The 115,343-nt window shown below is 36.2% G+C and carries 115 protein-coding genes and 3 riboswitches (1 of these 118 only partly in view); of the genes, 36 read left to right on the top strand and 79 right to left on the bottom strand.

Going from position 1 to position 115,343, the window contains the following annotated elements; genetic code table 11:
- From J2Z26_RS03575 to J2Z26_RS03565, 3 genes are all read right to left on the bottom strand, one after another.
- A protein-coding gene (locus J2Z26_RS03575) for a hemolysin family protein (protein ID WP_193538390.1) crosses the window boundary here: on the bottom strand, nucleotides 1-1,102 show its 5' portion. Its footprint begins 218 nt before the window's first position; only the first 1,102 of its 1,320 coding nucleotides appear in the window; the start codon lies at nucleotides 1,100-1,102; its stop codon lies off the left edge, out of view.
- A 277-nt stretch (nucleotides 1,103-1,379) separates the two neighbouring features.
- The gene (locus J2Z26_RS03570; RefSeq protein ID WP_193538388.1) at nucleotides 1,380-1,772 is read right to left on the bottom strand and encodes a hypothetical protein; all 393 of its coding nucleotides are present in this window, start codon (nucleotides 1,770-1,772) and stop codon (nucleotides 1,380-1,382) included.
- Nucleotides 1,773-1,906: 134 nt separating this feature from the next.
- Nucleotides 1,907-2,566: a potassium channel family protein gene (locus J2Z26_RS03565; protein ID WP_193538386.1), complete on the bottom strand. Its 660-nt coding sequence runs from the start codon at nucleotides 2,564-2,566 to the stop codon at nucleotides 1,907-1,909.
- 167 nt (nucleotides 2,567-2,733) lie between these two features.
- On the opposite strand from J2Z26_RS03565, the gene J2Z26_RS03560 reads away from it, so the two are divergent.
- From J2Z26_RS03560 to J2Z26_RS03550, 3 genes are all read left to right on the top strand, one after another.
- Nucleotides 2,734-3,264, top strand: coding sequence for a GNAT family N-acetyltransferase (locus J2Z26_RS03560; RefSeq protein ID WP_193538384.1), 531 nt, complete (start codon nucleotides 2,734-2,736; stop codon nucleotides 3,262-3,264).
- Between the two features lie 226 nt (nucleotides 3,265-3,490).
- Entirely contained in the window at nucleotides 3,491-4,429 is a 939-nt protein-coding gene (locus tag J2Z26_RS03555) for a CobW family GTP-binding protein (protein WP_193538382.1), read from the top strand.
- Nucleotides 4,430-4,540: 111 nt separating this feature from the next.
- Complete coding sequence (locus J2Z26_RS03550; RefSeq protein WP_193538380.1) at nucleotides 4,541-4,735, top strand: alpha/beta-type small acid-soluble spore protein; 195 nt, start codon at nucleotides 4,541-4,543, stop codon at nucleotides 4,733-4,735.
- 49 nt (nucleotides 4,736-4,784) lie between these two features.
- Here the strand turns inward: J2Z26_RS03550 and J2Z26_RS03545 are convergent, their stop codons facing one another.
- From J2Z26_RS03545 to J2Z26_RS03515, 7 genes are all read right to left on the bottom strand, one after another.
- Nucleotides 4,785-4,922: a hypothetical protein gene (locus J2Z26_RS03545; protein WP_193538378.1), complete on the bottom strand. Its 138-nt coding sequence runs from the start codon at nucleotides 4,920-4,922 to the stop codon at nucleotides 4,785-4,787.
- A 158-nt stretch (nucleotides 4,923-5,080) separates the two neighbouring features.
- Entirely contained in the window at nucleotides 5,081-6,700 is a 1,620-nt protein-coding gene (locus J2Z26_RS03540; protein WP_193538376.1) for an ABC-F family ATP-binding cassette domain-containing protein, read from the bottom strand.
- A 168-nt stretch (nucleotides 6,701-6,868) separates the two neighbouring features.
- Nucleotides 6,869-7,813, bottom strand: coding sequence for a nucleoside hydrolase (locus tag J2Z26_RS03535; RefSeq protein WP_193538364.1), 945 nt, complete (start codon nucleotides 7,811-7,813; stop codon nucleotides 6,869-6,871).
- A 73-nt stretch (nucleotides 7,814-7,886) separates the two neighbouring features.
- The gene (locus tag J2Z26_RS03530) at nucleotides 7,887-8,636 is read right to left on the bottom strand and encodes a glucose 1-dehydrogenase (RefSeq protein ID WP_193538362.1); all 750 of its coding nucleotides are present in this window, start codon (nucleotides 8,634-8,636) and stop codon (nucleotides 7,887-7,889) included.
- Nucleotides 8,637-8,678: 42 nt separating this feature from the next.
- Nucleotides 8,679-8,864: a DUF6954 family protein gene (locus J2Z26_RS03525; protein ID WP_193538359.1), complete on the bottom strand. Its 186-nt coding sequence runs from the start codon at nucleotides 8,862-8,864 to the stop codon at nucleotides 8,679-8,681.
- Nucleotides 8,865-8,999: 135 nt separating this feature from the next.
- Nucleotides 9,000-9,611, bottom strand: coding sequence for a cell wall hydrolase (locus tag J2Z26_RS03520; protein ID WP_193538355.1), 612 nt, complete (start codon nucleotides 9,609-9,611; stop codon nucleotides 9,000-9,002).
- A gap of 507 nt (nucleotides 9,612-10,118) precedes the next feature.
- On the bottom strand, nucleotides 10,119-10,313 hold the full coding sequence (locus J2Z26_RS03515) for a hypothetical protein (protein ID WP_193538344.1): 195 nt from the start codon (nucleotides 10,311-10,313) through the stop codon (nucleotides 10,119-10,121).
- Nucleotides 10,314-10,503: 190 nt separating this feature from the next.
- Between J2Z26_RS03515 and J2Z26_RS03510 the strand changes: the two genes are divergently transcribed.
- Nucleotides 10,504-11,097, top strand: a complete 594-nt coding sequence (locus tag J2Z26_RS03510; RefSeq protein ID WP_209794294.1) for a hypothetical protein — start codon at nucleotides 10,504-10,506, stop codon at nucleotides 11,095-11,097.
- 61 nt (nucleotides 11,098-11,158) lie between these two features.
- Here the strand turns inward: J2Z26_RS03510 and J2Z26_RS03505 are convergent, their stop codons facing one another.
- The gene (locus tag J2Z26_RS03505) at nucleotides 11,159-12,028 is read right to left on the bottom strand and encodes a patatin-like phospholipase family protein (RefSeq protein WP_193538547.1); all 870 of its coding nucleotides are present in this window, start codon (nucleotides 12,026-12,028) and stop codon (nucleotides 11,159-11,161) included.
- 140 nt (nucleotides 12,029-12,168) lie between these two features.
- Here J2Z26_RS03505 and J2Z26_RS03500 point away from each other — a divergent pair, with 140 nt between their 5' ends.
- Nucleotides 12,169-12,348, top strand: coding sequence for a YkvS family protein (locus J2Z26_RS03500; RefSeq protein WP_193538337.1), 180 nt, complete (start codon nucleotides 12,169-12,171; stop codon nucleotides 12,346-12,348).
- Nucleotides 12,349-12,435: 87 nt separating this feature from the next.
- On the opposite strand, the gene queF is transcribed toward J2Z26_RS03500, so the two are convergent.
- Entirely contained in the window at nucleotides 12,436-12,933 is a 498-nt protein-coding gene (gene queF / locus J2Z26_RS03495) for a preQ(1) synthase (protein WP_193471976.1), read from the bottom strand.
- Between the two features lie 82 nt (nucleotides 12,934-13,015).
- Nucleotides 13,016-13,061: riboswitch (PreQ1 riboswitch) on the bottom strand.
- Between the two features lie 109 nt (nucleotides 13,062-13,170).
- A complete protein-coding gene (rarD, locus tag J2Z26_RS03490) occupies nucleotides 13,171-14,112 on the bottom strand; it encodes an EamA family transporter RarD (protein ID WP_193538334.1) in 942 nt (313 codons plus the stop codon).
- Nucleotides 14,113-14,262: 150 nt separating this feature from the next.
- On the opposite strand from rarD, the gene J2Z26_RS03485 reads away from it, so the two are divergent.
- Nucleotides 14,263-14,784 carry a DUF2062 domain-containing protein gene (locus J2Z26_RS03485; protein ID WP_319638081.1) on the top strand — a complete coding sequence of 174 codons (522 nt, stop codon included), beginning with the start codon at nucleotides 14,263-14,265 and terminating at the stop codon, nucleotides 14,782-14,784.
- Nucleotides 14,785-14,803: 19 nt separating this feature from the next.
- Here J2Z26_RS03485 and J2Z26_RS03480 read toward each other — a convergent pair whose 3' ends face one another.
- From J2Z26_RS03480 to J2Z26_RS03465, 4 genes are all read right to left on the bottom strand, one after another.
- Nucleotides 14,804-15,352, bottom strand: a complete 549-nt coding sequence (locus tag J2Z26_RS03480; protein ID WP_193538330.1) for a DUF3231 family protein — start codon at nucleotides 15,350-15,352, stop codon at nucleotides 14,804-14,806.
- Between the two features lie 179 nt (nucleotides 15,353-15,531).
- Nucleotides 15,532-17,889, bottom strand: a complete 2,358-nt coding sequence (locus J2Z26_RS03475; RefSeq protein WP_193538328.1) for an FdhF/YdeP family oxidoreductase — start codon at nucleotides 17,887-17,889, stop codon at nucleotides 15,532-15,534.
- A 350-nt stretch (nucleotides 17,890-18,239) separates the two neighbouring features.
- Complete coding sequence (locus J2Z26_RS03470) at nucleotides 18,240-18,599, bottom strand: Na-translocating system protein MpsC family protein (protein WP_193538327.1); 360 nt, start codon at nucleotides 18,597-18,599, stop codon at nucleotides 18,240-18,242.
- A 72-nt stretch (nucleotides 18,600-18,671) separates the two neighbouring features.
- A complete protein-coding gene (locus J2Z26_RS03465) occupies nucleotides 18,672-19,943 on the bottom strand; it encodes an L-lactate MFS transporter (protein ID WP_193538325.1) in 1,272 nt (423 codons plus the stop codon).
- A gap of 368 nt (nucleotides 19,944-20,311) precedes the next feature.
- On the opposite strand from J2Z26_RS03465, the gene fdhD reads away from it, so the two are divergent.
- Together fdhD and moaA are read left to right on the top strand one after the other, a co-directional pair.
- Nucleotides 20,312-21,103 (top strand): formate dehydrogenase accessory sulfurtransferase FdhD, encoded by a 792-nt coding sequence (fdhD, locus tag J2Z26_RS03460; RefSeq protein ID WP_193538323.1) that lies wholly within the window; start codon nucleotides 20,312-20,314, stop codon nucleotides 21,101-21,103.
- Between the two features lie 17 nt (nucleotides 21,104-21,120).
- Complete coding sequence (gene moaA / locus J2Z26_RS03455; RefSeq protein WP_193538321.1) at nucleotides 21,121-22,140, top strand: GTP 3',8-cyclase MoaA; 1,020 nt, start codon at nucleotides 21,121-21,123, stop codon at nucleotides 22,138-22,140.
- Nucleotides 22,141-22,177: 37 nt separating this feature from the next.
- On the opposite strand, the gene J2Z26_RS22255 is transcribed toward moaA, so the two are convergent.
- Entirely contained in the window at nucleotides 22,178-22,312 is a 135-nt protein-coding gene (locus tag J2Z26_RS22255) for a hypothetical protein (protein WP_267912238.1), read from the bottom strand.
- 1 nt (nucleotide 22,313) lies between these two features.
- Nucleotides 22,314-22,454, bottom strand: coding sequence for a DUF6254 family protein (locus tag J2Z26_RS03450; protein WP_193538317.1), 141 nt, complete (start codon nucleotides 22,452-22,454; stop codon nucleotides 22,314-22,316).
- A gap of 120 nt (nucleotides 22,455-22,574) precedes the next feature.
- Between J2Z26_RS03450 and J2Z26_RS03445 the strand changes: the two genes are divergently transcribed.
- Nucleotides 22,575-23,171 (top strand): CPBP family intramembrane glutamic endopeptidase, encoded by a 597-nt coding sequence (locus tag J2Z26_RS03445; protein ID WP_193538315.1) that lies wholly within the window; start codon nucleotides 22,575-22,577, stop codon nucleotides 23,169-23,171.
- 327 nt (nucleotides 23,172-23,498) lie between these two features.
- Here the strand turns inward: J2Z26_RS03445 and J2Z26_RS03440 are convergent, their stop codons facing one another.
- Together J2Z26_RS03440 and J2Z26_RS22365 are read right to left on the bottom strand one after the other, a co-directional pair.
- Nucleotides 23,499-24,554, bottom strand: coding sequence for a YkvI family membrane protein (locus J2Z26_RS03440; RefSeq protein WP_193538313.1), 1,056 nt, complete (start codon nucleotides 24,552-24,554; stop codon nucleotides 23,499-23,501).
- Between the two features lie 72 nt (nucleotides 24,555-24,626).
- Entirely contained in the window at nucleotides 24,627-25,448 is an 822-nt protein-coding gene (locus tag J2Z26_RS22365) for a DUF2935 domain-containing protein (protein WP_193538311.1), read from the bottom strand.
- A 270-nt stretch (nucleotides 25,449-25,718) separates the two neighbouring features.
- Here J2Z26_RS22365 and J2Z26_RS03430 point away from each other — a divergent pair, with 270 nt between their 5' ends.
- From J2Z26_RS03430 to J2Z26_RS03420, 3 genes are all read left to right on the top strand, one after another.
- The gene (locus J2Z26_RS03430; RefSeq protein WP_193538309.1) at nucleotides 25,719-27,845 is read left to right on the top strand and encodes an ATP-dependent Clp protease ATP-binding subunit; all 2,127 of its coding nucleotides are present in this window, start codon (nucleotides 25,719-25,721) and stop codon (nucleotides 27,843-27,845) included.
- 123 nt (nucleotides 27,846-27,968) lie between these two features.
- Nucleotides 27,969-28,526 (top strand): tyrosine-type recombinase/integrase, encoded by a 558-nt coding sequence (locus tag J2Z26_RS03425; protein WP_193538307.1) that lies wholly within the window; start codon nucleotides 27,969-27,971, stop codon nucleotides 28,524-28,526.
- Nucleotides 28,527-28,541: 15 nt separating this feature from the next.
- Complete coding sequence (locus J2Z26_RS03420; protein ID WP_193538305.1) at nucleotides 28,542-30,041, top strand: potassium/proton antiporter; 1,500 nt, start codon at nucleotides 28,542-28,544, stop codon at nucleotides 30,039-30,041.
- Nucleotides 30,042-30,108: 67 nt separating this feature from the next.
- On the opposite strand, the gene J2Z26_RS03415 is transcribed toward J2Z26_RS03420, so the two are convergent.
- Genes J2Z26_RS03415 through J2Z26_RS03405 form a run of 3 tightly spaced genes read right to left on the bottom strand, consistent with a single transcriptional unit; the run spans nucleotide 30,109 to nucleotide 32,361 of the window.
- On the bottom strand, nucleotides 30,109-31,083 hold the full coding sequence (locus J2Z26_RS03415; protein ID WP_193538303.1) for a DMT family transporter: 975 nt from the start codon (nucleotides 31,081-31,083) through the stop codon (nucleotides 30,109-30,111).
- Nucleotides 31,084-31,124: 41 nt separating this feature from the next.
- Nucleotides 31,125-31,790: an alpha/beta family hydrolase gene (locus J2Z26_RS03410; RefSeq protein ID WP_209794292.1), complete on the bottom strand. Its 666-nt coding sequence runs from the start codon at nucleotides 31,788-31,790 to the stop codon at nucleotides 31,125-31,127.
- 1 nt (nucleotide 31,791) lies between these two features.
- Entirely contained in the window at nucleotides 31,792-32,361 is a 570-nt protein-coding gene (locus J2Z26_RS03405; protein ID WP_193538299.1) for a GNAT family N-acetyltransferase, read from the bottom strand.
- A gap of 122 nt (nucleotides 32,362-32,483) precedes the next feature.
- Between J2Z26_RS03405 and J2Z26_RS03400 the strand changes: the two genes are divergently transcribed.
- Nucleotides 32,484-32,978, top strand: a complete 495-nt coding sequence (locus tag J2Z26_RS03400) for a tetratricopeptide repeat protein (protein WP_193538297.1) — start codon at nucleotides 32,484-32,486, stop codon at nucleotides 32,976-32,978.
- An 80-nt stretch (nucleotides 32,979-33,058) separates the two neighbouring features.
- Here J2Z26_RS03400 and J2Z26_RS03395 read toward each other — a convergent pair whose 3' ends face one another.
- The 4 genes from J2Z26_RS03395 to J2Z26_RS03380 form a co-directional block, all read right to left on the bottom strand.
- Nucleotides 33,059-33,931 (bottom strand): GNAT family N-acetyltransferase, encoded by an 873-nt coding sequence (locus J2Z26_RS03395; RefSeq protein WP_193538295.1) that lies wholly within the window; start codon nucleotides 33,929-33,931, stop codon nucleotides 33,059-33,061.
- 42 nt (nucleotides 33,932-33,973) lie between these two features.
- The gene (locus tag J2Z26_RS03390) at nucleotides 33,974-35,221 is read right to left on the bottom strand and encodes a GNAT family N-acetyltransferase (protein WP_193538293.1); all 1,248 of its coding nucleotides are present in this window, start codon (nucleotides 35,219-35,221) and stop codon (nucleotides 33,974-33,976) included.
- Nucleotides 35,222-35,226: 5 nt separating this feature from the next.
- Nucleotides 35,227-35,850: a TetR/AcrR family transcriptional regulator gene (locus tag J2Z26_RS03385; RefSeq protein WP_193538281.1), complete on the bottom strand. Its 624-nt coding sequence runs from the start codon at nucleotides 35,848-35,850 to the stop codon at nucleotides 35,227-35,229.
- Between the two features lie 153 nt (nucleotides 35,851-36,003).
- Nucleotides 36,004-36,537, bottom strand: coding sequence for a DJ-1/PfpI family protein (locus tag J2Z26_RS03380; RefSeq protein WP_193538279.1), 534 nt, complete (start codon nucleotides 36,535-36,537; stop codon nucleotides 36,004-36,006).
- Nucleotides 36,538-37,166: 629 nt separating this feature from the next.
- Here J2Z26_RS03380 and J2Z26_RS03375 point away from each other — a divergent pair.
- Nucleotides 37,167-37,331, top strand: coding sequence for a hypothetical protein (locus J2Z26_RS03375; RefSeq protein WP_193538277.1), 165 nt, complete (start codon nucleotides 37,167-37,169; stop codon nucleotides 37,329-37,331).
- 47 nt (nucleotides 37,332-37,378) lie between these two features.
- Here the strand turns inward: J2Z26_RS03375 and J2Z26_RS03370 are convergent, their stop codons facing one another.
- The 4 genes from J2Z26_RS03370 to J2Z26_RS03355 form a co-directional block, all read right to left on the bottom strand.
- Complete coding sequence (locus J2Z26_RS03370; protein WP_193538275.1) at nucleotides 37,379-38,518, bottom strand: L,D-transpeptidase family protein; 1,140 nt, start codon at nucleotides 38,516-38,518, stop codon at nucleotides 37,379-37,381.
- A gap of 490 nt (nucleotides 38,519-39,008) precedes the next feature.
- Complete coding sequence (locus J2Z26_RS03365; protein WP_193538273.1) at nucleotides 39,009-40,664, bottom strand: FAD-binding dehydrogenase; 1,656 nt, start codon at nucleotides 40,662-40,664, stop codon at nucleotides 39,009-39,011.
- A 28-nt stretch (nucleotides 40,665-40,692) separates the two neighbouring features.
- On the bottom strand, nucleotides 40,693-41,346 hold the full coding sequence (locus J2Z26_RS03360) for a response regulator (protein WP_193538271.1): 654 nt from the start codon (nucleotides 41,344-41,346) through the stop codon (nucleotides 40,693-40,695).
- Nucleotides 41,343-42,533, bottom strand: a complete 1,191-nt coding sequence (locus tag J2Z26_RS03355; protein WP_193538268.1) for a sensor histidine kinase — start codon at nucleotides 42,531-42,533, stop codon at nucleotides 41,343-41,345. Before J2Z26_RS03355 ends, J2Z26_RS03360 begins: the two co-directional genes overlap by 4 nt.
- 166 nt (nucleotides 42,534-42,699) lie before the next feature.
- Here J2Z26_RS03355 and J2Z26_RS03350 point away from each other — a divergent pair, with 166 nt between their 5' ends.
- Nucleotides 42,700-43,548: a CPBP family intramembrane glutamic endopeptidase gene (locus J2Z26_RS03350; RefSeq protein ID WP_193538266.1), complete on the top strand. Its 849-nt coding sequence runs from the start codon at nucleotides 42,700-42,702 to the stop codon at nucleotides 43,546-43,548.
- Between the two features lie 16 nt (nucleotides 43,549-43,564).
- Nucleotides 43,565-44,350 carry a DUF4097 family beta strand repeat-containing protein gene (locus J2Z26_RS03345; protein ID WP_193538264.1) on the top strand — a complete coding sequence of 262 codons (786 nt, stop codon included), beginning with the start codon at nucleotides 43,565-43,567 and terminating at the stop codon, nucleotides 44,348-44,350.
- Nucleotides 44,351-44,379: 29 nt separating this feature from the next.
- Here the strand turns inward: J2Z26_RS03345 and J2Z26_RS03340 are convergent, their stop codons facing one another.
- Nucleotides 44,380-44,763 carry an HIT family protein gene (locus J2Z26_RS03340; protein ID WP_193538262.1) on the bottom strand — a complete coding sequence of 128 codons (384 nt, stop codon included), beginning with the start codon at nucleotides 44,761-44,763 and terminating at the stop codon, nucleotides 44,380-44,382.
- Nucleotides 44,764-44,823: 60 nt separating this feature from the next.
- The gene (locus J2Z26_RS03335) at nucleotides 44,824-46,518 is read right to left on the bottom strand and encodes a M3 family oligoendopeptidase (RefSeq protein ID WP_193538260.1); all 1,695 of its coding nucleotides are present in this window, start codon (nucleotides 46,516-46,518) and stop codon (nucleotides 44,824-44,826) included.
- A gap of 235 nt (nucleotides 46,519-46,753) precedes the next feature.
- Here J2Z26_RS03335 and motA point away from each other — a divergent pair, with 235 nt between their 5' ends.
- Nucleotides 46,754-47,545 (top strand): flagellar motor stator protein MotA, encoded by a 792-nt coding sequence (motA, locus tag J2Z26_RS03330; protein ID WP_193538258.1) that lies wholly within the window; start codon nucleotides 46,754-46,756, stop codon nucleotides 47,543-47,545.
- Nucleotides 47,538-48,320, top strand: coding sequence for a flagellar motor protein MotB (gene motB / locus J2Z26_RS03325; protein ID WP_193538256.1), 783 nt, complete (start codon nucleotides 47,538-47,540; stop codon nucleotides 48,318-48,320). Before motA ends, motB begins: the two co-directional genes overlap by 8 nt.
- A gap of 48 nt (nucleotides 48,321-48,368) precedes the next feature.
- On the opposite strand, the gene J2Z26_RS03320 is transcribed toward motB, so the two are convergent.
- The 11 genes from J2Z26_RS03320 to J2Z26_RS03270 form a co-directional block, all read right to left on the bottom strand.
- Nucleotides 48,369-49,433 carry a hypothetical protein gene (locus J2Z26_RS03320; RefSeq protein ID WP_193538254.1) on the bottom strand — a complete coding sequence of 355 codons (1,065 nt, stop codon included), beginning with the start codon at nucleotides 49,431-49,433 and terminating at the stop codon, nucleotides 48,369-48,371.
- 104 nt (nucleotides 49,434-49,537) lie between these two features.
- Entirely contained in the window at nucleotides 49,538-49,696 is a 159-nt protein-coding gene (locus J2Z26_RS03315) for a hypothetical protein (RefSeq protein ID WP_193538252.1), read from the bottom strand.
- A complete protein-coding gene (locus J2Z26_RS03310; RefSeq protein WP_193538250.1) occupies nucleotides 49,697-50,941 on the bottom strand; it encodes a Ger(x)C family spore germination protein in 1,245 nt (414 codons plus the stop codon).
- On the bottom strand, nucleotides 50,922-52,025 hold the full coding sequence (locus J2Z26_RS03305) for a GerAB/ArcD/ProY family transporter (RefSeq protein ID WP_193538248.1): 1,104 nt from the start codon (nucleotides 52,023-52,025) through the stop codon (nucleotides 50,922-50,924). Before J2Z26_RS03305 ends, J2Z26_RS03310 begins: the two co-directional genes overlap by 20 nt.
- 3 nt (nucleotides 52,026-52,028) lie before the next feature.
- Nucleotides 52,029-53,564, bottom strand: a complete 1,536-nt coding sequence (locus J2Z26_RS03300) for a spore germination protein (protein WP_193538246.1) — start codon at nucleotides 53,562-53,564, stop codon at nucleotides 52,029-52,031.
- 130 nt (nucleotides 53,565-53,694) lie between these two features.
- Complete coding sequence (locus J2Z26_RS03295; protein ID WP_193538244.1) at nucleotides 53,695-55,266, bottom strand: bifunctional metallophosphatase/5'-nucleotidase; 1,572 nt, start codon at nucleotides 55,264-55,266, stop codon at nucleotides 53,695-53,697.
- Between the two features lie 98 nt (nucleotides 55,267-55,364).
- Nucleotides 55,365-56,159, bottom strand: a complete 795-nt coding sequence (gene phnE / locus J2Z26_RS03290) for a phosphonate ABC transporter, permease protein PhnE (RefSeq protein WP_193538242.1) — start codon at nucleotides 56,157-56,159, stop codon at nucleotides 55,365-55,367.
- Complete coding sequence (phnE, locus tag J2Z26_RS03285; protein WP_193538240.1) at nucleotides 56,159-56,965, bottom strand: phosphonate ABC transporter, permease protein PhnE; 807 nt, start codon at nucleotides 56,963-56,965, stop codon at nucleotides 56,159-56,161. The genes phnE (J2Z26_RS03290) and phnE (J2Z26_RS03285) overlap by 1 nt, the downstream gene beginning before the upstream one ends.
- The gene (gene phnC / locus J2Z26_RS03280; protein WP_193538238.1) at nucleotides 56,958-57,737 is read right to left on the bottom strand and encodes a phosphonate ABC transporter ATP-binding protein; all 780 of its coding nucleotides are present in this window, start codon (nucleotides 57,735-57,737) and stop codon (nucleotides 56,958-56,960) included. Before phnC ends, phnE (J2Z26_RS03285) begins: the two co-directional genes overlap by 8 nt.
- Before the next feature lie 163 nt (nucleotides 57,738-57,900).
- Nucleotides 57,901-58,806: a phosphate/phosphite/phosphonate ABC transporter substrate-binding protein gene (gene phnD, locus J2Z26_RS03275; RefSeq protein WP_193538236.1), complete on the bottom strand. Its 906-nt coding sequence runs from the start codon at nucleotides 58,804-58,806 to the stop codon at nucleotides 57,901-57,903.
- Between the two features lie 198 nt (nucleotides 58,807-59,004).
- Nucleotides 59,005-59,799 (bottom strand): inositol monophosphatase family protein, encoded by a 795-nt coding sequence (locus tag J2Z26_RS03270; protein WP_193538234.1) that lies wholly within the window; start codon nucleotides 59,797-59,799, stop codon nucleotides 59,005-59,007.
- A 139-nt stretch (nucleotides 59,800-59,938) separates the two neighbouring features.
- Here J2Z26_RS03270 and J2Z26_RS03265 point away from each other — a divergent pair, with 139 nt between their 5' ends.
- Complete coding sequence (locus J2Z26_RS03265) at nucleotides 59,939-61,462, top strand: ATP-binding protein (protein ID WP_193538232.1); 1,524 nt, start codon at nucleotides 59,939-59,941, stop codon at nucleotides 61,460-61,462.
- Nucleotides 61,463-61,479: 17 nt separating this feature from the next.
- Here the strand turns inward: J2Z26_RS03265 and J2Z26_RS03260 are convergent, their stop codons facing one another.
- On the bottom strand, nucleotides 61,480-62,427 hold the full coding sequence (locus tag J2Z26_RS03260) for an aldo/keto reductase family protein (protein ID WP_193538229.1): 948 nt from the start codon (nucleotides 62,425-62,427) through the stop codon (nucleotides 61,480-61,482).
- 229 nt (nucleotides 62,428-62,656) lie between these two features.
- On the opposite strand from J2Z26_RS03260, the gene J2Z26_RS03255 reads away from it, so the two are divergent.
- Entirely contained in the window at nucleotides 62,657-63,889 is a 1,233-nt protein-coding gene (locus J2Z26_RS03255) for an MFS transporter (RefSeq protein ID WP_193538545.1), read from the top strand.
- A gap of 50 nt (nucleotides 63,890-63,939) precedes the next feature.
- Here the strand turns inward: J2Z26_RS03255 and J2Z26_RS03250 are convergent, their stop codons facing one another.
- A complete protein-coding gene (locus tag J2Z26_RS03250) occupies nucleotides 63,940-64,476 on the bottom strand; it encodes a hemerythrin domain-containing protein (protein WP_227413787.1) in 537 nt (178 codons plus the stop codon).
- A gap of 211 nt (nucleotides 64,477-64,687) precedes the next feature.
- On the opposite strand from J2Z26_RS03250, the gene J2Z26_RS03245 reads away from it, so the two are divergent.
- The gene (locus tag J2Z26_RS03245; RefSeq protein WP_193538227.1) at nucleotides 64,688-65,005 is read left to right on the top strand and encodes a hypothetical protein; all 318 of its coding nucleotides are present in this window, start codon (nucleotides 64,688-64,690) and stop codon (nucleotides 65,003-65,005) included.
- A gap of 155 nt (nucleotides 65,006-65,160) precedes the next feature.
- On the opposite strand, the gene J2Z26_RS03240 is transcribed toward J2Z26_RS03245, so the two are convergent.
- From J2Z26_RS03240 to J2Z26_RS03220, 5 genes are all read right to left on the bottom strand, one after another.
- A complete protein-coding gene (locus J2Z26_RS03240; RefSeq protein WP_193538225.1) occupies nucleotides 65,161-65,460 on the bottom strand; it encodes a ferredoxin family protein in 300 nt (99 codons plus the stop codon).
- Complete coding sequence (locus J2Z26_RS03235; protein WP_193538223.1) at nucleotides 65,442-66,737, bottom strand: FAD-dependent oxidoreductase; 1,296 nt, start codon at nucleotides 66,735-66,737, stop codon at nucleotides 65,442-65,444. The genes J2Z26_RS03240 and J2Z26_RS03235 overlap by 19 nt, the downstream gene beginning before the upstream one ends.
- Nucleotides 66,730-67,755 (bottom strand): electron transfer flavoprotein subunit alpha/FixB family protein, encoded by a 1,026-nt coding sequence (locus J2Z26_RS03230; protein ID WP_193538221.1) that lies wholly within the window; start codon nucleotides 67,753-67,755, stop codon nucleotides 66,730-66,732. Before J2Z26_RS03230 ends, J2Z26_RS03235 begins: the two co-directional genes overlap by 8 nt.
- Nucleotides 67,756-67,786: 31 nt before the next feature.
- Nucleotides 67,787-68,611: an electron transfer flavoprotein subunit beta/FixA family protein gene (locus J2Z26_RS03225; RefSeq protein WP_193538219.1), complete on the bottom strand. Its 825-nt coding sequence runs from the start codon at nucleotides 68,609-68,611 to the stop codon at nucleotides 67,787-67,789.
- 350 nt (nucleotides 68,612-68,961) lie between these two features.
- The gene (locus J2Z26_RS03220) at nucleotides 68,962-69,222 is read right to left on the bottom strand and encodes an aspartyl-phosphate phosphatase Spo0E family protein (RefSeq protein ID WP_227413786.1); all 261 of its coding nucleotides are present in this window, start codon (nucleotides 69,220-69,222) and stop codon (nucleotides 68,962-68,964) included.
- Nucleotides 69,223-69,644: 422 nt separating this feature from the next.
- On the opposite strand from J2Z26_RS03220, the gene J2Z26_RS03215 reads away from it, so the two are divergent.
- Nucleotides 69,645-70,565, top strand: coding sequence for a DMT family transporter (locus J2Z26_RS03215; protein WP_193538217.1), 921 nt, complete (start codon nucleotides 69,645-69,647; stop codon nucleotides 70,563-70,565).
- Nucleotides 70,566-70,588: 23 nt separating this feature from the next.
- Here the strand turns inward: J2Z26_RS03215 and cbpA are convergent, their stop codons facing one another.
- Nucleotides 70,589-71,221, bottom strand: coding sequence for a cyclic di-AMP binding protein CbpA (gene cbpA, locus J2Z26_RS03210; RefSeq protein WP_193538215.1), 633 nt, complete (start codon nucleotides 71,219-71,221; stop codon nucleotides 70,589-70,591).
- 248 nt (nucleotides 71,222-71,469) lie between these two features.
- Between cbpA and fosB the strand changes: the two genes are divergently transcribed.
- On the top strand, nucleotides 71,470-71,892 hold the full coding sequence (gene fosB / locus J2Z26_RS03205; protein WP_193538213.1) for a metallothiol transferase FosB: 423 nt from the start codon (nucleotides 71,470-71,472) through the stop codon (nucleotides 71,890-71,892).
- 330 nt (nucleotides 71,893-72,222) lie between these two features.
- On the opposite strand, the gene J2Z26_RS03200 is transcribed toward fosB, so the two are convergent.
- The 5 genes from J2Z26_RS03200 to J2Z26_RS03180 all read right to left on the bottom strand — a co-directional run bounded on the left by J2Z26_RS03200 (nucleotide 72,223) and on the right by J2Z26_RS03180 (nucleotide 76,987).
- Complete coding sequence (locus J2Z26_RS03200; RefSeq protein ID WP_193538211.1) at nucleotides 72,223-72,768, bottom strand: cupin domain-containing protein; 546 nt, start codon at nucleotides 72,766-72,768, stop codon at nucleotides 72,223-72,225.
- A gap of 20 nt (nucleotides 72,769-72,788) precedes the next feature.
- Nucleotides 72,789-73,406, bottom strand: a complete 618-nt coding sequence (locus tag J2Z26_RS03195; RefSeq protein WP_193538209.1) for a methylthioribulose 1-phosphate dehydratase — start codon at nucleotides 73,404-73,406, stop codon at nucleotides 72,789-72,791.
- Nucleotides 73,403-74,068 carry a 2-hydroxy-3-keto-5-methylthiopentenyl-1-phosphate phosphatase gene (locus J2Z26_RS03190; protein ID WP_193538207.1) on the bottom strand — a complete coding sequence of 222 codons (666 nt, stop codon included), beginning with the start codon at nucleotides 74,066-74,068 and terminating at the stop codon, nucleotides 73,403-73,405. Before J2Z26_RS03190 ends, J2Z26_RS03195 begins: the two co-directional genes overlap by 4 nt.
- Nucleotides 74,065-75,309 carry a 2,3-diketo-5-methylthiopentyl-1-phosphate enolase gene (gene mtnW, locus J2Z26_RS03185; RefSeq protein ID WP_193538205.1) on the bottom strand — a complete coding sequence of 415 codons (1,245 nt, stop codon included), beginning with the start codon at nucleotides 75,307-75,309 and terminating at the stop codon, nucleotides 74,065-74,067. Before mtnW ends, J2Z26_RS03190 begins: the two co-directional genes overlap by 4 nt.
- 323 nt (nucleotides 75,310-75,632) lie before the next feature.
- Nucleotides 75,633-75,741: riboswitch (SAM riboswitch) on the bottom strand.
- A gap of 73 nt (nucleotides 75,742-75,814) precedes the next feature.
- Nucleotides 75,815-76,987 (bottom strand): pyridoxal phosphate-dependent aminotransferase, encoded by a 1,173-nt coding sequence (locus J2Z26_RS03180; RefSeq protein WP_193538203.1) that lies wholly within the window; start codon nucleotides 76,985-76,987, stop codon nucleotides 75,815-75,817.
- Here J2Z26_RS03180 and J2Z26_RS03175 point away from each other — a divergent pair.
- The 3 genes from J2Z26_RS03175 (at nucleotide 76,979) to mtnA (ending at nucleotide 80,536) form a co-directional block, all read left to right on the top strand.
- Nucleotides 76,979-77,875, top strand: a complete 897-nt coding sequence (locus tag J2Z26_RS03175; protein WP_227413803.1) for a carbon-nitrogen family hydrolase — start codon at nucleotides 76,979-76,981, stop codon at nucleotides 77,873-77,875. The genes J2Z26_RS03180 and J2Z26_RS03175 overlap by 9 nt on opposite strands.
- Before the next feature lie 109 nt (nucleotides 77,876-77,984).
- A riboswitch (SAM riboswitch) is annotated at nucleotides 77,985-78,155 on the top strand.
- A 115-nt stretch (nucleotides 78,156-78,270) separates the two neighbouring features.
- Complete coding sequence (mtnK, locus tag J2Z26_RS03170) at nucleotides 78,271-79,467, top strand: S-methyl-5-thioribose kinase (protein WP_193538199.1); 1,197 nt, start codon at nucleotides 78,271-78,273, stop codon at nucleotides 79,465-79,467.
- A 19-nt stretch (nucleotides 79,468-79,486) separates the two neighbouring features.
- Nucleotides 79,487-80,536 carry an S-methyl-5-thioribose-1-phosphate isomerase gene (mtnA, locus tag J2Z26_RS03165; RefSeq protein ID WP_193538196.1) on the top strand — a complete coding sequence of 350 codons (1,050 nt, stop codon included), beginning with the start codon at nucleotides 79,487-79,489 and terminating at the stop codon, nucleotides 80,534-80,536.
- Nucleotides 80,537-80,575: 39 nt separating this feature from the next.
- Here mtnA and J2Z26_RS03160 read toward each other — a convergent pair whose 3' ends face one another.
- The 7 genes from J2Z26_RS03160 to J2Z26_RS03130 all read right to left on the bottom strand — a co-directional run bounded on the left by J2Z26_RS03160 (nucleotide 80,576) and on the right by J2Z26_RS03130 (nucleotide 87,743).
- Nucleotides 80,576-81,151: a DUF2087 domain-containing protein gene (locus tag J2Z26_RS03160; protein WP_193538194.1), complete on the bottom strand. Its 576-nt coding sequence runs from the start codon at nucleotides 81,149-81,151 to the stop codon at nucleotides 80,576-80,578.
- Nucleotides 81,152-81,178: 27 nt separating this feature from the next.
- A complete protein-coding gene (locus tag J2Z26_RS03155; protein WP_193538192.1) occupies nucleotides 81,179-81,829 on the bottom strand; it encodes an MOSC domain-containing protein in 651 nt (216 codons plus the stop codon).
- Nucleotides 81,830-81,841: 12 nt separating this feature from the next.
- Nucleotides 81,842-82,453, bottom strand: coding sequence for a DedA family protein (locus J2Z26_RS03150; RefSeq protein WP_193538190.1), 612 nt, complete (start codon nucleotides 82,451-82,453; stop codon nucleotides 81,842-81,844).
- 129 nt (nucleotides 82,454-82,582) lie between these two features.
- Nucleotides 82,583-84,457: a PAS domain-containing sensor histidine kinase gene (locus J2Z26_RS03145; RefSeq protein ID WP_193538188.1), complete on the bottom strand. Its 1,875-nt coding sequence runs from the start codon at nucleotides 84,455-84,457 to the stop codon at nucleotides 82,583-82,585.
- Nucleotides 84,458-84,678: 221 nt separating this feature from the next.
- A complete protein-coding gene (locus J2Z26_RS03140; RefSeq protein WP_193538186.1) occupies nucleotides 84,679-86,472 on the bottom strand; it encodes a methyl-accepting chemotaxis protein in 1,794 nt (597 codons plus the stop codon).
- Between the two features lie 180 nt (nucleotides 86,473-86,652).
- Nucleotides 86,653-87,207 (bottom strand): CBO0543 family protein, encoded by a 555-nt coding sequence (locus J2Z26_RS03135; protein ID WP_193538185.1) that lies wholly within the window; start codon nucleotides 87,205-87,207, stop codon nucleotides 86,653-86,655.
- A gap of 14 nt (nucleotides 87,208-87,221) precedes the next feature.
- On the bottom strand, nucleotides 87,222-87,743 hold the full coding sequence (locus tag J2Z26_RS03130) for a CBO0543 family protein (RefSeq protein ID WP_193538183.1): 522 nt from the start codon (nucleotides 87,741-87,743) through the stop codon (nucleotides 87,222-87,224).
- Between the two features lie 224 nt (nucleotides 87,744-87,967).
- On the opposite strand from J2Z26_RS03130, the gene J2Z26_RS03125 reads away from it, so the two are divergent.
- Nucleotides 87,968-89,725: a B12-binding domain-containing radical SAM protein gene (locus J2Z26_RS03125; RefSeq protein ID WP_193538181.1), complete on the top strand. Its 1,758-nt coding sequence runs from the start codon at nucleotides 87,968-87,970 to the stop codon at nucleotides 89,723-89,725.
- A gap of 49 nt (nucleotides 89,726-89,774) precedes the next feature.
- Here J2Z26_RS03125 and J2Z26_RS03120 read toward each other — a convergent pair whose 3' ends face one another.
- Both J2Z26_RS03120 and J2Z26_RS03115 read right to left on the bottom strand, forming a co-directional pair.
- A complete protein-coding gene (locus tag J2Z26_RS03120; RefSeq protein ID WP_193538559.1) occupies nucleotides 89,775-89,945 on the bottom strand; it encodes a hypothetical protein in 171 nt (56 codons plus the stop codon).
- Between the two features lie 3 nt (nucleotides 89,946-89,948).
- Nucleotides 89,949-90,104 (bottom strand): hypothetical protein, encoded by a 156-nt coding sequence (locus tag J2Z26_RS03115; protein WP_193538179.1) that lies wholly within the window; start codon nucleotides 90,102-90,104, stop codon nucleotides 89,949-89,951.
- Nucleotides 90,105-90,227: 123 nt separating this feature from the next.
- Here J2Z26_RS03115 and J2Z26_RS03110 point away from each other — a divergent pair, with 123 nt between their 5' ends.
- On the top strand, nucleotides 90,228-90,587 hold the full coding sequence (locus tag J2Z26_RS03110) for a DUF3905 domain-containing protein (RefSeq protein ID WP_193538177.1): 360 nt from the start codon (nucleotides 90,228-90,230) through the stop codon (nucleotides 90,585-90,587).
- A 70-nt stretch (nucleotides 90,588-90,657) separates the two neighbouring features.
- Here the strand turns inward: J2Z26_RS03110 and J2Z26_RS03105 are convergent, their stop codons facing one another.
- Both J2Z26_RS03105 and J2Z26_RS03100 read right to left on the bottom strand, forming a co-directional pair.
- Nucleotides 90,658-91,905, bottom strand: a complete 1,248-nt coding sequence (locus J2Z26_RS03105; protein WP_193538175.1) for a bacillibactin exporter BcbE — start codon at nucleotides 91,903-91,905, stop codon at nucleotides 90,658-90,660.
- Nucleotides 91,906-92,020: 115 nt separating this feature from the next.
- Entirely contained in the window at nucleotides 92,021-93,373 is a 1,353-nt protein-coding gene (locus J2Z26_RS03100) for a TrkH family potassium uptake protein (protein WP_193538173.1), read from the bottom strand.
- A gap of 349 nt (nucleotides 93,374-93,722) precedes the next feature.
- Between J2Z26_RS03100 and J2Z26_RS03095 the strand changes: the two genes are divergently transcribed.
- Nucleotides 93,723-95,621 carry a S8 family serine peptidase gene (locus tag J2Z26_RS03095; protein ID WP_193538172.1) on the top strand — a complete coding sequence of 633 codons (1,899 nt, stop codon included), beginning with the start codon at nucleotides 93,723-93,725 and terminating at the stop codon, nucleotides 95,619-95,621.
- Nucleotides 95,622-95,669: 48 nt separating this feature from the next.
- Here the strand turns inward: J2Z26_RS03095 and htpX are convergent, their stop codons facing one another.
- Complete coding sequence (gene htpX, locus J2Z26_RS03090) at nucleotides 95,670-96,551, bottom strand: protease HtpX (RefSeq protein WP_193538170.1); 882 nt, start codon at nucleotides 96,549-96,551, stop codon at nucleotides 95,670-95,672.
- A 129-nt stretch (nucleotides 96,552-96,680) separates the two neighbouring features.
- Between htpX and J2Z26_RS03085 the strand changes: the two genes are divergently transcribed.
- Entirely contained in the window at nucleotides 96,681-97,370 is a 690-nt protein-coding gene (locus tag J2Z26_RS03085) for a DUF1836 domain-containing protein (RefSeq protein WP_193538168.1), read from the top strand.
- 107 nt (nucleotides 97,371-97,477) lie between these two features.
- Nucleotides 97,478-97,663: an alpha/beta-type small acid-soluble spore protein gene (locus tag J2Z26_RS03080; RefSeq protein ID WP_193538166.1), complete on the top strand. Its 186-nt coding sequence runs from the start codon at nucleotides 97,478-97,480 to the stop codon at nucleotides 97,661-97,663.
- 612 nt (nucleotides 97,664-98,275) lie between these two features.
- Here the strand turns inward: J2Z26_RS03080 and J2Z26_RS03075 are convergent.
- From J2Z26_RS03075 to J2Z26_RS03055, 5 genes are all read right to left on the bottom strand, one after another.
- Entirely contained in the window at nucleotides 98,276-99,343 is a 1,068-nt protein-coding gene (locus tag J2Z26_RS03075) for an anti-sigma factor domain-containing protein (protein ID WP_193538164.1), read from the bottom strand.
- A complete protein-coding gene (gene sigI, locus J2Z26_RS03070; protein ID WP_193538163.1) occupies nucleotides 99,340-100,083 on the bottom strand; it encodes an RNA polymerase sigma factor SigI in 744 nt (247 codons plus the stop codon). Before sigI ends, J2Z26_RS03075 begins: the two co-directional genes overlap by 4 nt.
- A 203-nt stretch (nucleotides 100,084-100,286) precedes the next feature.
- On the bottom strand, nucleotides 100,287-101,381 hold the full coding sequence (locus J2Z26_RS03065) for a DUF5667 domain-containing protein (RefSeq protein WP_193538161.1): 1,095 nt from the start codon (nucleotides 101,379-101,381) through the stop codon (nucleotides 100,287-100,289).
- A 167-nt stretch (nucleotides 101,382-101,548) separates the two neighbouring features.
- Nucleotides 101,549-102,352, bottom strand: coding sequence for a TerC family protein (locus J2Z26_RS03060; protein WP_193538159.1), 804 nt, complete (start codon nucleotides 102,350-102,352; stop codon nucleotides 101,549-101,551).
- Between the two features lie 301 nt (nucleotides 102,353-102,653).
- Nucleotides 102,654-103,271: a DedA family protein gene (locus J2Z26_RS03055; RefSeq protein WP_193538157.1), complete on the bottom strand. Its 618-nt coding sequence runs from the start codon at nucleotides 103,269-103,271 to the stop codon at nucleotides 102,654-102,656.
- 202 nt (nucleotides 103,272-103,473) lie between these two features.
- On the opposite strand from J2Z26_RS03055, the gene ku reads away from it, so the two are divergent.
- The 3 genes from ku to J2Z26_RS03040 all read left to right on the top strand — a co-directional run bounded on the left by ku (nucleotide 103,474) and on the right by J2Z26_RS03040 (nucleotide 106,341).
- A complete protein-coding gene (gene ku, locus J2Z26_RS03050; protein ID WP_193538155.1) occupies nucleotides 103,474-104,370 on the top strand; it encodes a non-homologous end joining protein Ku in 897 nt (298 codons plus the stop codon).
- Between the two features lie 100 nt (nucleotides 104,371-104,470).
- Nucleotides 104,471-105,694, top strand: a complete 1,224-nt coding sequence (gene ligD, locus J2Z26_RS03045; protein WP_193538153.1) for a DNA ligase D — start codon at nucleotides 104,471-104,473, stop codon at nucleotides 105,692-105,694.
- A gap of 158 nt (nucleotides 105,695-105,852) precedes the next feature.
- A complete protein-coding gene (locus J2Z26_RS03040; RefSeq protein ID WP_193538151.1) occupies nucleotides 105,853-106,341 on the top strand; it encodes a MarR family transcriptional regulator in 489 nt (162 codons plus the stop codon).
- Nucleotides 106,342-106,380: 39 nt separating this feature from the next.
- On the opposite strand, the gene J2Z26_RS03035 is transcribed toward J2Z26_RS03040, so the two are convergent.
- Complete coding sequence (locus tag J2Z26_RS03035; RefSeq protein ID WP_193538149.1) at nucleotides 106,381-109,653, bottom strand: efflux RND transporter permease subunit; 3,273 nt, start codon at nucleotides 109,651-109,653, stop codon at nucleotides 106,381-106,383.
- A gap of 234 nt (nucleotides 109,654-109,887) precedes the next feature.
- Nucleotides 109,888-110,922 (bottom strand): YeiH family protein, encoded by a 1,035-nt coding sequence (locus J2Z26_RS03030; protein ID WP_193538147.1) that lies wholly within the window; start codon nucleotides 110,920-110,922, stop codon nucleotides 109,888-109,890.
- Nucleotides 110,923-111,229: 307 nt separating this feature from the next.
- Between J2Z26_RS03030 and J2Z26_RS03025 the strand changes: the two genes are divergently transcribed.
- Nucleotides 111,230-111,421: a hypothetical protein gene (locus J2Z26_RS03025; RefSeq protein ID WP_193538144.1), complete on the top strand. Its 192-nt coding sequence runs from the start codon at nucleotides 111,230-111,232 to the stop codon at nucleotides 111,419-111,421.
- Nucleotides 111,422-111,468: 47 nt separating this feature from the next.
- Here the strand turns inward: J2Z26_RS03025 and J2Z26_RS03020 are convergent, their stop codons facing one another.
- Both J2Z26_RS03020 and J2Z26_RS03015 read right to left on the bottom strand, forming a co-directional pair.
- Nucleotides 111,469-111,762 (bottom strand): hypothetical protein, encoded by a 294-nt coding sequence (locus J2Z26_RS03020; RefSeq protein WP_193538142.1) that lies wholly within the window; start codon nucleotides 111,760-111,762, stop codon nucleotides 111,469-111,471.
- A gap of 12 nt (nucleotides 111,763-111,774) precedes the next feature.
- Entirely contained in the window at nucleotides 111,775-113,037 is a 1,263-nt protein-coding gene (locus J2Z26_RS03015; RefSeq protein ID WP_209794290.1) for a helix-turn-helix transcriptional regulator, read from the bottom strand.
- Nucleotides 113,038-113,476: 439 nt separating this feature from the next.
- On the opposite strand from J2Z26_RS03015, the gene J2Z26_RS03010 reads away from it, so the two are divergent.
- Entirely contained in the window at nucleotides 113,477-114,610 is a 1,134-nt protein-coding gene (locus tag J2Z26_RS03010) for a S8 family peptidase (RefSeq protein WP_193538138.1), read from the top strand.
- Nucleotides 114,611-115,343 lie beyond the last annotated feature (733 nt).

The following is a 115,343-nucleotide window of genomic DNA, read 5'->3' as shown; positions in this document are numbered from 1 at the left end:
TAACAGTACCATCCATTAAGAACGTATTATCATCAAGCTTATTAATTTCGTTCTCTTCCTCTTGCTCATCGTACTCATCGAAGATATTTCCTACGATTTCTTCAATTAGGTCTTCTATCGTGACAATCCCATCAGTCCCACCATATTCATCAATAACAACTGCCATATGAACTTTGCCCTTCTGTAAATCTAAAAATAAATCATCTGTTTTTCTAGATCCAAGAACAAAATATGGAGTTCTCATCATTTCCTTGAGACTAAATGTCTGACCATCTCCACTTTCCATAAATTGAAGAATGTCTTTAACATGAAGAATCCCTACAATGTTATCCATTCCATCTGAATAGACTGGGTATCGTGTATATTGTTCAGTGTTAATTAGTTTGACAACTTCTTTAAACTCTGTTTCAAGGGATATACCAACCACATTTGTACGGTGAGTCATAATCTCCGAAACTAGCTTGTTATCGAACTCTAATATATTATTGATCATTACTTTCTCACTAGATTGAATCGATCCATTTTCCTCACCGACGTCGACCATCATTCTGATTTCTTCCTCAGTGACGTTGTCATCATCCTTATGAGGGTCAATACCAAAAATACGCAGTATTCCATTAGTTGAAACAGTTAATAGTGCAACAAAAGGAGCCGATATTTTTGAGAGTATTGTTAATGGAACTGCTGCAAACATGGAAATGGCTTCTGCTTTTTGCATAGCTAAACGTTTTGGTACTAATTCACCTACCACTAACGTAAAGAATGAAAGGAATATAGTGATCAGTACAATAGAAATCGTTTCAAGCACCTTTTCTGATAAAGGAACTCCAAGATTAAATAGATAGTTAGCTAATTGTCCAGCAAAGCTTCCTGCAGCGAAAGCACTCGCTAAAAAGCCGGCAAGTGTAATCCCAATTTGAATCGTGGCTAAGAAGCGACTTGGTTCGTTCAAAAGGTTGTGTAACAATTTAGCTCTTTTATTACCAGTTTCAGCCATCGCCTTTATTTTATTATCATTTAAAGAAATTAAAGCAATCTCTGATGCTGCAAAAAAGGCATTCAGCACTATGAGAATAAATAAAACCATTAATTCAGTAAACAAAACAATTCATCCTCCATGTTTTTTAATCAATTTTATAATCGTTTGATTAGTGGATTAATAGAGAATATCATTGCCGTCTATAATAGATTGAATTAATGTACACTCTGGTTTTTATTTTTATCCATAGTGTTGTTACATTGTTACTCGTACCCTCAGATTCGTCATCGTCCAATTCCTATCCACCTCCTTTAAGATTAACTTAAATTATATCTTTTTTTTGCTAAAATGTATAGATTATAGTTTCATTTTCACAAAGAGTACTAATCTAAAAGGTTCTTTATTTTACTTTTAAAATAGAATACTGTCCCTCATCATAACGATACGTAATTGTATAATTTTGTCCTAATTGAAATTGCGAACAAAAACTTCTAACCTCTTCTTCATTCTCTTCTTGATACTTATATGTCACCCCTAAATATTCATCTGTTACATTACAAGATGACTTTCCATTTGAATCAGTTAGCTCAATTTTATCAGCTGTTATTAATATATCTCCTTTAGCTGCTGGCCTGAACTCAATGATGATCATAGCTAAAATAAACATTGTTACACCGGCACCTAACGTTTTTATAGTCTTCTCTTTGTCACTTCTGATAAGGATTAAAAATAACCCAAACCCAATAAATCCAATTGCTACTGCATATAGTACGAGAACGCCTGTATATAACATCCCATTCTCACCTCACAGACCTTTAAAGAATTTATACGAATCACACAGTAAAAAGTTTCAATTTTCTAATAACTCATGGCGGATTTTTGTAAAAAAAAGCAGCAAAATTGTAATTTCCAATTTGCCGCTACTCTTTATACTCCCTCTTCTTCAAAACGATGTAAGTCTGCATTATGTCCAGCAACGATAAGGATATCTCCTTTAATTAAGCCTTCATTTGCATCAGGTGAAACAGAAATTTCTTTTCCGCGTTGTATTCCAACAAGGTTACAGTGATACTTCGTCCTCAAATTCAAATCAGTAAGTGTTTTATTATGAAGTTTGTCACTACAGACCACTTCTACAATACTGTATTCTTCTGATAACTCAATATAATCGATTAGTTTTTCAGAGATAATATAATGTGCAATTCGTTTTGCCATGTCACGTTCGGGATGAATGACTCGGTCTACACCAATCTTTTCTAACACTTTATGGTGATAATCATTTTGTGCCTTTGCCCAAACCTTAGCTACTCCTAATTCCTTAAGTAATAAAGACGTTAGAATACTCGCTTCAATGTCATCTCCAAATGAAACAAAAACTAGGTCAAAGTTACGGATTCCTAGTTGTTTTAACATATTCTCATCAATGGCATTTGCCTGAATGGCATGGGTTGCATATCTGGAGAACTCATTGACTTTATCTAAGCTCTTGTCAACTGCGAGCACCTCTACATCAATCTCATATAATTCCTTAACAAGACTTCCACCGAATCTTCCGAGACCAAATACCGCAAAATTCTTTTTTACCATACATAATATCCTCCTGTCTTAATTACACATGCAGGATTTATTTATAAGCATTCCCCATCCATCAAAAACAATACGGAAGCTTCGTTACAGAACAAAACGAGCTATGTAAAATACTCTTCCAATTTTTTATAAAGTATCTATAATATGTTAAAAGGGGAGGAAGAAATATGTTAGAAACAAACCGTTTATTGATAAGAGAATTAGGAGCTGAGGATGCTGAAATAGTTGAAGAACTTGCGGGGGATTATGATATAGCAAAAACCACACTTTCAATCCCACACCCTTACCCTAAAGGTGGAGCAATTGGTTGGATAAGTTCTGTGAAAGAACATAATGAAGCCAAGCGAACAGCCACTTTCGCGACCATTAATAAAGAAGACAACCAACTCATTGGCGTTATCGGATTTAATTTACATATGGCCTTTAATCGTGGAGAAATAAACTACTGGATCGGTAAACCACATTGGGGTAAAGGCTATGCAACAGAAGCAGCTAAAAAAATGGTTCACTACGGATTTCATGAACTCGGTTTAAACCGAATCTATGCTGCATCCTTCACTTCGAATCCAGGCTCATGGAAAGTAATGGAGAAGTTAGGTATGAAACACGAAGGAACATTCAAACAACATGTCAAAAAAGGTGATGAATACATAGACCTTACCTACTATGGAATGGTTAAGGAAGATTATGTAGTGTAAGAATATTTGAGGACCTTATTGCTAGGGTCCTTCTTTATTTACTACATGGATAATTGAAGAGTGGCTTAGAGCAAAAGGCACTTGACTCCTGCGGGAAGCAGAGGAAAGCAAGTTCCTGTAGCGTAAAGGAACGGTCATAGTTTAAGGTAAAACACCAATCAAATTGACGATACCCTCTTTATTGAGATACGATAGAAACAAATATTTTTTCTAGGAGATTGCAGCAATGAAAAAGGTTGAAGTATACATATTAGCTGGTTTTTTAGGTAGTGGTAAAACAACATTACTAAAAAACCTTCTAACAGAAGAAAAGGAACAAGGACGAAAAGTAGCAGTTGTAATGAACGAGCTCGGTGAAACCTCCATTGATTCTAATGCAGTTTCTGAAGACATTCCATTAAAAGAGCTTTTAAATGGCTGTGTATGTTGCACAATTCAAGGCCAGCTAGAAGTCCATCTACAAGGACTTTTAATTGACCATGAACTTGACTCAATTTATATTGAAACAACTGGAGTTGCACATCCAATCGAAGTGTTAGATGCATGTCTTTCACCATTATTTGCTGATAAGTTAGAGGTTCAATCTATCGTAACTATAGTTGATGCAAACCGTTGGAAAGACAGAAAAACAATGAGTATTCGCTTGCAAAAGCTACTTCAAGAGCAAGTTCATCATGCAGATGTAGTATTGGTAAATAAAGTGGATCAACTTTCTGAATCAGAGCAGGCTAGTCTCGTATTTGATATCCAATCGGTGAATTCAAAAGCAAAATGCCTATTAACCAGGTATTCTGCAGTAAAGCGTGAAGACTTAATGATTAATGGACAAAAACAGATGCCTACTACTCATGAAAAGACTCACGTTCATCAAGACCTAAAAGTTAAAACCTTTGTCCATCAATTTCAAACTCCACTTAATATAGACGTATTTGAAAACTGGCTTCGCGCCATGCCTGATACCATTTATCGTATTAAAGGATATTTGCGCTTCACACATTCAGATAATACATTCTTGTTTCAGTATTCGTACGGCATGCCTCTATATATGAAAGAGCTCATGAAATATCCTATGACACTTGTTTTTATTGGCGAGGATTTAAATAAACAATGGATGAAGTCAGAAATGGAAAAGATTGAGGTAGCTTCACAACTTGAGGATATCTAATTGGTTTAAACTGTAATTGCATGCTATGCATTTCATATCGATTTACGGTTATCTTAAAAAAGAGTAATCATCTTTGATTACTCAAAAAACTTCGTACGGGAGTGATGTATCATGGCACGAAACAAACTTTTAGTTCCAGGTGCTTCAAATGCACTTGATCAAATGAAAGAAGAAATCGCTAATGAGTTTGGAGTTCAGCTAGGTGCAGATACGACCGCACGTGCAAATGGTTCTGTTGGTGGCGAAATGACAAAGCGTATGATTAAAATGGCTGAACAACAGCTTCAAAACCAACAACAGTTTTAACTCAATGAAAAAAGCTCATATCAGCTTGCCTGGTATGAGCTTTTCTTGATTATTTCAAAAGCTCTCCACTGATTTCTTCTGTTTGTCTTTCTTTTGCCTCAATTAGGCTAACTCCAAAAAAGATTAAAAAGACAATTAAACAACTAAATATAGTCACAATCATCACATTTTTCTTAAATACCATCATTTGTAATCACCCTACATTACAGACGCTATAAAAAAGGAGAAGTTTCAGGATTTGATGCCTATTTTCCATGTTAAACTAAATTTTACATATACTCTTAAATGGACGATTACAGAGAATTAAAAAACTGGTGCCAGTTACCTGGGCACCAGTTTTTTATCTTAAGCGTACATTGCTTTTACTTGTTTTTGAAGCTCTTCATTTTCAAGATACTCATCATACGTCATTTGCTTATCAACCAATCCATTTGGCGTAACCTCGATAATGCGGTTTGCAATCGTTTCGATAAACTGATGGTCATGTGATGTAAATAGCATTGAACCTTTAAATGCAATTAAACCATTGTTTAACGCTGTAATTGATTCTAAATCAAGGTGGTTCGTAGGATCATCTAATATTAACACGTTTGATCCACTTAGCATCATCTTCGAAAGCATACAACGAACTTTTTCTCCCCCTGATAATACGCTAGCTTTCTTCAACACATCTTCACCTGAAAATAGCATTCTTCCTAGGAACCCACGAAGGAAGCTCTCACTTTGATCGTTTGGAGAGAACTGACGTAACCAGTCTACAAGGTTAAGATCTGAGCCCTCAAAATACTTTGAGTTATCTCTAGGGAAGTACGCTTGTGAAGTAGTGATTCCCCATTTAAATGAACCACTATCTGCGTCCATTTCACCCATTAAAATTTTAAATAAAGTGGTTGTAGCAATTTCATCTTTACCAACAAAGGCAATTTTGTCCCCTTTATTCATAATAAAGTTAACATTATCTAATACTTTTACACCGTCAATTGTTTTTGATAAACCTTCAACACGTAGTAAGTCATTCCCAATCTCACGCTCTGGTGTAAACCCAACGAATGGATAACGACGAGAAGATGGTTGGATATCATCTAGTGTGATCTTATCAAGTAATTTTTTACGAGAAGTTGCTTGTTTTGATTTAGAAGCATTTGCACTAAATCTCGCAATAAATGCCTGTAATTCTTTAATTTTTTCTTCCTTCTTCTTGTTTGCATCAGAACCTAACCTTTGAGCAAGTTGACTAGATTCATACCAGAAGTCATAGTTACCCACATAAATTTTGATTTTACCAAAATCAAGGTCTGCCATATGCGTACATACTTTATTTAAGAAGTGACGGTCATGGGATACAACAATAACTGTGTTTTCAAAGTTAATTAAGAACTCTTCCAACCATTGAATAGCTTGGATGTCTAAGTGGTTGGTAGGCTCATCTAGTAATAGAATATCGGGCTTTCCGAACAACGCTTGAGCAAGTAATACCTTAACCTTTTCTCCACCTGTTAGATCAGCCATCTTTTTCGTATGAAGATCTTCAGAGATACCTAGACCTTTTAGTAGAATTGCCGCTTCTGATTCAGCTTCCCAACCATTCAGCTCTGCAAATTCACCCTCAAGCTCTGCAGCTTTCATTCCATCTTCATCTGTAAAATCTGCTTTCATATAGATTGCATCTTTTTCTTGCATTACTTGATAAAGACGAGCATGGCCCATAATTACAACCTTCATAACTTCATGCTCTTCATATTCAAAGTGATTTTGCTTTAACACAGCAAGACGCTCACCTGGAGTCATATGAACATCACCTGTTTGAGCTTCGATCTCACCAGAAAGAATTTTTAAGAAAGTTGACTTTCCTGCACCATTCGCACCAATTAAGCCATAACAGTTACCTGGTGTAAACTTAATATTTACATCTTCAAATAATTTGCGATCACCATAACGTAAGCTTACGTTTGAAACAGTTATCATAAAAGAGTATCCTCCATTTCTATTAAAAAAAGCCTGCAATTTTAAATTGCTAGCATGATTTTTTCAAAATACTTATATTATGCCCAACTGATTATACCATTAACCATCGTTTAACTCCACTTCCGAAGAAAATTTCCATAATAATAAGGACTACTTTTATGTAGCCCTTTAGACGTTACTCCTCGTCATAATATTTACGAAATCCTGCATAAATAGTTGGTAGTTTAGTTGCATTCCAATTCGGTCAAGTGTTGGAAATGGCTCTAGATCAGGTGTTGGTCGAAAATCTGCAATTGACTCACCCTTCGTCTTACCAAAAAGCTCGATTGTGACTCTTCTAGATGTATATTCAAGCATTGTAGGATTAACTATGGCACTTAATGTCACCACATCATGGAGTGGTGCTCCTTGAATGCCAGGGACATTTTTCTTGTACGCTTCAAAATAATAGTCAAAGATTGGCTCAATTAACGGAGCGAATGGATTATCACTCATTCTACTTATATAATTTATAACTTCAGGAGTAGCAATCGCTTCGTTAGTGACGTTTAATGGAATAATCGTAACATTTCTCCCCCGCTCTACAACTAAATTTGTTGCAATCGGATCACCATGAAAATTAGCTTCAGCCTTGGCTGTCACATTTCCAGGTACCAAAAACGCTCCACCCATTAGATAAAATGCCTTAACCTTATTCATAATGTCCCCACCGAGAATAAAGGCAATGGCTAAAGAAGATGACCGACCAACATCAACTATGATGAGTTCATTTTCATACCTTTCAATAATCGTAAACACTTCATCAAAGTTGACTATATTAGGAACGATATTATCTGGTGGACGAATTGGCCCTAACCCTTCTGGACCGTGTATTTCTGGATAAAAAGTAACACTCTCTCCACTTAAAGGATATTTGGCACCTGAAATTAATGGAATATCTTCTCTACCCGCTAACGAAAGTAAGTATGCCGCATTTTGCTCAGTTTGCTCTTGACTCACGTTTCCATAGCTAGTAACTATGCCTACAATATCAATGTTTGGATGCAGTAACCCGTATATAATAGCTAATGAATCATCAATCCCCGGATCGCCGAATAGAAGAATTTTCTGCATGTTTCTCCTCCATATAAATGTACTTCTATAGTATATGCCCAAACGACGAGTACATTAGTGAAGAATTGTAGAATTACTCCTCATAAATCATTTTCCTTGTCATACCACCGTCAATAATCATATTTTCACCAGTTATAAAATTATTTTCTGGATTGGTTAAAAACAGGCAGGCTCTCGCAATATCATCTGGTTGCCCCACTTTTCCCGATGGATGTTGTTTATGATCTTCATCTCGTAATGAGTTATAATCCACAACCTCAATCCAACCTGGGCTAATGGAGTTAACCGTAATGTTGTATTCACCTAGGGAAATGGCTAGTGCATGTGTTAACGCAATAATTCCACCCTTAGACGCTGCATAGGCTTCGGAATTCTTTTCAGACATGAAAGCACGTGTAGATGCCATATTTACAATTGAACCACCACTAGCATTGTTTTTCATATATTTTGCAGCTTCTCTTGAACATAAGAAAACACTTCGAAGGTTTGTGTTAAGTATCGTATCCCATTCCTCGACATCAAGCTCAAACAATGACTTCCATCGTGAAATTCCAGTATTATTGATTAAAATATCGATTGTTCCATATGTATTTATCGTTTGTGTCATTAGTTCAACAATCTCATCTGGTTTTGAAACATCTGTTTTTATGTAGGTAGCATCTCGATTCATCTTTTTTATTTCAGAAATGACTTGGTGCCCACCTGTCTCATCTATATCCGCTACAACAACTTTCGCACCTTGGTTTGCATATTCAAGAGCAATTCCTCTTCCAATTCCATTTCCCGCTCCTGTAATGACGACAACTTGATTTTCAAATTTCATTTAATCCACTCCTTTAAAACAAGCGTTGTCACCAAGACAACGCTATTTTTTCATTCTTTTAATTATAATACGATGTAAGAATATAAGTACAAGATAACAGCCAGCGACAACAATACTAACTATCACTCTTTCTTTCATGACTCCATCTGCAAGTAAAACTGGTCCTATTCCAAAGAAAGTGACCACTAAATAAAGAAGAGTGAATAATACATGTACAAGCCACTTCATTATTTTTCCCCATTTCCTCTTATTTACTAAATAGACGTTTTTTTATTATAACAGTTACAGGGAATGAATTTTTTTCGGTAGGAAAAATAAAAAAGCATCCACTCTTAAAATAGAGATGAATGCTTTAACACTTCATTATTTTGCAAATACGTGATTTCCGATAACAATTGTTGTTTGTCTTGATAAGATCCATTTATTAGTAATTTTTGCAGGGTTGTAGAAATAAATTGAGCCTGCACCTTGTCCACGAAATGCAATTGCTTCTTCAACAGCACGTTTTGCTTCTGCATCAGCTGGTTGTTTAATCGAACCTGTTGCATATGGAGTAAATGCAAAGCTGCCACTAGGTGTGCGCTCAGTAATTACACCATGAATTGTGTTTGGGAATTCAGGATGTGCAACACGGTTAAATACAACAGTAGCAACCGCTACTTTACCTGCGTATGATTCACCTTTTGCTTCAGCATGAACTAATCTAGCTAATAAATCTTTTTCATAAGCTGTAATAGTTTGAGGGATTACTAGTTTTTGACCAGGATAAATGACATTGCTTGTGCGCTTATTTACGGCTTTTAATTGGTTCACTGATACACCATAAGCTACGCCGAGTTTCCATAGTGTATCTCCACTTTTAACTGTATGAGTTGTAGTTGTTGTTGCAGCTTCAGTTGGTGTGTTATCTGCAGAAAAAGCAAATAATGATAATCCAAGAGTTGAAGCGATTACTAGTTTTTTAAGTTTTTTCATAGTTTGTTACCTCCTAGTAGTTTGCTTGGCTCCTTAATAGGCTAACAAGATATTACGAGTCTAGCATTAACTAAAATATGGTAACAAAAAAATCAAGGAATAATCCTTGATTTCATCATGTTTGATTCAACTTTGGTAAATTAAACTAGTACTACAAACTTAGTGGATTTTGCCGATGGAGATGGTTTATGTGACCTGCTTTCGGCCGAAATCCTTTTTTGACGGCACATAAATTCATTTATATGACCTGCTTTCGGCCAAAAAATCATTTTGAGGGCACGTAAATTTGTTTATGTGACCTGCTTTAGGTCGAACACCTATTTTGAGGGCACATAAATTTGTTTATGTGACCTGCTTTCGGTCGAAACCCTATTTTGAGGGCACATAAATTTGTTTATGTGACCTGCTTTCGGTCGAAACCCTATTTTGAGGGCACATAAATCCGTTTATGTGACCTGCTTTCGGCCAAAAAAACTATTTTGAGGGCACATAAATCCACTATCATACTCAACTCCTCGGTTCAGCTAAATATTTATAAAGAACAGATCCACCGCGCTGGGCAATACCTCTAAAATGTTTAAAATCCTCTCTTTTTACAATAAATTCACGGAAAGCTAAAAACTGTTCATTCGTTACATGGTATTCACTAAGCTCCCCATCACGTAACTTATCTAAAATTTCATTGACTAATTCTTCATTCATGCGTATCACCTCTAGAAATAGATTCCAACAATAAGGACTTTTTTATTATAGTAATTATATAAGTACGTAACAAGGCGAAAACCCATTTATCTAGGGATTTAACACAAAAAACAACTATGGTCCATAGAATATGGTGGATATGTCAGTTAGGCATATTACATTACTTATTAACTGAGAGAGGACGATTCACTTGTTTAAAAGAAATACTCCAATGAATAATCCATATATGGCTAATCAGCCTTTACCAATGAATCAATTTGGCCCTACAAATTTTCCACAACAAGGATTCACACCGGATGTTCCAAATGCACAGTTTCAAGCTCCGATGACACTACCATATGGACCAACAGGACCTACAGGACCTACAGCACCTACTGGGCCTGTATATGGTGGTATGACACCAGGAATGCCAACTCAAGACTTTGACTATGATGACGATATGGACTTTGGCCCATCTCCAATGATGGGGCAACAACAGCCTCCTATGGGATTTGATCAGGGCATGACTCCAACACCAGGTATGGGCTTCAACCCTGGTATGACACAAAACCCAGGTATGGGCTTCAACCCTGGCATGACACAAAACCCTGGCATGGGCTTCAACCCTGGCATGACACAAAATCCTAGCATGGGCTTCGGACCTAGCATGCCACAAAATCCTGGCATGGGCTTCGGACCCGGCATGACACAAAATCCTGGCATGGGCTTTGGTCCCGGTATGACACAAAATCCTGGTATGGGCTATGGTCCAACTGGTGGCTGTGGCTGCGGCTGCGGTAGATAATAAATTGTGTCAACAGGGGCCTGACCCCCACCGCTTTAAAGCGGTGGAGTCAGGCCTTATTTTATGTATTTAACCAATTTTGTAACTCCTCAATTTGTTGTTCAGCTTGGTTGTACCCTTCTTCATAGAGTGCTGCAAGTTTAATTGGGTTACGTTCTACTCGACCAACTGCATGGATGGATTCTGGCCTAAATACGAATACATTTCCTTTTTCTTCTTGTTCTTCGATATAGTCTAGGGTTTCGTTATAAATTCTGTAACGGCTACTCATTACATGACCGATTTGCGGATAATCTCGTAAGCTTCTTTTAAGCAACCACTCCATTTTCGGCTTACTCTTTCGATATCCCTTTTCCTGTGTTAATACAATGACATTTTTTGTATTGTTTTCAGCCTGAGCCTTTTTGATGGGGATAGGGTCAGATAACCCACCATCTAAAAGCTTTCTATTCCTAAATTCAACCACAGGTGCAACAAAGGGTAACGAGCTGGAAGCCCTGATTGCCATTAATATATCTTCTCGATAGTCTTCTCTGGTTAAGTAGACAGGTTCACCTGTTACACAATCAGTTGTTCCAACTACAAAATGTTCAGCTGCTTGATTGAACGTTTCAAAATCAAACGGAACTAACTTAGTTGGTAATTCATTAAATATGAAGTCCATGCCAAATAATTGTCTTTCCTTTAAAAACTTCTTATAAGAGATATATTCAGGGTGATTTACATAGTCAATATTGACCTTACGATTACGACCTTTTTGCCTTGATATGTAGGAGGCTGCATTGCATGCGCCGGCCGATACACCAATGATATAAGGAAAGAATAGGTCTTGTTCTAGAAAATATTCTAATATACCCGCTGTGTATACCCCTCGCATCCCTCCGCCTTCTAGCACCAAACCTGTATTCTTCAAAACGAAACTCCCCTTCATTTTCAATAAAATAACTATATTAAGATATTCATAATTCATCTATTTTTATAAATTATTCTACCAAAAAGTCTTTACGTTTTGGAAATAATAAGGCAAAATAAGAATAATTGAATTTTCTTAAAACTAAGGAGGGGCTGACGATGAAAGTTGCAGCGATCGGTAACATTATTGAGTTCAAGGATGGACTTCAAGGTATTGTTGAAAAGGTCAATGAAAATTCTGTAATCGTTGATTTAACTTATATGGATAATTATAGAGACATGGATTTAGAAAGAAGAACGGTCGTCAATCATAAAAACTACAAAATAATTGAAGCATAGGTTCCTAGATACCAATGAACAATAAAAAAAGTGCATAATAAAATGCTTGGACAAGAGTTTCCTTATCCAAGCATTTTTCGTTCCATTTTATCGGTTATCAATTGTCTCTGGATATAAATCGTGATTCATCATACGGTATTCTGCCATTTGCTCATATTTAGTGCCTGGCTTCCCATAGTTCGTATAAGGGTCGATTGAGATTCCACCACGCGGTGTAAATTTCCCCCAAACTTCAATATATCGAGGGTCCATTAGTTCAATTAAGTCATTCATGATAATGTTCATGCAGTCCTCATGGAAATCACCATGATTACGGAAACTAAATAAATAGAGCTTTAATGACTTACTCTCAACCATTTTCACTTCTGGTATATAGCTAATGTAGATTGTCGCAAAATCAGGTTGTCCTGTTTTCGGGCAAAGGCTTGTAAACTCAGGACAGTTAAACTTTACAAAGTAGTCTCGGTTTTGGTGTTTATTATCAAATGTTTCAAGAATATCTGGCGAATATTCAAAAAGATACTTTGTACCTTGGTTTCCTAATAACGTAACATCAGTTAATTCTTCATCTCTTCTTCCTGACATGTTTGTTTCCTCACTTTCATCTATACCTTTAGATACTTAAAATTAGATTAACAACAAAAAAACAATACCCCAAGGATATCGTTTGTCCTTAGTTTTTTATAGAGGGTATTTGCTAGAACCTCTCCCGACATCATCGGATTGTATTTTTTACTTTCCTACTATATCATGATTTGAAAAATCTCTCCATAGTGAATATTTTCTAACGAATTCGATATTGTCAAACCCCCGTCAATTTCGTTATGCACTAAAAGATTTTCCTTTACGAAACTTTTGCTCTGCACTGACTAATAACTTAGTCTTCGATAATGAATAGATTAATAGCGCTGTCCAGATTAATGAGAAAGTTATCATATGAATTTTAGTAAAGTGCTCATGATAGAGAAACACTCCAAGGAACAAGCTAATGGACGGCGCAATATATTGTAAAATTCCAATCATTGATAAAGGAATTCGTTTTGCTCCATTCGCAAACCAAAGCAATGGCATAGCTGTAGCAATGCCTGCACCAACTAATATTAATTTGGTAGATATGGACGCGGAAAAAAACGTAGCCATTCCATCTGATTCTAAGAAAAATAAATAGCCTATTGCAATCGGAACAACAATCATCGTTTCGAATGTCAGCCCTATTAAGGAGTCCAACTTCGTTAACTTTTTCGTTAGTCCATACAATCCAAAGCTTATGGCTAAGGTTAATGCCACCCATGGAAATTGACCATATTGGATAGCGAGAATTAGAACTCCAATCCCTGCGAGGATAAATGCAATGACTTGCCAATAGTTTAACTTTTCTTTTAGAACGATAGTTGCTAAGAGAACACTAACAAGTGGGTTAATATAATAACCAAGACTTGCTTCAATGATGTGATCATGGTTAACAGCCCATATATAAACGAACCAATTACAACTAATTAATACGGCTGAAGCTGTTACCCCAAAGAGTGCTTTCTTAGTGGTAAAAACATTTTTACATTCTGTTATAAATTTCTTACCCTTATTAGCAACTGCTAAAATCAACACGACAAAAATAAAAGACCATAAAATTCGATGTGCTAATATCTCTGCAGACGGTACATAATCCAGTAGCTTCCAATATAACGGGAGGAATCCCCACAGGATATAGGCACCAGCAGTATATAACACACCAACACGATGGTCAGTCCAATACTCGTTCCTCATTCTCTTTACCCTCGTTTCAATACATCTGAATAGATACATTATAGTGAGTTATGTTTTTCTACACAATAAATTTGTTTTGGAACATATTTTCAAAAGCTTGCATGTACAAACTATTTGGCTTACAGTAATTACTTAAAGCTATATATAAATATGATTTATTTGGGTGATTATATGCTTCTGTCTTGGAAAAGGAAAATCAAATTAATGCTATTAAAACTATTTAGATTAAGAGACAATGCCCATAGTGTGGCTATTGGCTTTACTGTTGGATTACTTCTGAATTTCATTCCAACCTTTGGGATAGGCCCACTCGCTTCTGCGGCATTACCTAAGTTGTTTCGAGGTAATTCTGTTGCTGGTTTAATTGGAGGAATTCTTCTCGTGTGGGCTTTTCCTTTATTGTTTTATCTAAATATTGTAACAGGTGACATCCTTTTCCCAATAAAAATTGAGGAAATTGCAATTGAACATGGCATTGAAGAAACAGAAGAAGTAATAGAAGCAGGGATTACCATTGGTAAAGCCTTTATTGTGGGTATGATCGTTAACATGCTAATAGCTGGGCTTTTATCTTATATAACCGTTTACTTAATTTTTAAAAGAAGTAGAAGGAAAGTTTTATTGCTTATATATAAAAAATGGAACATACAAAAAAAGAAAAGTGTTAGATAACAACTAACACCTTTCTTTTTTATTGCTGTGGTAGGCCAGGGGGATAATAATATGGTGGCACCTTAATCCAGCCACGTTTTATCAAGAGTGTCTTTAATGATGTTCCAAATAAAAGCTTTTCGCTTAAGAAATCAACCCATATAGTACCCAAATCTGTTCGTATTGATTGTGAAGCACCCGTTGCACATGCAATGATTGCAGATGCCGTTTTGATAGACACCCCATTTGCAATTTCATCATCCGTCAACTTTACGCCTAATGGGACTGAATTAGGATCGGAATTTGGTCTAGGTTCTGAAACATTCGGTAAATGAACACCTTCTGTTTTCATAAAATCCTTTAATTTTGTTGACTGTTTATCACATTGCTCTATACTATCCTTTAACATATCAAGTAACTCGTCGTCTGTAGTCATGTTCACGCCAGCTTGCATAAAAATAGACGCTTCATCCATCATTGCTACATACACCCAACAACTCATTACTTCTCCTACATGCAAAGGTGATTTGGGCTCATTGTCTAATTTGACTTTTAATGTATTGGCCACAGCCTCAAAGAGATTCGTCATCACACAGTCCCCCTTTATTTTCAATAAATAAGATAAGCTTATTTTACCAACTTTGTAAGAAAATATTCCTACTATGGTTACTATGTGTAATGACATTTGTCTTGTAGGGCAAAGTTTTAAAAAGCAGAAAAAAGCGGACAACCTATGCCCGCTTCCTTCTATTATATAGACCTCTTAACTTAAGATGGAATCTCCTCTAGTTCATCTACTCGTTTTTCAAGGTATTGTGTATCCTTCCTTGCATTAAATCGATCTGCTTTCTCAAGGCTAACTGTTATGTTGTAATCTGGAATTCCAGCATATTTTTCATAACGACCTCTCGGTAATAGGAAATTACCTTCAGGAAAATGGACCTCTACATTGCCTCTTGCAATGTCTACAAACTTTGCTCTTCCTTGGAAAACACCGAAGCCATTGTATAAAACAATCCCTTCACCTTCAGCAATACTTGCATCTTGTGCATCTTCAGGGTTCATTAATACATCATAACGACCAGCATCATTAAAAGGATCCACTTCACTATAAACCATAGAGTTAAATTGTTTACCACGCCTTGATGTTACGATAAATTGCCCCTCTTTTTTCCCAAGATCAGGAATATCAACTGTGACTAAATTCCCCTTACCATCTGATGTTGGGCAAATTCCATCTTCACATAACCATGCTCCACCCCATTGGAATACATCACCTGCTTTGCTTAAGTGTTGAATTCCATCATAGTTCGGATTGGCTTTCGCAATTTCAGCACGAATTTCAGCAGCATCTTTAAAATCAACAAGATGAGCTGATTCAGGTTTTACTCTTTTAGCCAAATCAACATAGATTTTCCACTCTGCACGAGCTTCTTCTACCATATTTTTATTCCCTTTTATTTCAGGACTAAAATAAACCATACGCTCTGTAGAAGTGGAAGTACCGCCACCTTCTTGCTCATAACGTGTTTTAGCTGGTAAAACAATAACTGCCTCTTTCGCGTCAACAAGTGTAGAAGTATTTAAAATAATATCTTGATGTACTCGAATATCTAATTCAGACAATGCCTTTTTAACGAAATCAGGATCTGGCATGGTCTCAAGGAAATTACCACCAGATAAATAATAAAGTTTAATTTTACGTTCATGATCTTCAGGTAGCAAAATATTTTCGAGAGTCATCCCAACAATATCACCTTGCCACTCAGGAAGCTTAAAGCCCCAGAGCTCTTCAATACGCTTAATATTTTCACCGTAAAAATCTCCACCAGGTAACACGAATGGATCAGCACCCATTTCACCGCTACCTTGTACAGAAGAGTGACCACGGAATGGCATTAGACCAGCATGTTCGCGTCCTAAATGTCCACGTAGCAATGCAAGGTTAGCAACTTGTGAGATATTATCGGTTGCGAAAGAATGCATCGTTAACCCAAGAGCCCAAGCATATACTGCATTTTTACTCGCAGCAAGAAGCTCTGCTAATTCAATAATACGTTTCTTTGGTACACCTGATGATTCAACAATATGCTCCCATGATTGTTCCTGAACCTTTACTTGTAACTCTTCATAACCATTTACATGTTTTCCTACGAACTCATGATTAATTGCTGAGCCAACAGCCTTCTCTTCCATCTCGAACCAGTGCTTCATAATTCCATGCATGAATGCAATGTCTCCACCGATATTTACTTGGTAAAAGTCATCTGCGATTTTTGTCCCAAATAACGCTGATTCTGGACTTGACGGGATCCAATATTGATCCATTGCTGGTTCCTTATAAGGATTTACAACAATGATTTTTGTACCTTTTTTCTTTGCTTCTAACATATATTTCGTTGAAACTGGTGAACTATTCGACGCAACACTTCCCCAGAAAAGAAGCACATCTGTTCCAATCCAATCTAAATAGTTAACAGTAGATGCACCAACACCTATTGATCGTTTTAATGCTGTCTTCGATGGTGAATGACAAATACGACTCGCATTATCTATGTTGTTCGTACCTAAGAAACGAGATACTTTTCCTGCTATATAATAGGACTCATTCGTTATACCACGACTTGTAAGATAAAATGCATATTGCTTAGGGTCTAGCTTTTTCATTTTAGCTGAAATCAGATCCATCGCATCATCCCATGTCAGGCGTGAAAACTTCCTATCACCTTTTCGACGAATCATCGGATAAGGAATACGCCCTAGCTTGCGAAGCTCTGTACTGTCATATTTTCGCAATTCATCAATATCAGCATGTAGAATTTCAGAATTAACAGCAGGCATTGTATTTAAACGAAGTACATTTAGGCGTGTTGTACAAACGTGTGGTCCTGTCAATGTTTGGTCATATAAACCAGATACACCTAATGCACAGCCGTCACATACACCTTTTGTAATAATATTCGTTGCATACCCTAAGTTATCTTTGTTTTCCCATAAAACGTTAAAACCATCTCGTATATGCTTCGGTTTTACTTTTCCTAATCCAAATGGAATTGGACTTACCCAATGCTTTGGGTCTGGCAGTTTTGCCTTTTTTTGTGGTCCTGGATGTAATGTTTTACCCAAAGGTATCACTCCTTTTTTTAGTAACTCAATACTTACCTGTTGATTTCCGCTGCAGGCACTCGCTTTCCGCGGGGAATCATGAAAAAGCCCAACTACCGGCTTTTTCAAAGGCAGATTCCCATCGGGCGGTCCGTGAGCCTCCTCGGCGCAAGCGCCTGTGGGGTCTCACTTTGACGCTCCGGATATCCCGCAGGAGTCTCGTGCCTTCCGCGGAAATCAACGTAGTATTCAAATCAACGATAGCTTACACATAGCAAAAATAAAAACCACCGTACCCCAATCCTATTAATAAGGACTGGGTCAACGGTGGTTAAGTCTTGAGCAGGGTCGCTACCAAGTGCCAAACCAATCTATTTACAAAACTTTTGTTGTAAGTCTTCATCAAACACAAAAATAGACATTCCAAAATCTCGATCAAGGTCTATATCTACAAAGAGTTCAAGGAACTTACATTGTAGGAATTCTTCCATCTCTACTGGAGGATTTTTACGATACATTTCCTTCACCATTTCCGTTCTTGCAGCACGTAAGGCTTGCTTACCTTCATCCGCACTTGCAATAAACTTCTCTACTGGAGATAGGTTTCCTTCCATTTCACATATGGCCCAATTTTTACAAAAGGTCGTCGTAATTTTACTTGGCCCTTTTCCCATATGCTTTTTTCTGAAAGAACGTACTATGTTACTAAACTCGGCTTCATACTTATTCATAATTTCCTCCTACCTCTAAGAGGTTAAAACTGTTTAAAATTTTACCACAAAAAGATAGACTATGAAAAGCTTTTAACCTGCCAATGTTTTACTCTCGTTTTTCAACGCATTTTCCTTACGCAATCTTGTAATGTCTCGACGAATGATTAAAGAAATAGCGAGTGCAATGACAAACATACCTGCAAAGAAGGTTAAGCTGCCTGCGTAGCTTCCGGTTGTATCCTTCATCCAAGCTGCAAACATTGGTCCCGCTAAACCAGCTGCAGCCCAAGCTGTTAAAATATAGCCATGAATTGCACCAAGTTGTTTTGTTCCAAATAAATCTCCGATATAAGCTGGAATCGAAGCAAATCCACCACCATAGCATGTATAAACAATTGCTAACATCACTTGGAAAAGAATTGCTTCTGTTGTAAATGGTAAAAGAGCAAAAAGGACAATTTGTAATGCAAAGAACGTAGTATACGTATTAGGTCTTCCAATATAATCAGATACAGATGCCCATCCAAGTCGACCTAAACCATTGAAGATTCCTAATACCCCAACAAGGGCAGCTGCTTCAGCAGTTGATAAACCAATGCTTTCTTCTGCTAATGGTTTTGCTGCAGAAAGAATAGCGATACCACATGTTACATTAATGAATAACATAATCCATAGGTAGTAGAATCTAGATGTTTTGATAGCTTCATTGGCTGTTAATTGAGACAAATCTTCTTTGATCTTTGTTTTACCAGCTTGGACCTTCTCTTTAAAGCCTTCTGGTAACCAACCTTCAGCTGGTTTTTCTAAATATAGAGAAGATAATGTCATAATAACTAAGTAGGAAATTCCTAAAATATAAAATGTATTTGCCGTTCCAACAGAGTTAAGTAACAATTCCATTACTGGACTTGCAATCGCTGCTGAAAACCCAAATCCCATAATTGCTAAACCTGTAGCGAGACCACGACGGTCAGGGAACCATTTAACCAATGTTGATACTGGGGCAATATAACCTACTCCTAACCCAATACCACCTAACACTCCATATGTAATATACAGTAGTGGTAGTGAACCAATACTTACTGCAAACCCAGCACCAATGACACCTGCTCCAAAAAAGCCTGATGCCAATAAGCCTGCACTCCTAGGACCATATTTTTCTACAAAGTGACCTAAAAATGCAGCTGATAATCCTAAAAAAAGAATGGCTAAACTAAATGTGAACTGTACCTGTTTTGCACTCCAACCAAACTCATCAATTAGTGGATTGGTAAAATTACTCCATGCATAAACAGAACCAATCGAAATATGGATACCAACAGCAGATGCTGCGATAAGCCAACGATTTTTCGTCTTTTTCATAACTTCCTCCATAAAAAGTAATATTTGCAAACAAAAAACCGCCAATCTCATAAACTATGCAAAAAATGCACAATTAAAGAGGATTGACGGTTAGTATCAAGCAGGTTTCGCTACTATCGGACCAACAGTTAATCGTAAATAAATATTTTGTACACATCTTAAAACGTAGACAGGATCGCTATCACGCACCAAAATGTTACAAATTTATGAACTTTATTCTTGAATACTACCATTTCCTTTCGAGTTTCGCAACAATAATTTCTTCTACATTGAAGTGTTTTCTATCTACAGGTAAATCTTTATACTTGTGTACTAAAAAAAGATATGTTTATATTTTAGTAATCTAATAGATAGTCAGGTGAAGAAACATGAGTCATAAAATGACAACGAAAAGAGAAATTCAAAAATTTATAAATGGTCAACTTGCAACCACACATGACGAAATTGTCACAGAATTTCCTTTAACTTTGTTTGTAAACGATACTGAATTTGCTACAATGGTATGTACACCAACTCATTTAGACGAGTTAGTCATCGGCTTTCTTGCATCTGAAGGTGTGATTCGATTCAAGGACGATATTAAAGAGATGTCCATTGATGAATCTAAAGGTTTTGCATATATTACACTGCATACTGAAATGACAACAAGTCAACAATTGCATTCAAAGCGTTTTATTGGATCATGTTGTGGAAAAAGTAGACAATTCTACTTTCATAATGATGCACGCACTGCTAAAACCTCTACAGCCCAAACGACACTCACACCGAATCAGTGTATCTTGCTTATGAAAAAAATGCAGGAAGAAAGTATCGTATTTCAGGAAACTGGAGGCGTTCATAATGCTGCCCTTTGTACACCTGAAGAAATTATAGTTAGCCGTACAGACATTGGCAGACATAATGCGCTTGATAAATTATATGGCCATAGCCTGCTTCATTCCTTTTCAGTTCGAGATAAAATTATCGTCTTTAGTGGCCGAATCTCCTCAGAGGTTTTGCTTAAGGCAGCGAAACTTGGAGTAGGGATTGTTCTTTCTAAATCAGCTCCTACTGAGCTGGCAATCAAACTGGCTGAAGACTTAAATATAACAACAGTTGGATTCATTCGTGGAGAATCATTCAATGTTTATACACATCCTGATCGAATTATATCTAATTAACTGAAGGAGGGAAATACTTGGAAAACGAGCAAACAGTATTAGATCAGTTACAGCGCCCCCTTCGTGATTTAAGAATATCAGTCACAGATAAATGCAATTTTCGCTGCACATACTGTATGCCAGCTGAGATCTTTGGTCCCGATTACCCTTTTTTAAAAAGGGCAGAGTTACTTTCGTTTGAGGAATTAGAGCGACTAACAAAGATTTTCGTTCATTCTCTTGGTGTGAAAAAAATTCGTATTACAGGTGGTGAGCCTCTAATGCGAAAGGACATTCCACAATTAATCGAGAAAATCAGTCAAATCGATGGAGTCGAGGACATTGCCATGACAACAAATGGATCTCTTCTCCCTAAATATGCGACAGACTTAAAGAAAGCTGGATTACAGCGTGTATCCGTAAGCCTAGATTCCTTAAAAGACGAAGTGTTCGGAAAAATTAACGGTAAAGGTGTTACTGTTCAAACAGTTCTAGATGGTATTAATGCAGCGGCAGAAGCTGGTCTTAAGGTAAAAATCAACATGGTTGTTAAACGCGGAATGAACGAGCAGGACATCGTTCCAATGGCAAAGTACTTCCGTGAAAAAGGACATATCTTGCGCTACATTGAGTATATGGATGTTGGAAACAGTAATCAGTGGAAGCTTGATGATGTTTATTCAAAAAAACAAATCATTGAGGATATCCATGCAGTCATGCCTTTAGAAGCAGTTGCTCCTAATTATACTGGTGAAACCGCAAGTAGGTTTAAATATGTAGGATCAGAAGATGAAATTGGTGTTATTTCTTCCGTTTCTGATGCCTTCTGCTCAACGTGTAATCGTGCTAGGCTGTCTGCTGAAGGAAAGTTGTACACTTGTTTATTCGCATCAGTTGGTCATGACCTTCGTGAACCAGTTCGTTCAGAGCTAACAGATAATCAATTATCTTCACATATCTCGGATATATGGCACGGCCGAAAAGACCGTTACTCACTTGATCGTAGTAAGCTATCTGGAACTCGAAGTAAAATTGAAATGTCACATATAGGAGGATAGAGCAACGAGGCTCTATCCTTTTTTTTACGTCCAGCTGCTACTTATTCTTTTTACGTAACTCGTTATGTTTACCTTCCGCTAAGTCATTTCCGAAGTCTTTGTCAGTACCAATGGCATCTGATGCTTTCTTCATTTTCTTCTGTTGGTTTTTGTGGCTATCACGAAGTACCATGTTACTCACCTCTTCTTTCTTTTTTCACATTTGGAGTAATATCTTCTCCAAGTTCCTCAAATGATTTAACTTTACCATGTGGATTTTGTTGACGTTTTCTTACATTCCATTGTCTTTCTTTTTCATGTTGTGATTTCGTCATTTTTTTTCTCTCCTTTTAGCCAATAATAAGGATGAAACCATTGTTACGTTTTATTATGCTACCCATAAGATAGTCTGATACACTAGAAGTACACGTAACCCTTGAAAGGAAATATTGGAAATGACCGATAAAAAAAATACCGTATTTGCTATCCTATTTGCACATCTCTTTCTACTACTTAGCTTTACAAAAATACTACCCTTTTGGCCAATGTTTACAGTTGCGCTTTTCATATTAAGTGCACTATCCATTTATAAAAAACGTTTTAGTTTTCGTATTAATGGAGCCTCGGTCGGCTTAGGCATACTAACAGGTATCTTACTCTATCTAATATTTGCAATCGGAAAACAAATCCTACTTGCGATTGGTTTACCTGTTGAAGAAGACCTTAAAGAATTGTACTCTTTTGTTTCACCAACTCAAATATGGCATTATATTGTTCTTACACTCATTATTATCCCGGGCGAAGAGCTTTTCTGGAGAGGCTACATTCAGCCCAGCTTCTCAGAAAAATCAGCATGGAACGGGATCATCTATGCAACCCTACTCTATGCCTCTGTCCACATCTACTCTGGCAGCACCATGCTCATCCTAGCTGCAATCGTCGGAGGACTATACTGGGGACTGATTTATGTTTGGAAAAAAAATATTGTTATTAATATTGTCTCTCACTTTACATTTAACCTATTTTTGTTAGTGATATTGCCATTAAATTAAAGGTTATCCGACTTCTATCCCCGCTTATTCGAGTTGAAGTCCGGATCTATGCCTTATTCAGACTTCGATCACGCGCTTGTTCGAGTTGAAGTCCGAAAACATGCCTCATTCAGACTTCGATTCCTCGACTGTTCGAGTTGAAGTTCCAATCCATCCCTTATTCAGACTTCAATCCTGCTTGTTCAAGTTAAAGTCCGAATCTATCCCTCATTCTTACTTCGATTCCTCGCTTGTTCGAGTTTCAAAAAGCAAGTGCCTGTAGCGCAAAGGAACGGATAAGGTTCAAAGAAAAAAACACCGACATCCTTCATGTCGGTGTTTCTACCTTTAACTATTTCGAAAAGGAATCCGATCCAGTACAGATTCTGGTAAAACTAATAAAAATAAAACCGTCAAACTCATATAGCCGAAAATTGGATACAAGATAGAAATTAATGAACCATAACCAAATAAACTAATGAAAAAAGCAACAGTAAGGATACCGGTAACAATAAGTATTGACGGTAAACGTATAGCCGTCTTAATCTGTCGCTCTAACCCAAAAACATCTCCAATAACAGACGTAAAAATCTCCCCATAGATCACTAGTACATATAGCCAATAAAATGAAAACATTAACGTCTTCATTACCTCAGCCATCGGAATCTCAAATTGCCCGACATTAGGTAAGGAAGAAAGGGAAATGTGATTCGTGATTAAAATAAGACAAAGAATTCCTCCCCCGATGATGCCTCCCCATTTTACAATCGAACGATCTTTCACTTCATTTGCTAATGGTACAAGAACTGCCTGTGCCATTGCCAAATTAAAGGCTGTATAAATAAAAGGTGAAACAATCCAGCGTAGGCTAGTATCTGAAGAAAAAGCACCGAGTACGGGTCCCTCTCCTCCCATTAACACCTTACTTGCTAAAATCAAACTAAATAACACCATTATCGGAACAACAACTAAATTAACCCCAAATAATCCCTTTACTCCAAAAAACATGACTCCTACTGTTAATATTATTGTAATTCCAATACCAGTTAAATAAGGTAAACCAAGCTGTTCGTGAAATACTGCTCCAGCCCCTGAAAGCATAACAGAAGTTACTCCTACTAGTACGAGGAGCATCAGTATGTTAACAATTGTCCCAATTTTATTTCCAAATAAATACTCATTAAATTCCTTATAAGATTTAGCACCAATCTCCTGCGAAACAATCATCATTTTGGCGCCAATCCACATAAATAAACATCCGCTTAACAGTATTCCAATTAGTCCATACAAACCATACTGTGTAAAAAATTCAACAATTTCCTTACCCGTTGCAAAACCTGCACCGACTACTGTACCAACATAAACAGCAGCTACCTGAAAAGCGGACAACCATTTCCCCCGCAACAATATCACCTCACAAACTAAGCATTTGTACAAGTATATGAGGTGATTTCAAAATAAAGACGAGCAATTTGCTTATCTAAACGATGGCTTTGATAACGAGCATGGAGGAAACTCTATATCTGGCGCATAGTAAGTTAGTTTATTTAAGAAATAACAGGCCTCAGGAAAATGATGTTCTAAAAAGCGTAACGTTGTTTGATTTAACACTTGGTCATTTTTATATAAACGAACCATTCTTTCTACTAAATGAGTAAGGCCATTAACTGATTGTGATACATCCCTTGCGAATTGGAGCTGAATTGGAAATCCTTCTGGAGTAAATCGTAAATAGCCTTTTATCGCTTCATTTTTTATAATATATGCCTGAAAAAGTTGCATAAAGCTTCTTGTTTCGTTAACAAGTGTTACCTCCACCCCATCAAGAGCCCTGACTAGTAAGGCTGCATGGCCCACCTGATCCTCAAGCCACAGGTCCATTAAATCAACTAATGCTTGCACAGGTGGTACTTGACCGTTCACATAGTATCCCAATAACCTTAAGTATTCTAGATTTTCACCAAGTGTTCCATTAAAATAACTCGGTGTTAAATTTACATTCACCTTATTTTCAATCCGAAGCCGCTGAATTTGCCCTTCAAACTGATAATAACCATAAGCAACTGGATACGCCTCTCTGGCAAATGCAATCATTTGTGGTGAATTTTCATTTAAATTAGGAGGAATAGATGCAAGTTTGTTTCTTAGCTGCTGAAACTGATAAATATATTGCGCAGCTTGATCTACAATTTGTTTTTCACTTGGAGATGCAAAATCATGTACAAAATACCCATGATCCTCTAACACCTCTAACCAAAAACTATGCTCCTGCCAGACTGAAATTTTCTGATACGCCACCCGATCGCCCCCAATATTATTATTTATTTAACCTTATGATGTATTTCTCTTTATCAGACCTGGTTTTATCCCTCTCTTAGTTTCCATAATTTTCTCCAAGCATAATACTTGAAAGTCAAAATAGGTCAAATTATAATAATATCAAAGGTCAAAGTAAGTCAAACTCACTTTATCTTTTTTACTACTACAAATTACCCATCCGTTTAAACAGCGGATTTTAAAATAAACTAAAGGTCAAACTTAGTCAAATTACCAAGGAGGTTTAAAACCATGACATGCCAAGTATGTAATGCGAAGAAAGCAAATTATCAACTAAACATCAAAATTAATAACGAACAAAAACGTATGCAACTTTGCAATGACTGTTATTCAGAGCAAATGAACAATCTTCAAATTCCTTCAGGGTTTAATGGGTTTCCAAACTTCCCTTTTGAAGATATGTTTAAGAGTTTTTCAGCACAACAAAATCAACAACAAACTGACATACACCCAACAAAACAACAAGGCGGAGACGGTTTCCTCGATCAATTCGGACGTAACCTAACGCATATCGCTAAAGCCGGTCTAATTGACCCAGTCATTGGCCGTGAGGAAGAAGTTCAACGCATCATTGAAATTCTAAATCGAAGAAACAAAAACAACCCAGTTCTCATCGGTGAGCCTGGTGTAGGAAAGACTGCAGTAGTTGAAGGACTTGCCCTAAATATTGCAAAAGGTGCGGTTCCAACTAAGCTACTAAACAAGGAAGTTTACTTACTAGATTTTGCCTCTCTTGTTTCAAATACAGGAATTCGGGGTCAATTTGAAGAACGCATGAAGCAATTGATTACTGAGCTTCAAAGACGTAAAAATATTATCCTATTTATTGATGAAATCCATCAATTAGTAGGAGCTGGCTCTGCAGAAGGCTCCATGGATGCAGGAAACATTTTAAAACCAGCTCTTGCACGTGGGGAGCTTCAGCTAGTTGGTGCAACAACACTAAAAGAGTATCGCAAAATTGAAAAGGACGCTGCATTAGAACGTCGTTTCCAGCCTGTGACAGTAAGTGAACCAACTCCTGAAAAAGCAATCGAAATTCTTAAAGGCATTCAATCAAAGTATGAAGCGTTTCACGGGGTAACTTATTCGGAGGAAGCGATTAAAGCTTGTGTGACATTATCACACCGTTACATTCAAGACCGATTCTTACCTGATAAAGCAATTGACTTATTGGATGAAGCTGGCTCTAAAGCAAATCTATTACTTAAACCTGTAGATACAACAGCGATTCAAGAACATCTTAAGAACATTGCAATCGAAAAGGATAAAGCAGCTAAAGAAGAAAACTATGAGCTTGCTGCCCAACTACGTGATGAAGAACAAAAACTTGAAAAACAGCTAGAGACAGATCAAACTCAAAGCAATGCAGTTGTTGAAGTGAGTGATATTCAAAAAATCATTGAAAAGAAAACTGGCATTCCTGTAGGTAAACTTCAAGAAGATGAGCAAGCCAAAATGAAACACCTAGTGGAAAACTTAAATAAAAAAGTGATTGGTCAAGAAGAAGCAGTGGTAAAAGTAGCGAAAGCCATTCGTCGAAGCCGTGCAGGATTAAAAGCTAAAACTCGTCCAATTGGGTCCTTCCTCTTTGTAGGTCCAACGGGTGTCGGTAAAACAGAGTTAACAAAAACGCTCGCTGAAGAACTTTTTGGTTCAAAAGATGCAATGATTCGCCTTGATATGAGTGAATATATGGAAAAGCACTCCGTCTCTAAAATTATTGGGTCTCCTCCGGGGTATGTTGGACATGATGAGGCTGGTCAGTTAACTGAAAAAGTACGCCGTAATCCATATAGCATTATCTTATTAGATGAAATTGAGAAAGCTCACCCTGACGTTCAGCACATGTTCCTTCAAATTTTAGAAGATGGCCGTCTAACAGATAGCCAAGGCCGAACTGTGAGCTTTAAAGATACAGTTATTATTATGACAAGTAACGCAGGTGTTGGCTTTAAAAAGGTTTCGGTTGGTTTTGAAAATATGGGTACAGATGCCGTCAAAGAATCTACCATTTTAGAATCACTTGGTTCACATTTCAAACCAGAGTTTCTAAACCGATTTGATAGCATTATTGAGTTCAAACAATTAGAGAAAGAGAACCTACTTCAAATTGTGGAATTAATGCTTGAAGAACTTCAAACTACATTGACAGAACAAAATATCACATTAAAGGTATCACCTGAAGTAAAAGAAAAGCTTGCCGAACTTGGTTACCACCCAGCATTTGGTGCACGTCCACTTCGTCGTGTACTCCAAGAACAGATTGAAGACCAAATTGCCGATGTTTTATTGGAAAATGATTCAACTTCAATATTAGAAGCAAGTTTAAATGAGAACAAAATAGTAGTGAAATAATAAGGGGACCTTTCCCCTTATTTTTTTATTCCTTTTTGAAATAAAGCTTCTCATTTGTATGTAACATAAATACATTATACAATAGAGATATGTAACATTACTTTCGTATTGGGGTTGTTTTATTTGAGAACAGTTGACGCAATCAAAGACGAAAAACTCTTAAAAGAAATGAAGGCATTTTTACTTCCACGTTCCTCACGTGACTATTGCTTATTTATGCTTGGAATTAATACAGGCATCCGCATACAAGACCTTCTTACATTACACGTTAATAATGTAGTAAATGAGAAGAATGATATTTCATTTTATTTACTCACATCTAATGAAGTTGACCCTCCCATTTTTTTAAATAAGCACGTACGAAAATCAATTGGAAAATGGATAAAAGAAGGCCAACTAGCCTACGAGGATTTCCTCTTTAAATCTAGAAAAACAAATGAACCTATAACGAGACAGCAAGCCTACCGAATCATTAATGAAGCAGCAAAACAGGCTGGTGTTCAAGGGGCTATTGGAACACATACCCTACGAAAAACCTTTGGCTATCATGCTTATCGAAAAGGCGTTGCTATATCACTTATTCAAAAAAGACTACAACATACTACAAAAGCTGAAACCTATCAGTACATAGGCATAACAAAAGATAATAGAATGCCTATCATACTAGATGTAAATTTATAAGAAGGGGGTTAGAAGATGTTTGTTGATATTCTACAAACGGATCGAATTGTATTGTTAGCTGGCATTTTGTTTATTGCCGGAGTCATCACTACTAAATTTTCTTCTCGGATTGGCGTCCCTTCCCTTGTACTTTTTATTTTTGTGGGAATGGTAATGGGGTCAGATATCCTTGGAATTATTCATTTCGATGATGCAAAAACAGCTCAAATGATCGGTGTATTAGCACTTGTTGTTATTTTGTTTGAAGGTGGAATGCAAACTCAATGGAAGACACTTAAACCCGTTATTGTTCCATCATTATCTTTAGCAACCGTCGGTGTTCTTTTAACCTCAGGAATTGTCGCAGTTGCAGCCAAGTTTATTTTAGGAATTGGTTGGTTAGAGGCAACTTTATTCGGAGCAATTGTTGGTTCCACAGATGCTGCGGCAGTTTTTGCTGTCTTAAAAGGACAAAATATTAAAAAGCGAATCAGCGCTACATTAGAAGCAGAATCTGGATCTAATGATCCTATGGCCGTGTTTCTAACCGTCGCTTTAATTGAACTAATTACTCTTCCAGATGTAAGTATTTTCTCAATGATTGGGTCATTCTTTTTACAGATGTCAGTAGGGGTGCTATTAGGTTTACTACTAGGAAAACTTGCTGTGTGGGCATTAAATAAAATAAACCTGGATTCCAGTGGTTTGTATCCTGTCTTTGCAACAGCATTTGCCTTGCTCACCTATGGAATAACGGCCGCTTTTAATGGAAGTGGATTATTGGCTGTGTATATTGCAGCCATTATTATTGGAAATGCAGATATTTCCTATCGTCATTCTATCTTTCGTTTTTCGGAGGGCTTTGCTTGGATGATGCAGATTTCAATGTTCGTTATTTTAGGTTTACTTGTTTTCCCTTCTGAATTATTTACGGTCGATATTTTCGTAAAAGGGATCTTGCTTTCACTCATTCTAATCTTAGTCGCAAGGCCAATCGCTGTATATTTATCAACACTTTCTATGAAATACACTTATAAAGAAGTCATCTTCTTGTCATGGGCAGGATTAAAAGGAGCAGTTCCAATCGTTTTAGCAACCTTCCCATTACTAGCAAATGTAGAAGGAAGTCATCTACTGTTTAATGTTGTATTTTTTGTAGTGTTAACTAGTTGTTTAGTCCAAGGTTCTACCATAACAATCTTAGCTGAAAAATTAGGCCTAAATGGCCCTAAGAAAACAGAACCAATTCACTCACTAGAGCTTATATCCTTAGGAAAAGCAGATGCAGAAATGTTTGAGTATGAATTGGAAGAAGATTCCGCTTTAGTTGGGAAAACTCTCATAGAAATTCCTTTTCCAGAAGGCGCACTTGTCAATGCAATTATTCGAAAAGATGAATTAATAACTCCAACAGGGAGAACAGTTATTGAGCCAGGTGACTTCCTCTATATCCTCTCTGCTCGAAAAAATAAACAACTACTAAAAGAGCTGTTAGAGGAAAAGAGTAAAGACGAGATATTAGAAGAGAGCGTTTAATCTTTGTGTAAATAAAAAAATGATGGATTAAAAAAGGTGTAATCGTCTGATTACACCTTTTCCTAGTTTAAATAGACTTAACCTTACTACCTGTTAGGACGATCTTTTGCCTCGATGCAAAGCTATGAAAAATCATTCCTATAATGATAACTAGCATCCCAATAATTGACTGGTAATTTGGTAATGCCTCAGACAGGATAAGCATTTCTCCAAATAGAACAAAGATGATTTGACTTGATTGGGTCGCTTCAACTGCAGCAAGCTTACTTTGATCTTCTTTTACTAGATCTGTTGCATAAAAGAACAGTACGGTTGCAACCACACCTGAAGACAAGGCTACAACCAATGACTGAAGCACTTGGCTACTACTAGGTAAGCCAACTGTAAAATATCCATAGCTTGAAAGAGCAATCCATAATGGCATAGATGCAAGGGTCATTCCAAGTACACGTTGAAAAGTATCAACATTTCCCTTACAATGCTCCATCATTTTCCGATTTCCTAACGGATAGGCGAAAGCTGCTATAACCACTGGTAAGATACCAATGTACAGCATTTGCACAGTAAAGCCACCACTTGCTTGGTCTAATTGGATAATGACAATACCGATAAAGATTATGCTCGAAAAAAGAAGACCCTTCCAAGGAAGTTTCTGCCTAATTTTTATGATTCCATGATTAGATTGAATCTTAGAATAGAAAAATGGCACAAGTAATAATCCAGCTATTATCGTAAACTGCCAGGTACCAGCCACTAACCATCCTGGACCACTTGAAGCAGCAAACGTAATTGGACCATAAAACAGACCAAAACCAACAATGCTCCATACTAGCCAGGTAGAGGGACTTTTCTGCATTTCTTTTAAAAGCGCTCCAAAATTCCCTCTAAGATAAACAATTAGAACTAAAAAAGGAACCATAAAGAAATATCGAAGTGAAGAGCTCCATAGCCAACTTCCACCTGAAAGCTCCATCGATCGATTCAATACAAACGTTACAGCGAAAAATACAGATGAAAATATTCCGATTAAAATTGCCTTCACTTCATTCAACTCCCCTCACTTTTTCGTGTCAGTTAAGTTAGTTATTTACTTGCTAAAAATGTTTGTAACTCTTCAAACACGACCTTTAAATTATCAATCGATGCAAGAACCTCTGGATCTTCTAAACTATGATCTGCACCGTCTATAAGTACACAGTTAATGTTGTTCTTAATTGCTAGTTCATTAAATCGGTCCTTCATGTAACAAGGATCCTGATCTCCAATCACATAAAGTGATGGATGATGACATTGCTTCATTCTTTCAAAAAGTAAAGTATTATGAAGTAACGGCGTTAACCATATCGCCTTAGCATCTATAAATTCATTTCTTGTTAATAATTCGTTTGAAATAGGTATAGTGCCTATAGACTTAGTAACTAGGACATATTCTTTGTACTGCTTTTCAATTAACACCGTATCAATTACCTTTTTTACTTCCTGTTCGATACACTCAACTTTTTCTTCATCAGATAACCCTTTATAAACTTCACTTGAAAGATAATTGTAATTAATATGTAGCACATCATACTTACTTTGAATAAAGAGGTTTGTTGTGAAATGCAGTAAAGGCCTTTGGACATTATATCCTATCCCTGGAAGAATTATGGCTAAAGTATTACTCTCTACTTTCTGTTTTATCATGGTATAAGATATTTTCGATTGTTTATAACCATCGATTTCATAGTTAGTTATCGTAACAGGATTCATTCTAAACACTTCTCCCTTTGTGTAGGTCATCCCATTCTTCTCGTAAGACTCCCATTCTTATAGAATCATAGTATTTCCCATTGTAATAACGACATTTTCTCATACGGCCCTCAAGCTGCAAACCAAGCTTTTCTGCCACACGCATCATTCGCTCATTGCCAGACCAAGTTGTAATACCCACTCTAGCAATCTCTAGTGTTGCAAATAAATGGCCGATCCATAATTTTAATGCCTCAGTCCCATATCCACCATGCCAGTATTGTGAGTTGTTAATAACAATCCCGGCTTCTAGCCATCTCGTATTTTTGTCTTCCCAATAATAACTAACCGTACCAATGATTTCTCTATCCAACGTTTGAATAAGCATCATTGAATCGGTTCCATCCGCTATTCGTTTTGCCATTCTTTCTCTAAATACAGAAAAGTCCTCATGTTCAAATGGAAAATAAGGTGCATTCCATTTTCTCCATTCCGTATCCTCTTTTCCATATATTAAATGCCAAAGTGGCTCAAAATCTTCCTCTTTAATGACTCGTACAATTACTTTTTCACCCATTAATAAAATCGACATACTTTCAACATCCTTTAAAAATTCTCTTTACATCATTTTGATACAAAATGCTTAGGAGTTCAATTACTTTTTTGAAGATATTACCAACTAAATCATGTATAGTTAAATTGAGGTGACTATACATGGATAATACGATTCAGAAGATAACTGAAATAAAACAACTTCGTGATAATGGCTTCGGTGAACAGGCAAGAGTTGAAATAATAAAATTGGTAAATGAATATACAACAGTGGCCGTTGTACAAGTCGAGTGTGCTTTTATACACGATAGTTTAGGTTATGAACACGAGGCCATTCCTTACTATGAAAAAGCGTTAGAATTAGGGATTGAAGGCCCTTTACGTGTGGAGGCTTATTTAGGACTTGGTAGTAGTCTCAGATGTATTGGTAGCTATCAAAAAGCAGCTGAAATTTTTGAAAAAGCCATAGAAGAGTTTCCTAATCACCGAGGACTACAAATCTTCTATTCTATGACACAATACAATCTAGGAAACCATGGACGTGCGATGGATATTTTACTTACAAACCTGATAGAAACAACAAATAATCAAGATATCCTGGATTATAAACGGGCAATAAGCTTTTACATAAACAATTTGGATGAGGTCTATAATTGAAGACAAATCAAAAAGGTTCAAGCGACATCTTCTCGCTCGAACCTTTCCAAAACTTCCTTATTTACTATAAAAATAACCCTCTACATTTCTTTCAGCATATAAACTTGTTCTACTTTTACACTAAATCCACACTCTTTTAAACTATTAATAACAGTTTCATTTCCAACTGGCATATTTATTACAGATCTTTGAATATCCATAGCTGGTGAGTAAAGCTCATTTAACATTGTACGAACAATCTCACCTTCATCCTCACGCCCAGGAACCACTTCACACTGAATTAACACAATAGCAACTTGTTTTGCCTCTTCATTAAATGCTCTTCTAAAAAGGGCATAGCCCACTTTGTTACCCTCTGTATCACTTACGATAATTGATTCCCCATCACGCCCATTGTTCCAATGAGTTTGCCATGAAGCCATGCTTTTATAAAAAGGAAGGTCTATTACATCTACTGGTAACTTGCGTTCAGTCGTGTAGTCTCCACTGCCAGCAAACGTATCGGCAGGAAGTGGACCATTTTGATGAAGGTGTACCAACTGATCAATTACCTTATACCCATAATTTGTATAAAGCTTGATAGCTCTTTCATTTTGGCTAATAGCCTCCAATAAAGCAATATCTGCTTCTTCTTCTTTGTAAATGGAGATAGCTGCTTCCATTAATTTTTGTGCAACACCTTTGCCTCGATAGTCTGTAGCAACACCTGTTCCACCATTCCATGATACTTTCTTGCCATTAATCATACGAATTCCACTTAGGATAAAACCGACTGGTTCATCTCCATCAAAGGCAATGATTGATAGATTAGGAGATAACCCATCAAGTACAAAACGTCTTGTAAACTGATCCAGAGTAAACGTCATATTAGAAAAGTAGCCTTCAAATCCTCTATTCCATGCTAAAACTGCTTGATCAAACGTACATTCAGACAATCGCTTAATTGTTATCATACTACCACTATCCTCTCTCTTTGTCGTTCAACTTATATTCTATTAAAACGCAGTCATACAAATTGGTTTTTCGTGTGTCTTAAATAAAACATCTAATCTCTTTAAATAGGTTTCATCTGATATGTCTACAGCTCCGTAGCGATATAAGCTACTTATATCAGTAGCACACATGACGACAGATGAAAAATCAGAGATATCCATCGTGACTTCCACTTCATATGGCCCATTTACCTCTGTAGCTTTACCATCTATAAACTCAACAACTAAGGTTTGCTCATTTTCAGGAAAAAATGAGTCCTTAACATTAAACTTTACAGTGCAATCAACCATACCAAATCGATGTTCCTCCAAAAATCTGGCAACATCAACAACTCGATACATTAGTCCCACACCTGAAGTATGGCTCTCATGATACACACTAGGAATCAATTGATTGGATCCATTAGACGGATCATTAAGCAGAAAATGAAAATGTTCATCATGCGTATTGAAAACAATTCGATTAAATTGATCAGCCTGGCTATGTAGAAATGTTAGAAGTTGGGATAGAGCCTCTTTGTTTTCATATACAAATTCTTTAACATGAATATCATTAAAAACAAAATTCGTTTCACTTTCTTTCTTAATCGAGAAAGATAGGTAGCCTTCAACTTTACCGTTTTGAACATATCCAACCATTAATTGATTCGGATTGACAAACAGGGCTTCAGCGCCAAAAGCAGTTTTATCCATCATTCCATGAGTTTTTACTGCATATCTCTGATAGCATTCCACTACTAAATCCTTGTGCTCTTTGGTTAAAAATTGTATCTGGTTTTTACTAGATAGTAGGTCTTTCCTAAAACCTTCTGGTTTAACTTTGTACTGGTTCATTTTTGTCCCATATCCAAAGCCCATTTGGCTATAAAAATCAGGACGAAACGGATAAAGGGCAACTAAGGAGACTTGATTTTCACGGAAGTGTCTTACAAAGTATTCAAGTATTTCCTTGGCTACTTTTTCTTTTTTATAAAGTAAATCTACAGCCACTGAACCTATCCCTCCGACAGGGACCTTTGAAGACAAAACATTTGCTGTAAAGTGGTGAATTCTCATTCCACCTACTAATTTAGTATCTCGATAAATTCCGTAATAGTCAGCACTCTCGTCCTCAAGTTGCGTTTTAGTAATGCTTTTTTTGATTCTTTCCTGTACATCAGGTGAATGGTTATAAACACCTGGGTAAGCATTCGTATCAATTCTTATAAACTCATCAAGTTCTTCAAGAGATAACTTTTTTATGAGACTCATAGTAATCACTCCTTTATCGTCATTAAATAATGAAAGATGATTTCTTCGGCTTTTTTAATAATCTCCTTGTACGCATAGTGCTCACCAATCACAGAATAATGTAAGCATACTCCATCAATGATTCCCCAAAATAAGGAAGCCACTAAGCGTGGATCACAGTTTTCATGAAACTCGCCTCGATTTATACCCTCTTGCAATACATTTTCTAGATAAGACAAATACTTTTGGTTGTAACGATCAATCATCAATTTCTGCAACTCTTCTTGTCTTGAAGAAGTAATCCAAAACTCAATATGGACACGAATGCTATTCTGCCATTTCGGATTGCTTTCAGCCTTAGTATAGACACTAAACAAATACATTAGCTTTTCAGTCGCTGTTTTCATACCTTCAAACTGTTTATCAATCTTGGCAAAATCTTGATCTGTTCTCATATTCATTAGTTGAAGATAGATATCTTCCTTACTCTCAAAATAATTATAAATTGCCCCCTTACTCATTCCAGATATCGAGACAATGTCATCTATAGTTGATATTTGAAACCCCTTTTCACCAAACGCTTCAAATGCACTTTCAAGGATTTCTTTTCGTTTCTTCTCTTTATACTCATCTGATACAATTGGTGGCATATGTGTGCACTCCTTGTTCGTTTTACTAAAATGACTATTCGGTTTATTTAAATAAAGATTACCACCGTTTTACAGTTTTGACAACAAATTTGTGAAGAATAGTTTAAAAACTTAAAAAACTCTTGCTATCAGCTAGAGCTATTTTAAATGTATTTATTTGTACCAGTTAGGATTAAATTCTAAGCCAAGTTTTCTACCAAATGCTACTGCAAAACCTACAAAATAGGACCCTCTTGCTGTAATAATATTTCTATCCTGCACAAGTGGACCATCAATATAGTTACCAGCTTCAAAGATTCCAGACTCTGATAGAAATTCCAATGATACCCCAACTGTATAGTTGTGACCACTAAGAACACCCGCTTTAGCTAGAACAATCGGAGCACTCGAAATAGCAGCTATAATCGCATTCTGCTCTGCTACTTTACGTACAAATGTAAAGAGCTCCTCTGCCTCTACTAAATGTCTAAAATCATCAACTCCAGGTAACACGATGCTATCAATCTCAGAAAGGTCTACTTGATCAATCGTTGTCTCCGGGATACAAGTTAAACCAGCTTCCCCTTTGACTGGACTCGAATTCAAACCAATAAATACTTTCTCCTTATTACCTTGAGTTAATACAGATAAAACAACAGATAGTTCGTACTCACTAAATCTATCATACAAAAGAATGCCTGTTTTCATGTCTCTCTACCCCATACTTGGAAATATATTCTAAAGGTATCATATAACTCTAGTCTAAAACTGGCAATCTATATCTTGGTAGTCAATGTTAAAAGTGTCTTTCTTCCTAAATCATTATATAAGCATAAAGATTCATTTCCATTTTTTAGGTTATTATGTCATTTGTATCCTCATATAGATAGCCTGAGGTGTTTACATGTCGATAACTTCCAGATTCTACATAAGTATTTCATTCCTCATACTGCTGTTTAATGGCTCATCTATTGGCTTTATTTTATGTCAGGAGCGATTAGGGTCTCTCTTTGGGACAGGATTATTTTGTTTCATATCATTAATAGGTATCTTATTTGCCTCCATGACAGAGGAAACTGCCCATCGGTTCTATAGCAGGTTTTGCATGATTTCCAACTTACTAGTCCTCTTCTACCCACTATATTTTACACTTCTAGCTAACACAGTCATACCAGATCTTATTGAAGCAATAGGTTGATCTTTCTCCGTCTTAGGTCGTATTCAAGTATCAGTCTAAGTTCAAGGTAAAGTTCAACCTTCAACCCGATTAAATTGGAACACTTTCCCATTAAAATAAAGGTGTAATTAAAACAAACCAAATCGGGAGAGTGAACTCAATGTTATTAAACGACCTTTTATATAAAATGATCTGGGATCTTGAGCGTACAGAAATGGAACAAAATCAAAGAAGTATGGTGAAACATGACTACTTACTTCCAGAGCCAAAACAAACTTTAACAAAAAAAGGCTTTGGTCAAAAGCTAAAGTATCTTCTATTTTAAAACCGAAAGGGCTACTAAACTCGTGAGTATAGTAGCCCCTTTTCATATTATTTAATAATAACCAATGTGCCTTCAGATACTTGATCGAATAGCCACTCAACTTTTTTATTTTCCACACGTATACACCCAATAGATGCATTCGACCCAATGGAAGAAGGATTATTTGTACCATGAATTCCATAGGTCCTACCCTCGGTTCCATTTACATTTAAACCTAGCCATCTTGTCCCTAGAGGGTTTTCTGCAGCACCTCCTGGGATTTTTTTAGGTGTGTATGTCGGATTTTTTAGTTTTAATACAACCTCAAATGTACCCTTTGGGGTAAGATTGTTTTTTCCTGTCGCAACTTTCGTTTTTAGAACTTCCTTATTGTTTTTATAATAGGTTAGTAGATTCGTAGTGGTATCTATTTCTATTCGTTCATTCTTATCAAGCATTTGAATATGATATAGATTAGGCACCTTTAGCTCCATCCCCACCTTTAGGTCTGTTGAAGGATTATGGATGTCGTTAAAATCTGCAAGTCGTTTCTGATAGTAAGATAGTTCATAATAGGTAGACATCATTCCATATAATGTCTCTTTCTCCTTAACCGTATGAAGAACCACCTGGTCACGGGCTGGAATTGAAATCTTCATTCCTACTTTTATGTCTGTAGTCGGGTCCTTGATTTTATTAGCATTCTTCATATATTCCATTAAGTTCGTTCTTGAAAAATAAAGATTTGAAATACTAAATAAAGTTTCGCCTTTTTTCACATTATGAATTGCTAGAAACTCTGGGTTCGGAATGGAAAGAATCATCCCCTGTTTCACTTGCTCCTCAGGTTTCGTTATTCCATTATAGGAAAGTATTTTATCTGTATGATTACTATTATAATATCTCTTGCTTATGCTAAAGATTGTTTCGCCCTTAGACACCTTATGTAGGATAACCATTTCGCCATAACTTCTAGTGCTAGTTCGTTGAATTTGCTTGGTGCTTTGATATGATTCGGCTGCTACCACTTGCTCACTTTGAAGCAACTTAGGCTTATGTAGGGTAATAGTATCTGGTAGAAGTGCAAATAGACACATCCCGAGCACTAGAGTAATAACAATTACTGGTTTTAAGCTTAGTTTGACTTTCCTACTTATTTTCAACTTTTGATACTTCTGTTTCCGTGTTTCCTGCTGTCCTTGCTCCATAACCGACTTCCCCTCAATATTTGTCGAATTTCCACTATAAATTTTACTAATCAAGGGGTATTTTTCCAATGGGTGAAAACACTTATCTTTTTCTAGTAAACTAGTGACTTAGTCGTGTTTTTTTGGGGTGGCTATTTACCTAGACTTGTATGTATGCGAGCTCTTTTTCAGAAAAACCGTTTTATAGAACACGTTGAACAGTTGAACAGTTTATCAGCTTTTGTTTTGGCCGATAAAACTTTTTATCGGCTATATTTTCCTAAATTTCCTCATCTGTAGACCGATAAACCAGTTTATCGGCTGATTTTTTCCGCATCTACCTCAACTATACGTCGATAAACCAGTTTATCGGCTTATATTTTGCCGAATCCCCTCATCTATAGGTCAATAAATCGATATAACATAACTTAAGTGGTTTTCCTAATGACTTAGTAGTGTCAACAAATAAAAAACTGCATCACCTATCGACGCAGTTTTTCCTCCGAATTCGCTATTTCAATCCCTCAGCAATCGCACGCCCAGCTACACGACCACTAAACAAACATCCACCTACAAACGTTCCTTCAAGGGCACGATATCCGTGGACTCCACCACCGCCAAATCCCGAAACCTCACCAGCAGCATACAACCCTGGTACAACTTCTCCTACAGAGTTCAAAACCCGCCCTGACAAATCCGTTTGCAAGCCACCTAACGTTTTCCGGCTTACAATATTTAACCGAACCGCAATAAGAGGACCATTTTTCGGATCAAGGATTTTATGCGGAGGTGCCACACGAATGAGTTTATCTCCAAGATAATTTCGTGCTCCTCTAATCGCTGTTATCTGCAAATCCTTCGTAAACGTATTATTAATCTCACGGTCACGCGCTTTAATCTGACGTTCAATTTCTTCAAAACTCAATAACGGCTCGTCGGTTAACTTATTCATTCCCTCAACAAGCTCTACAAGATTACTAGCAATGACAAAGTCTTCTCCTTTATCCATAAATGCCTGAACAGGACCTGGAGCACCTGGTAGAGCACGCTTCAATACTTTGCGAATACTCTTACCTGTTAAATCGGGATTTTGTTCAGAGCCCGAAAGCGCAAATTCTTTTTCTATAATCTTTTGCGTTAAAATAAACCATGAATAGTCATAGCCCGTTTTTTGAATGTAATCCAGTGTTCCTAACGTATCAAATCCAGGAAAATTCGGAGCAGGGAAACGGCGACCACGAGCATCTAACCAAATCGAAGACGGTCCTGGTAAAATCCGAATGCCATGCTTATTCCAAACAGGATCATAGTTTTTAATCCCTTCCGTATAATGCCACATCCGGTCACGGTTAACGATTCTTCCTCCTGCTTCTTCCGTAATCGCAAGCATTCTTCCATCTACATGGTCTGGTACACCTGATAACATTTTCTTAGGTGGCTCTCCTAATCGGCTTGGCCAGTTTTTCCGAATTAATTCATGATTCGCTCCAATACCACCACTCGTAACTGCAACAGCTTGAGCACGGTATTCAAAATCACCAATAACTTCCCTTGAACTTGCTTCACCCCGCCCTGCCGAACTTGGTACTAGTACAGACCCACTCACACCTACAACTGCTCCATCACTTGTCAAAAGCTTGTTTACACGATGACGTGGCTTATAATCTACCAATCCATTTTTCATATGCTCGCGAACTCTTCTTTCAAAAGGAGCCACAATCCCAGGGCCTGTTCCCCAAACAATATGGAAACGTGGCACTGAATTCCCATGCCCTTCAGCAAGGTAGCCACCTCTTTCTGCCCAGCCGACAACCGGAAAAAAGCGTACTCCCATCTCATAGAGCCAAGTGCGCTTTTCCCCTGATGCAAATTCAACATAGGCCTCTGCCCACTTCTTTGCCCAGTAGTCTTCATCATCTTCACGATCAAACCCTGCTGTTCCCATCCAATCCTGTAATGCTAATTCTTTCGAATCTTTAATTCCCATTCGCCTCTGTTCGGGGGAATCTACTAAAAACAATCCTCCAAACGACCACCATGCTTGCCCACCAAATGAGCTTTCCGGTTCTTGGTCTAAAAGTAGAACTTTTTTACCTGAATCCGCAATCTCAGCTGTTGCAACCAAACCAGCAAGACCCGCTCCTACCACAATCACATCATAACTCACAAAACTCACTCCTCTCATAATCCCATCCCTAAACAATATCCTCTTCCTTAGCCTTCAACGCAGCTTGATACCGATCTTTTACATCTAGTTTATGATAAATACTAGATATATAGTTTTTCACTGTTCCTTCTGATAGAAAAAGTCTTTCTGATATCTGTTTATTACTTAATCCTTGCGAAAGACACTTAAGAATTTGTTCTTCACGTTCTGTTAGTCCATAAGATGTTTTCACAGCTGGTGTACCATTAACTTCTCTTGAATGCTGAATTTGCTCTACTAAGGCTTTAGCTAGATTTTGAGAAAGAAGTGTTCCATTATTATGAACTTGTTTAATCCCTGAGATTAAGTCTTTCGGGTGAATCGCCTTTAGTAAATACCCTTCTGCCCCGATTGATAAGGCTTCAACAACATGTTCAACTTCTTGAAAAGTTGTTAAGATCATGACCTTCGTTTCTGGCCATTTCTGTTTAATCATCTTCGTAGCTTCAATTCCATTCAATACAGGCATCTGAATATCCATTAATACAATCGTTGGGCTCAACTCCTCACAAAGAGATATTGCTTCATGGCCATTTGCAGCTAAACCTACTACTTCTATTTCTTCATCTGTATTTAAGACAAAAGCTAGACTTTCTCTGATCAACTCTTGGTCATCAACAAGCAGTAACTTAATGTTCTTCATCGCTTCCCTCCTACTGCCAAACTACAAGTGACTGTTACCCCTTCTACTCCATTACTTTCAATCGTTAGTAGTCCGTTTTTTTCCTCTAACCGATTTTTCATCATTTTTAGTCCAAACCCAAAATTCTCCGTATCCATTCCTTTACCATTGTTGAAAACCTTCAATTGAATATCATATTCCAAATAATGGACATTTACCTTGATAAACAAAGCTTCTCCATGTCTTTTCGCATTGGTCATACATTCTTGAAGACATCGTACGAATAATAGCTTCAAGTGCGGTGCTAAGTCTGGTTCATCTCCTTCAACCTCAAACTTCACCTCAGTATTCGTATGCTCTCCAAATTCGCTCACTAATTTCTCTAGTTGGATTGTAAGAAGCTCATTCTCTTCTGAAGGAGCAATTTGATGAATTGTTCTCCTCACTTCTGTCAAACCCGTTCTAGCAACCTCCGCTAGGCCCCTCACTTTTTCAGCAGCTAACTTAGGCTGACTTTCAATCATATAGGAAATTGCGTCAAGCCCAACTGTAACTGATGTAAAATGATGGCCAATTGAATCATGAAGATCACGTGCCATCCGATTACGCTCCTCAACCAGTGCTAGTTTTTCAATTTCAGCTGAATATTGTTCAAGGGCCCTGTTCTGCTGCTCAATCAATTCAAGCTGTTTCACATTTTCTTCTAATAAAAACTTGTATCTTTTTTGGGACTTGGTGATCAGATTAAAGCCCAAAGCGATGACAAAAAAGATAAGAACATCTATGTATTGCAAATAGAATGCAAACTGATTGTCGATTGTCCAGTAACGGTTTGCTGGTAAAAGAATGACAAAGACAGGTATTACCCATGGTGCTGTTTTTTTCGTCATCAAATACCCAACCATTAATATCGGCATTAAAATAATAGAAGAACTTAAATTAATTCCTAGGTACATATTTAGATAAATAGAAAATCCACCTGATACGAGAAGTTCAGCTATGGCATAAAACGTAGGATTACGATACCCTGGACGCCAGAATAACAAAGGTATGAAAAAACCAATTGATACAATCCCCGCAAATCCTAAGTATGATAACTCACCTAACCTCTCCATATACACGTAATAATACGTTAATCCAGTTCCATACCATCCACATCTTAATGAAAAAATAAGCCAATCAATCCACATCCATCGTTCTCGATTCAATCAACAACACAACCAATCTTTACTGTTTAGTTATTTACTATTTTACTAGATATCAGAAAATTGGTACAGTTACCCATTATATAAAGTCATGACCATCTTCACTACGGTCATATGACTTTTTCTTTATAAGATGAGTGTAGAAAGAAACAAAGGTGAGCTGATTAAAATGCAAATTATCATAAATAAACCATTTCGAATCTTTAGTTCTATTCTTTTAACAAATGTTCTTATCATAACCATGGTCGGTGTCTTAATTTACTTAAACCTCTTTGAAAATTTAAAAACGGATTTTCTTTTTGCTCACTCCATGTACTTTACCTTGGGAGTCTTGAATACAGTTTTACTTTTCATATTGATTCGAATGGTTGATAAAAAAAATCCTTGGCAACTAGGCTTTGGGCTTACTAAAATAGATGCAGTTTTTTCACTAATAGCAACTGCACTTTCACTTATCTGTGTGTTGAGCTTTATTTTCATATTAGATCAGCTGAACATTGTAGTGGCACAATTTACTTTTGAAAAGGTCTTAACCATAGATTTTTATCGGTTACTAGGAATTGCAATGATTGGCTGGTTCTTCGCCGCACTAAAAGAGGAAGTCTTGGCTCGTGGATACTTCATGATGAATCTTACTAGATTTAACATTGTGAACATGATTCTTATTTCAGCAGTTTTATTTATGGCACTACATTTTGTTATGGGTGACTTTGACCCATTTAAAGCTGCAAGTTGGTTTAAAGGTGGCATTGTTTACGCCTATATCTATCAAAAAAGCGGTTCACTAACAGTTGCAACGATTGTTCATGCAGCTCATAACCTTGTAAATGATTTAGTCATACACGGTTCAGAAGGAGCATTAGTCCTATTAAACACTAAGGTTACTACAGCAGATAAGCTATTCTATGAAATTGGCTTAAGCATAGTACTCTTCATCCTTACCTATTTATTTTATGGGAAAAACGGGATTTTAACGCCTGCTGAAAATCTCATGAAGTTTTGGAATTCTAAAAATTAAAAGGAGATAACATATAATGAAAAATATTGGATACGGATTATTGTTTATGTTAGTTGTTCTATTATCTGGTGCTAGCTTTATTTATTACACAGAAGGTGCAGAGGCATTTTCAACTAAACTATATGAACTTAAGGAAAACCATTCCATCGATGGGCACGATATTAAAAACATTGAAATCACTTCTGGACCTACAGATATAGAAGTCATCCCTCATTCTGAAGATGTTGTTACAATTGAACTCAGTGGTGAAGTTAGCGAAAAAATGAGAGATGCTTATGAGTTGGACATTTTAGAAAAAGGCGAAGCACTTCAAGTTAAGATTACTAGAGTAAAACATCCATCCTTTACTGTATTTGCCATCAATAAAGGTACATTACTAACTGTCAAAGTTCCTGCCAAGATGTATGAAGAATTAGAAGTAGCTACATCATCTGGAGATATCACAACTACTAACCTGTCAACCAAGAATCTCTTTCTAACTGCTACTTCTGGAGATATCGTGACTGACAACCTAAAAGTAACCTCAGATTTTTTGATTGAAACAAAGAGTGGTGATATTGTTTCTTCCAACAGCAATGGAGGTAACATGGAGTTTAATGCAACAAGCGGAGATGTAACTCTATCAATGAATATAGACTCTTATATGTTAGAATTCTCCGGTAAGTCAGGTGAAGGTAAGGTCGAAACAGGTGGATTTCAATATGAGCACTCTACTGAGAGTTTCATATTAGGGAAAAAAGGAAATGGATCGGGTACCTCAATAAAAGTCGAAACAACCTCTGGTGATTTTTATCTTAATTAAAAAAACTAGGTGAGTTCTATCAAATGAACTCACCACCTTTTATTCTCCGCACTCTTCAACCAACTCCTAATTCCTCTTCCAGCATAAGGCTCGTCCGCAAATCTAGGGATAACATGAAGATGTGCATGAAAAATATGCTGACCTCCAACCTCACCATAATTCCAGCCTACATTGTATCCTTCAGGATTAAGCTGTTCGTCAAGGAGTTGCTTAACATCATGCAAAATCTCATAAGTTGCAACCCATTCTTGTTTTGTTAGCTCAAATAAAGTTTCTCTATGTGCTTTAGGCACAATAAGACCTGACCCAATTAATACTTCCTGAGGCATTTGAAGAAATAAGCAATAATCATTTTCAAATACAACTTTTTGACCTTCGAGCGACTCTACATTACACAATGGACAATTTTTCAACGTTTTTTACCTCCTATGTGAAAAAGGCTGTTAACATAACATTAACAGCCTTCACCCTACTTATAGTTTTGTATCATCCACACTGTTTAACCAATCTTCAATCACACCTACAACGGATTGTACACAACCATCTTCAAATGGTGATTTTAGATTAGCTACTTCAACTAGCTCTAGGAATGGTTTGCTTCCACCTTGTTTGCATAGGTTTAAGTAATCTTGCCATGCTGCTTCACTTTCTTCTCTTGAACGTTTCCAGAATTGGAATGCACAAATTTGAGCTAACGTATAATCAATATAGTAGAAAGGTGTTGAGTAGATATGACCTTGACGTTGCCAGAAGCCACCATTCTCTAAGTAATCATTTCCATCATAATCTTTTCCTGGCATATATTTATTCTCGATGTCTTTCCATGCTTGCTTACGTTCCTGTGGAGTTGCTTCCGGATTGTCATAAACAAAATGCTGGAACTCATCAACAGCTACACCATAAGGTAAGAACTGAAGTGCTTCACTTAAATGTGAAAACTTATATTTATCTGTGTCTTCTTTAAAGAATAATTCCATCCAAGGCCATGTAAAGAATTCCATACTCATAGAATGAATTTCACATGCCTCATATGTTGGCCAGTTATATTCTGGTACTTCAAAATGTCTGCTTTCATATACTTGGAATGCGTGACCTGCTTCATGAGTTAATACATCAATATCTCCTGATGTACCATTGAAGTTCGAGAAAATATATGGAGACTTGTAGTCTTGAATGTACGTACAATAGCCACCACTTGCTTTTCCTTTTTTCGCAACAAGGTCCATTAAATTGTTATCAATCATGAAGTCAAAAAACTCACTTGTTTCAGCTGATAATTCGTCATACATCTTTTTACCATTTTCAATAATCCATTCAGGACTTCCTTTAGGAGTAGCATTCCCAGTTTCGAATTTAAAACCTTCATCGTAATATTTTAATGTATCGACTCCGATACGCTCACGTTGACGCTCTTTTAGTTTAGTAGAAAGTGGTACAATAAATTCTTTTACTTGATTACGGAAGTTTGCTACCATTTCTGCATTGTAATCTGTTCTGTTAAGTCGTAAATAAGCTAATTCTGTAAAGTTATTAAAACCAAGTTTCTTCGCAATTTTTGTACGTACTTTTACTAGTTTGTCATAGATTTCATCAAACTTCTCTTCATTTTCTTTAAAGAAATTAAATCGTACCTCGTTCGCCTTTTTTCGCATTTCACGGTCTGTCGACTCAGCAAAAGGCTGTAATTGAGCTAGAGTTCTCTCTTCACCCTCAAAGAAAATCTTTGCAGAAGCTACTAATTTTGTATATTCAGAAGATAGCTTATTTTCTTGTTGAAGGTCTTCTACTACTTCTGGTGAGAATGATTTTAATTGTGCATCTGCAAGGTCAAATAATTGATGACCCCACTTTTCTTCTAACTCTGCTCTGAATTTAGAATTAACCAATGCATTGTAGTACTTTGTTACCAAACCTTGAGCAATTGGTTGAATTTCATCTAAGAAGTCATTTTCTTCTTTATAGAATTCATCATTTGTATCAATGGTATGGCGAACATAACAGATGTTGAACATTGTATCTACTGTGTTACGAAGTTCATTTACGTCTTTCATTGCTAGATCTTGTTCTTCTAACGTAGCAGCATTTGTAAACTTCTCTAAAACACTAGTAAACTTTGCTTCTACTTCTTCCATATTGGGACGAACATACTTAAAATCATTAAAATTCATACTGGACCCACCTTTTCTCTATTTTCAAATTTACTATAAATACTATATTCTCCAAAAAGAAACATTATCCTTTTTCGTAGAAAATTTTAAAGTTTTTGCTGATTTTGTCGATATAGATAATATCAGGTAGTTAAATTGGATTATTTTTTATCGTTTTTTAACATTATTCGACGTAGTATACTAGATTATATGAATAGAGAAGACAACTAGATTGAAAGAAAGAATAGGTGAGATTATGGATAAAACTTCTTTAATTGGAATAATTCTTGGAATCCTGGCAGTAGGTGTTGGTATGGCTTATAAAGGGGTAAGTCCGGTGGCGCTGTTGAACCCTGCTGCGATATTAATTATTTTATTAGGGACTGTTGCTGCTGTAACAATTGCATTTCCAACGAAAGAAATTAAACGAATCCCTAAATTATTTGGTGTACTTTTTAAAGAACAAAAGATGACCACAATTGAACAGCTTATTCCAATGTTCTCAGAATGGGCTACTATTGCACGAAAAGAAGGGTTACTTGCGCTTGAGGCAAAAGTAAATGAGGTAGATGACCAGTTCTTAAAGAACGGTTTAAGTATGGCTGTTGACGGTCAAAGTGCTGAATTTATTCGTGATGTAATGTCTGAGGAAATTGAAGCGATGGAAGATCGACACCAAGGTGGTGCCTTAATCTTCACACAGGCTGGTACATATGCTCCGACACTCGGGGTTCTTGGAGCTGTAATTGGTCTTATCGCTGCATTAGGGTATATGGATGATACTCAAGCATTAGGAGAAGCGATTGCTGCTGCCTTCATCGCAACACTTCTTGGAATTTTTACAGGGTATGTATTATGGCATCCATTTGCAAACAAGCTTAAACGTAAATCAAAAGATGAAGTTACAGTAAAATATGTAATGATTGAAGGTGTCTTATCAGTTCTTGAGGGACAAGCACCAAGAGCAATTGAACAAAAACTTTCTACTTATCTGTCAATTAAAGATCGACAAAAAATCATGCCAGAGGGTGAGAGCCTAGATGTCTAGAAAGAAAAAACATAAACATCATGAGGAGCACATAGATGAATCTTGGCTAATTCCCTATGCGGACTTACTTACTCTCCTCCTTGCACTCTTTATTGTATTATTTGCAGCAAGCTCTGTTGACGTAGTTAAATTCAAGCAAATTGCCTATTCATTAAACAGTGCTTTTAACGGTGGGACAGGCGTAATGAAGTATCCAAGTGTTGTCCAACAAAGTCCTGAAGATATTCCGAGTGATGAGGAAAATGAGGGAAACCAGGGTGAGGAAGAGAACCAAGAAGAGATTGACGAAGAAGCCTACGAAGAATTAGAGCAAAAAGAACTGAAAGAGCTTCAGGAAAAAATTAATGGCTATATCCTCGATAATAAGTTGAATGAACACCTTGAGACGAAACTTACTGATGAAGGCCTACTAGTCACAATCTTAAACGACACTTTCTTTAACTCAGGAAGTGCTGCTGTCCGTCCGGCTGACCAACAGCTGGCGAAGGAGATCTCTGAACTGTTAGTTATGAATCCGCCAAGGAATATTATCGTAAGTGGTCATACGGACAATGTTCCAATTAGTAATAGCCAATTTGATAACAACTGGCATCTTAGTGTAATGAGGGCCATAAACTTTATGAAAATTTTACTTGAAAATGAACAGCTGGACCACAAGTCTTTCAGTGCAAAAGGCTTTGGAGAATATAGTCCGGTAGCTCCAAACAATACTGCTGAAGGTAGAATGAAAAATAGACGTGTAGAAATTTTAATACTACCGAACGTTATTAATTAAAATTAAAAAACGGCATGAATTCTTAATTGGATTCATGCCGTTTTTATGTTAAGTAGATGATACTCGCTCATTAATCAACTCGTAAAAGCGATTACGATCGTCTAACGTTATATAGACTTTGGTAATCGCTTTCTTAATACCAAATACATAATGCGCTGTTACCGGTTGTTTTAATTTAATTTCTATCTGTGGAGATTCTTCAATAAAATCAGGAAGTGTCACAAAATATGAACCTTTCTCTTTACGTTGATCTTTGCTAAATTCAGTAACATACTCGATTGATTGAATATTATTAAGCTCCAACTCAAGTGAACTTCTCAGGCCTATTTGTATCTTCATAGTTGTTTTATCCACTAACACTGGAGAAAGTCGTATAGCGTGGTAGTCCGCTATTATGCAAAACAACAAGTAAAAGTCTAAAGCTGTTACAATCCACGCTGCTGTTGTATTCCATTGGGCAACCAATACATGAACTGCAATTACTTCTATAGCCATCGCATGAACTAGCATAATAAATAACCCAAAATATCCAGAGTTTTTATGATAACTAAATGCTTGTACTCCAGGCACATCTATCCACTTTTTTCTCCAGTTAAGCAAACCGTAGTAAAAAACTGAAATATCCGTAATTAACATTCCAATTACCCTACTACTACCAAAGGTTTCAACTAATGACTTTCTAAGTTTAGATGGAAAGTGTAATTCCGATTGATTATACTTTAGATAATTCCTTCTGAAAGCTCTTGCTTTCTTTATTAAAAGAAATAAAATATAGAGCTCTATTGCTACAAATAACGCTTCAATCCCGTATATAACATAGAGCATTTCTTTAAAATATCTAAAGCTTTCATGTGGAACAATTAAGTAAGCCAGCCAAAATCCAACGATGACAACTGGTAATACTGTGACAGGTGATAATCTATTCCTAACTATAAAGAAGTAAAAGGCAAAAGGCAGACAGATTGTTAAATCAACTACGGTTGCTAAAGCCATTACTTCTGTTATAGGTTTATAGGAGTCATGGTTCATTAAGGTCAGATTGGATGCTAAAATCAGCAATGCCAATACAACGAAAATATAGGTTGACTTACTTCTAACTAAAGAAACTGTCATATCAAACCCTCCTATGTAAAAAAATGTAAGAATTATTTACATTTTCATTATATACATAGTGTTAACCCTGGGTCTGTGACGGAATTGGTACAATTTAGTAAAGGTCATTTAAATAACGTAAAGAACGGGAGTACAGCGATCATACAAGCAACCCAGAATACGCCTAATGCACCTATCTTATTTTTATCCTTCCATAAAGTAATGGCATAACCAACTGTGTAGGCAAACATACCAAAAGCCAAAATTCCGTATAGAATGTTCATTTAATCCCTCAACTCTTCTAGGTATGGTACTTTTGCTTGTTTCCCAAATTCACCATATTCAATACTGACCTCCACGTCAACCTCCATGTCTGGATATGATTTCATCCAATCAAACTGATTAAATTCAGGAATGGTTAGAAAATGTTTTCTAGCATGTAGAGAAAGAGAAAACGGTGATCCCCCAAACTCTTCTTGTGACTTTGTTATAAACTTCTCGATATTATAAGCAATTGTTTTTTCAATATGATCTCTTAATTTTTCCTGTTTCTCCCTATCCCTAGCATAATTAGTCATTGCTGGATCTGAGAGTACTTCTACAATTAATGACACATGGATATTGACTGTTGCTGGTGAACTATTTAAATTGATTTTATAATCAATTGGACGTTCTTTAATTATGCGAGTAGCTAATCGATAATCCTCGTTTATAGGATCTTGATAGGTCGTTAGGACATCATTCATTTCGGATGTTTCATCTAATAAAATAGCAATTCTCGTTTCTTGTCCATTCATTTTTCCAATCATCTTGCCTTCTTTAAAAACAGCAGAACCCATAAATTGTGTACGATTAATATCCCCTTCTATATTAATTTGACCGGCCAGGAATTCGTCTTCATTGTGTTTTTTGTCATTGTCACTACTTTCTGTTGTGGTATACATAGCTATAAAAAGGTCAGCATCATGCTCCGTTATTCGAAAGAATCGATGCAGATCTGATTCCGGAATCAATCCAGCTTGAATTCCTCTGTTTATCATAAATTGAAAATACTTATGTGGTCTCGTCTCTTGCTTTGGATCATTTTTTTCTAGGTATTTACTTGCATCTTCCTTAGAAACAGCCAAGAACACATCTCTTCGAATCTCCCTATCTTTTGCAGTTTCATAAATATAGCGAATAAAATCTTTTTCCTTTGCAAACTCCTCAGAAATAACAATCACCTTTAGTAAATCATAGGTGACTTCCTTCGAGACAAGTGCATTCAGGGTATTTCTTGCAGAAATAAAATCATTTACCGTAACTGTTACAACTTCGTGTGGAGGCTCATTAGACCCTGCTCCACCTTGCAAACTCCCTACCTCTGGATTTGCGATTTGAAAACTAACCTTCATTTTGTTTTTATCTTCAGCCTTATCAAGCCCTAATGCAATCACATAGGCTTTTTCCTCAACCTCTGTTTTATCAAAGCAACCTGTTAATAACAAGCAACAACTTACAATAAGAAGACTAATTGCTTTTTTTTTCATTATTAAATTCACCTTTTACCTTTGCCATCACCCATAGTAAGATTGGTAATCCAATAAATACAGGGCTTGAAATATTAAGCAAATACTCTCTTAGAAAAAAAGTAGTAAAAGTAGCAGTTTCTGGTATTAAGCCGAACAATAAATAGACGGTTGCCAATGAAGGAATAACATATTCAAATTTTTTAATCCTAAAAATTCCACCGAATATAACCCCATTTAAATATAAATAAACAGAAAACCGCACAAATGTCGCCAATAACCAAATTGGAAAAAAGAACGTTTCAATATTCGTTAAGAATTTCCCTAATCGTATATATCGTATCATCTCATGAAAGGGATAATTCATCATCTGAACTGACATGTAATCAAAAATGAATAAATAAAGCATCATTGAAATTGTTAATTCTACTATAAGGATAATTAATGATATCCAAACACCCTTTTTAAATGCTTTTTTATCAGTAAGAAAAGGAGCTATTAAGCCTAAAAACAGAATGTCAGCAAAAATAGAAGTTTTTAGGACACTCTCTTTAAGAATTTTTTCTATCCCAGGTCCAAAAAATGGAAAAATACTGTAAATATGCCCTTCCTGTAAAGCCAGAACGAAAGCCATAATTAAGGCAACTTTAATATAAAAAAGAACTAGCCATGCTACACTTCCAATATTCTTTATTCCTCTTTTTGCTCCATATACGCAAACAATCATCAATAGTAAATAGACGATTGGTAGAGGTGTCTTTGGAAAATATAATGAGCCAATAATATCTACATACCCTTTTGAATCAATCACCATTGCTGCAGACCCTACCATGAATAAAAGAAATGAAACAATACTGCCAACTATCTTCCCTAGAAGATGTATATTAACATCATGAAGATTTTTATCCTCATAATTGCCTATCACCTTTAAAAAAAAATAAATTGGGATGATTGCGATTAGGCCTGAAATAAGGGGAGCCATCCAAGCTGCACTTTTTAAATCCTCTAATAATAAATCTGGTGTATCATCAGATAACTTTACACCAATGATGATGATGGTGATTGCTATAAACTCACGAATTCCTACTTTATCGTTTTGCTGCATTGACTATTCATTACCCTTCTTGACAATATCTTTTGGCTTTAAGTATCCTGGGCGATATGTTTCATTTTGGAGTAACTTTCTAAATATTGTATCCTTTGATGATTTATACCTCGGTGACATAGGTGCCAAATAAGGAATACCAAATGATTTCATGGAAACAAGATAAAATAATCCCACTGTAAATATGGCGGTCATACCATAGATTCCAAATAATCCAGACGAGATGATAAAGAAAAAACGTATGATTCGTATTGCGTAATTTAAGCTTATGTCACTTACGGCAAATGAGCTAACTCCACCTAAGGCTACAACAATTATTACAATCGGACTTATGATATTTGCCTCTACAGCTGCCTGACCTAGAATTAAAGCACCTACGATACCAATAGTCGGACCAATTGGGCTAGGGACCCTTAGACCTGCCTCCCGGATTAACTCAAAAGCAATTTCCATTAGTAAAATTTCTAGTAAAACTGGGAAAGGAACTTTTTCTCTTGTTGCTGCAATCGCTAACAAAAGATCCGGAGGAATCATTTGAGCATGGTAATTAGTAACTGCCACATAGATTGCAGACGTAAATAAAGCAATAAAAACAGCAGCAATACGTAGTATCCTAGTAAAATTTCCATATATAAAACGTAAGTAATGTTCCTCTGGTGAATGGTAGAATGACCAAAAAGTTGCCGGAAGGATTAAACAGGCTGGTGAACTATCCATTAGTAATACAAAATAACCGTCTTCTAAGAATGCTGCGGCTCTATCTGGGCGTTCTGTATAGAGTAGGGTTGGAAAAAGAGATAATTTACGCTCTTCAATATGCTGTTCTAACAAACCTAAATTTTGTATAGCATCAGTGTCTAGTGACTTTAGTCTATTTTTAATATTAGATAGTAATTTGTCATTCGCTAAATCCTTAACATATAATAAGAACACATCATTTTTTGACCGTTTAGAAACGGTAGTTGTTTCAACCATCAAATTTTCATTTAATATTTTTTTTCGGATAAGCGAGATATTTGTCTCCGCGTTTTCGTTAAAGGACTCCTTAGGACCTCGTAACACATTTTCATTATCCGTTTTTTCTACTGCTCTTGATTCAAATTTCGTTGTATCGAATACATAAGCCACTGAGGTGTTATCAATAAATAAGACAGTATTACCGTGATTAATTTCATTTAATATATCTTTAATAGTAGAAGCAGTAGTAATCTTCTTGATTGTTACAATATCAGATATCTCTTTACTCTCACTTTCATTTGTAAGTAAAGGCAGTAGTACTCGTTCTTCAATGTCCTCACCATTAGAGATGGTTTTTACAAATACAAGTGCCGCTTTCTCGTTTACTTTGCCAATGGTGAACTCTCTTAATGTGACATCCGTGTTTTGCGGGATAGAATAGATTGATTTGAATATAGTTTTAACCTCTTCTATCCCTGTAGGGATGTTCCGTTCCTTTAATTCGATCTCCTTTGTTGAAGGCACTTCTTTTATTTCTTCTTCTTTGGGCTTTAAACTTTTCACCCACTTATCCCAGTTCATATAAATTTCCCCTTAGTTTTTAGTTTAGTTTGTACCAATAGGGGAAAATTATTACAGATTTACTAGCTTTTTTATAATATAAAAAAGCACTTGGCAGGATTTCCATACCAAGTGCTGTTATATTCTTTTCTTACCATATAACTTTCCAATTATGATTTACTGTTGCCTCAATTGTTCCTTTTGAGAGAATATAGTTTGCAATAACCTCCGACATATCAAGAGGTATATCTTTAATAACTCGTTTGTTTTTAAACATGCTATACTCTCCTCCACCACCTGCACGATAATTATTCATAACAACATCATATTCTCCTGAAGGATCTATTGGTTTCCCCTCATAGGTTAACTGTGTCACTCGCTTCCCAAACGGTTTTGATATATCCAAAATATACTCAATTCCTTCCCACATGTCATAGTTATAGTGCTGTGGTTTTGGTGTCGTAAAGGCAGGGTTTACTTTTACTTGGCCATTGTCGAGCTCAAAATAACTTGCACATCTTTCAAGCGCTTCTTTCATATCCTCACCTGAAATGCGTATTACCTTGAGTGTATTTGGATAAATGTAGTTCGAGACAACATCTCTCATTGTAATACATTCCGGAAAACCTTTTGATGTGTTATTAAAGAGGGCTGTATTTGAAATAGACACTTCGGCAATGTCCATTTGAACTTTATTAATAAATTCGACCAGTGCGTTATCCTTTAGCCGGGTTTCAAACGAATCCTTTATCGTCATATCCCCAAGCAGTGTTCCCATTGGCTGGTCTAGCCATGTTTGAGTAGCATTTTCATAGTCTTTAACTAATTCAGTAATATCAGGATCTTCATCTATTAAATCAACTGAAAGAAGTTGAGAGTCTGAGTGGTCAATTTTCCATGACCCGTTTTCGTTTGTTAGACCTAATGTTATTTTCCCTAGCATTTGTGCATTAAAACTCGGTTGGATAACTGTGACACCGTTAATGCTTCCGGATATTGATCGGTGCTGATGACCGGTGATTAAAACATCTATCCCTTCAATCTCATAACACATACGATATCCCTGATTTTCACCTGTAGGAGTTTCAGTTGGCTCACCTGTTTCAGGATCACACTCAAATCCACCATGATATGAGACCACCATAATATCAGGTTTCTCCTCTACGCGTATTTTCTTAACCCATGTCTTCGTCGTTTCAAGTGCATCCTCAAATTTAAGACCAGTAATATGTGAAGGGTTCTCCCAGTTTGGTATATAATGAGTGGTTACACCCAATATAGCTACTTTTAATCCACTCGGGAATTCTTTTATAATGTATGGCTTCCCAAAGCTCGGTTCATTTGTCTTAGAATCAATAATATTCGCAGACAACCAAGGAAAGGTTGATTCGTTAACCGCTCGATTTAATACATCCATTCCATAATTAAACTCATGATTACCAATAATAGCCGCGTCATAATGTAACTCATTTAGGATTTTGATCATAGGATTCATTTCCTGACCCATAGAACGAACAAAATGATAAGTAAGTGGTGTTCCTTGAATTAAATCACCGTTATCAAGCAGCACTAGATTAGCAGCATTCTTTCGTTCTTCTTTAATAATTGAAACAATTTTTGATAGACCTAACTCAGTGTAAGCATTATTGCCATAATTAATTGGTAGTACATTTCCGTGTACATCACTTGTGACTAAGATGGTTAACTCATTCTGATTACTCATTTCTTTATCTCCTTTCTTTTTGGAAATAACTATGTAAAAAAAGCACTTTCTGTCAAACAGGAAGTGCTAAATAGTAGATCTATAATGTTAACCTATTTTTAAACGATACGTTGACGAATCTTCCCAGAAATTAAATCCATAATGGTTACGAAAACAATGATAATGATTAGCATCATACCTACTTGCTCCCAGTTACGTTGCATTGACGCAATGATTAGAGGAGCACCAATACCACCGGCACCTACAACCCCTAAAATCGTGGATGAACGTACATCCACTTCAAAGCGATACATCGCATAGTTCGAGAACTGTGGTATAACCTGTGGAATTACACCAAACCACATAACTTGCAGACGATTTGCCCCATTGGCTTTAAGCGCCTCTAGTACTTTCATATCTATTGACTCAATAACTTCAGAATATAATTTTCCTAGTCCACCAATAGAGTGTATCCCGATAGCTAGTACACCTGCATATGGACCCATTCCTACAGCAGCAACAAAGATAATCGCTAACATAATTTCAGGGAAAGCACGGATACCATTCAGAATCCATTTCCCGATATTAGACAACTTTGACATATTTCTTGCTGCAAGAAAACCAAAAGGTATGGCTAATACAGCCGCAATTAATGTTCCAGCATAAGCGATTAAAATTGTTTCAATCATATAATATGTGTATTCAGGAATCTTTGCTCGAACATCCGCTATAAAAAACGGGTCCCAGAATAAACGTTTAAAGATAGCAGCTGGACTTAATGAAGATCCACGGAAAGATAGATCGGTCATTGTTAGTGCAACATAATACAAATATATAACTACAATTGCGATGACACCAATTTGCCATCGATTCTTCTTAACTGGTGGTTTAATTGTTTCTGTTGTCTTACTCATTAGATAAATCGCTCCCTTATTCGGTTACTCACAAAGTCAATAATCGTAACCGCGATAAACGTCATGATGACAATCGTAGAAACATTACCAAAATTAAATAGTGCTAGTTGATGTTTCAAGATTAATCCGATACCACCTGCACCAACAAACCCTAGTACTACAGAGGCACGAACATTGATTTCTAACACATATAACGAGTAAGAAGTAAAGTGCGGTAAAATTTGTGGCATAACACCATACCAAATAACTTGAATAATGTTCCCACCAGTTGCGCGAATTGCCTCTAACGGATTTGGATCGATGGCTTCAATTGTCTCACTAATTAACTTTGCTAATATTCCTAGAGAAAAGATAAATAATGCACCAATACCAGCTAGTGCACCGATACCCATTAATGCTACTAAAATAACAGCTAAAATAAGTTCTGGAATTGTACGTAAAATGTTTAATAGAAAGCGTACAGTACTATAAAACCCTTTACTTTTATTAATATTGGAGGCCGCTAGAAAACTAATAGGAAGTGCAAAAATGGCTGAAAGTGTAGTAGCTAAAAGTGCCATATTCCACGTTTCAATCAAACTTCCCATCACCTTATCTACATAGCCCCAGTTTGGTGGGAAAAGATCCTTTATAATAAAATCAATAACAATTGGCAAACCTTCGATAATTCGATCCGGATATGCCTCTGTAAAATAGGCAGCTCCAATATAGAGAACTACTATTACTAACAAAATACTTGTAAAAGTAGCCTTCGTTTTGGCAGGAACAATAGGAATTTTTTTTGTTGGCTCGGCTAGTTTACTCATTTTCTTCTACACTCCCGCGCAAATCATCTTCCTTAATAGGACGACCGTAAATTTGCTCGAATGTTTTCTCTGTAACTGTGGATGCAGGACCATCGAAAACAATCTCTCCGCCACGCATGCCTATAATACGATCTGCATATTCCATTGCCATATCAATAAAATGTAAATTTACAATGGTAGTAATACCGTCTTCTTTATTAATTTTCTTTAAATCTCTCATAACAATGTGAGAGGTTGGAGGATCTAGACTCGCAACTGGCTCATCTGCAAGAATATACTTAGGTTGTTGTGTTAAAGCCCTTGCAATACTAACACGTTGTTGTTGTCCACCACTTAATTGATCAGCCCTTGAATAAGCTTTTTCTTCAATCCCAACCCTTTTTAAGCTATTAAGAGCTAATTGTTTATCTTCTTCAGAAAAAAGACCAAGAAGACTTTTTAGTGTGCTTGTATGACCTAAACGACCTGTTAAAACATTTCGTAAAACAGACATTCTATTAACAAGGTTATAATTTTGGAATATCATCCCAATGTTTTTTCTTAGACCTTTAAGATCTCTTTCTTTAAATGTTAATGTGTTTTTTCCATCTATTAACAACTCTCCATCAGTAGGTTTAACCAGTTGGTTAATACTTCTGATAAAAGTGGATTTTCCTGCTCCTGATAAACCAACGACAACAATAAACTCACCTGGGTTTATTTTTACATTTACGTTTTTTAAACCCTGGTGACCATTTGGATATGTTAGAGAAACATTCTTAAATTCAATCATTTTTGTTGCTCCTTTACTCTCATTTAGAACCTAGCTTCACCAGGTCAATTTCCTATAAAGTATTGCCTAAATAACAAATTTAAAGATTCAGATATTCACTCGATAAAAAAGAGAGGAAGAATGTTAATCTCCTCTCTTTGTATTTTGAGATTGTATATTTATATTATTGACCTAACTGCTCTTTAAATTGCTCATAAACTGCTCGAACAACATCATATTCTTCATCAGTAGATTCTGCAATTCCATCCCAAGTGTATACTTCGTTCATAACTGCTAATACTTCTGGGTTATCATTAATTGCTAAGAATGCTTCTTTAATTTTGTTAACCCACTCTTCAGATAAACCTTTACGAACTGAAACTCCATCATTAGGAATGTCTTCTGTGTGACCAATTACTACTACTTCTTCCATAACATTTGGATGATCTTTTTCTAAAACTGTACGTGCATCATCGAAAGTAGTTGCAAAGTCTGCTTGTCCTTCAAGAACTGCTAATACAGCATTGTCATGTCCACCAACAGCAGTTTGCTTAAAGAATGTGTTAATATCTGCAACACCTTTTTGAGTTAATAATGATGCCGGGAATAAATATCCAGAAGTTGAAAGTGTATCTCCAAACGCCCAAGTTAAACCTTCTTTTGCTACTAAATCATCGATAGATTTAAGTCCAGAATCAGCTCTAGCAATGAATTGTGCTTTATATGTATCAGATCCACGACGAATTGCCTTAACCACAGGCTGAACTTCTGCACGCTCTACTGCTTGAACATAACCAAATGGGTTTGTAAATCCGATGTCAATTTGACCAGTTCTCATACCTTCAACTAAACCAACAAAATCAATCATAACTTCAGCTTTTACAGGTACTCCAAGTTTCTCAGTTAAGTACTCTTCTAAAGGCTTAACATTGTCAGCAATTTGGTCAGCTTCCTGTGAAGGAATGAATCCCATAGTTAATTCTTTAATTTCTTCTTCTTTTTTCTCGCCAGTACCTTCGTTGTTCGAACCACATGCTGCAAGAGCCAAAACCATTGTAAGGGCTGTTAGCAAAGTTAAAAACTTTTTCATTCTTTTGCCTCCTAGATAATGAAAGATTATAAAAGTTGAATCGATTTTCATTATATATTAAAGCATTCAATAATTCGACATAAAATTTAATTTATTTACAAAAAATTTACTTAAGAGAAACTTTGCAATCTTTTGTAACATTAACTTTTTAGAGATTGTGGCCATAAAAATTGCATCTTTTTTAATGTACCAGTCAACCTATTTCTTATTCACATTTTGATAAACCTCATCTAAAACATGCTTATTCGAAAAGTAGGTAATACCAGGACTAAAAACATCAATGTCCTTATCATCAACTGTTTTCATTAATCCATCAACCTCACCTAAGATAACCATTCCTCCAGCAATATCCCAAGAGGAAAGACGAAAATCTATATACGTATCTAATCTGCCGCTTGCAACATAAGCAATTTCTAAAGCAGCAGAGCCTATATAACGAGTTCCTCTCGCTTTCTGAATCATACTAGTAAAAATTGTGTAATCAACATATCTATTTGGTACAAGCCAAAGTTGATTAATACTAATATTTGCTTCTTCCAACGTTTTTTGAGGTAATCTCGGTAACAATTGATTATTTAAATAAGCACCTTGTCCAACTTGTGCATGAAATAGTTCATCTGCCACCGGGTCATACACAAATCCAATTTTTGGATTGCCAAATTCATAAATACCAACAGAGATTGCGAAATTTCTCTTTTGATGAACAAAATTTGTTGTTCCATCAATCGGGTCCACTATCCAAACGATTTCTTGGTTTGGATCATATTCTTGGTCACTCGCTAGACCTTCTTCTCCTAATAGGAAGTGTTCAGGATAATTCGTTGCAATCCGATCAATAAAAAATTGTTCTATTTCCTTATCCTTTTGAGTAACTAAATCTGCTGCAGAAGTCTTATACTCTACTTTTACAGTTTCCTTTGTAGCGTTTCTTAATATTTCGCCTGCCTCAAGTGTCCAAGCTTTTGCTGTCTCATAGATTTCATTCCAGTTCATATGTCTACCTCCTTGGTACTATCCTTAAAAGTTATATAAAAATTACGATGTGGTCAACTATTATTCCTACATTTACTTTAAATCAACACTATACTATAGTTGAAATGTATGAAGAAACTATTTTTAAGGGGTAACAACTTTGAAGCTAAATACAGTAATCAGGAATCTATTAATCTACTTAGCAATTGTTTTACTACCCACCAGTATTACTAGTTATCTATTAATCCAATATAAATATGACTCCCTAGAAAAAGAATTTATGGAACATACTGATTGGACATTACAATTTTATAAAAACCATTTTGATCGATTTATTGGAGAAACAATTGCTACCACAGAGGCTCTTGCTCTTGTGATTAACCCTGGGCAATATGAAATAGCAGAGATAGAGGATGTCCTTAGCAAAGCCCATAGTCAAGATTCAAGATACTCAGGTCTCTACTATGTTAATGAACAAGGCGATATTTTAGCCTCATCTGTTAACTTACAATCTCCGGTCAATTTAGCGGACCGTGAATATTTTCAGGACGTGGTTCGTTCTAAAAAAACAGTTATTTCCAAAGCACATACAGGAAGAGTAAGTAAAAGGTATATCATATCTATCGCTACGCCTGTCACCCAAGAAGCTGACTATAATGGTTATTTACTTCTAAGTATTCGCTTGGATTATATCGAAAATGAAATGAAGGTCTTAACACCTAACACTTTTATTCGAGTAACTGAAATGGATGGAACTGAAATTCTTAGCACAGCTTCTAAATTTACAGAGTCAAAAGGTGAAGCCATCTCAACTACTCTTACACATACACCTTGGACACTGGAGGGAAAACCTAATTTTACTTTATTTCCAAAAGAAGAGCTGCTTAATGCTGCCTTTTCCTACATTATTACTACTTTTATTTTCACTAACATTTTATTGATATTATTGAAATATGTACTTTTACGTAGAAAAACTGCGTTTGAAAGTGCCCAAAATGAAGCTCAAAAGCTAGAACTTGTTGGAACACTAGCTGCAAGTACTGCCCATGAAATTAGGAACCCCCTCACTGGAATTAAAGGGCTCATACAATTATTAAGTGAAAAATACACAGACACGGAAGACCAATTCTATTTTTCTGTAATTGATGAAGAAATAAAACGAATAAATGAGATCATTAGTGAATTTCTAGTACTTGGAAAACCTACTGCGGAAAAAACCGAGGATAATGATATTAGAAAAATTATAAGTGAACTTGACCCACTTATTCTCTCCGAAGCGAACCTTTACAATATTAAGTATCGTGTGATAAACGATGGTGAACATCCATTACTAGTTAAATGTACAAAAGATCATATTAAACAAGTAATTCTAAATTTGACAAAAAATGCTTTCCAGGCAATGCCTTCAAACGGAACAATTGTCATTCAACTCCAAAAAAGTTCAAGTAATTGCCTAATAACCATCACAGATACTGGTCAAGGAATTCCTAAAGAAGCCCTATCAAAAATATTTGAACCATTCTTTACGATGAAAGATACAGGGACAGGACTAGGATTAGTTGTTTGTAGGCGAATTATCACTCTATATGGAGGAACAATTGAAATTGAGAGTGAAGTGAATGTTGGTACGAAAGTAAAAATTATATTACCACTTTCCATAAAGAAAACAGGCTATGAAGCGTAGCCTGTTTTCTTTTTAAATTATATTGTTAAAACGGTTTCAATTTTTTCGATTGTCTCAAAACTCAAGACAACATCTGCTGCACGAGCATTTGCCTCGATTTGTTCAGGATTTGACGCACCCACTAGAGTACTCGCAACATTAGGTTGGCGTAAGATCCATGCTAGAGCTAACTCTGGCAAAGTGATTTCCAGTTCCCCGGCAATTTCTTCTAAGCGGTCTAACTTCGTTAAAACAATATCATTAATAATTTGTTTTACCCAAGTGTTAACCTGCTCATTAGCACCCCTACTACCAGTTGGGAATTGTCCTCCCTTATATTTACCTGTTAAAACACCTTGAGCAAGTGGTGAAAACACGACCTGGGAGATACCGTTCTTTTCACTGACAGGAATTATCTCGTCTTCAATGTCTCTATGAAACATATTATATTGAGGCTGATTTACTATAATTCTATCCATTAAGTACTTATCTGCGATTGATACAGCTTCCTGAATTTGTGCTGCAGACCACTCACTAACTCCCGCATATAGAATTTTCCCTTGACGAACAAGGTCATCAATTGCTCTTAATGTTTCATCAACTGGTGTATCATGGTCATATCGGTGACAGTAAAAAACATCAATATAGTCTAAGTCCATCCTTTTTAAGCTAGCATTTACTTGTTCAACTATATGTTTTCTTGACAGTCCTCGATCATTCGGACCATCTCCCATCGGCCAAAATGCTTTTGTGGTTATTACATAAGATTCTCTACGATAATCTTTAAGAGACTTTGCTAGTATCCTCTCACCTTCTCCTCGTTCATAAACATTAGCCGAATCAAAAAAATTAATACCTAATTCATATGCTTTATGTATAGTTTCAGAGGCTACCTTTTCATCAACTGTTTTTCCAAATGTAAGCCAACTACCTAAACTTATTTCACTTACCTTAAGTCCAGATCGTCCTAAACGACGATATCTCATACGATGAATCCTCCTCTAATAACCTAAAATAATATTTATATTTAACCTACCTCTAATTTATCAGAAAATTTAAAAACCGTAAAGTTCATCTTACCTATCACCCAGGAAATAATTCGTCGAATAATGTAGGTTTTTAGAAATGATTAATAATAAATATACCTTTACAAATCTAAAGAAAAGGGTTTTTATTGAAGGTGTATATAACATGATAAAAGGAGTATCTCCGCCTATGCTTGCAACTAGTAAAATAGCATCATCTAAAACCATTCCAGAACAAAAAACTGCCTACAGTATCTTATTTATGATTGGATTATGCCATTTATTAAACGATTCCATTCAAGCAGTTATACCTGCAATGTTTCCTATTTTACAGAAATCAATGGGTTTAACGTTTACACAAATTGGTTTTATTGGTTTCTCATTAAATGTGGTCTCTTCCGTCTTACAGCCTGCTGTTGGTTGGTACACTGATAAAAAACCATTACCCTATGCCTTACCATTCGGTTTAACTCTAACGTTTTTTGGCATTATCGGTTTAGCCTTTGCTCCGACATTTTTAACCATCATCATAGCAGTACTTTGTATAGGTTTTGGTTCAGCTATTTTCCATCCAGAAGGTTCTCGGGTTGCATATATGGCTGCCGGAAATCGTAGAGGGTTAGCACAATCCATTTACCAGGTTGGTGGAAACTCAGGTTCAGCATTAGGACCAATCATTACTGCATTAATTCTTGTTCCACTAGGACAGTTTGGTGCTATTTGGTTTTCTATTGTTGCTGCAACAGCTATTGGACTATTAATCTATATTGCAAGGTGGTATTCAACTACCTTAACATTCCTTTCAGCTAAACCAAAACAAAAAACTGGTGGTTTAGAGACAGGGTTGTCCTTCTCAAAAGCAATAAAACTTGCCTTATTAATTATCGTCATTCTCGTTTTTGCCCGATCTTGGTATATATCATCTATAACAAATTTTTATGCATTTTATGTTATCGAAGTGTATGGCTATACAATCTCGCAATCTCAACTTTTTATTTTCATATTCTTAGCAGCAGGTGCAGTTGGTACATTTTTTGGAGGTCCTTTGGCAGACCGTTTCGGTAAGAAAAGAATTATCTTTTTATCTATGATTGGTGCTACACCTCTGGCCATCCTATTACCTTTTGTAAACCCATTAATTGCTTACGGACTCGTTGGATTAATTGGCTTTATTCTTATGTCGAGTTTTTCAGTAACGGTAGTCTACGCTCAAGAATTATTACCAGGTAAAATAGGTACGATGTCTGGATTAATAGTTGGCCTTGCTTTTGGGATGGGAGCAATTGGGTCGATTGCAGTGGGGTCGTTGGCAGATATTTTCGGCTTAACCTCTACTATTATTGCTATTGGATTTCTCCCCCTTCTTGGTCTATTGACCTATTTGCTTCCTTCTGATGAAGAAGTAGAAACTTGGAATACGTAATGTAAAAAGACTGTCGAAAAGTATTTTTCGGCAGTCTAACTATTTTGCATTTATTTTATTTCATTTATTCTTACTTCAAGTTCGTGTTTCTCTTCATCAGACAACATTTTCTCAGCCATTGGAAACAATACATTCTCCTCTTTCATAAAATGATCAGTTAAAATTAAATAGGCTTCACTTACATAGGAAGCTAACCTTTTAGCATCATCTTTCAATAAATTGTCAGAGAGATGTTCTGTCTCCATTAAAAACTTACCTATGTTAGACTTTGCCTGATCATGTTCATATTCCATAACTGCAATTGGCCCTGAAGTTCTTCCAATATATTTTTCCATCATCTCAAAAAGAACACCTTCCTCTCTTTGTGAATGTGGTTCTAACACGGCAACAAAGCTTTCTACTTTCTCTCGTAATTTCTTTATAACTTCTAAGCACTCTGCTTCTTTCGTTTTCTCTATATTTGACGAAATATCATATAATTCTTTTTTCATTACATTTAAGGGACCATGCTCATCTTTTAATTGTTGCAAAGGACTACATAGATTCATTACTTCCCTCTGAAACATACTACTCATACAACCAGACATTTTTCATACCCCCTATATATTTATAAATAAACTATACCTTATCCATGTTTTAATATAGGTGATACAAATCACATTATCCTTTATTTTTAGGGAAGAAGACCATTTTGTGAACTTTTTCTGAAAACTTAAAATATTTTAACATTAGGATAGCGTTTTCACATATAATAAAGATAAATAAAATTTACAGTTATCTTGAAGGGAGTGTTTTCTCATGAATTATCAGGAATTTTACCAAAAGCCCTTAGTGCAAATTGGCCACAAAGATGCACAAGCTTTACTAAGTGAAGAGGAGTCTCACTGGTTAATTGCCGTTGAAGGAACAGAAGTTGAAAAAGGAAATAAAAGATATCATTGGAAGCTTTTTGTTTTCACTGCAAATAAAGATGGCACGTTTGATTACTCATCACCTTATTTTAGCACCCCACAAATTTCTTGTATCCACGATGCATTTAGAATGGCAACAGAATTAGAATGCCAATGCAAATCTGATAACTTCTCCTCCTATCCCCTTGCCACACAAATCGGTTAACCCTCCTTAAAGCTTTACCTTTCTTTTTACACCCATTTGTGAAATAATGTACACTCTATGAATATAGTATTAATACATATTTCAACCAGCATTAACCTTCAATATAAAAAGAGCAATTGGATCTCTCCAAATGCTCTTTTTTGACAATTATTATATTAGGCTAATCTAAACACAATTCCATGGCCACCCTTTGGATACTCCCACTTAATATTTTGATAAGGACATCCTATCCGACAGCTTCCACATTCATGACATCCCTCATAGCCTACATGCATCCTTATTTCTTCCCACTTATAAACCTCTGCTGGGCAAAAAATCGTACATATCTTATCTGGACATTGTGTCATGCATACATCATGGTCTAATACAGTTAAATGTGAATTTTTGTCAGCCTTAAAGCGAACTAAATACTGTTTTTCTTCAATATTTTTTGACATTATTTCATCACCTTCCATGCTCTATACATGTCTTGAATGACCTTAACGGCACCCTTCTCTTTTGTGAAAGAGCGAATAATATCTTTCTGTTTATCCCTTTTAGCCGTTCCATCTACAGTGAAAAACTTACTGGCTGCCTGATTCACCATCGGTAAATATTCTTTAAAATATTGCGGATATTCTTCAAAGGTATGTGCAGCATCCTTATATTTTTTAAGGTCCTTGCCAATGAAGCTGTTATAAAGATTCACCCGATAATAATCTAGAGTTTCTTCATCATAGCGATTTCTTTCCTTTGCACGTATAATTGTCTCTGCGGCCATTTTTCCAGAACTCATTGCCATATTAGACCCTTCGCGGTGAATTGCATTTACAAGTTGTGCTGCATCGCCCACGACGATTACTCCATTTCCAACTAACTTAGGAATCGAATTATAACCACCCTCAGGTATTAAATGTGCAAGATATTCGAGAGGCTCCCCGCCCTCTAAGTATGGCTTTACCATCGGATGACTTTTCACATAATCTAATAAATCATAAGGTTTCATTTTTGCTTTAATCATGCTTGAAAGGGTCGTTCCAACACCAATATTTAAGCTATCTTTGTTTGTATAAAGAAAGGCTGTTCCTAAATTCCCCTTCGTTGAATCTCCAAAAATTTCAACTGTACAGCCTTGATCATCCTCAAGATTGAAGCGTTCATTGATTTTATCTTTTGGTAGATTAATAACCTCCATGACTGTTAAGGCCACTTCATGAGGCTTAAACTCTTTATGAAATCCCAATTGTTTACCTAGGAGTGAATTCACTCCATCTGCTAAGACAACAACGTCTGCATACACATCTCCATCAGGTCGATCTGTTCGAACTCCAATAACCCTTCCATCTTTGACAATGCACTCTGTTACTACAGTCTCATTAATCAAAAGGGCTCCTTGCTCTACCGCTTTAATTGCAAACCACTGATCAAATTTTGCACGCAGAACAGTAAAGTTATTATAGGGTTCTCTTCCCCACTCTAGACCTTTGTAGCCAAAACTCACCATTGATTCCTTATCCATCATCCAAAACCGTTGTTCAATAACTGGACGTTCTAGAGGTGCTTCCTTCCAAAACTCAGGAATAATCTCCTCCATTTGTTTTCGGTATAAGACTCCCCCCATTACGTTCTTGCTTCCAGGATATTCGCCACGCTCAATCAACAACACATTTAATCCATTTTTTGCACAGGTATAGGCACAGGAGGTTCCGGCAGGACCTGCACCGACTACGATTACATCAAATTTCTCAGACATAACTTACCTCATCCCCTTTTTCTTTCTGTGCATTTCTAAACTGCTCTATTAGCTTTGGTAAAATTTCTAGTGCATCCCCTACAATTCCATAGGTTGCTACATCAAAGATTGTTGCATTTGGATCTTTATTAATTGCAATGATCATCTCACTATTCTTCATCCCTACAACGTGTTGAATGGCTCCTGAAATTCCAATTGCAAAGTAAAGTTTTGGAGTTACTGTTTCACCTGTCTGACCAACTTGGTATTCATGTCCAATCCAGCCCGCCTCAACTACATCTCTACTTGCACCTACTGTCGCACCTAACACATCAGCCAATTCATGAATAAGGGCAAATCCCTTTTCATCTCCCAATCCTTTTCCACCTGCTACAATAACATGGGCATCTGCGAGGTTTACTTTCTTATTTACATCTCGGACAATTTTCATTACCTTTGTACGCACATCTTCTTCTTTTATTCCAATCTTTTCTTCTATCACTCTACCAGTTCTACTTTGATCAGGTGATAGTGCTTTCATAACCTTCGGACGAACTGTAGCCATCTGTGGCCGATGTTTTTTACAAAGGATGGTTGCCATGATGTTCCCACCAAAGGCAGGACGACTAGCTTCTAGTAATCTACTTTCTGGTTCTACATCTAACATTGTTGTATCAGCTGTGAGTCCAGTGCTCAAATCTGTCGCTACTGCACTTGCCAGGTCTTTTCCATTTGGAGTTGCCCCATAAAGGAAAATTTCCGGTTTATACATTTGACACAACTTGTAAACACCAGCCATGTAGGTTTCCGTACGATAGTTTTTTAATACCGGGTCATCAATTACGTATACCTCATCTGCACCGTATTCGATTACCGTGTTGCAAAGACCTTTCACTCCGTCCCCTAGTAATACTCCAGCTAGAGGTACTTCCAGTTTATCTGCTAACTTTCTCCCAGCTCCTAATAGTTCTAATGAAACACCAGCAATCTGGTTATCATTTTGCTCAATGAATACCCAAACTCCTCTATTGTCCAGCATGTAAGTATCCCTCCACGATTCAAATGTATTTCTACCTACTTATCTCTTTAGTAAAGAGTTCTTTTTTCTCAGCTAACACTTCTAGTAATTTTGCCACCTGCTCATCAACTGTACCTTCAATTCTTTTTCCACCTTCTTCTTTTGGTGGAGTAAACATTTTACCTACAATTGTTGGTGATCCCTTTAAGCCTAGTTGCTTGCGGTCGACTTCTCCTAAATCATCAACACTCCAAATGATTGGTTCAAATCTCGCTGCCCTAATCATATTTGGTAATGGAGAGTACTCTACCTCATTTACTTCCTTTTCGACAGTTAATAAACACGGCATAGATGACTGAATTAGCTCATATCCGTCTGATAATTTTCTTTTTAGAAGAACCGTTTTTTCCTTCTCATTCACTTCAACAATTTCTATTACATTCGTAATCGGAGGAATATCAAGTCTTCTAGCAATACCAGGTCCAACTTGTCCTGTGTCACCATCAATCGCATGCTTTCCACAAATGATGATATCTATTGGTTTATCTTCTTTAATCTTTTCTAACGCTTTTGAAAGTGCATAGCTAGTCGCCAATGTATCAGCACCTGCAAAAGCACGGTCAGTAATTAAATATCCTTGGTCAGCTCCAATTTCAACACTCTTTTTTATAACTGCGGTTGCCTGTGGAGGGCCCATCGACAAAACGGACACAGTATCACTAGAATCATTCTTCATACTAACTGCTGCCTGAACGGCATGTGAATCGTACGGATTTAATATAGCTGGTGCACTTCTTCGATCTAGAGTATTCGTTTTGGGATTAATCTTGATTATCTTTGTATCTGGTACTTGCTTCACACATACCACTATGTGCATGACGACTTCACTCCTCTTTCAAAAAGTATTCAAGTAAAGACAATACTATGTTCAATTCTTCACAAGCTAAGTTATATTACAAATTATATGAACAGTCATAGGAAGTTAGCACACTCTAAAATAATTTTTTGACTATTCAAATATTAGTAATGATAAAAAAAGCAGGCCAAACAAAATAATTGTTATCCCTGCTGACTTAACTAGACGCTTTTGAACGTATAAGCTATGAATATAAGTACTTCTTTTCTTCAAAGTAATATAAAAAGCCACCTCTTGTCTGTGATGTTTATCACACATTTTACGATTTTTTTAAAAAAATAAAAAAGCCTGTGAAAATGGCTTTTTAAAATTTATTGGAAATTATGAAGCTTATATTTAGATCCATAGAAAAATAGAATCGATTGTCTCAAAAATTGCCGAAAACGCACCTTTTTACATGATTGTACTTTAAGACGTTGGTATTGGTTTAATAACTGATCTAACTCCTGACTATATTTAATAGTCCGATCACTTGTATACCCCGAGGTATTCGCTTCTGCTATCATTTCTGCTCTCTTTTTTGAAATGTTTACTAAAAGTATACCTACCTCATCCACATCTCCATTTGCCAACTTACACAACCCCTTTAATCCTATCAAATACTCACTTAATGAATTATTACAAAATCTTCTATATCTGTAAATAGATTCGCAATATTAGACAAATTTTTTATGTATTTTTTTGTAATATCTTGACTAAAGCCTCATATATTAATAGATTGAAGGATTAATCATTTAGGAATTCGACATATTTTTCAAGCTCTTTTGTAATGAATGTTGCTTTTTAATAGTTCTATTAAGAGTGGATCTTCGCTGCAGGCACTTGACTCCTAAGGGAAGTAGAGGAAAGGTCTATGTTCATATACTCAAAATAAGGAAAAACTTTCATTAAAAATTAAACATTACGAATGGTTTACGTACCTATCTTCTTATGCTATGATTTCTTCGTATTAATTTAGCTATCAATTACAACATAAAGGCCATGGGTGAATCACATGCAATTAAAATATTATTTTTTATTACTTTTCACTAGTTTCTTATGGGCTGGAAACTTTGTCGCAGGTAAATTTTTGGTTAACCATGGTTCAGCTCTTCTACTTACAGAAATACGTTGGCTAATTGCTGTTCTTTGTTTACTACCTTTCGTCTGGTGGAAGGAAAAGAAGATTACCTTCCCTAAACAAGCTCTTACCCCCCTTCTTCTAATGGGGCTAACTGGAGTTCTTCTATTTAATTTTCTTATGTTTTTAGCTTTAGAAAATACATCGGCCGATAATGTCGGTTTACTTTCAACATTAAATCCTATCTCTATTGCAGTTGCTTCGTTTTTCTTTTATCGAGAAAAATTGAATTTTCGACAGATGTCAGCCATGCTAATTTCATTGTTTGGGATTTTAATTGTCATTTCACATGGTAATTTAAGTAATCTATTATCATTTCATTTTAATATTGGAGATATGTTTATGCTAGGTGCAGTTGCCATTTGGGGATTATATTCCGTTGCTGCACGAAAAGCTATGACGCAAGTTTCACCATATAATGCCACACTTTGGGCAGGTATTTTTGGATCACTACTAAATCTTCCATTTGTACTCTTAACCTCAGATGGTATAGTTGATCCTACCGCTTCCTTCTGGTGGGCCATTCTCTATTCTTCTATTGGAGCAACCGTGTTGGCAATGATTTTTTGGAACGTTGGGATTCAGAAAGTTGGAAGTGTAAAGTCTGGTATGTTCTTAAACTTTAATCCTATTTTCACTGCAATATTAGCATTTATCTTCTTAGGAGAAAAACTTACGATTCCTCAAACAGCAGGCAGCATTATCGTCATTCTAGGAGTCTACTTCTTTACGGCTCCAAAAAAAAGGCTCAATACTTCAATCTCGAAACATAAAAAAAGATCCCGGATAGCTTAGGCTAGCGGGATCTTCTTTGTTTATTATTTATCAATTTGGTCTACGTGGGTCACACGGAATTCTTTTTCCTCAATTTTAGCAACAAGAGCCTTAACTTTTTCAGGTGAAAGTTCACCAGGTAAATTCACAATAATACGACGTAAGTATTTCTCTCCATTATCAAGTGTAAGCATACCATCGATATTAATGTCCCTTAATAGGGTAACAAGGTCTTTTATTGCACCCTTATGCTCAATCGTAGCAATTGTAAGAGTGTAGCCACCTGTTTTCATACCAAACGAATCCTCAAGAACATCCATCACGTTTGCATGTGTGATGATTCCTAGAAATTGCTCATTTTCATTTAATACTGCAATAAATGGTAAGCGACGGATCGTTAAAAATGTTTTAAAGAACGAATCTTCTTCATAAATAAATGCATCTTGATTCTTCACTAATGAATCGATTGATGCTTCAGGAGACCCCTTCTCTTCATATAGATAGTCTAGAAGATGAACTTTATAAATAAGACCTTCGAACTTTTTACCACCTTCTGATAGTACTGGAACAGAACGATAGCCAGTTTCTTTTAGATATTCATAAGCTTCTTTTACTGTAAGAGTTGATTCACAATATTTTACTTCATTCTTTGGTACATAATTATAACGAATTTTCATGTCATTCCACTCCTTGTGGTAGAATCATCTTCCACCCTAATCATATAATAAAAGTAATCTTAAAAGAACATATGATATCAAATGTAACATAATATTCACAAGTAGTAAAGAATATTCTTAATTTTTAATTTTATTACAATTTGTTATCATACTTTTCAATATTATATACTATTAAAATATTTGATTTCCATATATTTCTTTTTATTTATAATAGGTCTAGTTAAATTATTTAAAGGCAGGGATGTAAGTTGAATATTAAAGGAATAAATCATTTTCTTTTTTCTGTTTCGGACCTTGACCGCTCAATCGAATTTTATGAGAACGCTTTTGGTGCCAAACTACTTGTTAAAGGGAATACAACTGCATACTTAGATCTTGCGGGGCTATGGTTGGCTTTGAATGTTGAAGATACAATACCGAGAAATGAGATACATGAATCTTATACACATATTGCTTTTACAGTGGATGAGCAAGACTTTGACGAGTTGGTGAAGAGAATCCATTCTTTAGGTGTTAATGTTCTACAAGGTCGTACTAGAGATGAGCGTGATAAACGCTCAATTTACTTTACAGATCCTGACGGCCATAAGTTCGAGTTTCATACAGGTACGCTGCAAGATCGAATTGATTATTATAAGCAAGAAAAACCGTATATGTATTTTAGTGAGTGAGCTTTTGGGCAGATAAATCTGTTTATCGACAGCTATTTTGAGGATCTTGAAAATTATAGGTCGATACATTTGTTTATCGACACAAGTTTTGAAGATCTCGAAAATTACAGGTCAATAAATCTGTTTATCGACATCAATTATAGGAATCCTGAAAATTAAAGGTCGATAAATCTGTTTATCGACAGCTATTTTGAGGATCTCGAAAATTATAGGACGATAAATCAAATAATGTGTCCTCATTTCACGATTTATCCTGTATCGAGGACTCATAAACCCAATTCCCACAAAAAAACCTCCTTTCACACCCGAAAGGAGGTTTCCAACATATCTTTACTTAGTCTCAACAAATTGTGGATCTTGGAATGGATGTGCTACCCATCCTGATGGGTCGATAAATAAACGAACGGCAACAACCTGGCGATCTTCACGAAGTGTAAAGAAGTGAGGTGTGTCAACTGGTACAGAAATAACATCTCCTGCAGAAAGTTCTACATCAAAGTAGCCTAGCTCTTCGCTTCCTTTAATAACGAAAATACCGTTACCAGCTGTAATCGCACGAACTTCATCCTCTGTATGAACATGAACCTGTTCAAATTTTTTCAAAAGCTCCTCTAAATTCGGAGTTACTTCCGATAGAGCAACAACATCCCATTTATGATAGCCATTTCTTTCAGCTAATGATTTAATCTCATCTTCAAAAATAGATAATACTTGAGCTTTCTGCTCATCGTTAATTTGGCAATTACCACGTAAATCTTCTGGTAGTTTATTAGTGTCCCAGTGCTCATAAAGCACACCTTGCTCTTCTAAAAATTTCGCCACATTTTCATGCCCTTCAATACGTTCCCCTGTGTTACGAATACGAATATTTGCCATTATAAATTCCTCCCCCAATATTATCTTTTTATAGTCAGTAATTTTACTCGGTAGCTAAATAAAAACTCGTAGGCCTCCAAATGCTTTTTCGCTTCAAAAGCATTCTTTGCCCAAACGGTAATTCCATGATTACGAATTAAGACAGCACCCGTATCACCCTCTATGTGCTCAGCTAACTCTGCAGCCAATGTTGGTATATGGGCGTGGTTCTTAATAATTGGAATCCGAATTTCGGCATCTTCTTCCCAAATCCCAAGCGCCTTGATGATTTCTTGACCCTTAAATACAACCTCACCTTCATCTCCATAGAGCTCTGAAATGACATTGTTATCAATCGTATGAACATGTAAGCTACAACCTGCGTTTGTTCGGTTATAAATATCAACATGTAATAGCGTTTCAGCTGAAGGCTTTATATGCGGTGTCTCTTCCACTGCTTCCCCATTACGGTCAACTAATAGAAAATCCTCATTCGTTCTTTTTCGTTTATCCTTGCCACTTGCTGATACTAAAAATGTTAATGGATTATCACTTACCTTGATTGAGAGGTTTCCACTCGTTCCAAAGAACCAATCACGAGTAGCTAACTCATCTTTCACATCGGCTAATTCATTCCATCTAGTAAGTATATTACTCAAGGCTGTTTCACCTCCAGCTGCTTTGATACCACATCTATGACATCATAGAAGGTTGTAAATGATGTATGTGGTAAGTCTAACTGTTGGCATTTTTCTAATAAAAAGTCTCTTGCAATAACATGATCTGCTAATTTGGCTGCCTGCAAATCAGTAATCGAATCCCCAATGACTATGTTATAGTCACCAGGTGATGCCAGCCTACGAATCAGAGATGGTTTACAACAACCACATCCGTTCTGACAACCATCATCACAGCTATGTGGCCATAAGATTTTTATCGTCTCTCCAGAAAAGTCAGACCCATTACAATATATTTGCTCCGGTTCTACTAATCCATTAAGGAGTGGATAAACAAAGAAATCTATTCCCCCGCTTACAATATACAGAGTAACATCATTCTTTTTTGTAAAAGCAACAAACTCCTTAAAACCATCACGAATAACTGCGCTCTCCGTGAGGTAGTGAATAATCGTATCTTTCGAAGAGGAAGGTAGTAATGAAAATAACCTTCCAACACCCTCTTGGATTGACACATTCTGACCTAAAATGTCATCTTTAATCGCTTCCCACTCAGGTGGTGCATACTTTTTCATCACCGCGATAATATTATCACTATTGGTAATCGTTCCATCAAAATCACAAAAAATTACTGGTTTCGTCATGACTTTACCTCAACTACTCCCCATAGTGAAATTGCTTTCCCTAGGTTCTCATTGTCCTCAGCAGCCTCTTTAAGAGTTTTACCCGCTAGAACCGCATCTACTGCTGCCCTAAATGCCATACCTCCACCTACGGCTCCATCAGGGTGACCGTGGACTCCACCACCTGCATTGATAATACTATCATTGCCAAAGTCTTGAATTAAAAGAGGTACTAAGCCAGGATGAATCCCAGCTGACGGAACTGGAAATGCCGTTTTAAATTGATCATCTAGTTTTGTTAGTTCCTCTGCAATCCCTAATGTTACATCACGATCCAAAGCTACACTTCCGTACGGTGATGGGAATAAAACTAGATCTGCACCAGCATATCGAAGGAGTTTTCCAAGTAGTAATTGGTTTGTAATCCCATAAAACTCAGATGGTGTTACTGTACCACTTACGGCCGGATGTGCCATGATTGGAATTGTAATTTCAGGGTCTTCTGCAAGACTTTGTAACACATCAAGTCCATAGGCAAATACATTAAACAGTAATAAATCAGCACCCAGCTCTACTGCTTTTCTAGCTTTATCTTTAAGCTCGAAAGTACGCCCGGAAATATTAACAGCATATAAAGTTCTATGCCCTGTTTCAGCAAAAACTTCCTCTAACACTTGTTTCCCAGCAACAATTCGTTGTTCAAATGGAGTCAGAGGATTTTCAAAAAGAATCTCATCATCTTTCACAATATCTACTCCACCAAGAGCTTGCTCCTTAAGTTGCTCTTTTAAGTAAGTGAGGTCACGACCAATCACTCCTTTAAAAATGCTCATAACTAATGGTCGATTATATACTCCAAGTTTTTCTCGTATTCCTTGTAGTCCATATTTAGGCCCTGGAAAATTCTCTTTTACCTCGTCAGAAAACTCTAAATCTACAAGTCTGATTTCTCCATCTAGCGAAAGCTTACCGAAAACAGTTGTTAAAATTGCTGGTAAATCTCCACTAAAGTTTGCACTAGGATAGCCGATTTTTAATATCCCTCTCGTTACATCCTTGCCTAGATAGTGATTAACTGACTCACTTTTTGGTAGTTCCTCAATACTAATCACTTGGCCTTTGTGTTTTTTTAGTTGTTCTTGCTCTAATTGAGGGAGATCTGTCCAGGATCCGATCGTTAATCCGAGAGCGATTCCTTCAGCCTTTTTTGCAAGATTATGTGATGGATCATGAATTAGATAGGTTGCAATTACTTCACTCATTTAAGTACCTCATTTCTGTAAGAATCCTATACCTGAACATAGGCTGTATTTTACTTGCCTGTTGATTTCTGCTACAGGCACTCGCTTTCCGCGGGGAATTATGAAAAAGCCCAATTGCCGGCTTTTTCAAAGGCGAATTCCCATCGGGCGGTCCGTGAGCCTCCTTGGCGCTATGCGCCTGTGGGGTCTCACTTTGATGCGCTACTCCCGCAGGAGTCTCGTGCCTTCCGCAGAAATCAACATAGGATCAAGATAATAATAAGCTTTGTCTTAGCAAAAAATAAAAAACCTCTTCAGTAAGAAGAGGTATTATCACTACCATCTCCTTATCTGTCAGCTTTTATGCTGCAAGAATTAGCACCGTGCTTATAAAAATATAAGTCGGTTGCCGGGTTTCGTAGGGCTAGTCCCTCCACCTGCTCTTGATAAGAAAACAATCTATTTAATTTTACATTCATTTACGAAATTTACTATGGATTATGACAGTATTTTAGTTTTCTGTCAACTAAAATAATTGTAATGCTTTGATTCTTTCGACAGCTTCTTTCAGACGATCATGATCTGTTAATAACCCAACTCTAACATAACCTTCACCATATTCTCCAAATCCAACACCTGGAGCAACGACTACATGTGCTTTTTCAAGTAAATAGTCTGCAAAGCTTTCAGACGTATACCCTTTGGGAACTGGTAACCATGCAAAGAAAGAACCCTTTGGTGCCGTAACATCCCAACCGATTTCCTTTAATCCATCAATTAACGTACTACGACGTGATTCATACAGTGAAACTAACTCATCTACACATTGTTGTGATTCTAACAATGCCACTGCAGCAGCCTCTTGAACAGCACTAAATATACTTACATACATATGATCTTGTAGTAGATTTAAAGCCTCAATTACACTTTGATTTCCAACAGCGAAACCAATTCTCCAGCCGGCCATATTATACGTTTTTGAGAATGTGTAAATCTCAATTCCAACATCCTTCGCACCATCTGCCTCTAAAAAGCTTACTGGTCTCTTACCTTCAAAGCCAATTGCACCATATGCAAAATCGTGAACAACACAAATTTCATGTTTGTTTGCTAATTCAATGGTCTCTTCAAAAAACTCCTTTGAAGCGGTAGCACCAGTTGGGTTATTAGGATAGTTTAAGAACATGACTTTCGCTTGTTCCAAAACACTCTTATCAATTTGGCTATAGTCAGGGAGAAACTCGTTTTCAGCCAGAAGCGGCATATACTCCATTACACCACGAGCCAGTTCTACTCCTGACCAATAATCGGGATATCCAGGGTCAGGTACGAGTGCGATATCCCCCGGATTCATTAGGCACTGCGGGATTTCAACAAGTCCAGCCTTTCCTCCGAATAAAATGGCAACTTCCTTTTCAGCGTCAAGGTCTACACCATATTCCCTTTTATAAAACGTAACAATCGCTTCTTTCAAGAACTGCTGCCCACGAAAAGGTGAATATTTATGATATGCTGGTTTTTCAGCAGCTACTTTTAATGCTTCCACAATGTGGTCCGGGGTTGGTTGGTCGGGATTTCCCTGACCTAAGTTAATTACATCATGCCCCTCGGCAACAACTTTCCCTACTTTTGCAACAAGGGATGCAAAAAATTGTTTAGGTAAACCTTGTAACAACTGTGATTGCTCAAAATGCTTCATCATTTACACCTACTCAAAAAATTTCTTGAATTTCTAGTCACAAATCATATATTGTTAATAACAAAATGTAAAGAAAAATTTAAAAAGGTGGGACAATTCATGCAACTTAAGATAGCTTGCATTCAACTAGATATTATTTATGGAAACCCAGAGAAAAATAAACAAAATGCTGAGCTTGAAATTTCTAAAGTCGTTTCAGAATCAAAACCCGATGTCATTGTTCTCCCTGAACTTTGGACAACAGGCTATGATTTAACAAGATTAGAAGACATCGCGGATCACCAAGGTGCAGACACAACCCAGTTTATCGGTACCCTTTCAAAGAAATTCAGTGTGAATATCGTTGCAGGCTCCGTAGCCAAGAAAACCGAAAAAGGTGTCAAAAACACGATGCTTATTTTTAACCGAAACGGTGAAGTTATTGGAGAATATAGCAAACTACATCTCTTTAAATTAATGGATGAGCACCACTACTTAATTCCTGGAGATGCAAAAGGACTGTTCACCATTGAAGGAGTTCCTTCCTCTGGAGTCATCTGCTATGACATACGTTTCCCTGAATGGATAAGAGCACATACAACCGAGGGTGCTGAACTGGTATTTGTTGTTGCAGAGTGGCCACTTCCTCGTCTTGAACATTGGCGTGCCCTTTTAATTAGCCGTGCAATTGAAAATCAATGCTATGTTGTTGCATGTAACAGAGCTGGGAGCGATCCAGCAAATGTCTTTGCGGGGCATTCGATGATTATTGATCCGTGGGGCGAAATTATTGCGGAGGCAAGTACAGAACCTGAGGTACTAACAGCAAGTATTGATCTAGATCAGGTAAAAAAAGTGAGAAAACAAATCCCAATCTTCCAAGATAGAAGACCAAGTTTTTATCAATAATATTTTTCCGAAAATGCCATTGACAAAGAAATAGTTCACTTGTTATTATTTTCATCAAGTGTTAAAATTCAAATAATTTAATAGTCTAAATTGCATTATTGCAATTTATCTCTTATCAAGAGCAGGCTGAGGGAAATGGCCCGATGAAGCCCAGCAACCGACCGTAATACCACTGCGAAGTGGGGCGCTTTTACACATGCGCCAACTGAATGTTTAAAATACATTCACATAAGGCACGGTGCTAATTCCACAGAAAGATATTCTTTCTGGCAGATAAGAGGTGCGAAGCCGTGTCTTCAAGCCTCTTTCGATGTCGAAAGAGGCTTTTCTATTTTGACTAGTAGAAAAGCCTCCGAATTTTTCAAAACAATACTTACTTTGGAGGTTATTCACATATGTCTTTTTCAAATCAGCAATCAACTTATGAACCCTTAACTGAATCAACAGCAACCTCACTTGCTACTAAACTAGGACTTTTTGAGCAAGGTGCTGTTTTACGTTCAAAGGAAATCGGGGATGGTAATCTAAACCTTGTCTTCCATATCGTTGATGATAAAACAAATATAAGCATTATTATTAAGCAAGCCTTACCTTATGCAAAGGTTGTCGGGGAAAGCTGGCCGCTTACACTTAAGAGAGCTACGATTGAAAGCAATGCGTTACTAACGTATTACAATCTCGTACCTGATTTAGTACCAAAGGTATTTTACACAGACGAAGTACTGGCCATTACAGTAATGGAGGACTTATCTCACTTAGAAATCTCTCGTTCAGGTTTGATTAAGGGTCAGAATTATCCACTATTATCAGAGCACATTGGAAGGTACTTAGCACATACCCTATTCTACACTTCTGATTTTGCTCTTAACCCTCAGGAAAAAAAGAAACTGGCTCATCGTTTCTCAAACCCTGAACTTTGTAAAATTACCGAAGACCTAGTATTTACAGATCCATTTTTTGATATTGATACGAATAATTTCGAAAGTGAGCTTCAGGCTGATGTTGAAAAACTTTGGAATGATTCGAAACTTAAACTTGAAGTTGCAAAACTAAAACAGAAGTTCTTAACACAAGGAGATGCACTCCTACATGGCGATTTGCACACTGGAAGTATTTTTGCTAGTGACCAGGAGACAAAAGTCATAGATCCAGAATTCGCCTTCTACGGTCCATTTGGATTTGATATAGGTCAATTCCTTGCAAATCTCGTTTTGAATGCATTATCAAGAGAAACGGATAAGCAAGAGCCACTATTCACACACATCGATAAAACGTGGGCTGTTTTCGTAGATACCTTCTCTCATCTTTGGGAAAAAGACAATGTCGAAGCATACGCAAAGATTGATGGATATTTAGACTCTTTACTAAAACAAATACTTGAGGATACAATTGGATTTGCTGGCTGTGAGATCATTCGCCGTACCATTGGTCTAGCACATGTTGCTGACTTGGACCAGATTGAAGATTATAATGCTAAAATTCTATCAAAACAACAAGCTCTTCAGTTAGGTAAAGAATTAATCTTAAGCCGCTCAACAATCAGTAGTCCAACTGAGATTCGAAATTATTTTCAAACGAGCTATAGTTACTAAAAAGGAAGTGACAAACACAATGACTAAAAGCTTTACAATTCCACGATCAGTAGAGTGGAATGAAAATTATATTTCTCTACTTGACCAACAAAAACTACCTCTTGAAACAGAGTATATAGAACTTAGAACAGTCCAAGATGTTTGGGAAAGCATTACAAGTTTAAAAGTTCGTGGTGCACCAGCTATCGGAATAACGGCGGCATTCGGTCTTGCTCTTGCAGCACAAAATTACGAAGTTGAATCGATACAGGCATTTAAAACACAGCTACAAAAGGACCGAGATTACTTAGCAAGCTCCCGTCCCACAGCTGTAAATCTATTCTGGGCATTAGATCGTATGGTTCGAAGTGTTGAAAATGCAACTTCGATTAATGAGGCAAAAACAAAGCTTACCCATGAGGCAATCCGTATTCAGATAGAGGATGAGGCAGTTTGTCGACAAATTGGGGAGTATGCACTATCTCTTTTCAAAAGTAACGATAAGGTATTGACAATTTGTAATGCAGGTTCAATCGCAACTGCACGTTACGGAACAGCCCTAGCACCCTTCCATCTTGCAAAAGAAAAAGGAATTAACCTTCAAGTGTTCGCTTCAGAAACTCGTCCGGTTCTTCAAGGCTCAAGACTTACAGCATGGGAACTTAAGCAATCTGGAGTGGATGTAACACTTATTACGGATAATATGGCAGCACACACCATTGCTGCAAAAGGAATTACAGCAGTCATTGTAGGTGCAGATCGTATTACAGCAAACGGTGATACTGCAAATAAAATTGGAACCTATGGTCTAGCTATTCTGGCAAAAGCCTTTAACATTCCTTTTTATGTAGCAGCACCACTGTCTACTTTTGATATCTCCCTTCAATCTGGAAAAGAAATTCCTATTGAAGAGCGCAACCCTGAAGAAGTAACACATATAAATGGGCATCGAATTGCACCAGAAGGGATTAACGTCTTTAATCCTGCCTTTGATGTAACTCCAAATGATTTAATTACAGCAATCATTACGGAAGAAGGAATTCTTTATAACGGTGAATATAAGGATTCAATTGCTAATTTATTTCAGTAACCAAAACAAAAAGCGGAGAGCATCGTGCTTTCCGCTTTTTTATTTAATTTTCTCCCACATTTCTGGAGGATTCACTTCATATATCCCATCTTCTCGGTACATAAAATGGCACATGATGAACTCTCGGCGAATTGTTGCGTAGTCTTCGTGAAAGTCTTTTATGTATTCATTAATTTCTTTCTCCGTATACTTTTTCCCAGGTTCAAGTCCCTTTACTAAATGCTCAAGGATCATAAGCTTCTTTTTACGCTGAGCAGGAATTGTTTTTAACTTCCCGTCTCGTGTCATGAAATTAGCAAGTACTTGTTGATGTTCACCCTTCTTTTCTTCATCATCGTCTACTTTTCCATAAGCTGTATTTATGATAGCCTGAGATTTTAACCTCAACTGGTCTTCATCTAGGTAAAAATAGATAGTATTCTTTTCTCTTTTTTGCTTGATAATCCCTATTTCTTTTAGCTTCGCAATATGGTGAGTAATGGTAGGCGGGGTAAGCCCCAGTTTTCCAGCAAGTGCTTGTCCATGATGCGGACCTTTGGCCAACAGTACAATAATTCGTATTCTTGTGGGATCTCCCATTACTTTATGAAAATTCACGAGCCGACTAAGCTGCATTTTAAAACACTCCAATAATTAGTCAATCTAATTTAGTAGCTTTTCTACCTTGTTTTGAAAGGAATTTCTCCACCGTTCCGATAATTCCTTGACCTCTACTAGATTCTTTAATGCCTGAACATTTTCCTCATCTTGGTAGATGACTTTGTTTATATACGCAACAGTAGGATTCTCTTCCTTCCGTTCTATTAGGCGTAAATTTTGTCCTGGTTTAATGAAACCTTCTTTTAATACTCGAAAATAAAACCCTGTATACCCTGTTTGTTGAACTAAGAGTGGTAATTCATCAACTTTATAGCGATTACCAAGTTTATAACACGGCTTGCGTGGATTACTGATCTGTATCCTTACATCTCCAATTTCAAATATATCACCAATATGTGCATTCTCTTCATTCAAACCTTGGATCGTAAAATTTTCTCCGAACGCACCAACCGTAAATGATTGTTGTAACGTTTTCTCCCAATATTCTAAGTGCTCAAATGGATATGCACAGATCGCTTGATCTTTTCCACCATGATTCACTAAATCAGCTTGTTGATCACCACCGATTTGTACTGTTGAGACAAATACTTCTTCTTCAATTGGCTTTTTATAAATGCCAGTTGCAATCTCTTTATTTTTATAAAGTTCACGTCGAGCTTTTCCTACATTAATAGATACTAATTTATATTCCAACTACATTTCCTCCTAAACATCTTTAAGAGCTGTTCGCTTTGCCCTTCTTTTTCTTAAAAATATAATGGTTGAAATTAATAATACGATTGAAAAAGCCCCAATTACACCACCCGTATAAAGTACCTCTCCAATCCTTTCAATATAACTTCCAAAATAATAACCACCTGTAAAAAGTGCTAAAGACCAGATTAAACCTGTAGTGTAAGCGACTAAAGCAAACTTACTAAAATCCATCTTGTAACTTCCAACCATAAACGGTATAAAATGCCTTACACCAGGAAAGAAATAACCAAAAATAAGAGCAACTGGACCATACTTCTCGATTAGTACTTCAGACTTTTGCAAGTAGGTTTTCATTCGATTGTTTTTCATTAATCTTGGATGAATGGAATGATAGCTAAATCTTCCTAGACAATAAAGAGTTGTTAAACTACTCATCACCCCTGCAAATGTCACGATAAATGCAGGCAACGGCTGAAGTAGACTTTTCGAAGTAATAAATCCACTGGTCATCACAATTACTTCGTTAGGTACAGGCAATCCAAAAAAACCGAGCCACAACACGAAATACAATGCAACATATCCATATTCCTTTATGATTAACATTATAGACTCAATTTCCAAAGTATCCCCTCCTATAGAGGTTTACAGTAAACTCTAATTTCTCGAAAAAAATTGGAAAATATTATAAAATATTTTCCATGAATTATACCATAATTAAGGTTATTTGGTCGATTGAAATCAACTGACTTTTTAACAGTTAGAAAGAGGTAAGGTTATTTTAAATACCGAACCCACCCCAACTTCACTAGTAACATCTATCTTTCCTCGATGTTCTTCAATAATTTTGTAACTTACCATTAAGCCAAGGCCTGTTCCTCTTTCTTTCGTGGTGTAGAAAGGCTCACCAAGCCTTTTTAATTTGTCCTTATGAATTCCGGAGCCTTCATCTGCAATTGAAATGACCAGCTGATCAGGAACCTCATGAAACATTTTTACTAAGATTGAGCCACCTTTTGGCATGACCTCAATTCCATTTTTTATAATATTTATAAATACCTGCTTTAATTGGTTAGGCTCACAATACATCTCTGGCAGCTGGTCATTGTGCTGAAAAATAATTTGCACATTACCTAGGGTAGCCTGTGGCCTTAAAAGCTCAATCGTATCAGACATGACCTTTGTTAAGTCTTTTTTCTCATAATGCAAGGCCTGTGGTTTTGCTAAAATTAAAAATTCAGTAATTATAGATTCAATCCGTTTCAATTCGGTTGTTATAACATCAAAATACATCGAAAAATCTTCTTTAACACTTGCTTGAAGTAAGTGAATAAATCCTTTTAAGGCAGTCATTGGATTTCGAATTTCATGAGCAATCCCAGCAGCTAACTCTCCGACAACTGAAAGTGTATCTGACTTTCGGAGGCGCTCCTCCATTTCCTTTTTCTCCGTAACATCTCGAAACAATGCCATATGCACATTCGATATCATCTGCCTTTTATAGGCATACTCAATGATTTTCTCTTTACCATTATGTAGAATAAATTCTTTTTCACCTTTATGTTGCATTTGATTTGCAAATTTCTCATCAAAACTCCCACTCGGTAAACCAATAATATCATCAAGCTTTTTTCCAATTGATGCAACATCAGAAACCTCAAGGATTGAAGCAGCAACCGGATTGATAGCAATAATTTTAAATTTATTGTTTAAAAGTACAATGCCATCCATTACTGAATCAAATATTTTGCGAAACTTTAGCTCACTATCTATTAATTCTTTAACCATTCTTTTTCTTTCACTTACATTCCTGAAAGCAGTCATATTATATCCATCAATTACATGCTTTTTAGATGTAAATTCCAGCTGTTTTTGTTCTCCGTTTGGCATATTGAAAGGAAGTTCTTCTCTAATTTGGCCTTTACGATAAAACTCTTCGTACACAGCCTGAAACTCTTCGTCATCTTTTACGAAATCTAATAAGGAATGCTCTAATAATTGTTTATTAGGTAGTTCGAACATACGACTAGCAGACTCGTTAGCTCTAATGATTTTAAAGCGATCATCCCAAATAATAATAGCCTCAATTGCATGTTCAAACATATCACGAAAACGCTCTTCACTTATTCTTAGTTCATTTTCCATAGCTCTTTTTTCAGTGATATCACGTAAGATTAAGGTATACAGATTATTATAGGTATTTGTTGTACCTGTAAAATCAAAAATTCGTTTCTCCTCTTCTTGCGTGACAAGAGGAAGGTCACCTCGAACTCTTCCATTCTTATATAGTACGTTATTTATTTTTTCAGCTTTATATTTATAATTAGGTTCAATTAAATCTTCAAGTGAAATATGTAATAGCTGCTTTTTCTTCATTTTTAGACTTTTACAAAATGACGGATTAGCATCTACAATTTGTCCCGATTCATTCAAGATAAGAATTCCATCTGGTGATCTATGGAATAGGTCCTTGAACATCTGCTCATTTTCTAACCAATCTTTCTCAACTCGATCATATGTAACCTTTAACTTATCATTCTCGTATTTTAAAGATTGATTTTCCATCTCTAACGCTTGAACTTTAACCAATAGTTTCTGATATTCTGTTTCGTTTTTTGTCAGATTCAAGCCGATGTCCCCCTTACAATTCTATGTCCCCAAAAATCTATGTATTTAAAAATATATTCTACACATTTCAACATTTTCCTTCATTCTATAACATCATTCTTAGTAACTTTACGAAAATATGAAAATATACCCAACGGACTTACAAAGGTTCCTCTTCTATTAGACGATTTACCAATGAATGAAAAAAACCAGTATAAAATACCCTATACTGGCCTCAACTTCTATAGTTTAAATTTACTAATCATTGAATTTAGTTGATCAGCTAAGTCTGATAATGTCTCTGCACTTCCTGCAATCAGTTCCATTGAACCATTTGTTTCTTGAACTGATGCTGACGTTTGTTCAATTCCTGCAGCCGCTTGCTCCGAGACAGAAGCAATAGTTTCAATTGATTGATTCATTTTAACTGTACTATCTGAAATCGTAGCAAGATTATTTGAGATATCATGTATATCACCTGATATTGTCTTTACTGCTAAATTTATCTCTTTAAATGTATGACCCGTATCCTCAATTTGCAGTGTACCTTGTTCTACCTGCTTGTATCCAGCTTGTAAGGAGTTTGCAACCTCATTAGATTCATTTTGAATACTTGAGACAATTTCTCGAATATCCTTAACTGAGTGTGCAACTTGCTCTGCAAGCTTTCTTACCTCATCTGCAACAACAGCAAAGCCTCTACCATGCTCGCCCGCTCTTGCTGCCTCAATCGCTGCATTCAAAGCCAACAAATTCGTTTGCTCAGCAATCTCTCGAATGACTTGTACAAGTGTAGATATTTGCTTCGTTTGCTCATCGAGTCCTTTAACTTTGCTAACTGAGGCTTTCATAAGTTCATTTATTTTGCTCATTTGCGAGGTTGATAAATTCATAGCCTCATTTCCTCTTTCTGTAAGCTCTAAAACAGCTAGGGATGACTTATGAACTCTAGTACCACTTTCATTTGCGGTTCTAATTTTTGTAACATACTCCTCCATCATTTGTGCTAGTAAAGAAGATGAATGTGCCTGCTCCTCCGCACCTGTGGACAATTCTTGCATGGTTGATGCAACCTGTTGACTTGCTGCTCTCACCTCAGATGATGTAGAGGTTAGCTCAGTACTTTTGTCTGTTACATGTGAAGAGACAGATAAAATTTCCTGAATCATCGCTTGAAGGCTTTCTCTCATCGTGTCAATTGATTGACCTAGCATTCCGATCTCATCTTTTGAAGTAGAGTTTATTGAATCTACATTCAGGTTTCCTCTTGCTATCTCCTCCGATGTTTTAATGAGCTTAGTAAATTGTTTCTTCAGCATTCTACCTATTACTAGTATGCTGATTGTTCCTAAGATTCCTGAAACTAGGATAGAAGCTACAAGAATAAGGATTGTTGACGCAACACTTGCGCCAACAGATTCCACTGCTTTTTCACTATCCATTTTCAATTGACCTCTTAAATCAGTAAGCATTATGACCGTATTGCTAATGATTTCATTAGCCTCATTACTAGCCTTCATGGAATCAAGTGCTTTCTGGGCCTTTACAGCAGGCATGACATCCTCTGCGAATAATTGGATTAACTCTCGTTGATTTGCTACTACTTTATTAAACATAATCACATGGTTTTCATTGACTAATTGGGGTCTAATTTCTTGCTCTAAAGTAGAAAACTGTGTGGTTAACTCTTGGAAAGAGGTAACGTGTTTAATATTGCTATTAGCTATGTAAATACTAATTTCACTTCCAAGCTGTTGAAACACTGATGCCATTTCGGTAATAGCAATTGAGTTATCTGCACTTTTTTCTACTTCAGTCATTTTTTCTTGTACCGATGATAACTGTAAGAAAATAATGATTGCTGATATACTAAACAAGAAAAGAGTAAGCGTAAAGGCTGCACCATATTTTTGTCCTAATCTTAGGTTTTTCCAGCCTACAAACTTCCTTTTCACTTTTTTAGGCTTAGGAGCTTTCATGTTATTTTGTGATTTATGCTTCTTCTCCTTTGATAGTCTAGTTATAAATTTCAACAAACCCTACCCCCTTCTTACGACAATTTCAAACATAAGTTCAAATTATCAAACTATTATTTCTATTCATTATAAATTAAATTGTCGAATAAGGAAATATATTCAGTCATATTTTCCTATTATTCTATCTTTTTCTTTTATAGTGGAAATTTATAACTAAATAAACACCTATGGAGAATCTTACTATCCAATAGGTGATTTTGGTAACTTTCTTACCTTCATTATTCTTTGGTGTATACCCTTTATAATAGCAGCTACAATAATAAAGCTTATAAATGAATACCAATGTTCCCACCGATACATTTTAAATAAATCAAAATGAACAAAGATAACTTCTATTACAAATGAAAACACGGCACCAACTATAATTGACCAAAACATATACACCTTAAAGGTTGCCGTATATTGATAAATAAACATATACACTACGGGAACAATTGTAAGATCAGCAGGGATTAAAGGAGGAATAGTGGGGAAGAGCTTTCTTGGATAAGACCATAACATCCATGTAGAACTGATTTCATCTATAACCGTAGCAAGAATCATCCAAAGCATGCCAAAGAGGATGATCTCTTGAAATCTAGATCGATCAACATATTTATACCATATGATCCAGGGAATAAGGGCTGCAGCAAGTAATACCAACCACGCAGGAGTAAATAAAGAGTTTTCTAACCAATACTGAAGTTCTAACTCCAATAATGTCTTCTGGTAGTTTTCAATTTTTTCATAGCTCATATGATACCTCCCTACTAACGCTTTTCAATAGGAACCGAAAACGGGACATCAAATGCATTCATTAAAAAAACAATTATAATAATTGATAATACGTATGTAAGAAGTGGTCTTGTATGATGCAAACGAATCAAATAATACATTGTAAAATAAAAAGGAACTTCCATCCAATATTTCCAACCCCTGTTAAGCACTATAAAACCGAATAGTAACACGATCCCCTCCACAATGAGGGAAAGCACAACCCATTTTGAAATATAAGTGAACTGTTTTTTCATCTTGGTCTCATAAGGGTAGCCGGTTAAAAACAGTAATGCTATACCCGGGAGAACAATAAAGGAATAAACAAGATCTGTACTATTATGGTGAAACAAAAAATCCGGTTTATACTCCCATAATAAATATCCTGCACATAAGCAGTTATATAGGAGATTGCAAATTACAACATATAAAAGAGTTGGATGATAATGTCTCCAATTTTTCCAGTCAGCCTTCCAATACACTGCCAATAGGACAGCTATAGTTATTCCTACATGCATATTATTTCCTCCAGATAATTCTCATATTGTTAGTATGTAAAATACTGGATAATATATTCTAGGAATTAATTACCATTTTTTTCCTCTTTACCCAATACTTGATGAGGACAATCATACTATCTTTTTTCCGTTCTCACGTTTTTATCCCTACTTTATTGTCTAAAATATGATAGAATAATGGTTTGTACAGTTAGACTTTTCTGCCCTAGAAATGAGGAAAAAAAATGAATATTGTTGTAAGTACATTAAATGCAAAATACATTCATACGAGTTTATCGATTCGATGCTTAAAGGCGTATGCTGCCCCTGAATTTGATATTTCGCTCGCCGAATATACAATTAAAGACCCGGTCATGAATATCGTTACTGACCTTTATAGTAAAAAACCAGATATTATTGGTTTTAGTTGTTATATTTGGAACATTGAAGAGACGATTAAGGTTATAAAAATGTTAAAAAAAATTGACTCTTCACTTACTATTGTCATTGGTGGTCCTGAGGTTACCTATGATGTAAGAGAATGGCTTGAGCGCATACCAGAGGTTGATTATATTGTTATTGGTGAAGGCGAGGAAACCTTCAAACAACTTCTCTTTAAATTACAGAGTCAAGAAAGCGTGAAAGAAGTTAGTGGCCTAGCTTTTAAAGAAAATGACCAATATATAATTAATCCACAAAGGAATAAATTAGATTTAAAAGAAGTCCCATCTCCATTCCGCTTTGAAGAGGATATCCCACAGCTATCAAAACGTGTCACTTATATTGAAACGAGCAGAGGCTGCCCATTTAGTTGCCAATTCTGTTTGTCTTCGATCGAAGTTGGCGTTCGTTACTTTGACCGTGAAAAAGTAAAAGATGATATCCGATACCTAATGGACAATGGAGCCAAAACGATTAAGTTCGTAGACCGTACGTTCAATATTAGTCGAAGTTATGCTATGGAGATGTTCCAATTTTTAATTGATGAGCATCGCCTAGGTACTGTGTTTCAGTTTGAAATTACAGCAGACATTATGAGACCTGAGGTTATTGAATTTTTAAATGAGAATGCACCTGCAGGATTATTCCGTTTTGAAATTGGTGTTCAATCAACGAATGATGCAACGAATGAATTAGTAATGAGGAAACAAAACTTTAGTAAACTTAAACGGACAGTGACCCTTGTTAAAGATGGCGGAAAAATTGATCAGCATCTAGATTTAATAGCTGGACTTCCCCAAGAGGATTATCATTCCTTCCGTCAAACATTTAATGATGTGTTTGAAATGCGACCTGAAGAGCTACAGCTAGGATTTTTAAAGATGCTACGTGGGACAGGCTTACGCCTACGTGCAAAGGACCATGGATATGTTTATATGGATCATTCACCATATGAAATCCTACGAAACAATATCCTTCCGTTTGAGGATATCATTCGTATTAAGCAAGTTGAAGACGTGCTAGAAAAATACTGGAATGATCATAGAATGGATGCAACTATCGAATATTTGGTAACAAAAGTGTTTGAAACTCCTTTTGATTTCTTCCAGCAATTTGGGGCTTATTGGGAGGAACAAGGTTGGTCAAGAATTGGCCATCAACTAGAGGACCTATTTAAAAGGCTTCACGATTTTATGGCTTCAATGGATGTGGAGAACATTTCAATCATTGAAGGTTTTATGAAATATGATTATCTCAAGAATCATAAGTACAAGCCTAGAAAACCATGGTGGACAGATATGATGACGAAGGAATCTAGATCTTCTCATTATCGAAACATCCTTGAAAATCCTTCAATTTTAGGTGAAGCGTATTTAGAGCTTAACCTATCTGAAAAAGATATATTTAAGCACACTGTTTTAGAGACATTGCCGTTTGATTTAGGTGAGTATTTGCAATCTGGAGAAATTATAGACACAGAAACAATGATGCTTGTGTATTATGATCCGTATGAACCTCATGCTGAAATATTCACTACAAATATGAGTAATACAATCTTATAGTAGGTCTTCCTTGAGAAGCTGACTCAATAAATGAGTCAGCTTTTTTATCTTACTTTTTCTTATCTTGCTTCTTTTTTTGATTAGTATCTGCTAAAAGTTCATAAGCTTTGGCTGAATTGGGGTCTCCCATTTCATGTCCAAATTCTTCTTTTAGCAAATCCTTAGACATTACATGGTTGTTATCGCCAGCATGCTTCTTGTGCTTAACTTCTTTTCTCATCGTCTATTCTCCTGTGCTATTGCCTTTTTTTGAATTTCGATTTGCACCTTTGGCAGGATTTTCATAACGGGCCTCTGCAGAAAATTCTGTGTCTGGCAGGCTTTCTGTTGGTGTGAATGCTGATTTTCTTGCTGCGTCTCTAGCAACTTTTCGCTTCATTTGGATTCCCCCTATGGTAATAATAATGAGATGAACTCACCACTAGTTTGTCCATATTCGACTCATATATTTATTTCATATGCTCATACTAAAATTGAATCCTATATGGAGAGTGGTGATACCATGGCAAAAAAGAAAAATGAAGAAAAGCTTGAGATTGATTCACCAATATTAGATGAAACACAACCACATCAAATAAGTGCTCCTTCCTTTAAAGGAACAGGCATTAAAATGCAAGAACCCTTTGTAAACGAGCATGGGGTAGTTATTGGAGATAGCTTTTATGATTCACCTAATTCCCCATTAAATAATTGGAGCGATGAGGTTGATCCATCTATCATGGCAGGAGACGAATGGGTACATCCCACGAATGACATTGGCTGGAATACAACAGAAAACCGTGAACTTCTTGAAAGTAAAAAACCTCCAAAAGGTGTTCCATTTATGCACCCTGACAAGGATGTTGGATACGGTAAAGATTAAAAAGAAAAGATGGAGTTTTATTAATTATTTTAGCCCCAATCAAAATTTGATTGGGGCTATTTTTTATATATTAACTTGTTTGTTTCGGCTTAATTGCAAAGAGACTAATAATTCCAGCAAAAATACAAATTGCCGTTGTACTATAAAACATTAATAAACGGGAATTTTCCATTAAGATAGCAAATACAGGTGGGCCAACAGCTACACCTATAAAGCGCATTGAACTATAAATAGACGTAATGGTTCCACGTTGAGACTTTTCAATTCCTTCTGTTAAAAAGGCATCTAAACATGGTAGGGCCATTCCAATTCCGATTCCACACAAGAAGAATACAGAAAGTAAATACCATAAGTTTTCTGAAAAGCTGATGATGAAGACCCCTGTTGCTAAAAATACAAGACCTATAAAAGTTAGCCATTTCATTAATACTTTATTCTTGCTTATCTTCTTCCCTGTAATAAAGGATGCTAGGCATAATGAGGCAAGAGGGATAGCCAATATTAACCCCTTCTTCAAACCATCAATCCCATAGTTATCTTCCAATGTACTTGATAAATAAAAAAGGACGCCAAATAAAACGTACATTAGTATGCAGCCAATCGCAAAAACTGCGTATATCCAACGTCCTTTTTCGAGAAAAATATCCTTAATTTTACTGATAAATTCACCAAAATGAGGTGGCTCCTCTGTTGTATCAGGTGTTTTTACTAGAAAAGTCATTAACAGAATGGAAATGAAACAAAACACCGGGAATGCAAGAAAGGGCGAGTACCATAAAAAACTAGCTAATGCAGCCCCAAGTATAGGACTTAGCACCTTCCCAAACGTATTTGACGTTTCTATTACACCTAATGAACTACTGACTTCATCTTCATCACGAAACATATCACCAACTAAAGGCATAACAATAGGCGCTGCTCCTGCTGCTCCTACCCCTTGAAAAATCCGACCAATTAAAACGAAAGTATAAGGATTATCTGCAGTCCACGTACCCCATGCTGCGATGATTCCGCCTATCCCAGCTATTATGAGACTTGGTATAATAACCTTTTTCCTCCCGATTCGATCTGATAAATAACCTGCTACCGGAATTAAAAATATCGCAACAACGGAATACAGTGTAATGATCATGCTTGATTGCAAAGAACTAATTCCGAGCTTTTTCTCAAACAAAGGCAACACTGGAATTAACATAGAGTTTCCTAACGTCATAATTAATGGAATGGATGCAATTGAAATGATAGCCCAGCTTTTTCCATTATGTTTCTTCTTGTTTGCTAACCGCTTTTTATAGGATAGTTCTTTCGTATATTCCATTTTTAATCCTTCCTTATCACATTACATTAACCTTCTTACTATTTGTCTTTATGACTGTTTTTATTTTGTCATAAAAAGGAAACGACCCAATAGCTTGGATCGTTTCCTCAAAAGATTACCCGATAATTACTCTTTCCTTTGGATAATGATAATTCACTTCTGCCCCTTTAGTTCCTAATAAGAACAAGAAGGTTAATATCCCAACTCTTCCTATAAACATATTGAGAATGATTAAACATTTTCCAATAATACTTAGATCAGGGGTAATCCCCATTGAGAGACCAACAGTTCCGAAGGCTGAACAAACTTCAAAAACAATTTCGATTAAGGAATGGTTATGTTCAGTAATTGATAAAATGATGATTGAAACTGAACAAATAATAAATGCCATCATCGTTACAACTAATGACTTAATAATATCATCCTCATGTAATTCACGTTTGAATATTTTGATTGATTTCTTACCTCTTGCAAAATGAAACAGAAATAACAAATTTAAGGCAAAGGTGGTTGTGCGAATTCCACCTCCGACTGAACTTGGTGAAGCACCTATGAACATCAATCCACAAATCACAAGAAGAGTCGGAAGAGTAAATTCACTTACATCCATCGTAGCTAACCCGCCGCTTCTTGTTGTCACTGATTGAAACAGTGCATAGAAAAAGGATTCGTGCCACGATCTACCTGCAAAGAAATGATTAAATTCCAAGATAAGAATAAGCAATGTTCCGCTTACGATTAACCCCAAAAATGTAATCGTCGTTAACTTTGTGAAAAGAGTAAAACGAAAGCGACCATTTTTTTGACTAAGAAAATCCTTTACCTCTATTAGAACAGGGAACCCTATTGCTCCCAGTGTAATTAAGATGATTGTTATAAATTGAACAAAATAATCATTTGCGAACGGAATCATTGAGGCTCCCGTAATATCGAATCCTCCATTGGTTGTCGCACTCACAGATGCAAAAAAACCTTGATAAAAAGCCTCTTCCCACGTTGGATAGTATTTTTTGAAGTATGTACCAAGTATCAAAGTACCAATGGCTTCTATTAACAAAATAATTACGATAATAGACTTTAGTAGTTTAACTAATCCTGATAAATTTGACTGGTTTTGATCAACTTGGATTAACCTTCGTTCTCTTAATCCAATCTTTCTTCCGATGACTAGGTATATAAACGTTCCAAGGGTCATAATCCCAATCCCGCCAAATTGTAAGACAAATGCTAAAATAAATACCCCTTGTACACTAAAGGTATCTGCAATTGAAACAGTAGATAACCCAGTTACACTAACCGCACTTGCAGCAGTAAAAAGAGCATCCATAAAAGACAGGTCTACACCAGGCTTATGCGCTATAGGTAGGGAAATTAAGGCAACAGCCACTGAAACTGCAATAAAATAGAAGGTTACGATTAGCTGTGCTGGAGTAAGCGTATGTAAAAATTTTAAAACCTTTTTAAACATCTATTCTGTCAGTCCTTTTAATCTTATTATTTTCCTACTATAACACAAAGAATCTACAGTTAGTACAGGGAGCTTCTATATATAGGATTGTTTTTTATGGTTCTTTTTATTAATTTTGACAGAAACTTGTGTTTTTGCATGTGCCCCAAGGTTATTTTTTGTTGTATAAAATTTCATTTCCCTCTGCTTATGACAATCTTCCTAGGAGGAAAATCCCCCCACAAATCAGACTAATTATCCACTAAAAATACATTAATTTTCACAATACACAGAATTTTAAAACTCTGTTAATGTTATTTATAGAGCGTAAGGCCTTACAGACTCTAAATCACTGATTGGAGATGAGTCAATGTTAAAAAAAGTGTTTGCTACACTTACCACTGCGGCACTAGTTGCTTCTTTAGCCATCCAGGCTCCAGCACCCGCTTCGTCCTCAGAGACAAACGAATTAGAGTTGATTGGTGTAGAAATGCTGCATCATGTAAAAAAAACACCCAGTTTGGGGAAGGCTGAGTTTTTAATCAATACGTCAAATGTGCACATACCACCAGGCATTAAGAAAAAACTGGAAAAAGTCCCTGAAGACAATAATTTACATGTTCTTCAGTTTAACGGCCCTGTTACTGAGCAAGATTTAAAAGATCTAGAGAGTTTAGGCATTGAGGTCTTAGACTACATTCCTGATTTTGCTTTTACAGTAAAAGCTGAAGAACATGAGCTAGAAAATCTGACAAGCCTACCTAAAGTTGACTCAGTTACACCTTACTTACCTTTATATAAGTTTGATCCACAACTTTTTTCAAAAGGAACTTCTGGGTTAATTAAGGCAACTGTTGCCTCTTTTAAAGGTCAAAAACAAAACATTCAGGTTAATGGGATAGAAGAACTTATTCAATATGGGATGCAGAATGAAATAAAATACATTTCAAAAGTGACAGATCATAAACTAATGAACAACGAAGCAGCTGGGATTCTAAAAGTTATTACATCTCAATCATCATATGGTTTAGATGGTTCTGGTCAAACGGTAGCTGTTGCCGATACAGGACTAGATAATGGCAGAAATGATAGTACAATGCACGAATCATTTAGAGGAAAAATCACAGCTTTATATGCTCTTGGTCGTAGTGGCAATGCTAATGATCCAAATGGACATGGCACACATGTCGCAGGGTCAGTACTAGGAGATGCAAGCTTTAAGGGGATGGCTCCTAAAGCAAACCTTGTCTTCCAATCCATCATGGACAGCAATGGAGGACTTGGAGGAATCCCATCGAATTTAAATACCCTATTTTCACAAGCTTATAATGCAGGTGCAAGAATCCATACAAATTCATGGGGTGCTCCCGTAAATGGTGCATACACAACTGAATCCAAAGAAGTAGATGAGTATGTTTGGAACAATGATATGACGATTCTTTTTGCAGCTGGAAATGAAGGCTCAGGACGACAAACAATTAGTTCACCAGGCTCAGCAAAAAATGCAATAACGGTTGGTGCAACTGAAAACTACCGCCCTAGCTTCGGGACAAATTCAGATAATATCAATCAAGTTGCATCATTTTCTTCTAGAGGACCCACTACAGATGGAAGAGTTAAGCCAGATGTTACAGCACCTGGGACCTTTATACTATCATCACGCTCCTCACTAGCACCAGATACTTCATTCTGGGCAAATTACAATAGTAAATATGCCTATATGGGTGGTACATCAATGGCTACACCACTTGTAGCAGGTACAGTAGCTTTACTTAGAGAACACTTTATGGAAAATCGTGGGATTACGCCAAAACCTTCTTTATTAAAAGCAGCGTTAGTGATTGGTGCCCAGGATTTAAACCAATCCCACTATGATCAAGGCTGGGGAAGAGTTCAATTAGCTAATTCGTTAAATGTAGGTTATATAAATGAAACTAGAGCCCTTCGCACAGGCGAAGTAGCTAAATACTCTTTTACAGCTGATGGAAGTGATCCATTAAAACTATCGCTTGTATGGACTGACTATCCTGGCAATCCATCTGCATCACGAGCATTGGTTAATGACCTTGATTTAGTCATTACTTCTCCAAGTGGAAAGCAATATGTCGGAAATGATTTTTCAAGCCCCTATAATAATAATTGGGACGGAACAAACAATGTCGAAAACGTGTTCATTAATTTATCAGAAGCAGGAACGTACACCATTGAGATTCAAGCATATAATGTTCCTTCAGGTTCACAGGATTTCTCACTCGCAGTTGTAAACTAAAACAAATAAGGGTATATCAAGTTCTATGCTTGATATACCCTTTGTTTATTATTTTGCTTCTAATCGACGAATGCGCTCATTTAAATCAGGGTGACTTGAGAATAACATACTCGCACCCTTTTTACTGTTAATTTTTAGTGTTGCAATAGATGATTGCTCTGTATTTACACGGTTTGTATATTGTTGTAACGAACGAAGTGCATGTATCATCTTATCTTTACCTGCAAGGTCCGCTCCACCATTATCAGCATGAAACTCACGGTATCTTGAGTATGCTAGAACAACAATACTTCCTAATATAGAGAATAAGATTTGGAATACAATAACTGCAATAAAATGTACAATTGGTGCTAGGTCTTCTCTTACAACACGAGATACACCCCATGCTACAATACGAGCAAAGAAGACTACAAATGTATTTACAACACCTTGTAACAGGGTCATTGTTACCATGTCCCCATTTGCAATGTGTGCAACTTCGTGGGCAAGAACACCTTCAACGGCATCATAATCCATTTCTTGAAGTAATCCAGTTGAAACCGCAACTAGAGATCTATTTTTAGAAGGACCTGTTGCAAAGGCATTTACTTCTGGAGAGTTATAAATACCTACCTCAGGCATCTTCGTAATACCAGCAGCTCTAGATAGCTTGTGAACTCTCTCTACCAATTCTCTTTCCATTGGAGATAAAGAGTCTGTCTCTTTTAATACTCTTACACCCATCATCATCTTTGCCATCCAACGTGACATTGCTAATGAAATAAAGGCACCTGTAAAACCAATAACTGCACTAAATATTAGTAATGTAACTAAATCTAAATTACCACTTGCTGTAACATAAGAGCCAATTGGTAGGACTGAAAGAATGATACCAATCGTCACCATGACAAGAATATTCGTAGCAATTAATAAAAACAATCGCTTCCCCATGTTTTTCACCTCTTGATTTTAAGTTCATATGAACTTATTATAGAGCTAGATTATAAAAATTGCAATTAATTTTACAAGCTATAGATGTTGTTAATGTATGGGTTTCCCGACTATCTCGAGGTGTACAATATGAAGACATTTCAATGTAATCGACTGATGTTATCACAGGTTTTCACTTTACTAAGAGCTGGAACTATCGATGAATGTTTCTCTGTCATTAAAGAGGCAAATGATGTTGGTCTAAATGAGCAAATTGGACTTTTATCTATCCTGAAGAAATTTAAAAGAAGGGGTAACAGTACCTATGGTTTTTCTTTGAATGAAATAGCCACTATAGGAAACCAAATCGAATTTGCAGGTGTTACCTCTACTGCAGTTGCGAATTGGGTCAAACGTGACGTTAAGGATTTGATTGGTTCCCCATTGAATGGGAAAAAGTATTCTATTGATCAAGCGGTTATAATTCTTATTGTTGAAGACTTAAAAATGGTATTAGATTTCGATTCCATTCGAAAAGTACTTTCCCTTGTTTTTAATAACTTAGAAGATCGACATGATGATTTAATTGACCCCGTTTCTTTTTATAATGGATATGCTTTTATCTATGACAAAGTGAGTCAAACTACTCTCGGTACTTCGGATAAAACAAGGGTTGAGAAGGAAGCACACAAATATATTGAAGATCATTGTACCTTACAACCACAAGAACAGGAAATTGTAAAAAATGTTATGGTTTTAGCTATTTTCGCTGTCCATGCCTCTGCCTATAAAATGCGAGCTCATCATTATTTGCAGACGACCTTACAAATGGGAGATTAAATTATTAAAATAAGAAACCATTTCCAGTATGATTTCTCTTTGTCTACTCATACTAAGAAATGCAACGATATTTCGTTGCACAATGATAGCAAGGAGATGAATAAATAATGGCTAGAAGCAATAAACTACTTGTTCCTGGAGTTGAACAATCACTTAATGCATTTAAAGAAGAGATTGCTCAAGAATTTGGGGTTAAACTTGGCTCAGACACTACAGCCCGTGCTAATGGCTCAGTTGGTGGAGAAATCACAAAACGTCTGATTGCTCAAGCTCAGGCACAAAACCTTAAATAATGTAGACACCTTCTACAATTAAATACTTGGCTAAAAACCTAGGAAAGATTTCTTTCCTAGGTTTATTTTATTGTTCTGGTTAGGATATGTCTGAATCCTTGGTTGGATTTAGACAGGTGTCACTGGATTTGGTTGAACCTGTCCGAATCCTTGGTCTTTTCCGACAGGTGGCAATGGATTCCGATGTAACCTTTCCGAATCCTTAGTCTATTCCGACAGGTGGCAATGGACTCCGAAGCAACCTGTCTGAATCCTTGGTTTATTCCGACAGGTTACTATGAATTCCGAAGTAACCTTTCCGAATCCAGGAGTTATTGCGACAGGTTACTATGGACTCCGAAGCAACCTGTCCGAATCCTTGGCTTATTCCGACAGGTCACTATGAATTCCGAAGTAACCTTTCCGAATCCAGGAGTTATTGCAACAGGTTACTATGGACTCCGAAGCAACCTGTCCGAATCCTTGGCTTATTCCAGCAGGTTACTATGAATTCCGAAGTAACCTTTCCGAATCCTGGGCTTATTCCGACCGTTTACTATGACTTCCGATGTAACCTTTCCGAATCCGCCGCCAATCCAGAAAAAAAAGAACCCAACTTATTAGTTGGATTCCTTAGTCATCATCTTTATCTCGACCTTTTCCTTTGCCAGGCTTATCATCATCGTCATCGTCATCATCATCATCTTTATTTCTATCTTTGCCTTTATCCTTAGAACGTTTTTCTTCTAGTTTGTTTTTTAATCTCTCTTTAATGTGATCAGGCATATTTGAGTTATCTATATTGGATTTTACTTTATCAAGGACTTCATCTTTCTTTTTATCCTTATCAATCGCTTTTTCTGCCTCTTTTACAGCTTTTTCGATTTCTTTTTCTAACTTCTTCTCAGCATCAGATATAGTTTTTTCGACTTTTTTCTCATCTGCTTCTTTTACAATTTCCACTTTGTCATCATCTGCAGGTTTTTCACCTGTGTTGTCTTCAGGTGCTTCTACCTTTTCTTTAACAGGTAATTTATTTTCCAGTTGCAGTAATCTCCCAGTAGATACCCCTTGCTTCTGAGCTTTCTCTCTAGTTGCAATGTCACTCTCAACAGCCGTGATTTCAATCTGTTTCTGTTTATAGGTTGTTGAGATTAATTGAATTTCCTTTGCTAGCTTTTCGCTAACTTCCGCAATCTTTTCTTCATTAAGAATAGTAGTGATTAGAACTTCTTGCCCATCAATTAGATATCCCTGTTCGCGACTCTTACTAATAATTACTTCAGTAACTTCATCGATATGTTGATTCTCCCAGTTTGGATATTCTTGAAGTATATTTTCCCCATCATTATTTAGTGCGTCAAGGCTTACTACATTCAACTCATTATTTAAACCAATTTCAAAACTTGGATTGATATCAATTGTCATATAGGCATACACAGGGTTTGCCATCATTTGTGGTATAACTGTGATGAAAAATAAAATGGCTGCTGCAGAACTCATTAGAGCAACTCTAAGTCTATTTAATTGGAACCATCTCTTTTTAGGTGTATCCACCGCTGTAACTGTTATTGGAAAAAAATCAATTTCTTCCCCGATCTCATAGTGATTATCTTGTTTTCTCGCTTTAAGAAATTCACCTTCTGGTGTTAGCATTGTTAAGAAGTCACTGTTTATTTCCATTATTACGCCTTTTCTCATGCCTCGAGCACCCCCTTTATATAATCTTTTAGATACAAGTAATCCCCCACCATAATAATGGCCATAGCAATTATATATTTACGATTTCTCTCTATAGTTTTTCTACTTACATCAACTTTTGCCTCTAATTGCTTAATTGGTAACTGTTTTTTATCAAATAATACCTGAATAAGGCCTTCCTCTTCTACCAGTGTTTTCGCCACAAGCATCGCATTTTGCCTTGCATCAGCATGCTTCGGTGAATTTTCTACAAGCTCCGAAAACGTTAACCCGAATTCAACTAGCACCTTTTGAAAATGGATAATTTCTTCTTTTCTGTGCTCTTGTTGTATCTTTTTTTCATAGTCATCGATGGAAAGATCAGATTCTATTTTTGATTGAACATTTTCTTCACCATTATCATTAGCTGCAACGAGTGTAACGGTCTTTACTCGTGCTTCTTTTCGTATATAATCAATGACTCTACGTTTAATTAGTAATTCCGCAAATGATAATAATGAACTACCCTTATCTACAGAGTACTTTTCAATAGCTTCATTAAATGCGATGAGACCAATGCTAAATTCATCATCTGTTTCATCTATATATCTTTTGCAAACAGAAGATACAGTCTTCGCAATAAATGGTTTATATTTTTTAATAAGCTTGTTTTGTAATCGTGAATTTCCTTCTTGGATAAGAAGAATTTCATCTTCTAATGAATTTCTTTTCTTCCCAATATTAAAAAGTAAGCTAAGCATCAGTTTTCACCTCTATTTCTCCACTATAGTATTCGTTAATGGTAGCGGATTTTTAGGGGTGTTACAATGAAAATATCTTGGTGAATAGATAAATTTTACCAACACTTACTTTTTACCGGAGAGAATAAATAAAGGTAGTATTTTTGAAGAAAATATAGTCACCAAAAAGGTGACTATATGTAGGGTGAAAACTTCAGCCATTATTAATTGTTTCCTTTACCTCTGTTTTCTTCTGAATTTCCGTTTCCTTTACCTTGATTACGATTTTCTTTTGCTTCTTCTTTGTTTTTCTTTCTTTCTTCCTTAGCTTCTTCTCTATTTTTCTTTCTCTCTTCTTTAGCTTCTTGTTTTTTCTCTTTAATAGCATTTTTAATTTCTTTTGCAGTGTCCTTAGAAACGACTGGTGTTACGATAGGCAATTCAGGTAGGTTTAAATCTACTTCAAGTTCAGAAACAATCTCTTCTTCAGTTACTGTTTCAGTTGTTGAGTCTGCAACTTCAGTCTCAACTTCTACTTCAATTTCAGTACCTTCACTTACTGCAGTTTCTTCAGTATTATCTTCTTCTTCTTTCGCATCTGCTTCAGCATATATTTCTGCTAAGATCTCCAGTTTTAAAGCTAATTTCTTATAGCTTTTTTCAATGTTTTTAGCTAGTGCAGCTTTTGCTACAGGATTCTTTACTTTCTCCATTGCTGCAGTTAAAGCAATGATATTTTGTGTTGCATATTCTTCTAAGTGTGCATATTTTTCTTCTATTGTTACTTCTTCAGAACCTTCTTCTTTAGTTGCTACTTCTTCAGTTACTTCCTCTTCAACCACAACCTCAGTTGTTTCTTCTTCAGTAGCTTCCTCAGTATCTTCAATTACAGATTCCTCTTGAGTTTGCTCTACTTCTGTTTCTACGTTTGCATCTTCTTCTACATTTTCATCAATTGTAATTTCTACTTCTTCCATAAATTCAAGTGCTTTATTGATTGTTTCTAAGGCAGCCTCTGTTTCATTCGCTGCAAATAAAGCTTCTGCTTCAGCTAAACGTTCAGCACTGAATTTAGCAAGTAATTCAGCTTCTTTTATGTTATCAACAGTTAGAGCTAATTGAATGTTCTCTAACACTTCTTTAAGGAAGTAAAAGAAGTCTCCAGGGATAAGAGAAGGTACTTCTGCTTGTATTGTTGTTTCTGATTGTACTTCAGCTTCTACATTTGCATCTTCACTAGCAAATGCTACACCAGACGGTAAAGTTAGAGATCCTGCAAGAATAAGAGCCAATGCTTTTTTTGATAATACATTTTTCATTATATATTCCACCTCATCTGTTTTTTTGTCGCGCGCGCTTGATTCACTATAAATGTACGAGGTCAAAAAACTTTTTGAGGGGGTGAATGTAATAATTTTTAATTTAAAAGTTATTTTTGTAACAATTTACGACAAAAAAAGAAGTGGGATTCACCCACTCCTTCCATTTATGCATTACCTGCTTTATCAAGATGTACTTCCTGCTTTTCTTCTGCCTCTTTGTCTTTAGATAGAAACCAACCCGATACAGCAATTGAAACTAGGACTACCCAGAAGGTAATTTTCCATGCTGGTGACTTCGGGAAACTTTCAGAAAGTATTGCTAGCTCTGGGTGAGATAGTGTATATACAGATAATTTAACCCCTACCCAACCAACAATTAAAAATGCCGCTGTTTCAAGACCTGGTCTACGGTGAAGTAATTTTACAAAATATGTTGCTGCAAAACGCATAATAATTAATCCAATAAGTCCACCTGCAAAAATAACAGCAAACTGTCCACCATCAAGTCCGCCAATCTTAGGAAGGCTAGTTAATGGTAATGTTACCGCTAACGCAACTGCAGCTAAAATTGAATCGACTGCAAAAGCAATATCAGCTAACTCGACCTTTAACACAGTCATCCAAAAGCCAGATTGTTTGCCTTGCTTTTCGTTTTCTTGCTCTGCTTTTGCCATTCTTTTCTTTAAGAACTTTTTCACTAGATGATTAATCGCTATGAAAAGTAAATATATAGCACCAATAGCTTGAACTTGCCATACATTGACTAAAAATGAGATTGCAAATAGTGATCCGAAACGGAACACGAATGCTCCTGCTAAACCATAAAATAGTGCCTTTTTTCGCTGATCCTCAGGCAGATGTTTTACCATGATAGCCATTACTAGTGCATTATCCGCAGCTAAAATACCTTCTAGTGCGATTAAGACTAGTAAAACCCAACCATACTCAAATAATATCGATAATTCCATGTTCTCTATTCCCCCTATTTTTCGTGTTAACAAGTAAAGAGAACATCCTCTTTATTTTCAACTCTCACCTATAAGGCCAATCGAGTCTCAATAAAGAACGCAAAAAAGACCCCTGCCTTATAGGCAAAGGTCTTGCTAAACACTTTTTTGTGTCAATAAAGCCGATGGACGGTTAAACCCATGAACTGACGACTTTATTTTCAGGTTTCCCTGAACGCTACTCCCCTTTGTCGGAAGATAACCCATATTTACTATATTTTAACTATAGTATCAATAAGTACAACTGTCAATAAATATATCCTTATTTCTTCCTTGGTGCTTCATTCAAAATAGGCTTCTTTCGATTTCTTTTTATTAATATATATATGACTAGGACTGCAACTATTCCAATTCCAGCTGGTAATAGATATTCATTTGCTAAAGACCCAACCTCTTTCCATTTAGGGCCAAGTTGAACTCCAAGGTATACATATAAAAAAGTAATTGGAAACATTGCAACAAATGTATAAATACTAAAAACCCAAACATTCATTTTAGCCATACCACATGGTATTGATATTAGTGTACGGACACCTGGTATAAACCTACCTGTAAACGCAACCTTTCCACCATGTTTCTCGAAAAACTCATCTGCTTTTGCAAGCTGTTTCTCTTTTATAAAAAAGTATTTACCATATTTTAATATAAATGGACGGCCACCGTATCTACCTAGCGCATATAGCGTTAAGGGTCCAAAGGTTCCCCCAACTGTTCCAGCAACAACAACTAGCCATAAGTTCATATCCCCTTGAAATACCCAATAACCAGCAAGTGGGAGTACAAGCTCAGCAGGAACAAATTCAAACGTTAATGCAATGACAATCCCTAAATAAGATAGTCCTTTTAAAAATTCAATAAACTCTATTATTAGATGCTCCATTTAACTCTCACCACCTGTCCTCACTCATTTTACAACAAATCTATGTAATACAACATTACTTTTTAAAACATTTCTAATATAACATCTTACCCTTTTATAGCCTACTTTACAAAAAGAACCAAGGAATAACAGACATGTTTCCTTATAAATAGGCAAAAATAAAACCTAACCGGTGATACGCACCTTAGTTAGGAGTGAAGCTATGCATACAATGTGGAAAGGTTCGATTAGCTTCGGACTTGTTAACATACCAATCAAGCTGTATTCAGCTACAGAGGATAAAGACATTAAATTACGTAATTTACACAAAGAATGCTCTACACCCATTCAATATGAAAAAACATGTCCGAATTGTGATAAAGAGGTAGGCAACGAGGACATTATTAAAGGCTATGAGTACGTAAAAGGGAAGTTTGTTATTCTAAATGACGATGAGCTTAGGGAACTTAAAGATGAGCATGAAGAAAAAGCAGTAGAGATTATTGACTTTGTAGATTTAAATGAAATTGATCCTATCTACTTTAATCGTTCGTATTTCATGGGTCCAGGTGAGAACGGAAGCAAAGCCTATGCCCTATTACGAGAAGCCCTTCAGAAGTCAGGGAAAATTGGTATTGCTGAAATTGCGATTCGTTCAAAACAGCATATGGCCATTGTCCGTGTGTATAAAAACAGTTTAGTAATGGAAACCATTCATTATCCTGATGAAGTTAGAAATGTTGGAGAGGTACCGGGCGTGCCTGAAAATGTTGATATTAATGAAAAAGAACTTGATACTGCAATCATGCTCATCGACCAATTAACAACAACCTTTGAGCCTGAAAAATATAAAGATGAATACCGTACTGCTTTAATGGAGCTAATCCAATCAAAAATCGAAAACAACGAGGGTACTACCTCCAAGGAAGGACCTCGAACTAATGTTGTTGACCTTATGAGTGCTCTTCAGGCGAGCATTGAAAAGACAAAAGGTAAACCAACTCTTGCAGCAACACCTAAACCCTCAGCTATGACTGGCACAACAACTGAGACTCCAACTGCTCCAGCACCAGCTAAAGGAGCAAAAACTCGAACAACCCGAAAGAAAATAGGATCTTAACTAGAGGGACTAATGCAGTCCCTTTTTCTACGGATAAAAAGATTTCCAACTATTTATACTAAGTACCAACACAGTATTAGGTAAAGGGATTGATTAGACATTGAATTTAAGAAATCATACAAAAAAACAATCCGGACCTTTTTTTATTATCGGTTATGATAAAGAAAAGGATACTTTTGATGTTGGGGTTTTACATAAAAAGGACATAAAAAAGTTAGGGGCTTTTTCAGAAGGCCTATCTGATGAAGAACGAAAAGTTCTATTACAGGTTATCTCTAACAATTCACAATCTGAGACAAATTCATATCTCCATGTTGAGCCAGGAATCTGTATAGAGCTTGAATATACAGAAATTGAAAACGAACAAATTACAACTCCAGTTTTCAAACAATTTCTCTTTGATGTTAAGTGGAAGGATTGCACTTGGGAAAATCTACTATCAACAATTAATGGGATCACCATTAGTCATCCCGATAAACCACTTTGGAAAGACAATGATGTTACGAAATTCGATTATATTCATTACTTAAATGAAATCTCACCTTATATGCTTCCTTTTTTAAAAAATCGATTGTTAACCGTTATTCGCTATCCTCATGGGATGTTCGGAGAAAAATTTTATCAAAAAAACTGTCCTGATTATGCGCCTGATTTTATCCAAACTAGAATTCATGAAAATATCAATTATATTGTTTGCAACAATGATGAGACATTGATCTGGCTAGGAAATCAGCTTGCTTTTGAATTTCACATTCCATTTCAAACCATCCATTCGACTGGACCATCGGAAATTGTCTTTGATCTTGACCCGCCATCTAGAGAGTATTTCCCTCTCGCCATTAAGGCTGCTCAAATTTTAAAAGAGGTTTTTGATGGATTGAAGCTAATTTCATATATCAAAACATCCGGTAACAAAGGCTTACAACTATATATACCTTTACCAGAAAATCAATTTACCTATGACCAAACGAGACAATTCACAGAGTTTGTTGCAAACTTTTTAGTCACAAAGGAGCCCTCTCTTTTTACAATTGAGCGATTAAAAAAAAATCGACATAATAAATTATACGTTGACTATCTTCAGCATGCAGAAGGCAAAACCATTATTGCTCCCTATTCAGTAAGAGGGAATGATGGAGGTTATGTTGCAACCCCTCTATTTTGGGATGAGGTTACTGAACAACTTTCTATTGAAGACTTTCCATTAGAAAGTATCCTTTCAAGGATTAAAGAAAAAGGCTGTCCTTTTTCCTCCTATTTTGAGGCAAAGGAGAAACAGCAATTTCAGCCAGTTCTTGATTTCTTAAATTCACCATCCACTTAATTTCGACATCTTATATGATGTCGTAATGTTTACCAAATGATTTAACTAGTTAACTTTTATTAAATTTTTAATAGAAAAATAGAGTAATTAAGCTGAAAATAGTATAAAATGAGGAAGATAATTATTTGGTACTTTTTTCTTATTAAGGAGTGAGAATCGTGGATAATGTTTCTTTACATACATTAATCAATCATTGGCGTGGAATGTATAAAGCGCTTGAAAATGATTGGCAAACTTCCGCAAAAGACTTAGGCTTAACAACAGCCGAACAACATATGCTTTGGATTATTTATTTTGAAAAAGAAGCAACCATGACACGGATTGCAGATATAGGATTATGGGATATTTCTACCGTGGTACAGGTTGCCAATCGTTTAAAACAAAAAGGATACATACAAACAGTTAAGCATGACAATGATCGTCGTATTTCCTATTGTATCTTGACTCCTGAGGGAGAAGCGATACGTGAGAAGTCTGCTGAATACAGTTATAAAACATATGAGTATCTTGCAACCTTTAATGATGATGATAATAATTTTTATGAAACACTAGCAAATTTTCAAAGGAAGTTTAACGAACACTTTCATGGGAAAGATTTCGTTGATTGGGTTGATCGTACATCTAAAGCATCTAAGAATGAAAAATAAAGTAAAACAGCGAACCAAATGGCTCGCTGTTTTTTTATTTTAGTTTTTATCATCATTTCCTTTATTTCGATCATCGTCTTTGACAATGGACAATAGTTGTTCAAGCATATGGACCATGTCTTCTTTTTCGTATTGTTTGTTATTTTTTGCTGGTAACTTTTGTGTTAAGTCTTCCTCAGAAGGCTCAGGAGCAATATAGCGATCCTCTAGTAAGTAAGCAGGTATCAGTTGGCCATCTGGTGTAACATATTTTTTATTTAATCTGCGTGTTTCTTTATCAAATAAACTGTACACAATCGGGATGACGAATAATGTTAAGAATGTACTACTAATTAGACCGCCGATTACCGCAAGACCCATCGGTTGGTTCATTTCTGCTCCTTCTCCAATTCCAAATGCTAGTGGTAATAAACCTAAAATGGTGGTTGTCGCTGTCATAAGAATTGGTCTGGTACGATCTTTGACAGACTCAATGATGGCATCATATGTCTTCATACCATCCGCTTTCTTTTGATTAATATAATCGACAATAACAATCGCATTATTAACTACGATTCCTGCTAAGACAATGATTCCAATAATCGCGGTTAATCCAACAGGAGTATTTGTTACTACCAATGCAATAGCGACCCCAATGACCATAAGTGGAACAGTGAACATAATAACAAATGGATATTTAAACGATTCGAACTGTGCCGCCATGACTATATAGATAAAGACGATCGCTAGAACAAACGCCAATAACATCTGTTCCATTGAAGATTCCAATAGCTCGCGGTCTCCTCCGAAGGTGATATCCGTCTCTTCAGGTAAATCTAAATCAGCGATTTCTTTGTCAACGAGTGCCGAGATATCGCCTAAATTCGAAGATGCTGCATACTTTACCGTAAATTGTACAGCATTCTGTTGATCGACACGACGTACAGTTGTTGGACCTTCACCAGTAGTAATAGAAGTCACTTCTTCTAATCTTACATACGTATTATCTGGCTTTTTTAGTAATAAGCCTTTTAACTGATCAATATTATTTGTTACTTCTCTATCATAGCTAACAAAGACTGAGTAGATATTTTCATCTTTATCTGTTAGCTGCATTGCAGTTGTTCCACGTGTCACATCATTTACAGTAGCTGCAATTTGAATAGGTACAAGCCCTTCATTAAAAGCATTTTCACGATTTATGGTAATTTGAACCTCTTCTTGTGTTTCGGATAAATCAGTAGAAACTTCTGTTATATCTGCAACTTCATTTAAAGCCTGTTCTATTTTCGCAACTGACTCATCTAAGCGCTGCTTATTTGTATCTTTTACACTAAAAGATAGTGTGTTTGGTGAAGAACCAGCAGAAGATTGTAAATTAAACGAGACTTCTGCAGTTGGATTTCCTTTTTGTGCAGCTTTCTCAACATCACGTTTTACATCATCAACAAATTCAAAACTTGATATGGTTCGTTCCTCTAATTCAACCATTTTCACATAAATTTCAGCTGTATTTGTTTGGCCCGTTCCCCTGAAGGATTCCTCTTGAGTAGATCCAATCAAACTAACATATACAGCTACATCTTCTTTAGTTTCAAGTACCTCTTCTATTTCTGATACAGTTTTTTCGGTCTCAGCCAGGGTTACACCATTTTCTAACTCTACATTAATAGTAAAAAATCCTTCATCGCTGCTTGGGATAAACTCTTGACCCACGGTTGTTAGGCCATAAGCACTTGCTCCAAGTAAAACTACTGTTGTAATTAATACAAAAGCCCGATTTCGAAGAGACCACTTTGCGGCTCCTTCCACTGAACGTATGAAACCACTTTCTCTGCGAACTTTTTCTATATTTTCTTTAGGCGTCTTTAAAAATCTACTAGCTAGCATCGGAACAACTGTTAACGCTACTGCTAGGGATGCAAATAAACTAAACGCAATTGTAAGTGCAAACTCTGTAAATAGCTGGCCGATAATTCCAGAAATAAAAATAACCGGTAAGAATACAGCAACGGTTGTCAGTGTTGATGCGGTTATGGCAGCTCCTACTTCTTTCGTTCCATCCGAGGCTGCAGTTTTCGGATCCTTGCCCATCGAGAGATGACGGTAAATATTCTCAATAACAACGATTGCATTATCAACTAACATCCCTATCCCAAGTGCTAGACCACCAAGTGTCATAATATTTAAGGTGAAGTCAGAAAAATACATTAGGACAAATGTAACAATAACAGAGTAAGGTATTGCTATCCCAATAATTAAAGGACTTTTTAAGCTTCTTAAAAATGCGAACAATACGATCATGGCTAGTAAGCCACCAAATAACAAGGTATTGCTCATATTTCCAATCGCCAATTGAATGTATTCACCTTGATCAAACAAGATATCTGATTTGATGTCTTCGTACTTTTCATCATTTAATAAAGAATTTAATTCCTCTTGAAATGCCGTAGAAACCTGTGCTGTATTAGCATCAGATTGTTGCAATACACTTACTAGAAGTGATGGCTCCTGGTTAGCTCTTGTAATTGTATTTTTGTTTTGCGGAGCAATCCTTACCTCACTAACATCATCTACTGTAACTTTTTCACCTGTTGCTGGATCGACAGTTACAACAATGCTTCTTAGTGTTTCTAATGAATCTACAGTACTAATCACACGTGTTGTTAGCTGCTTTCCATCCGTTTCTATGGTGTTACCAGGTAAAGATACTGAATTTGCACGTATAGCATCAACTACGTCACTTTGACTAATTAAATAATCTTTTAACTTTGCTTGATCTAATTCAACTTTAATTTCATCCATTACTGTTCCTGATAAGTTTACATTGGCTACACCTTCAACCTTGTTTAACTCAAGTGTAAGATTTTCTGCCAAGGCTTGAAGAGTTTTGGGATCCTCAGTTGTACTTAACGATAATTGAATAATTGGAAACTGTGCTGGATCAAACTTAAGAAAGCGCGGTTTTTCAGCGTCATCCGTAAGCGGTGTTTGATCAATTCTATTTTGTATTTCTGATTCAATGTCATCAATTGAAGTCGTCCAAGAAAACTGTAATAAGGTTAAATTGGCACCCTCTTGGGCTGTTGAAGACATTGTTTTTAATCCAGGAAGGGTAGATAACCCTTGTTCCAAAGGCTTAGTTACTTTTTCAACAACCTCAGTTGGACTAGCGCCAGGATAATTGACTACAACTACTCCTATAGGTGGATTAATATCAGGAATTAATTTTAACGGTATATTCATTAACGATACTAAACCTAGGATTATTACTAGAAACATGGTTACTAAAGTAAATACTGGTCGTCGTATCGAGAAATTACTAATCTTCATAACAAGCTCCTTCCCTTCCTTTAGATGTTTCTTATGTATTTTTGACTATATAGTCAACTCTTTAATCTTATAATCATTCAACTTGAAAGTAAACTTAGATGCCCTTATCAGACTGACTAGTCATATAAAATTGTCATTAAATATTCAAAATTAGAATCATCTTATTATTAACCAATATTTCCTACGGTAAAACAAAAACAGAGCAGATAAAAGTATCCGCTCTGTTTGATGTCATTATAGTAGTAAATAAATTAAAGCTAAACTAATAACTGATACGAGTACTGAGGCAAATAAGCCGATAGCAAAAGGTTTTACACCCAAATTCATCATTTTTTTAAAATTAACCTGCAAACCGACACCGGCCATGACCATTAGGATAATATATTTAGCCGTACTTGTAAAAAACTCTTGTGCTTCTACAGGTACGAAACCAATTGAGTTTATTAAACTCATTATGATAAATCCTATAATAAACCACGGAAACACTTTTTTTATGGAAGCTTTCCCAGTTTGCTCAGAATTTTTCATAAATAGCATAGGGACTATAATGATAATTGGTAGTAAAAACAACGTACGGACTAGCTTTACGGTTGTTGCAATATCCCCCGCTTCGTTACCATATAAATATCCAACAGCTACAACTGACGATGTATCGTGAATTGCAGTACCAGCCCAAATGCCAAACTGAAGTGGATTTAAGTTGAGCATATGCCCAATAACAGGGTAAAGGAAAGTCGCAATTAGATTAAATAGAAAGATAGTTGATATAGCATAGGCAGTCTGAGTTTCCCGCGCATTAATTGTCCCCTTTAGCGCTGTAATTGCTGTTGCACCACAAATGCTAGCCCCAACCCCAATTAAAAGAGACAAAACTTTATCAACCTTCAATAACTTTCCTATTAATATAGTAAAGCCAATTCCACCAAGTACCACCGCAAGTATAATAAGGACAGACTGTCCACCAATGGTGAGAATTTTTCCGAAACTTAATGTAGCACCTAATAGAATAATGGCCAATTTAAGCATTCTTTTAATAGTAAAAGAAACACCATCTTCAAAGATAACATGCCGGATACCTATCGAATTTCGAATCACAATCCCAGCAATTAGAGCAAATATAACTCCACCAACTAAAGGAAACAGCTTACCAAATACATGTGAGATCGTTGCAATAACAAGAAGCAACACCACACCTGCTGTCCATCTCGGGAAAGGAAGCCTTCTAATAGCCCCTAATGGCGACTGTTTTCGAATAATATTTTCACTCATTAGACTGATCTCCTCACAATACAAACAATCTTACATACTCTCAAAAAACTAGCTAAAAAGCTATATACAAACACTTAGTATACTATAAAACCTAAAACCTTTCACCACTAGTTCTTTCCATTTACCCAGGCTCCCCTTTACCCCTTTAACGCACCGGGGGTCAGGCCCCTTTGGACACATTTTCATATTAAATATATTTAATCGTCTTTACATTCAGATTAAGAAACAATAACATCCTCATTTATCAATTCAAAACCACATAAACTAAGATTAATCCAGGACACACCTATTAAAGGAGGTGGACTCAATGCCATTTTGGGGTTGGATATTGATCTTCTTTGCAGGAGTAATTTTAATTGGTGCAATTTCTGATTGGAGAACTAAAAGAAAGCGTAAATCTATTTTATCTGAAGAGGAACTTAGACAACAAAATGCAGAAAACAAAATTGAAAATGCCAAAAAGGAACATGCAAAGCACAATCATTTTCATGGTGTGTAACAATAAAAAACCTAGCTAAGAAAACTCTTAGCTAGGTTTTTGTTTGATTATACTAAATCCGAATTAGATGTTGGATCTGGATGCTCAGCTTCACCAGCAAGAAGGATGGATGTTGGATCTGGGTGCTCTGCTTCACCAGTAAAGAAGATTGATGTTGGATCTGGGTGTTCCGCTTCTCCTGCAAAGAAAATTGATGTTGGATCTGGATGCTCGGCTTCACCTGCGAATTGGATTGATGTTGGATCTGGATGCTCTGCTTCACCAGCAAATTGATTGAACAAAGCATTTCCTCCTGTTGTTAATACTACTCCTGCAACAATTACTAAAAGAAACTTTTTCATTTTTCTCTCTCCTTAGTAGATATAGTTTTGTTTTTTTAATGCTTTTATCGCTTTGGTATAATAGCGATTTGCTGATTTATACTTAAACTTTGTTTCAAAGTAAGCTCCTAAAATCTCTGAATACTTGATTAAATACTGTAGATTCTCCCTCTTTTCAAAGAGTGGTAATGCAACATCCTGCATATACTTTTCAAACTCTTCTGAAGGGTTATTTATTAAATAGTTATAAATTTCAAAATGTACGTTGTAATCCCTGTATTCATTTTCCTCCTGTAGTTTCCTAGCTTCTTGTAGCCAAGATTCACAAGAGTTATATTCTCCTAGAGAGTAATATTCAGTTATTATTCCGTGAATGGAAATTAGCTTCCCATCAATATTTCCATCTAGCTTATGTTTTAAGCTCTTTTGATACTCTGCAATCGCTTGATGATGCTTCCCTTGCAAAGAATACAAATACCCCAAATTATGATAAATAATTCCCCTTAGGTTTGAATCATTCATACTTTCAGCAACTTTATTTGCTAATAAATAGTTTTCTTCTGAGAGCTCGTACTCTTCTGTTCGTAAATAACAGATTCCCAGCAACACATGACATTCGGCACTTCTTTTTAAATCATACCGAGATTGATAGATAGCTAAGGCCAAGTGGGTGTAATTGTTACTCAATGACATTTTGCCTAATTGGCTATAGGTTAACCCTATTGAATAATAAAGGTCAGCTTCTTCCCATCTCTCTATGTGGATACTTTTATTAAGAATTCGTTCAGCAAGCTTATAAAAATCCTTAGCAGTTGAAAATCGATTTTTCATATAATGATATAAACCTACAAATTTACTATAGAAATAGTCCATCTGATCATCAAAGATATCCTTAAACAAATTAATCTTGTTCAGCTGTTCCTCTGCTTTTTCTAAATCCCTTTGTAACAAAAAGTAACGTAACTCGAACAACACAAAATGTATGTAGGCACTCGAATCATTCGTACTTTGAATCACATCTACATATTTCTCATACCTTCTGGCAACCTCTTCCTTGTTTCGGTTGATGATTTGGTAATACCAATCATGTAGGTCCTTTAATAGAGAGTATTCATTTTCCTCAATTAGCTTAATCCCTAACCTCTTACAAAGCATCTCTAGAACTTCAACACTAGCGGATGTTTGGTTGTTTTCTATTTTTGATAGATAAGAGATAGAGATAATCCCACTTGCTAGATCCTCTTGTGTCATGTTTTGCTGTATACGGTAAAAACGAAGCCTGTTTCCTATGTCCATAACACATTCAGCTCCTAAATTAAGTTATACTACTAATTCTTTAAAATATTCAGAAAACCCTCTTTTTCAAGCTTGGGAAAATAGATGCAAAAAAGGGCCTCTTAGAGCTATATTTTTGAGTCGATTTTCCCAACATCCGAAAAAATCTAGGGTTTTTGGCTCTTTAGCCTTTTTCACTATGTTTTAGTCTAACCGGCAATCCCAACTTTTACCATTGGGAAAATCGCCTTTAATTTCTTCGTTTAATACATATCTTTTTCAGTTATTTTCCCAATAACAAATTATTCGAAATAGTGTTACGATTTTAATGTGATAATCATCATTTACCCTAGGTACCCGGGAGCCTAAGTTAAATGACTATGTATCTACTTAACTACTCTATATTTAACACTCAATTCATGCTTGGTTATTACAATATAATCGTAGGAGGTACTAAAATATGGGGAAAAGAAAGATCTTTGGTGTTTTATTAAGCTTTATTTTAGCATTCGGAATGTTATTTGGTACTGTTGCACCAGTAAGTGCACAAAACGATAACGCTCCTAAAGATTACTTAATTGGTTTTAATGCAAAAGTGTCAGAAGATGAATTAAAAGACATAAGAGGCCTTGGTGGCCAAGTTAAACACCAGTTTAAATACTTAAATGTAGTGCATGCAAAACTTTCTGAAAGAGCTGCATTGGCACTAGAAAGTAAAAATCCGAACATTGCTTATGTTGAAGAAGATTTAACAGTGAAAGCCATAGGTCAAACAACACCATGGGGAATCCCACACATTGAAGCAGATACAGTTCAAGCGAGTGGTGTAACTGGAAGTGGTGTTAAAGTAGCCATTTTAGATACAGGAATTGACGGTAACCACGAAGACCTTAACGTCCTTGGTGGTGCAAGCTTTATTTCAGGTGAGCCAAATGCATTAGAAGATGGTAACGGTCATGGTACACATGTGGCTGGAACAGTTGCCGGTTTAAATAACACATTAGGCGTATTAGGGGTTGCTCCAGCTGCTGACCTTTATGCTGTTAAAGTATTAGATAGCTCTGGTAGTGGATCTTTTAGTGGAATCGTTCAAGGGATTGAATGGGCTGTAGAAAATGGTATGGATGTTATTAATATGAGTTTAGGTGCAAGTTCTGGTTCAACTACATTACAACAGGCTTGTGATCTGGCTTATAACAGCGGTATTGTGGTAGTAGCTGCTGCAGGAAATAGTGGTTCAAAAGGTAAACGTAATACAATCGGCTACCCAGCTAAATATGCTTCTGTAATTGCGGTTGGAGCAGTTGATTCTAGTAATAATAGAGCTTCCTTCTCAAGTGTTGGTAATGAACTAGAAGTAATGGCACCAGGTGTGAATATTCTTAGCTCTGTGCCTGGTAATAGCTATGATTCTTACAACGGAACGTCAATGGCTTCTCCTCACGTTGCAGGAGCTGCTGCATTAATCCTTGCAAAATACCCTTCATTAACTAATGTTGAGGTACGTGACCGCTTAAAAAATACAGCAACACCACTTGGTGACTCATTCTACTATGGAAACGGAGTTATTAATGTCCTTGCTGCTATTCAATAAGTAAATAAGAAGGTGGTATCCCTTTTGTAACGGGTTCTCTTTTGGAGTGCAAAATCATTAATAACAGTACAAATAACGTAGTAAAAAGCATGGTGATTAGCAATTTTATCATCATGCTTTTTCGCTTCTTAATATTATCCGTTGGGAGATCAGATAAACACCCAATTTGATAAATAGACGGAAAAATTCCGCTTAAATAGAAAATACCATTGAAAATTGCTTAAATAGACGGAGAGATTCCGCCTATTAACTCAAAAAACATAAAAATAGGGGGTTTTGCTTGGCATAACCGGAAAATATCCCCTTATTTAGCCTCAAAAGAGCTCTATTCTGAATTTAACCGGAAAATCTCCGTTTATTTTTACTATCGCCGGTTGCTTAATTAAGGACAAGTCAGCTTATTGGTAAGGTGTACTATTTAAAAAATGAAATCAAATTGAACAAAGTATTAACAACCGTTTTAGCATATAAACTAACAGCATGAGAATAATCATTCACACATTGCTATATTGTATGCTAATTACAGTGTTAATTCTCAAGTGAAATTGTCATAAACCTTGTTATACCAATTAAAAATAGCATGCTAAATCATATGCGATTTAACATGCTATTTGAGTTGTTTTTTCGCGTTTTGCACTCCAAAAGAGATCCCGTTAATCCCTTTTGGGGTGCCACTTTTTTATTTACAAAAGATTAGATTCCTTTCCCTTCGTCTAAAATGAAGAGGAAAAGG

It is taken from the genome of Cytobacillus luteolus (assembly GCF_017873715.1).
GTDB lineage: Bacteria > Bacillota > Bacilli > Bacillales > Bacillaceae_L > Bacillus_BV > Bacillus_BV luteola.
This window is presented reverse-complemented; position numbering and strand designations above follow the sequence as displayed.

What these genes read in the sequence shown, in the direction of transcription:
- fdhD (WP_193538323.1), top strand. Translation starts at nt 20,312, where the DNA reads ATGAGTCATAAAATGACAACGAAAAGAGAAATTCAAAAATTTATAAAT.
- motB (WP_193538256.1), top strand. Translation starts at nt 47,538, where the DNA reads ATGTCTAGAAAGAAAAAACATAAACATCATGAGGAGCACATAGATGAA.
- J2Z26_RS03525 (WP_193538359.1), bottom strand. Translation starts at nt 8,864, where the DNA reads ATGAAGTGGCTTGTACATGTATTATTCACTCTTCTTTATTTAGTGGTC.
- J2Z26_RS03410 (WP_209794292.1), bottom strand. Translation starts at nt 31,790, where the DNA reads ATGAATCCTGTTACGATAACTAACTATGAAATCGATGGTTATAAACAA.
- J2Z26_RS03035 (WP_193538149.1), bottom strand. Translation starts at nt 109,653, where the DNA reads ATGAAGATTAGTAATTTCTCGATACGACGACCAGTATTTACTTTAGTA.
- J2Z26_RS03120 (WP_193538559.1), bottom strand. Translation starts at nt 89,945, where the DNA reads ATGAGAAAAGAAGTTAAGCACAAGAAGCATGCTGGCGATAACAACCAT.
- J2Z26_RS03540 (WP_193538376.1), bottom strand. Translation starts at nt 6,700, where the DNA reads ATGATAACTGTTTCAAACGTAAGCTTACGTTATGGTGATCGCAAATTA.
- J2Z26_RS03405 (WP_193538299.1), bottom strand. Translation starts at nt 32,361, where the DNA reads ATGTCGATTTTATTAATGGGTGAAAAAGTAATTGTACGAGTCATTAAA.
- J2Z26_RS03380 (WP_193538279.1), bottom strand. Translation starts at nt 36,537, where the DNA reads ATGAAAACAGGCATTCTTTTGTATGATAGATTTAGTGAGTACGAACTA.
- J2Z26_RS03545 (WP_193538378.1), bottom strand. Translation starts at nt 4,922, where the DNA reads ATGATGGTATTTAAGAAAAATGTGATGATTGTGACTATATTTAGTTGT.
- J2Z26_RS03310 (WP_193538250.1), bottom strand. Translation starts at nt 50,941, where the DNA reads ATGAAAAAAAAAGCAATTAGTCTTCTTATTGTAAGTTGTTGCTTGTTA.
- J2Z26_RS03245 (WP_193538227.1), top strand. Translation starts at nt 64,688, where the DNA reads ATGAATTATCAGGAATTTTACCAAAAGCCCTTAGTGCAAATTGGCCAC.
- J2Z26_RS03445 (WP_193538315.1), top strand. Translation starts at nt 22,575, where the DNA reads ATGACCGATAAAAAAAATACCGTATTTGCTATCCTATTTGCACATCTC.
- J2Z26_RS03350 (WP_193538266.1), top strand. Translation starts at nt 42,700, where the DNA reads ATGCAAATTATCATAAATAAACCATTTCGAATCTTTAGTTCTATTCTT.
- J2Z26_RS03565 (WP_193538386.1), bottom strand. Translation starts at nt 2,566, where the DNA reads ATGGTAAAAAAGAATTTTGCGGTATTTGGTCTCGGAAGATTCGGTGGA.
- J2Z26_RS03200 (WP_193538211.1), bottom strand. Translation starts at nt 72,768, where the DNA reads ATGGCAAATATTCGTATTCGTAACACAGGGGAACGTATTGAAGGGCAT.
- J2Z26_RS03020 (WP_193538142.1), bottom strand. Translation starts at nt 111,762, where the DNA reads ATGAAAAAGTTTCTTTTAGTAATTGTTGCAGGAGTAGTATTAACAACA.
- J2Z26_RS03560 (WP_193538384.1), top strand. Translation starts at nt 2,734, where the DNA reads ATGTTAGAAACAAACCGTTTATTGATAAGAGAATTAGGAGCTGAGGAT.
- J2Z26_RS03515 (WP_193538344.1), bottom strand. Translation starts at nt 10,313, where the DNA reads ATGAATGAAGAATTAGTCAATGAAATTTTAGATAAGTTACGTGATGGG.
- J2Z26_RS03535 (WP_193538364.1), bottom strand. Translation starts at nt 7,813, where the DNA reads ATGCAGAAAATTCTTCTATTCGGCGATCCGGGGATTGATGATTCATTA.
- J2Z26_RS03065 (WP_193538161.1), bottom strand. Translation starts at nt 101,381, where the DNA reads ATGAAAAATGTATTATCAAAAAAAGCATTGGCTCTTATTCTTGCAGGA.
- J2Z26_RS03555 (WP_193538382.1), top strand. Translation starts at nt 3,491, where the DNA reads ATGAAAAAGGTTGAAGTATACATATTAGCTGGTTTTTTAGGTAGTGGT.
- J2Z26_RS03095 (WP_193538172.1), top strand. Translation starts at nt 93,723, where the DNA reads ATGTTAAAAAAAGTGTTTGCTACACTTACCACTGCGGCACTAGTTGCT.
- sigI (WP_193538163.1), bottom strand. Translation starts at nt 100,083, where the DNA reads ATGCTTAGCTTACTTTTTAATATTGGGAAGAAAAGAAATTCATTAGAA.
- J2Z26_RS03420 (WP_193538305.1), top strand. Translation starts at nt 28,542, where the DNA reads ATGTTTGTTGATATTCTACAAACGGATCGAATTGTATTGTTAGCTGGC.
- J2Z26_RS03375 (WP_193538277.1), top strand. Translation starts at nt 37,167, where the DNA reads ATGTTATTAAACGACCTTTTATATAAAATGATCTGGGATCTTGAGCGT.
- J2Z26_RS03215 (WP_193538217.1), top strand. Translation starts at nt 69,645, where the DNA reads ATGCAATTAAAATATTATTTTTTATTACTTTTCACTAGTTTCTTATGG.
- J2Z26_RS03010 (WP_193538138.1), top strand. Translation starts at nt 113,477, where the DNA reads ATGGGGAAAAGAAAGATCTTTGGTGTTTTATTAAGCTTTATTTTAGCA.
- J2Z26_RS03485 (WP_319638081.1), top strand. Translation starts at nt 14,263, where the DNA reads ATGATTTATTTGGGTGATTATATGCTTCTGTCTTGGAAAAGGAAAATC.
- J2Z26_RS03550 (WP_193538380.1), top strand. Translation starts at nt 4,541, where the DNA reads ATGGCACGAAACAAACTTTTAGTTCCAGGTGCTTCAAATGCACTTGAT.
- J2Z26_RS03100 (WP_193538173.1), bottom strand. Translation starts at nt 93,373, where the DNA reads ATGTTTAAAAAGGTTTTAAAATTTTTACATACGCTTACTCCAGCACAG.
- J2Z26_RS03080 (WP_193538166.1), top strand. Translation starts at nt 97,478, where the DNA reads ATGGCTAGAAGCAATAAACTACTTGTTCCTGGAGTTGAACAATCACTT.
- J2Z26_RS03130 (WP_193538183.1), bottom strand. Translation starts at nt 87,743, where the DNA reads ATGCATGTAGGAATAACTATAGCTGTCCTATTGGCAGTGTATTGGAAG.
- phnE (WP_193538242.1), bottom strand. Translation starts at nt 56,159, where the DNA reads ATGAGTAAGACAACAGAAACAATTAAACCACCAGTTAAGAAGAATCGA.
- J2Z26_RS03240 (WP_193538225.1), bottom strand. Translation starts at nt 65,460, where the DNA reads ATGGAAGGTGATGAAATAATGTCAAAAAATATTGAAGAAAAACAGTAT.
- J2Z26_RS03235 (WP_193538223.1), bottom strand. Translation starts at nt 66,737, where the DNA reads ATGTCTGAGAAATTTGATGTAATCGTAGTCGGTGCAGGTCCTGCCGGA.
- J2Z26_RS03260 (WP_193538229.1), bottom strand. Translation starts at nt 62,427, where the DNA reads ATGAGATATCGTCGTTTAGGACGATCTGGACTTAAGGTAAGTGAAATA.
- J2Z26_RS03105 (WP_193538175.1), bottom strand. Translation starts at nt 91,905, where the DNA reads ATGGAATATACGAAAGAACTATCCTATAAAAAGCGGTTAGCAAACAAG.
- queF (WP_193471976.1), bottom strand. Translation starts at nt 12,933, where the DNA reads ATGTCAGGAAGAAGAGATGAAGAATTAACTGATGTTACGTTATTAGGA.
- J2Z26_RS03360 (WP_193538271.1), bottom strand. Translation starts at nt 41,346, where the DNA reads ATGAAGAACATTAAGTTACTGCTTGTTGATGACCAAGAGTTGATCAGA.
- J2Z26_RS03570 (WP_193538388.1), bottom strand. Translation starts at nt 1,772, where the DNA reads ATGTTATATACAGGCGTTCTCGTACTATATGCAGTAGCAATTGGATTT.
- mtnK (WP_193538199.1), top strand. Translation starts at nt 78,271, where the DNA reads ATGTCTTTTTCAAATCAGCAATCAACTTATGAACCCTTAACTGAATCA.
- J2Z26_RS03385 (WP_193538281.1), bottom strand. Translation starts at nt 35,850, where the DNA reads ATGCCACCAATTGTATCAGATGAGTATAAAGAGAAGAAACGAAAAGAA.
- J2Z26_RS03345 (WP_193538264.1), top strand. Translation starts at nt 43,565, where the DNA reads ATGAAAAATATTGGATACGGATTATTGTTTATGTTAGTTGTTCTATTA.
- J2Z26_RS03395 (WP_193538295.1), bottom strand. Translation starts at nt 33,931, where the DNA reads ATGATAACAATTAAGCGATTGTCTGAATGTACGTTTGATCAAGCAGTT.
- J2Z26_RS22255 (WP_267912238.1), bottom strand. Translation starts at nt 22,312, where the DNA reads ATGGTACTTCGTGATAGCCACAAAAACCAACAGAAGAAAATGAAGAAA.
- J2Z26_RS03300 (WP_193538246.1), bottom strand. Translation starts at nt 53,564, where the DNA reads ATGAACTGGGATAAGTGGGTGAAAAGTTTAAAGCCCAAAGAAGAAGAA.
- J2Z26_RS03230 (WP_193538221.1), bottom strand. Translation starts at nt 67,755, where the DNA reads ATGCTGGACAATAGAGGAGTTTGGGTATTCATTGAGCAAAATGATAAC.
- J2Z26_RS03520 (WP_193538355.1), bottom strand. Translation starts at nt 9,611, where the DNA reads ATGAAAAAACTTAAAAAACTAGTAATCGCTTCAACTCTTGGATTATCA.
- J2Z26_RS03465 (WP_193538325.1), bottom strand. Translation starts at nt 19,943, where the DNA reads ATGAAAAAGACGAAAAATCGTTGGCTTATCGCAGCATCTGCTGTTGGT.
- J2Z26_RS03370 (WP_193538275.1), bottom strand. Translation starts at nt 38,518, where the DNA reads ATGGAGCAAGGACAGCAGGAAACACGGAAACAGAAGTATCAAAAGTTG.
- J2Z26_RS03320 (WP_193538254.1), bottom strand. Translation starts at nt 49,433, where the DNA reads ATGACAGTTTCTTTAGTTAGAAGTAAGTCAACCTATATTTTCGTTGTA.
- J2Z26_RS03225 (WP_193538219.1), bottom strand. Translation starts at nt 68,611, where the DNA reads ATGCACATAGTGGTATGTGTGAAGCAAGTACCAGATACAAAGATAATC.
- J2Z26_RS03125 (WP_193538181.1), top strand. Translation starts at nt 87,968, where the DNA reads ATGAATATTGTTGTAAGTACATTAAATGCAAAATACATTCATACGAGT.
- J2Z26_RS03250 (WP_227413787.1), bottom strand. Translation starts at nt 64,476, where the DNA reads ATGTCTGGTTGTATGAGTAGTATGTTTCAGAGGGAAGTAATGAATCTA.
- motA (WP_193538258.1), top strand. Translation starts at nt 46,754, where the DNA reads ATGGATAAAACTTCTTTAATTGGAATAATTCTTGGAATCCTGGCAGTA.
- J2Z26_RS03450 (WP_193538317.1), bottom strand. Translation starts at nt 22,454, where the DNA reads ATGACGAAATCACAACATGAAAAAGAAAGACAATGGAATGTAAGAAAA.
- ku (WP_193538155.1), top strand. Translation starts at nt 103,474, where the DNA reads ATGCATACAATGTGGAAAGGTTCGATTAGCTTCGGACTTGTTAACATA.
- rarD (WP_193538334.1), bottom strand. Translation starts at nt 14,112, where the DNA reads ATGAGGAACGAGTATTGGACTGACCATCGTGTTGGTGTGTTATATACT.
- J2Z26_RS03255 (WP_193538545.1), top strand. Translation starts at nt 62,657, where the DNA reads ATGCTTGCAACTAGTAAAATAGCATCATCTAAAACCATTCCAGAACAA.
- J2Z26_RS03505 (WP_193538547.1), bottom strand. Translation starts at nt 12,028, where the DNA reads ATGAAGGGGAGTTTCGTTTTGAAGAATACAGGTTTGGTGCTAGAAGGC.
- J2Z26_RS03295 (WP_193538244.1), bottom strand. Translation starts at nt 55,266, where the DNA reads ATGAGTAATCAGAATGAGTTAACCATCTTAGTCACAAGTGATGTACAC.
- J2Z26_RS03175 (WP_227413803.1), top strand. Translation starts at nt 76,979, where the DNA reads ATGCTTCATCATTTACACCTACTCAAAAAATTTCTTGAATTTCTAGTC.
- J2Z26_RS03160 (WP_193538194.1), bottom strand. Translation starts at nt 81,151, where the DNA reads ATGCAGCTTAGTCGGCTCGTGAATTTTCATAAAGTAATGGGAGATCCC.
- J2Z26_RS03030 (WP_193538147.1), bottom strand. Translation starts at nt 110,922, where the DNA reads ATGAGTGAAAATATTATTCGAAAACAGTCGCCATTAGGGGCTATTAGA.
- J2Z26_RS03190 (WP_193538207.1), bottom strand. Translation starts at nt 74,068, where the DNA reads ATGACGAAACCAGTAATTTTTTGTGATTTTGATGGAACGATTACCAAT.
- J2Z26_RS03075 (WP_193538164.1), bottom strand. Translation starts at nt 99,343, where the DNA reads ATGAGAAAAGGCGTAATAATGGAAATAAACAGTGACTTCTTAACAATG.
- htpX (WP_193538170.1), bottom strand. Translation starts at nt 96,551, where the DNA reads ATGGGGAAGCGATTGTTTTTATTAATTGCTACGAATATTCTTGTCATG.
- J2Z26_RS03430 (WP_193538309.1), top strand. Translation starts at nt 25,719, where the DNA reads ATGACATGCCAAGTATGTAATGCGAAGAAAGCAAATTATCAACTAAAC.
- phnD (WP_193538236.1), bottom strand. Translation starts at nt 58,806, where the DNA reads ATGAAAAAGTTTTTAACTTTGCTAACAGCCCTTACAATGGTTTTGGCT.
- J2Z26_RS03015 (WP_209794290.1), bottom strand. Translation starts at nt 113,037, where the DNA reads ATGGACATAGGAAACAGGCTTCGTTTTTACCGTATACAGCAAAACATG.
- phnE (WP_193538240.1), bottom strand. Translation starts at nt 56,965, where the DNA reads ATGAGTAAACTAGCCGAGCCAACAAAAAAAATTCCTATTGTTCCTGCC.
- J2Z26_RS03470 (WP_193538327.1), bottom strand. Translation starts at nt 18,599, where the DNA reads ATGAATAAGTATGAAGCCGAGTTTAGTAACATAGTACGTTCTTTCAGA.
- J2Z26_RS03305 (WP_193538248.1), bottom strand. Translation starts at nt 52,025, where the DNA reads ATGCAGCAAAACGATAAAGTAGGAATTCGTGAGTTTATAGCAATCACC.
- mtnW (WP_193538205.1), bottom strand. Translation starts at nt 75,309, where the DNA reads ATGAGTGAAGTAATTGCAACCTATCTAATTCATGATCCATCACATAAT.
- J2Z26_RS03315 (WP_193538252.1), bottom strand. Translation starts at nt 49,696, where the DNA reads ATGAACATTCTATACGGAATTTTGGCTTTTGGTATGTTTGCCTACACA.
- mtnA (WP_193538196.1), top strand. Translation starts at nt 79,487, where the DNA reads ATGACTAAAAGCTTTACAATTCCACGATCAGTAGAGTGGAATGAAAAT.
- J2Z26_RS03180 (WP_193538203.1), bottom strand. Translation starts at nt 76,987, where the DNA reads ATGAAGCATTTTGAGCAATCACAGTTGTTACAAGGTTTACCTAAACAA.
- J2Z26_RS03530 (WP_193538362.1), bottom strand. Translation starts at nt 8,636, where the DNA reads ATGAAATTTGAAAATCAAGTTGTCGTCATTACAGGAGCGGGAAATGGA.
- J2Z26_RS03085 (WP_193538168.1), top strand. Translation starts at nt 96,681, where the DNA reads ATGAAGACATTTCAATGTAATCGACTGATGTTATCACAGGTTTTCACT.
- J2Z26_RS03500 (WP_193538337.1), top strand. Translation starts at nt 12,169, where the DNA reads ATGAAAGTTGCAGCGATCGGTAACATTATTGAGTTCAAGGATGGACTT.
- J2Z26_RS03115 (WP_193538179.1), bottom strand. Translation starts at nt 90,104, where the DNA reads ATGAAGCGAAAAGTTGCTAGAGACGCAGCAAGAAAATCAGCATTCACA.
- J2Z26_RS03335 (WP_193538260.1), bottom strand. Translation starts at nt 46,518, where the DNA reads ATGAATTTTAATGATTTTAAGTATGTTCGTCCCAATATGGAAGAAGTA.
- J2Z26_RS03390 (WP_193538293.1), bottom strand. Translation starts at nt 35,221, where the DNA reads ATGAGTCTCATAAAAAAGTTATCTCTTGAAGAACTTGATGAGTTTATA.
- J2Z26_RS03270 (WP_193538234.1), bottom strand. Translation starts at nt 59,799, where the DNA reads ATGAACTGGAATGAAATCTATGAGACAGCAAAAGCTTGGACACTTGAG.
- phnC (WP_193538238.1), bottom strand. Translation starts at nt 57,737, where the DNA reads ATGATTGAATTTAAGAATGTTTCTCTAACATATCCAAATGGTCACCAG.
- J2Z26_RS03480 (WP_193538330.1), bottom strand. Translation starts at nt 15,352, where the DNA reads ATGACGAATCTCTTTGAGGCTGTGGCCAATACATTAAAAGTCAAATTA.
- J2Z26_RS03060 (WP_193538159.1), bottom strand. Translation starts at nt 102,352, where the DNA reads ATGGAATTATCGATATTATTTGAGTATGGTTGGGTTTTACTAGTCTTA.
- J2Z26_RS03400 (WP_193538297.1), top strand. Translation starts at nt 32,484, where the DNA reads ATGGATAATACGATTCAGAAGATAACTGAAATAAAACAACTTCGTGAT.
- J2Z26_RS03055 (WP_193538157.1), bottom strand. Translation starts at nt 103,271, where the DNA reads ATGGAGCATCTAATAATAGAGTTTATTGAATTTTTAAAAGGACTATCT.
- cbpA (WP_193538215.1), bottom strand. Translation starts at nt 71,221, where the DNA reads ATGAAAATTCGTTATAATTATGTACCAAAGAATGAAGTAAAATATTGT.
- J2Z26_RS03025 (WP_193538144.1), top strand. Translation starts at nt 111,230, where the DNA reads ATGCCATTTTGGGGTTGGATATTGATCTTCTTTGCAGGAGTAATTTTA.
- J2Z26_RS03135 (WP_193538185.1), bottom strand. Translation starts at nt 87,207, where the DNA reads ATGAGCTATGAAAAAATTGAAAACTACCAGAAGACATTATTGGAGTTA.
- J2Z26_RS03110 (WP_193538177.1), top strand. Translation starts at nt 90,228, where the DNA reads ATGGCAAAAAAGAAAAATGAAGAAAAGCTTGAGATTGATTCACCAATA.